Below are 111,013 nucleotides of genomic sequence, written 5' to 3'. Positions count from 1 at the left end.
GGCGGCGCGCCGACTCGAGGGCCAGCCGAATGGCAAGACCGAGGCCTGGCACATCCTCGACGCCGCCCCGGGCGCCACCGCGCTGTGCGGCGTCGAGGACGGCATCACCGCCGGGCAGCTGCGTGCCGCGCTGGAAAGCCAGGACTTCGACGCCGTGCTCCGCCGGCTGCCGGTCCGCGCCGGCGAGACGATCTATGTACCCGGCGGCACCCTGCACTCGTTCGGTCCGGACACCGTGATCTACGAGATCGAACAGACCTCCGATATCCAGCAACACGCCATGCGCCGGCACATGGAGGACGGTTCACCGGTCGCCGACGACGAGTTCTCGGCGAACCTCGACATGCTCATGCAAGAGGCGCAGCTCAACTCCCGACCGGACTTCGTTCCCGGACTCGCACTTCCCTGCGGTGAGGCGGTGGGGCGTGTGTTCCTGTGTGCCGGGCCGTATTTCGCTCTGGAACGGTGGCGGGTCGGTACCTCCGGGCCACTGCTGCGCGCGTTTGCCACCGCCCAGATACTGACCAACCTGGGGTCGCCGATCACGGTCCGGAGCGGCCGGCGGTCAGAAGAGCTCGGGCGAGCACAGACGCTGCTGCTACCCGCCGTCTGCGGTGAGGTCGAGATCCGCGGTCCGGCCGACGTGCTGTTCGGCTATCTGCCCGATCTCGACCGCGACGTCGTCGGCCCGCTCGCCGATGCCGGCTACCCATCACACCTGATCGAGACCCTCGGGCCGGTGTAGCCAGACGCCCCCCAGACCTGTTGACGCCCAGACCCATTGACGCCCCAGACCCATTGACGCCCCAGACCCATTGAAACACCGAGCTATCCGATCGAGATGGGAGAAACATCATGACCGACCAGTACACTATGGCGGACCCGACGACCCGGTACCCCAAGTCCGACAAGAGTTTCCAGCAGTCACAGGACGCTCCGGGTCTGCAACGGGACATGACCCCCACACCTGACTCCGGAGAGGACACCTATCGAGGGACCGGCCGCCTGACCGGGCGCAAGGCGATAGTCACCGGCGCGGATTCGGGGATCGGGCGGGCCGCGGCCATCGCCTTCGCCCGCGAGGGCGCCGACGTCGTCCTCTCCTACCTGCCGGAAGAAGAACCGGATGGGGCCGAGGTCGTCGAGCTGATCGAGGCCGCCGGCCGCACCGCGGTGCCGGTGCCCGGCGACGTGACCGACGAGGACTACTGCCGCACGCTGGTCGACACCGCGGTCCGCCAGTTGGGCGGTGTCGACATCCTGGCGAATGTCGCAGGCAAACAGCAGTACGTCAAGGACATCGCCGACCTGAGCACCGAGCAGTTCGACGCGACGCTCAAGACCAATGTCTACGCCATGTTCTGGCTGTGCAAGGCCGCGATCGCGCATATGCCACCGGGGTCGACCATCATCAACACCGCCTCTTTGGAGGCTTATCAGCCGTCCCCGATCCTGCTCGAGTATGCCTCGACCAAGTGGGCGATCAACGGATTCAGCAAGTCCTTGGCCCAACAGGTGGCGTCGAAGGGTATACGAGTCAATGTGGTTGCGCCAGGACCGATCTGGACGCCGCTGCAGGTCGCCGGTGGCCAGCCCACCGACGTGCTCGCCGAGTTCGGGACCGGCCAGTCGCCGATCGGACGGCCTGGTCAGCCGGCCGAGATGGCGCCCGCCTATGTGTTCCTGGCCTCGCCTGAATCGAGCTATGTCAGCGGGGCGACCATTTCCGCCAATGGCGGTACACCCACACCGTGACGGCCATGACCGACTTCGTCACGGCCAACGACGGCACCCGGATCCACTACGCGGATCAGGGCGACGGCCGGCCGCTGCTGCTGATTCACGGGTGGGGCTTCTCCGGCCGGTTCTTCGACCCGGTCGTCGACGAACTCGCCACTGCCGCGAGGGTGATCCGCATGGACCTCCGCGGTCACGGGGACTCCGAGAGTCCCGGCCACGGCTACCGGGTGCCGCGGCTGGCCAAGGATCTGCACGATCTCCTCGAGGCGCTGGACCTCACCGAGGTGACCGTGCTGGGCTGGTCGCTCGGTTGTCCGGTGATCTGGAGCTACCTCGAGCTCTTCGGGCCTGCTCGCCTGGCCGGGGCGGTGTTCGTCGAACAGTCCCCGCGCCAGTACTACGCTGCGGACTGGAAATACGCCCACGCAACGTGCTTTGACGACGCGAGCCTGGCCACCACCTGCGCCCAGGTCGAATACGACACCGTGGCTTTCGATCAGGGTCAGATCGACACCATCATGCTCACCACACCCACCAACGGATTCCGGAAGTTGCTGTTGGCGGAGATGGCCAAATGCGCACCGTCGGTGCGTAACCCGATGATGGCCGACCATACCCGCCATGACTGGCGTGACCTGCTGCCCACCCTGGATCTGCCAACGCTGGTGCTGGTCGCCCGCCAGGACAAGGTATTCGACTGGCGCGGTCCGGCATGGGTGGGTGAGCACGTGCCGAATGCGCGCACCGAGTTCTTCGAGAACAGCAGCCACGCCCTGTTCTTGGACGAACCCGAGAAGTTCGCCCGGGTCATCACCGAATTCCACACCGGCAGCGGACAACCCGGATGAAACGATCTCGTGGTCAAGCCCCACCACCTGGCCGACGGCCAAAAAGTGAGTAACCGAAAGGAACCGAGGATATGCAGTACGGATACAAGCTCTCGACGGAGTCGTTCGGGCCGAAGGAGATCATCCGCCAAGCCCTGCGTGCCGAGGAGGTGGGGTTCGACTTCGTCGAACTGAGCGACCACTTCCATCCCTGGCTCGACGTCCAGGGGCACAGCGCGTTCACGTGGTCCCTGCTGGCGTCGATAGCCGCCAAGACCGACCGACTCCGGATCGCGACCGGAGTCACCTGTCCGACCATGCGGTATCACCCGGCGGTCATCGCGCAGGCCGCGGCGACGACCGCGATCATCTCCGACGGGCGGTTCACGCTCGGCGTCGGTGCCGGTGAACGGTTGAACGAGCACGTCATCGGCATCGGGTGGCCCGGCGCGAAAAAGAGGCACGACATGCTGCGTGAGGCCCTGGAGATCATCCGTCTCCTCTGGTCGGGTGGATACCAGTCCTATGAGGGCAAGTACCTGCAGATCGAGGACGCCCAGGTCTTCGATCTGCCCGACAAACACCCGGTGATCGCGGTCGCCAGTAGTGGCGGCGCGTCGGCGCGCATCGCCGCCGAACTCGGTGACGGATTGTTTGCGACCGAACCGAAGTCGAAGATCGTGGACGCCTACCAGGCGGCCGGCGGCGACGGCCCGAAGTACAGCGAGATCCCGCTCGCCTTTGCCGGCACCCCCGAAGAGGGTGCCCAAGCGGTTCTCGAGAAGTCGCGCTGGTTCGTGACCGGGTGGAAGGTGATGAGCGAACTGCCCAATCCGGTCAACTTCGATGCCGCCAGCACCACGGTGCGAGAAGAGGACGTGCTCGAGCAATTCGCCTGCGGACCGGACCCGGACCGGCATGCCGAGGTCGTGAAGCAGTATGTCGACGCCGGATTCGACCAGCTGGTCCTGCAGAACGCCGGTCCCGACCCGGACGGATTCTTCGACTTCTGCAAATCCGACCTGCTTCCCGGGCTCCGCGCGAAGTGGTAGGCGCGCGACGATGACCCATCCGGCGCAATTGCCATTCGCCTACGCGGTGAACCAATTCACCACCACCGGTTGGTCTTTCGACGACGATGTGGCGCATTGCACCGATGCGGGGATCGGGGTGATCGAGGTCTGTCAGGACAAGCTCGACCCCGACCCGCATCGGGCCGCCGCGCAACTCGAGAGGGCCGTCGGGTCCGGGTTGTCGATCAGCTCGGTACAGGCGTCGGTGCGAGCGATGTTTCCCAGTGCTGGGCAACCGCGGCCCACCGACCATCGGCAGCGCCTCGACGCCTTCGAGCAGTGCGTGCAGCTCGTGGCCCCGTACGCGCCGGATGCGGTGTTCGTCACCAACACCGGCCCCGCTCCGGCAGGCAACATGGCCGAGGCGATCCGGCAGAACATCGTGGACCATCGGGAGTTGGCCGACGTCGCCACCGACCACGGGGTTCGCATCGGGCTGGAACCGTTGAATCCGGTGTCGTTGAACCAGGAGACGGCGATCTGGACGTTGCAACAAGGCCTCGACCTCATTCGTGAGGTGAATCGTGAGAACGTCGGCATCTGCTTCGACACGTGGAACCTCTGGCAGAACCCGGACCTGCTCGGTGCGATCGCCGATGCCGGTGACCGACTCTTCCTTCTGCAGGTGAGCGATTGGCGGACACCACGTTCGGGCGCCGACCGACGCAGCGTGGGCGACGGGGAGATCCCGACCGGCCGGCTACTGCACGCTCTGTACGATGCGGGCTACCGGGGACCCTGTGTGCTCGAGATCCTGTCCGACGGGGTACCCGACCCGGTCAGCGACGGCGACCTCGACGAGGTGCTGCGCGTCAACCGGGCGGCGCTGGAACGTGCGTGGGCCGAGGATCTCACAAACGAATCGAACGTGTTCGCTCCGACCGGGTCTCGTGGAACTGGATTCCGCGAATCTCGCGGGCGATGACCGAGATCGTGAACAACCCGATCGCAACGCTGACCAGTGCACCGAATCCGAACTGCGCGAAATCGGTGATGGCGCCGACAAAGGTGAACGAGACGGCCACTGCCAGCAGCAGACGCAACGGCAGCAGCGGCGGCGGCCGTCGCCGACGGGTGACCCGGCGAGCCACCAGCGCGATCACAGCGAGCACAAAGGACACGCCGCCCAGTACGAGGTAGGTCAGATCCGAGACCCACACCACCCCGTCGCCACCCCCATCAGCGCCGAAAAGCAGCTCTGAGGGCCTCCACGGAACCCCGAGAAGTGTAGTCGCACAGGTCTCCAGGGAGACCGCAACCATGGCCCAGCCGGCCAGTGACGCCACGATCGGGGAGCGCCAGACTGTGGTGACCGGCCCGGGTACGGCCGCCGATACGGCCAGGCGCAGGCCCGGAAGGCGCTCCGGCGCATCGTCACACGCGTAGAGCATGTCGCGCACCGCCTGCACCGCGCGTGCGTCGGCACCACCTGCCTCGGCCCGCGCGGCGAGCGTCATGGCCACTTCACGACGCCTGCGGCCCAGTCCGGTGACCAGTCCCTGTGCGGCGATTTCGGCGGCGTTCGTCAGCGACTCATGGGCCGTGGGCCGCCTTGCGAACCGAACAAGGTTCCCGCCGATGATGACCACCATCATGCTCAAGTACATGATGTCGGCAGCCGGGTGATAGAAGTAGTCATTGGTCTTGGTGACGAACTTGCCGACCTCGTCGAGGAAGAGGCCGAAACCCACGCCGCCGAGCACGATTCCGACGATGCGCGCGTTGCGTCCGAGGAACAGCCACTGCACTACCATGGCGACGGTCATCAGCGCGGCGCCGTATAGGGCATGTGCGATGTGCAGGCTGGCACCGCCCACCTGAGGGAATCCGGTGGCGGTCAAGTAGGCGCGGGTCACCAGGATGGTGGTGACCGCGATCAGGATGTACGCGGTCACCATGGTCATCCCGGCTCGTGCCCGCACCAGACGTCGGCCGGAACCGGAGCGAATTGCACGTACCGGCCTGGTCATGAGTGTTGTTCCGATCATCGGGATGCCCTGATCGAGTCGGAACCCATACCGCAACGGGTGTCGATGCCGTTCGCCGCCAACACGGTCCGAAGGTGCAGCGCCAGCTCGGCGTGGCCGGCGGCACTGGGATGCTCGCGGTCGGCGCCATAGGAATCGGGTGATGCGAGCCAGTTCTCGGCGATCGGGTCGACAAACACCACGTGCGAATGTGCGGCGGCCGTTCGAAGTGCATCGCGAATCATGGTGAGTTGCGCCAACTCCTTGTCGGGAACGCGCGTCGGGCCGACGGCGACGATGAGGCGATCCGGGGCCGAGTCGGTGAGCGCATCGAACGTCTGCTCTGCGCGATCGGTGATCTCGGCCGGCGGGTATGTGCCGTCGTTGTCACTGCCCTGCAGGATCAGCGCGCGGAGTGGGCCTTTCGGTACCTCCGGTAGCCGGGCACGGTAGGTCTGGAATCCGCGATGACCATGCGGCGGATTGACGTACCCGGTGCCATCCTGGGCATTGACGACGATCCGACGACAGATATCGGACGCCAATACGCGTGGAAAAGAGCGAGATCGGGGATCGGTCAGTCCGAAGCCGGTGGCAAACGAATCGCCGATGACCGCGATCTCGGTCGGGGCGGTGTCGGTCGCCGACCCAGCCGGCCGGCTCGTGCATCCGCTGGCCACGGAACACATTGCCAGACAGCAGATACCGATCAGCACCGTGGTCTTCCGGAGAATGCATCCGCCATCCACGGATCGCCCACTTTCCCCGGATGACCGATTGATGCGGCCGTCAGTGCACACCGAGCCGACTGCCGGAACGCGACCGCTCTCGCTGTTCCCGCACATGGGCGTCGAAGTCGGTGCGCCAGTCCGGGCTGATGTCGAGACCGCGCGTGACGGCCTCCTCAGAGGACAACTCGACGGGGAATCCGTAGCGGTCATACAACGTGAAGAAGTCGGCACCGGTGATGGGCCGGCTCTCCTTGCCCAGCCGGCGCAGTTCCCGCAGACCCTTGCCGAGGGTGCGGCGGAAGGAACGTTCTTCTTTCCCGAGCACCTGCATGATGTGTTCGCGTTGCGCGGCAACGTCCGGGTACGCGGCGGCATAGATGTCGATGACGATCGCCGCGAGTTCGGCGGTGACCCCATCGGTGAGTCCGAGGCCATGGGCGAACCGGATCGCCCGGCGGAGCAGGCGCCGCAGGACGTAGCCGTGCTCCTTGGCGGCCGGGACGATGCCGTCGGCGATCAGGAAAACCGCGCCGCGGAGATGGTCGGCGATGATGCGCATCGTCTGGGTCTGCGCCTCATATCTTGTCCCCGAGAGGGTTTCGATGCCGCAGATGATCGGCCACAGGGTGCTGACCCGGTAGACGTCGGGACTGTCGATGGAGGCCGCGGCGATCCGCTCGAGGCCGCCGCCGAAGTCGACGTTGCGGCGCGTCAGCGGACGCAAACCGCCGACGTCCTTGGCGAACTGCATGAACACCGAATTCCCGATCTCCATGTATTGGCCACCATCGGAGTTCGGGTGCGGGTGGTCGCCGTAGGCGGTGTCGTGGGGAACCTGGGGAAAGTGGTAGAACACCTCGGTATCGGGTCCGCCCGGTTCGCCGACGGGCATGTCGGCCGGACCGCCGGCACGTGACCACCAGTTCTTGTCGCGGTAGTAGCAGATGTGGGCCCCTTGACTGCCTACCGAGTCGGCACGCTCCTCGGTATCGAGAACTGTGCGGTCGGTGGCTATTCCGGCGCGCTCGAACAGCTCTGCCCAGATGTCGGCGCTGTCGTCGTCGCGCGGGATGCCGAGTTCGAAGTCCCCGGAGTACACCGACACGTAGAGTCGTTCGGGATCCAACCCGACGACATCGACGAGAAGACCCCAGAGAGCCTCGATCTGCTCGCGTTTGAAGTAGCTGCCGAAACTCCAATTGCCGAGCATCTCGAAGAAGGTCGTATGGCGGTTGTCGCCGACCTCGTCGATGTCCTGCGAGCGCAGACATGGTTGTACATCGGCCACCTGCGTCCCACCCGGATGGTCGGCACCCATCAGATACGGGACCAGAGGCTGCATACCACTGCCGGTGAACAGAGTAGTCGGATCGTCTCGCAGGACCAGTGGCGCGCGGTCGATGACCGCATGGCCCCGATCGGTCATGTACCGAAGAAATCCGGCACGAATCTCGCCCACATCCAACAGGCCAACTCCTCATCCGAACGACTATGAAGATGCGCGGCATCGACGACCACGCGAGGGCGCGTCTCCCGTCGTTCTGGCAGGCGAGCATCGAAAAGTAGTGGAGGACATACGGATCGAACGTATCGAAGGCACCCCAACCGGCGCATCCCCCTCGTCCCTGACGGGATGTACGCAACTTTAGGACGGCAGAGTCGGCACACGCAAGCCATTGCGCCCAAGCATTGGGTTCATATTGACAAGCAGTACTTGTGCTTCCGGTTCTCGCGGGGATGCCATCGCCAAATCGCCTACGCTCCTTGTCATGTCAGATACCGTAGCGATCGACGACGACATCACCTCGGTGCCACACGCACCCACGGTGACGGCTCGGGCGATCCACTACGCCCGGGTGATCGCCGGGCATGCCCCCGTGTCGCTGCTGCTGTTCGCATGCTTGCTGATCATCGGTCTCGCCACGGGAACGCTCTGGAGCGCAACAAAAGACAAGAGCTACTTTCACGACGTCGCTTATGGTGTGCCGGCATTCGCCGACGGCGAATGGTGGACGCTCGGTACCGGAATGTTCTTCGGGCTGACGCCCTGGCAGTTGGTGAGCATCCTGATCATGGTGATCACGCTGCTCGCCTGGGCCGAGTGGCGGCTGGGCAGCCTACGCCTTGTCGGGGTGTTCGTCGCCGCCCAGTTCCTCGGACACCTGATCGCCGCATTGTTCGCCTGGGGGCTCAGCGACCAGGTGATCAGCGGTATCGGATGGGAATGGCCGTCCCAATTGGCGCAGGTGCGTGATGTCGGGATGACGACGGGGATCGTCGGAGCGGTGGTCGCCGCGAGCGCCACGGTCCGATCACCGTGGCGGCTGCGATTGCGGCTGATCCTGGCATCGTATGTCGCGTTGTCCTTGCTGTTCGAGGGAAGTCTGTCCGACGTCGCGCATCTCGTCGCGTTTGCCGTGATGCTCCCGCTGGGCGAGCGCCTGTTCAGCGGCACCGAGCACGGGTTTGCACCGCGCAGCCGACGCGAGGTACGTCTGGTGGGATTCGCCGGTCTCCTCGTGATCGCCGCGGCGGACGTCTTGGTGTGGTTCTTTCCCGGTTCGGGTCCCTTGGGGCCGACCGACTCCGACGGATCGTCGGTGTGGGTCATGTGGATCGAAGTGGCGCTGATCGCGTTGGTGGCGGCCCAACTGCGCCGGGGCAAACATTGGGCATGGTGGGCGACCGTCGTGATCGGCGGATTGAACGTCGTGGGCTTCGTGTTCGTGGTGTTGGCCGTGGCGTTCACCGACTTCCAGGCTCGTGGCGCGGTGACCTTGGGTACGTCGCTGCTATGGCTGACCGAGGTCGCGGTGCTTGTCTCGGGACGCTTCGCCTTCCGGGTCCCCTTCCGCAGCGGTGTGCGCGGCGACGAGGCGGACACCGCGGAGGTCAAGCGACTGCTGCACGCGCACGGCGGCGGCACCATGTCCTGGATGACGACCTGGGACGGCAATCACTATCTGTTCGGCGACGCCGCGGCAGGCGGGTCAGCGGTGACGTATCAACGGCACGCCGGAACGTTGCTGGCGCTGGCCGACCCCGTGTGTTCCGACGACGATGCCACCCGGACGATCAAGGAGTTCGTCGACTTCGCGGAGTCGAGCGGGCTGACGCCCTGCTGGTTCTCCATCGGCGCAGACACCGCAGCCATCCTTCGCCAACTGAGTTGGCGCACTGCGAAAATCGCCGAAGACTCGATCGTGGATCTACCGGGGCTGGCGTTCAAGGGCAAGTCGTGGCAGCACGTGCGAACAGCACTGAACAAGGCCAAAAAATCGGGGATATCCCATCGCCTCGTCGCACGCGCCGAGGAACCCTTTTCCATCAAGGCGCAGGTCCGTTCCATCTCCGACGAGTGGGTGGGGGACAAAGGATTGCCGGAAATGGGCTTCACCCTCGGAGGCGTCGACGAAGCTCTGGACCCGGAAGTCCGTGTCTCGCTGGCCATCGACGAGGAAGGCAACGTGCACGGGGTGCTGTCGTGGCTGCCGGTGTACGCCCCCGGCGGCGCCGTCGCAGGCTGGACACTCGACGTCATGCGCAGGCGCCCCGACGGTTTCGGGCCCGTGATCGAGTTCTTGCTCGGCTCAGCGATACTCGGGTTCCAACGGGAGGGTGCACAGTTCGTCTCCCTGTCGGGGGCACCGTTGGCCACCGCCGACGAGAACGCGGAGACGTCGGCGACCGACCGGGTACTCGATGTGATGGGTGCGGCGATGGAGCCGTTGTACGGATTCCGGTCACTGCATGCGTTCAAGAAGAAGTTCAGCCCCCGCTATGAACCGGTCTACCTTGCCTATCGAGACGAAAGCGACCTTCCCCGAATAGGTTTGGCCATCAGCAGGGCTTACCTTCCGCAGGCCACGCCCGGGCAGTTGGTGCGCCTGGCGGGGCTTCTCGATCGACGTGAAAGAGCGTAGGTCCCGTGCAGAGATCGGTGGTCGGTGTATGTCCGCGGTGCTGAATCTGTCGATCATCCATGGCTGGGTCCCGATCGCGATGTTGGTCGCCGGAGCGGCGGGGCTGATCTGGCTGGTGGCGCGCCGCAGTGTGCGGTATCTGGTGATCGTCGTACCGCTGACCGTGGTCACGACGGTCATCGTGATCGCTGTCGCCCGTTGGTATATCGAAGACGTCTGGCGCCGGTTCCCCGAGGCCATCCCGCTGTCGGTCTACGTCTGGGCCGGCGTCGCGCTACTCGGCATCCTGCTCGCCATACCTCGTCTGTTCACCCGAGCGGTGCCGCTCGGGCACCGCGCGATCACGGTGATCGCCGCGGTGCTCGTGGTGCTCCTCGGCCTCACCTTCATCAATGTGCACTTCGCGTCATATCCGACGCTGCGGGCGGCACTCGGGCTCGATCATGTCGAGAGTGTGGACCTGAACGGGGTTCCCCGCGGAAGTACGGTTCCACTGGCGAAATGGTCTGCTCCCCAGGGGCTTCCCGAACGAGGCCGAGTCGCCTCCGCGGCAATACCGGGCTCTGCCTCACATTTCGATGCACGACCGGCCGAGGTGTATCTGCCACCTGCCTACTTCGCGCAGCCGCGGCCACTGCTGCCGGTGTTGGTACTGCTTGCCGGACAACCTGGTTCGCCCTCGGACTGGCTGACCAGTGTTCAGATGGTCGGCACGCTCGACGATTTCGCGGCACATCACCATGGGGTGACACCGGTGGTGATCGTCGCGGACGGAACCGGAACCGAGCTGGACAATCCGCTGTGCATGGACTCCCGGCTCGGCAATGCCGCAACCTACCTGACCGCCGATGTGGCCGCGTGGGCGAAGACGAATCTGCAAGTCGAGCAGCCTCGGGACAAGTGGGCGGTGGGTGGTCTGTCGTACGGCGGCACCTGCGCGCTGCAACTGGCCGTGAACTATCCGGACATGTACCCGACGTTCCTCGACATGTCGGGACAGTACGAGCCGACCCTCGGGGATCGTCGGACCACCGTGCAGGCAGCGTTCGGCGGCGACCAGGGGCGGTTCGAAGGAGTGAACCCGGTCGACCTCCTGCGGCGCAAGCAGTACCCGAACGTATCCGGGGTCTTCCTGGTCGGTGCCGATGACGGGCAATATCGGCCCGGACTGGAGAAGGTGTACACGCTGGCCCGCGGCGCCGGGATGAACGTGCGTTTCACCACCGTGCCCGGTGGCCACAGCTTCGGCGTGTGGTCGCAAGGCTTTGCCGCTCAGTTGCCGTGGCTCGCGAATCGACTGGGGGTCACCGCGTAGCGAGCCGGCGGTTGACACACCCGGCCATATTCTAGTAATCCATAGAATATGGCGGAAAGTGGTTCGGCGGCGCCCGCCGCGGCGACATGGGCGGACCTCTTCGCCCCGCAGCATCGCAGTGCGGTCGCCGTATTGGCCACGGGCGTGGCAGTTTTCGCCATCAGCACATACTTGACGGCGGCGTCGTTGCCGAGTGCCATCGACGACATCGGCGGCGCCGACCTCTACGCGTGGGTGATGACCACCTTCCTGCTGGCGGCGGTGTGCGCGTCCATGCTGGTGACGCCGACGCTGTCACGGCTGGGCGCCCGCACGGCCTATCTCGGCGCCTTCTTCGCCTTCGGGGTGGGGTCGCTCATCGGCGCCGTGGCCCCGACGATGCCGGTCCTGCTGGTCGGCCGCGTCGTCCAGGGCCTTGGCGGCGGACTGCTCACCGGACTGGCATTCGCGGTCGTCCGCATCGCGTTGCCAGAACGACTGTGGGTGCGCGCCATCGGTTTCACCTCGGCGATGTGGGGGGTCGGCAATCTGATCGGACCGGCTCTCGGCGGGCTGTTCGCCCAGTTGCATTTCTGGCGGGGCTCGTTCTGGCTGCTCGTCGTCGTCGCGGCCGTCGTCATGGTCCCGACGGCGCGCGCGCTCCCACACAATCGCGTTGCGCCGGTGCGCAATCCGCCGATTCCCTGGTGGTCGTTGGTGGCGGTCGCCCTTGCCGCCGCTGCGCTGTCGGTCGCGAGTCTGACCACCGGCACTGCCGCGACGGTCACCCTCATCTGCGTGGGGGCTGCGTCATTGTTCGCCTTCGTCGGCGTCGACCGTCGAAAGGGCGTGGGCTTGCTCCCGCGGCTGACCTACGTGGCGGGCAATCCGCTCAAGTGGATCTACCTGTCGGTGGCGGTGCTGGCGATCGGGTCGACCACGGAGACGTTCATCCCCCTGTTCGGCCAGCGCATCGGCGGCCTGGGGCCGTTCGCGGCCGGCCTTCTCGGCGCCGCCCTCTCATGGGGATGGTCGACGTCGCAGATCCTCAGCACGACCTTCGCCGAGGGGAGTCGCTCACGCGTCGTTCGCCTGGCCGGTCCGGGCGTGCTGGGAGCGGGGCTCGCCGCTTACGGTGCGCTGCAATCGTTCGACGGCGCGGGTGGGATCGCCGGGTGGTTCGTCGTCCTGTTCGTCGCCGGCTGCGGCATCGGCATGGCGTTCCCGCACATCGCGACCGCGGCGATGACCATCACCACCGACGATGCCGAGGCGGCGCGCGCGTCGGCCGGGGTGAACACCGTCCAGATGGTGGCCAATGCCGTGGGGTCCGCGGTCGCCGGTCTCCTCGTGAGCTTCGGCAGCAGCGACATCGCGTCGGCCCGCTACCTGTTCTTCGGGTTCGCAGTGGTCGCGCTGCTCGGGATCGCCGTTGCTGCAGCGTCGGTGGGACGTCGGCGGCCGGTACCGATCGTCGTCGAGGAGGCGTCATGAGTGCCACGGGCGAAGGCTTTCCCGAGCTCGGGATCTACACCGAACTCGGACGCGTCGGTAAGGCGCTGGCCAGCCCGATCCGGTTGCGGCTGCTCGACATCCTGACCGACGGCGAGCGCACGGTCGAGGAGCTCGCCGCCGACGCGCACGTGAACCTGAAGAACACCTCGTCGCAGCTGCAGATCCTGCGCGCCGCCCAGTTGGTTGCCGGCCGGCGCGACGGAGTGCGCATTCACTACCGGTTGGCCTCCGACGACGTCGCCGCGCTGCTCGGGGTCTTCCACCGGTTCTCCCGGGACAATGTTGCCGCGGTGCGCACCGAGGTCGAGATGTACTTCGCCGAGCATGCCGATCTCACGCCGCTGACCGCCGCGGAACTGCGTAGCCGTCTCGACGACGGATCGGTGCTCGTCATCGATGTGCGGCCGCGGCACGAATACGAGCGCGGGCACATTCCCGGTGCGATCTCGATACCACTCGGCGAACTGCGCGAGCACCTCGACGCGTTGCCGACCGATCGGCGGATCATCGCCTATTGCCAAGGTCCCTACTGTGTCGCGTCGCCGACGGCCGCGTCGGAACTGGCTGTGGCGCAGCGGGACAGCACCTACGTCGACGGCGGGATCACTTCGTGGATCTGGTCCGGGGGGCGTCTGGAATCGGCATGAGGTGAGTCAGCGCCCGGCGGGACAGTCGTCGAGTAGCCGGCCGAGGGCGTCGCGCTCGGCGGCGGTGACCCACAGGTGGTAGGCCGCCTTCACCTGGATCTGCCGAATGGCGTACGTGCAGCGGTATGCCTTGTGCGGTGGTAGCCACGTCGCGGCGTCGCCGTCACGCTTGCGCTGATTGGTGGGGCCGTCGGTGGCCTGCAGGTTGCGTGGATCGTTCGCGAAGTCGACGCGCTGCTGCTTCGTCAGTTGCTGCGCGCCCTTCTGCCAGGCATCCGAGAGGGCGACGACGTGGTCGATCTGGACGGTCGACGAGGTCTCCGCGCCGCGCGTGAAGTCGATGGTCTTGTCGGTGTAGGGGTCGTGCAGCGTTCCGGTGGCGATCACGCAGTCGCGGGTACCCGGCTTGAACGTGATGTCCACGAGATCGCGGCGCAGGATGTCATTGCGTGTATCGCAGCCGTTGTGGCCGTCCTCGACGGTCACGTCGTCGTTCCACGGCGAGCCGAATTGCGCTCTGCTGTAACCGGTTTTGGGTGCGCGGCCCTTCACCGGCAGGAGTTGCAGCAGGGCCCGGGCCGGGCCGGCCGGTGCGGCGTCGGTCGGTGTGGTGCTGCTGGGTGTGGTGCCGGTCGGTGTGCTGGCGGGCGATGCCGAGGCGGAGTCCTGCGCCGGAAGTCGCGCGGCGCTCTCGCTCGGCGAGGTGACGCTCACCGAATCGGCGGGTGTGGCACAACCGGCCAGGGCGGCGAGCCCGACCAGCGAAACCCCGAGCACCACACGTACCTGTGCCGACCTGGCGCATGTGTGCTCTGCAGGACGCATAAACCCGGGGTCGGCCCGCAATCGCAGACATCGTCGTCGCATGCGCCGATTGTGCCGGACCCTACCGACACATGGCCGACGGCGGCCCACCCCATGATCGGGGTGAGCCGCCGTCGTACGAGCGGTCGATCTCGGGTATCAGCCCTCGATGAACTGCTCGAGCTGCTGACGTGCGATGTCGTCGGCGACCTGCTTCGGCGGGCTCTTCATGAGGTAGGCCGACGCCGGCAGGATCGGGCCACCGATGCCACGGTCCTTGGCGATCTTGGCGGCACGCACCGCGTCGATGATGATGCCGGCCGAGTTGGGCGAGTCCCAGACCTCGAGCTTGTACTCCAGGTTCAGCGGCACGTCACCGAAGGCGCGGCCTTCGAGGCGGACATAGGCCCACTTGCGGTCGTCGAGCCACGCGACGTGATCGGACGGGCCGATGTGCACGTTCTTGTCGTCGATCTTGCCGGCGAGCGAGCCGGTCAGGTTCGAGGTCACGGACTGGGTCTTGGAGACCTTCTTCGACTCCAGACGCTCACGCTCGAGCATGTTCTTGAAGTCCATGTTGCCGCCGACATTGAGCTGGTAGGTGCGGTCGAGGGCGACGCCGCGGTCCTCGAACAGCTTGGCCATCACGCGGTGGGTGATGGTCGCGCCGACCTGGCTCTTGATGTCGTCGCCGACGATCGGCACGCCGGCGTCGGTGAACTTCTTGGCCCACTCCGGGTCCGAGGCGATGAACACCGGCAGCGCGTTGACGAAGGCGACCTTGGCGTCGATGGCGCACTGGGCGTAGAACTTGTCGGCCTGCTCCGAGCCCACGGGCAGGTAGCTGACGAGGACGTCGACCTGCGCGTCCTTGAGGGTGGCCACGACGTCTGCGCCGTCGCCATCGGCCTCGGTGATGGTCTCGCGGTAGTACTTGCCGAGACCGTCGAGGGTGTGACCGCGCTGCACCGTCACACCGGTCGGCGCGACGTCGGCGATTTTGATGGTGTTGTTCTCGCTGGCGAAGATCGCGTCGGAGAGGTCGAAGCCGACCTTCTTCGCGTCGACGTCGAATGCGGCGACGAATTCGACGTCGCGCACGTGGTACGGGCCGAACTTCACGTGCATCAGACCGGGCACGGCGGCGTTCTCGTCGGCGTCCTTGTAGTACTGCACGCCCTGGACCAGGGATGAAGCGCAGTTTCCTACGCCCACAATGGCCACGCGCACCTTATTGGGCTCACCCATGGTCGGGTACTCCTTCTTCTTCTTGTGATGTCGCAGTACTCGGCTGCGATACGGGGGTTCGTCCGAGCCGGTCGTGCTGCTCGGCTTCTTCCTGTTCTCCGGCACCGGTCGGCGACGACGCGGTGTCCGGGACATTTGTGGGGGATCGCGCCGCGGTGTCGGCGCCGTCGTGCTCGGCGTCGGAGGCCTCGGCGGCGATGAGCTGGTTGAGCCAGCGCACCTCGCGTTCGCTCGACTCCAGACTCAGCTCGTGCATCTGGCGGGTGTAGCGGTCAGAACTGCCGGTGGCACGCCCGACGAGTTCGCGCAGTCCTTCCCGACGTTCCTCGACCTGGCGTCGGCGACCCTCGAGGATTCGCATCCGCGCGATCGCCGGGGTGCGGCTGAAGAAGGCGAGGTGAACGCCGAAACCGTCGTCGGTGTAGTTCTGCGGTCCGGTGTCGGCGACGAGTTCGGTGAAGCGTTCGCGGCCGGCGGGGGTGAGCTGGTAGACGCGCCGACCGCGCCGGACCTTCACTCCCGAGGGCGCGCTCGTCTCACCGATGAGACCGTCGGCCTGCATTCGGCGCAGAGTCGGATACAGCGACCCATAGGAGAACGCGCGAAACGCGCCGAGCAGGCCGGTGAGCCGCTTGCGCAGCTCGTACCCGTGCATGGGGGATTCGAGTAGCAGTCCGAGAATCGCCATCTCCAGCACTGTCGTCCCCCTTTCCGCTCTTCCGTCGCACCGATGCTTGTGCCCAATGTATCGCACCGATATAAACGCTGTCGATATCGGGTACATGGAGTACACATCCGAACACGCCGATCCGGGGGCGCAGGGCCGGGTAGGCGCACCGGCACCACCGGTACCGACCACGTACGCTGGACGACGTGCAACGCCAGATCGTCGACTACGCCCTGCAGCGGCGATCGAGGCTGTCGCAGGTCCACTCCGGTCGGGCCGGTGTCGCCGAGGTCTGCGACGCGAGTCCGTATCTGTTGCGAGCCGCCAAGTTTCATGGCCGGCCGAGTCCGACCCTGTGTCCGATCTGCCGCAAGGAGCACGTGACGTTGGTCTCGTGGGTATTCGGCGAGCGACTCGGCCAGGTGTCCGGATCGGCGCGGACGGCCGAGGAGATCTCCCGGCTCGATGCCACCGCCGAGGAGTTCTCGGTCCACGTCGTCGAGGTGTGCCGTACCTGCAGCTGGAACCATCTCGTGCAGTCGTACGTTGCCGGACTGCCTCCACGTGCGCAGCGGCGCCGTCGGGTCGCCGAGTAGAAGCGAATCGCCGTCGGGTCGGTCAGCCGGCCCGGACGGCGATGACGTGTGTCGCCCGTGTCCGGCTTTTGGTTCGCGGTCGTCGGTGCGTCAGAGTGGTGGGCGGTGAAGATGCCTATAAGTACTGTAAGGAACGTTGAGCCGACGCAGATGCGGTTCATTGGGAGGTCCGGCGATGAGCGAGTCACGTGATATGACGTCGCGGCGCACCAGATCCACGAAGTCCGGGTCCGGCGACGATCCGAAGCGTTCGCGCTACCGGATCCTGGGATGGGTGGTCGGCGCGGTCGGCCTGATCGTGCCGGTTGTCGCATTGGTCGCGATCGTGGGCTTTCTCATCGCCTACGCGACGGTGAGCGTGCCCCGGCCCGGCGACATCAAGCAGAATCAGGTCGCCACGATCGTCGACGCCAAGGGCAATACCCTGGCGAAGATCGTGCCTCCCGAGGGCAACCGCAGCGATGTCAGCATCAACGACATCCCCAAGTCGCTGCAGGAAGCGGTGATCGCCGCCGAGGACCGCGAGTTCCGCACCAACGACGGTTTCTCGATCCGCGGGCTGTCCCGCGCGGTGTGGGGTCGGGTCACGAACAACGATCTCGCCGGCGGTGGTTCGACGATCACCCAGCAGTACGTGAAGAACGCGTTGGTCGGTGACGAGCACAGCTACGAACGCAAGCTGCGCGAGCTGGTGATCGCGACCAAGATGTCCAGCGAGTGGTCCAAGGACGACATCTTGGGCGCCTACCTCAACACCATCTACTTCGGGCGTGGCGGCTACGGCGTCGGCGCCGCGGCGCAGGCCTACTTCCGTAAGAACGTCAAGGATCTGACCCCGGCCGAATCCGCGGTGCTCGCCGCAGCGATTCGTTCGCCCTCCTATTACGACCCCGCAGTCAACAAGGACGCGGCAGTGGCCCGCTGGAACTATGTGCTCGACGGCATGGTCCAGACCGGTGCCATCACCCCGGCCGATCGTGCGGCGATCGTCTATCCCAAGGTCTTGCCTGCGCCGGCGGCGACCGGTGAGACCGTGGGGCCCAACGGTCTGATCAAACGGCAGGTGATGGCCGAACTCGCCAACCTCAACATCTCCGAACAGCAGGTCCGCACCGAGGGTCTCAAGATCACGACGACGATCGATCCACAGGCGCAGAACGCCGCAGTGCAGGCAGGATGCCGCCAGAACGACCTCTACCCGTGCCCCAGCGGGGTACTCAACGGCGAGCCCAGTCAGATACGCACGGCCGTCGTCTCGATCGATCCGCGGACCGGTGGTGTGCAGGGCTACTTCGGTGGCAACGACGCGCAGGGCTGGGACTACGCGCAGGGTGGATTGCAGACCGGGTCGTCGTTCAAGGTGTTCGCGTTGGTCGCTGCCCTCGAGCAGGGCATTCCGCTGTCGAAGGTGTACAGCTCGGCGCCCTATCCCATCCCCAACTCCAGCATCACCGTCGAGAACTCCGACGGTGAGAGCTGCGGCTCCTGCAATCTGGCGACGGCGATGAAGATGTCGCTGAACACGGTGTACTACCGCCTGATGATGGACCTGAAGAACAAGGCGCAGGATGTGGCCGATGCCGCGCACGCCGCGGGCGTCGCCGAGTCGTTCGGCGATCAGCAGAAGACGCTGCAGAACGCCAACGGCAGCGTCGACGGCGGTGTCGTCCTGGGTCAGTATCCGACGCGCGTGATCGATATGGCGTCGGCGTATGCCACCCTCGCCGCGTCGGGCATCTACCGCGCCCCGCACTTCGTGCAGAAGGTGGAGACCTCTACCGGTGAGGTGCTCTACGAGCGTCAGCCCGACCCGGGTAAGCGGGTCTTCCCGGCGAAGGTCGCCGACAACGTCACCGCTGCGCTCGAGCCGGTCGCCGCCTACTCCAACGGCAATTCGCTCTACGACAGCGAATTGGGTGCGCGCCCGTCGGCGGCCAAGACCGGCACCGCGCAGCTCGGTGACAGCGGCCAGAACAAGGACGCCTGGATGGTCGGCTACACCCCGCAGCTCTCGACGGCGGTGTGGGTCGGTACCGACAAGGGCACGCCACTGGTCAATTACGGCGGCTCCCCGGTGTATGGGAGTGGCCTGTCCGCGCAGATCTGGAAGAAGGCGATGGACAACGCCCTCGACGGCAAGTCCATCGAACAATTCCCGGAGCCGGCGGCCGTCGGTGGCCAGGCCGGTGTGCCCTACGAGCCGCCGCCCAGCACGTACAACAACGACACTCCGTCGTCGCGGCCGAACCGGACGCCGACGCTTCCGGTCCCCGGCGGCGGTGGTGGTGCGATCACGATCGCCCCCGGTATCACCATCCCGGTACCAGGGGGCGCCCAGCCAGGTGGCGATAACGGCGCCAACGGTGGCACCGGCGGTGGTGGCGGCGGCGGCAACGGTGGCGACGGCGGCACCGGAGGCGGCGGTACCGGCGGCGACGGCGGCACCGGGGGCACCGGTAACGGCGGTGACCAAGGAGCGGTCCCTGAGCCCGGACGCTGACGGGTCCCCGTCGGCGGCGACGGGGGCGGAGCCCGCGACAGCCGAGTCGGGCGAACCGGGCGTCGACGGCCCGGCGCCACTGGCAACGGACTTGCGCACCGACACGCGACGGCTGATCCCGAGCCACCACGATCCGGTGGTCGCCGAGGCGTCACGGGTCGTCGGCGGCCCGATCGGCGCGCACGCGGCAGTGGGCCGTAGCCGGCATTGGACGCCGATCCGGGTGCTGTTTCTCCTCGCGCTGTGCACGCTGGCACTGGGGTGGTTCGGCAAGGCGGGCTGCCTGCAGCAGGAGACGGTGAGCAAGCCCGCCCCCGGCGGCCCGACGATGCAGCTCGACCATGCCGATCAGCGGCAGTTCACCGACCTCTGCTACTCCGACGTGCTCGCCCTGTACGGCGCCGAACAGCTCGACAAGGGCGAATTCCCTTACCACACATACTGGTTCGAGAAGAACGAGCAGGGCCAGGAGATCAAGCGGTACATGGAGTACCCGGTGATCACCGGGATGTACATGTACGCGACGGCGTGGGCCGCCCGGGAATGGGCGTCGGCGATGGACCGGTTTGGCGTGCCGGGTGCGCTGCCTGCGGTCCTGTTCTTCGACCTCGCCGCCCTCGGGTTGGCGCTGTTCTGGCTCGTGACCATCTGGGCGACCGCGCTGACCGCCCGCGCCCGCATCTGGGCGGCGTGGGTGGCGGCCGCCTCGCCGCTGGTCATCGTGCACGCCTTCACCAACTTCGACGCGATCGCTACCGCCGCCCTGGCCGTCGCATTGCTGTGCTGGGCGCGGCGAAGACCATGGCTGGCCGGGGTATTCATCGGGTTGGGCACCGCCGCCAAGTTCTATCCGGTGCTGTTGCTGGTGGTGTTGTTCTTCTTGTGCCTGCGGTCGGGCAAGCTCCGCGACTGGGCGGCCGCCGCGGCCGCCGCGGTGATCGCCTGGACCGCGGTGAACCTGCCGATCCTGGTGGAGTACCCGCACGGCTGGTACGAGTTCTTCCGGCTCAACTCCGATCGTGGCGCCGACGCCGACAGCCTGCTGCGACTCGTCGCCAAGGCGGTCGGGGTGACCTGGAACGTCGACGTCCTCAACGTCGTGTCGCTCGGCCTCATGGTTCTCGTCGTCGCCGGAATCGGGTGGCTGTCGCTCGCCGCACCGACCCGGCCACGTGTCGCGCAGGTCGCCTTCCTGATCGTCGCCGGCTTCCTGCTCGTCAACAAGGTGTGGAGTCCCCAGTACTCGCTGTGGCTGGTTCCCCTTGCCGTGCTGGCCATTCCACACACACGACTGCTGCTGGCCTGGATGGCCGTCGACGCGCTGGTGTGGATTCCGCGGATGTCGCTGTTCATCGACCCGTCGCGAAAGTGGTTGCCGCAGGAGTGGTTCACCACGATCATCGTGATCCGCGCGGTATTCGTGCTGGCCCTGTGCGTCATCGTCATCTGGCAGATCCTGCGGCCACAGGAAGACCTGATGCGCACCGACGCCGAGGGCAACGAACTCGACGACCCGGCCGGCGGCGTCCTCGACGGGGCGCCGGACCGATTCGGGAATCGCCGTGGAGCGCTGCCGGTTCCGAGCCGGCTTGCGGCGGAGCCGGGGTAGTCTTCGCGGAACAGTAGCGGGGAACGATGGGGGACGATGGAGTGCGAGCTGGGACGGGCATGTCCCGGATCAGCCGCCGAATCGGCCGTGCAACAGATAGTTTCTGCGTTCCAGCATTCCGTCGGCGGACCGTTGTGGTGACCATCCGCCCAGGCACGCTCATGTGCGTTTCCAAGGTCAGCCCGCTGAGCTGACCCAGTCGGGCGCGGTGGTGAGCCCTCTCACGAAATGCGTTGTTGCAGACGCACTTTTGCGTTCGGCCAATCGTTATCGACCATCGCGAACTGGGCGGTGGTGCGCCAGCCGTCACCGAAGCGGCGATGTTTGCGGAGCAATCCCTCGAAGGTGGCGCCGAGTTTGCCGATCGCGGCGCGGGACCGGGCATTGTTCTCGTGGGTGTGCCAGACCAGGCGCACCGCACCACAATCCTCGAAGGCGTGCCGCATCAACAGATACTTCGCGGTCGGATTCACCGCGGTGCCCTGGACGTCGTCGGCGTAGAAGGTGTAGCCGATGGCGGTCGAGAGATTGACCGGATCGATGTCGTAGTAGCTGGTCGTCCCGATGAGCCGGCCGTCGTTGTTGTCGATAACCGCGTAGGCCACGCGGCGTTGCGGATCGGCGAGCGCCGCCGAGATCCAGGCGGCCGCGGCGTCGGGGTCGGTGGGCACTCCCGGCACCCACTGGAATCGCTGCGGGTCGGCGACGACCGCCGCCAGCGCCGTGGCGTCGTCGATGGTGAAGGGCCGCAACGTCACTCGATCGCCGGCGAGTGGTGCGGTACCGAGCCAGTCGCTCATGTGCTCGCCGGAACCCGGGCGCTCGGGGGGACGTCGTCGGGTTCGGCCGACGACGCCACATTGTTGGGCGGTCTTCGCCCGATCGACGCGAGCGGTTCGCGCGGACCGGCGCGGACGAAGGCGACGATCAGGTAGACGAGCAGGACGGCGTGCACCCAGACGCCGAGGTTGACCCCGCCGATCACCCACCACTTCATCGGCGCCCCGGACACATAAATGCCGAACAGCCGGAAGATGGTGGTGTCGAGGATGAAGTCGGCGATCAGGTAGGCGACGATGACCGGCCACCGGATTCGCAGGAGCACGAAGAACGGCAGAATCCACAGCGTGTACTGCGGCGAGTGCACCTTGTGGAACACCATGAACCCGGCGAGCATCGCCGCGCTCACCCCGATCCACGGATACAGGCCGGTCCGGCCGTACTGCCGCCAGCCCAGATACACCGCCGCGCCGAAGGCGCACACGATCAACAGCGGCGAGAGGATGCCGACCAGGGAGTTGTAGGTGTCGTTCTGCCCGCCGGTGAGATGGCGCAATCCCCAGTACCAGATGGAGTTGGTGTCGACGTCGGCGCGACGTTTGCCCTGGAACGTCATCGCGGCGCGCCAGCCGTCGTAGCCGAGGAGCATGAACGGCAGCTGCACGACGATGACGGTCAGCAAGGCCGCGCCGGCGACCCACGCCGCACTCACCCAGTCGAGCGGACCGCGCGTCGGCGGACCGGAGCCCGACGATGACTGCCCCGGCGGGGATGCACCAGGTGGGGATGTACCGAGCGGGGCCATGCCGCGCGTCAGCACGTAAATGGCGAGCGGTAGCACGAAGAAGCCCGGGTAGAGCTTCAGGCAGAAGCCGATGGCCAACAAAATCGAGGCGAGAACGGCGCTGGTGCGCAACGTCATTCGACGCCGCCCGGTCGACGGCGAGATGCTGGCGCCCCACGCCATCACCGCGACCGCGGCGACCGCGGTCGCCACCACCGGCAACTCCCAGTTGTGGAAGGCATACAGGATCAGCGGCGGGGTCAGCGCCCACCACAACACATTCCACCGCGTGAGCACTGCGAGCATCGCCGTGATCGCGAGCCCGAACGGCGCGAGCACCACCGCCGAATGGCGGAAGAAGTCGACGTCGGTGTGCGAACCGATGCCGCCGAGCCACATCAGGAGTCCCGACAGCACCGGGTACTCCACCGAACCGCCGAACAGCTGGCCGTTGGCGCCGATACCGCCGTGGATGTAGGGGAAGACATGCAGGTTGATGTCACGCCCGACCCACAGGAATGCGAGATCGGAATAGCAGGGCACGATCGCGTCTCCATCACCGACCGGCCACTTGTGGCTGCGTCCGTCCGGGTAGAACGGCGGTCCGACGCACTTGATCTTGACCTCGTAGCTCCAATACATGAACAGCAAGGTCAGCAGTAGAGAGATGGTCAGGATCAGGATCAGATCCCCGCGGCGCGACAAGGTGATGCGCCCGTAGCGGTACGTCGTGCTCAGGCGATCGGGCATGCGCTACAGGGTAAGCGGAAGGGTAGGCGCGGACCGAAACCATCCAGGCAACGGTGAGCTGGGTCACGCACAATCCGGACGGACCGGTCAGAAGTGTCTGATACAGGCGGTCACGAACGCGGAGACAGCGGTGTGTAGAGATTGACCAGGTTGCCGTCGGGGTCGCGGAGCAGCAGGGACCGGTTGCCTCAGGGCATGTCGGTCGGTTCGCCGTTGACGAACTCGCCGACCACGCCGGTCAGGCGTCGGTATTCCGTGTCGACGTCGTCGACGAGGAAGTCCAGGATCACCGAGCGGTTGGCTGCTGCGGTCGCGACATCGTCGCCCATGGCGGCTGCGGTCGCCGACGAGGCGATGGCGAGCTTGCCCGAATCGGTGGTGAGCTCGGCGAACAGCGGATGCAGCCGCGCGGCGCGCAGGCCGGTGACCTGCTCGTAGAAGTCGACCAGGGCGTCGACGTCGTCGGTGAGAATCCGTGTCGCAGCGAATTGCATGAGGCGATCCTTGTCCTTGAAGAAGTGGTGACCGCACTCTGCGCGCGATAGAGGTCAGTCGCGGTCCGCAATCTCGGGTGGATCGTGATTTCGCTGGTCAGGGGTACCTCGTGTATCTTGGAACGGTTGCCGACGCAGGCGACCCTCCTGTCACGGACAGTCCGTGGCCGATGAGCCCATAGGAGGTGATGTGGTCACATGCGTCATTATGAATTGATGGTCATCCTCGACCCGAGTCTCGACGAGCGCACCGTTGCACCGTCCCTGGATACGTTCCTGAACGTGATCCGGAGTGATGGCGGCAAGGTCGACAACGTCGATATCTGGGGCAAGCGCCGTCTTGCCTACGAGATCGCCAAGCACAGCGAGGGCATCTACGCCGTCATCGACCTGAATGCAGAGCCGCAGACCGTCAGCGAGCTGGATCGTCAGCTGAAGCTGAACGAGTCGGTGCTGCGCACCAAGGTTCTCCGGAAGTAGTCCACATACTTTCTGGATGCGCCGAGTTAGTCGGTACCGGACCTTAGGGTGAATACCTGAAGGCAGGTCGCGAATCGTCGCGGCCGAGACGTCCGGTGCACATCGATCAACGAGTGCCCAACCACGACCAAGGGGAGACACATGGCAGGCGAAACAGTCATCACCGTTGTAGGCAATCTGACCGCTGAACCCGAGCTGCGGTTCACCCCGTCGGGTGCCGCGGTCGCCAGCTTCACGGTGGCCTCCACTCCGCGCACCTTCGATCGCGAGACCCGCGAATGGAAGGACGGCGAGGCGCTGTTCTTGCGCTGCAGCATCTGGCGCGAAGCGGCGGAGAACGTGACCGAAAGTCTGACCAAGGGCACCCGGGTCATCGTGCAAGGACGCCTCAAGCAGCGTTCCTTCGAAACCCGTGAGGGCGAGAAGCGCACGGTGATGGAACTCGATGTCGATGAGATCGGTCCCTCGCTGAGATTTGCCACCGCGTCGGTCAACCGGGCCTCGCGTGGCGGATCATCCGGTGGCGGCAATTTCGGTTCGTCCGGCGGCTCGGGCCGCAGCGGCGGAGCGGGACAGTCCGCACCCGAGGATCCGTGGGGCAGCGCCCCCGCGAGCGCGTCCTCGGCCGGTGGCGGGGACGACGAACCACCATTCTGAACATTTTTGACTGGAGCAATACATGGCTAAGCAAAAGGGCGGCCGGAAGCCGCGCGTCGAAAAGGTCGTCAAGACCAAGGCGTGCTCCTTCTGCAAGGACAAGAACACCAAGATCGACTACAAGGACACCGCGCTACTGCGCCGCTTCCTGTCCGACCGCGGCAAGATCCGTTCGCGTCGGGTGACCGGGAACTGCGTTCAGCACCAGCGTGATGTCGCGGTGGCCGTCAAGAACTCGCGCGAGGTGGCGCTTCTGCCGTTCACCTCGACCAGCCGATAAGCCGAAGGGAGAGAACACGAAATGAAGCTCATCCTGACTGCTGCCGTGGAAAACCTCGGCGAGGCCGGCGATTCCGTCGAGGTCAAGGACGGTTACGGCCGTAACTATCTGCTGCCCCGCGGCCTGGCCATCAAGGCCAGCCGCGGCGCCGAGAAGCAGGTCGCCGACATCCGCCGGGCGCAGGCCGTCCGCGAGGTCCGCGGTCTCGAACACGCCAACGAGCTCAAGCAGGCGATCGAGAACCTGTCCGGCGTCTCGCTGACGGTGAAGACCCACAACTCGGGCAAGCTGTTCGGCTCGGTCACCGCGGCCGACGTGGCCGGTGCGATCCGCACCGCCGGCGGCCCGGCTGTCGACAAGCGCAACGTGGAGCTGCCGAAGGGCCACATCAAGGCCACCGGCACCTTCCCGGTCGTGGTGAATCTGCACCCCGACGTCGCCGCCACCGTCGAGCTGGCTGTCGTCGCCAGCTGATAAGGCGCTCGATAAGCCTGAGGTATAACGGTTTTCGGCCTGCCAGGTGCGCACACGCGTACCCGGCAGGCCGAACTGTTTGTGCCGGAGCCTACGTCGGTGGTGCGGGCGTGGCCGGGAGCTGACTCGAACCCCGCAGTCTCGGGGGCAGATACTGTGGCGCGGGGTTGGCGTCCTGCGACTGATCCCCGGCGGGGTGGAAGAATTTGTGCCAGGCCGGAGTGAAAATCAGTGCCCGCGAGCCGGTCCGGCACGCGACCTCATTCGCGCTCGGTACCGTGCAGGTGACGCCGGCGATCGTGACGCGTTGGCCGACCCCCAGCACCGGTGGACGAAAACCGGTTCTGGAGCCGAAGTGGTACGTCGGGGCGAGTGGCCAATTGGTGCGCACCCAGTACGGGCCCGTCTGGTCGCCGGAGATGACCGCGCCGAGGGTCTTCGATATCAGTGTGTCGGCCGGTGCGGTGGCCGGGCTGCCCTGGCAGCCGACGTATCGGTACTGGGGGCCGACCTGGCACCGGTAGCGACCGGTGGTGAAGAACGAGCGCCCATTGTCGCCGTAGGCGAGCGAACGGAAGGCATCCGGGTTCACCGGCGTGTACCGGCCCAGATCGAATTCGGTGGGCAGCGGGGGCGGTGGCGCCGCGGACGCGGTCGACGCCATCGCCACGGGAATTCCGAGGGCAACGGTGGCGCTCACGCCGAGCACGGCGAGCGCGCGCGTCACCCGGCCGAACCGTCGGATACTGGGCACGGCGCCCATTGCATCACATGGCGGGGATGTGCGTGCGCGGTTTCCCGCGTCTGGGGCTGGTGACCGTGCACGTCGCCGGCGGGCCGACATGGGGGAGTCGACAACTGTTCGCCATCGGTGGCACATGCTGCGTTCAAGGTCTGGTAAACGGCCAGTGATCGCCGTCACTCGCAACACGCCCGACGGCGCCGATCAAGCGACACGCCGGGGAAGTGCAAAACTCGCCACTGTGGAATTACGCTACCGCCGTTGACCTGCGTTTACGAAGAAAATCCGTCTGACATTCCCCAACCTATCCACAACATCCACACAGGGACGCACAGGACGCGCGGCAACCGTCCACAATTGCCTAACAGGTTCGTCCACAAGCGCGTTTGAACGTGCGCCGGACACCTCCTAGGGTCACCTCTCAGGTGATCGGCAGGTTGCCCCGACGGCAGCAGCGGCCCGCCTTGTCGGTGGCATCGGGTACTGAATATCTCAAAGACATCATGGGGAGGCCGACCGCAAAGGTCGGCACGATTCGACGCGAGAGGTGGGCTCGGTGGCGGTTGTCGACGATCGTGGGCACGGCGCCCCGCGGGATTCCGGACGCGGCGGTTCCGGTGGTTTCGATGATGCGACGATCCCGGCCGAGGAGTTCGGCCGGCAACCACCACAGGACATGGCGGCCGAGCAGTCCGTGCTGGGCGGCATGATGCTGTCGAAGGACGCGATCGCCGACGTCGTCGAGAAGATCCGTCCCGCCGACTTCTACCGGCCCGCCCATCAGGCCGTCTACGACGCGATCCTCGAGCTGTACGGCAAGGGCGAGCCCGCCGACGCCGTCACCGTCGCCGCCGAACTCGATCGTGCCGGCGAGCTGCGCCGCGTCGGCGGTGCGCCGTATCTGCACACGCTGATCTCCACTGTGCCCACTGCGGCCAACGCCGGCTTCTACGCCGAGATCGTGGCGGAGAAGGCCATTCTCCGACGCCTGGTGGAGGCCGGGACCAGGATCGTGCAGTTCGGCTACTCCGGCGCCGACGGCGGCCAGGACGTCGCCGAGGTCGTCGACCGCGCGCAGGCCGAGGTGTACGAGGTGACCGAGCGGCGCACCGCCGAGGACTACGTGCCGCTCGAAGAGTTGCTGCAGCCGACGATGGACGAGATCGACTCGATCGCGTCCCGCGGGGGTCTGTCCCTCGGCGTGCCAACAGGATTCGCCGACCTCGACAAGCTGACCAACGGCCTGCACCCGGGGCAGATGATCATCGTCGCCGCGCGTCCCGGCGTCGGCAAGGCCCTGTCTCTCGACACCCCGCTGCCCACGCCGACCGGCTGGACCACGATGGGTCGCGTCGCCGTCGGCGACACCCTGCTCGACGCGCACGGACGGCCGACGCGTGTCGTCGCGGCCACCGAGGTGATGACCGACCGCCCATGCTTCGAGGTGGAGTTCTCCGACGGCAACGTCATCCTCGCCGACGCCTGGCACGAGTGGGCGGTCGAGGTGGACAGCACCCCGCAGGTGCTCACCACCGAGGGGCTGTATGCCCATGTCGGCTCGGCGTTCATTCGCAATGCCAAGCCGCTCGACTTGCCGCGCAAGCGGTTTGCCTATGGGCCGTACACTGTCGCCGCGCTGGCCGGGATGGCCTTCGACGACCCGGAGATCGGCATGCGCATCGACGCCGAGGGGCCCGTCGACGTGATGACCTTGATGGCCGACCTCGGCGGCCGTATCCCGTACGAGTACCTCCGCGGTTCGATCGCGCAACGCCGCGCCCTGCTCGCCGGACTGCTCGACGCACGCGCGAGCGTCGACGACGACGGCTGGATCACCGTGCCCGCCGCCACCCGCCACATGACGGAGGTGGTCGCCGACCTCGTCGCCGGACTCGGGTACACCTATCGCCGGTCGGCCACCGGCTGGTTGCGTGTCGACGCCGACGACGACGTCTTCACCGTCCACCACAAGGCGTTGCGGCACAAGGAACTCCGACGCCCCGCCGGGGTTCGGCGGATCGTCGCCGTACGGCCGGTCGACAGTGCCCCGGTGCGGTGCGTGCAGGTCGACAACGCCGACCACCTGTTCCTCGCCGGTGAGGCGATGGTGCCCACGCACAATTCGACCCTCGCCATGGACTTCCTGCGCTCCTGCTCGATTCAGCACCAGATGACCGGGGCGATGTTCTCGCTGGAGATGAGCAAGGTCGAGATCGTCATGCGACTGCTGTCGGCGGAGGCCAAGGTCAAGCTCGGCGACATGCGTGGCGGCTCGATGACCGACGACGACTGGACGCGGCTGGCCCGCCGGATGGGTGAGATCTCCGAGGCGCCACTGTTCATCGACGACTCCCCGAACCTCACCATGATGGAGATCCGCGCCAAGGCGCGGCGCCTCAAACAGCGCAACGACCTCAAACTCGTCGTCGTGGACTACATGCAGCTGATGACCTCGGGTAAGAAGGTCGAATCCCGACAGCAAGAAGTCTCCGAGTTCTCCCGCCAGTTGAAGCTTCTCGCAAAGGAACTCGAAGTACCCGTCGTCGCGATCAGCCAGCTCAACCGTGGCCCCGAGCAGCGCACCGACAAGAAACCTCAGGTATCGGATCTTCGCGAGTCGGGATGTCTGCCGGCGTCGACGCGCATTCTGCGCGCAGACAACGGCTCCGAGGTGACCCTCGGTGAACTCCTGGAGACCGGAGAGCAGCCGCTCGTCTGGTCGTTGGACCAGCGCATGCGTATGGTGGCCCGGCCGATGGTCAAGGTCTTCCCCAGCGGACGCAAAGAAGTGTTCCGCGTACGGATGGCGTCGGGGCGCGTGGTCGAGGCGACGGGCAACCACCCGTTCCTCACCATCGATGGGTGGATTCCGTTGGCGGAGATCGGTGTCGGCGAATCCATTGCGGTGCCGCGGAGTATTCCGGAACCGATCGCCGCAAGTGCGTCTCCCGCCGGCCACGTGCGGAGTCTGTCGACACCGGCCGTCGTGGAGATGCTGCGCGAGTTGTTCTGCGAGTCTGCAGTTCTCGATGAGGAGTGGTGCCTCCAGGCGGCGTCGGACGCCGAGGCGCTTGACCTCATATACCTGCTTGCGCGGGTGGGAACGTTCTCATCGGTCAGCGAGACCGCCGACGGCGTCCTGACGGTGACGGTCTCCGGGTACGACCAACTCTCCCACCTCGCTGAGGTATTGGATATCGCTGCGCCACAACGGTTCAGCAAAATCGATGGAAGCGGCGCACGGACGGCCTCCCGGCGGCTGCACAAACTCCTCGACTCACCGGAACTTGTGCCCGCGGGCAACGGTGCCGGTCGTAGCACTGGGGCCATGGGGCATGGTCGTTCGGTGCTGCGCGAGATTTCGGATCTACTCGATTCCGAGAGCATCGACCTCACCGTCAGCAACGACGTCTATTGGGATGAGATCAGCGAGATCGAATCCATCGGTATTCAAGACGTCTATGACGGCACAGTTCCCGGAACGCACAACTTCATCGCCGATGGAGTCGCTGTCCACAACAGCCTCGAGCAGGACGCCGATATGGTTATCCTGCTGCACCGCCCGGACGCATTCGAACGCGACGACCCGCGCGCCGGTGAAGCCGACATCATCGTCGGCAAGCACCGCAACGGCCCCACCGCCACGATCACCGTTGCGCACCAACTGCATCTGAGTCGGTTCGTCGACATGGCGCGGGGGTAGTGGGGGTAGGTTCTCATCAGAATCAGGGTGAGAGGAAGTGTGGTCCCAGCGCGGTTCTGCCGGTTCCCTGCTCTATATGACCACGACTGCAACCTCTACATTGTCCCACGATTGGCCTGACACACCGACATCCCCCGAGGGCTGGATTTCTCGAGCTGGTGAAGTCGCACAGCTCCTCGCTGTCGACGCCGCCGCTCGCGACAAGGGTAATACCGCACCCCACGACGAGGTACAACTCCTCAAAGACTCTGGCTTGGTCACATTGCTCGGACCGGTCGAACACGGTGGCGCGGGCCAGGATTGGCCAACGGCTTACCAGGTCATCCGACGCATCGCTGCTGCCGACGGATCCATCGGCCAGCTGCTCGGCTACCACCTGCTCTGGTTTTGGGCGGCCCGCCTGGTCGGCACACCTGAGCAGATCGAAGCCGTGGAAACCGATGCGACGAAGAACAAATGGTTCTTCGGAGGCGCGGTCAACCCCCGTGACAACGATGTTGCGGTCGCCGACGAAGGCGACACCATCGTCTTCGACGGCAGCAAGACGTTCTCCACCGGCAGCCGCGTTTCCGACGTCACCGTCCTCGAAGGGGTCCTGACCGGTAGCGATGACCATGTCTTCGCCATCGTGCCGTCGAACATCAAGGGGCTGACGTTCCATGACGACTGGGACAACATCGGTCAACGCCAGACCGAGAGCGGCAGCGTCACCATCGACAAGGTGCGTGTCGACTGGGCAAGTGCAGCAGGATACGTGGACAAGCAGTTCCAGCCACGCGTCTACAACACCCTCAACGTCCCGACCATTCAGCTGGTCTTCGTCAACTTCTACCTCGGTATTGCGCGAGGCGCTCTCGAAGAGGCCGCGGCGTACACCAAGGAGAAGACCCGGGCATGGCTGCACAGCACCGTCGACAAGGCGATCGACGAGCCGTACATCATCGACATCTACGGCGACCTAGCATCGAAACTGTGGGCCACCGAGGCGCTTGCTGACGCAGTTGCGTTGGAAGGTAAGAAGATTCACGACAACGCATGGAATGTGACAGCCGAGGAACGCGGAGAGCACGAGGTGCGCGTCGCCGCCGTGAAGGCGCGAGCAACCGAGGTCTCGCTCGAAATCACCTCAACCATATTCGAGGCTCTCGGCGCTCGTGCGACAGCGAGCAAGTACGGCTTCGACCGCTTCTGGCGCAACGTAAGGACGCACACTCTGCACGATCCCGTCGCGTACAAGCGTCGAGAAGTCGGCCGTTGGGTGCTGACCGCAGAACTGCCTGAGCCGACATGGTACTCGTAATTTCATACCAACCTCGGCGCACGGTGGCGGCCTCGGTGAATGCGTATGCCGAGAGCGGACCTTGGGTCGAGTGCGGAGGGTCAGGTCGGTCCGGGCCGGAATCGCCGAAGTGCGTCGGCGAGTTCGTTCGGCGCCTCCAGCGGAATGAGGTGTCCGGTGCTGGGGATAATCGAGAATTCGGCGTCGGAGAGATAGGGCAGCAGGTTATCGCGGAGGACGGCGACGGGCTCGACCACGTCGTGCTCGCCGGCGCGCACGAGCGCCCGGACGCCGATCGTGCGTGTGTGCTCGGTGATGTCTTCGGCAATACCGTGCAAGGGCCACTCGGTGCGCGCGTCGTCGTCGACCCAGGAGCGGGAATCGGTCAGGACCTGCTCTGCAATCGTCTCGGACAGCGTCGTCGCGGTGAGGATTTGGTCGCGTGCGCCGATGGCGGATTCGTCGGTGTCGTACGCGTGGGAGAGTGACTCGCGGTAGGCGGGGGTGATCCCGGCAGGCGGCGCGGCGGGGCCGGAGGCGACGAGAACGATGCCACGTAGCCCGTCCGGGCGGGTTGCCGCGGCGACCTGTGCAACCTTTCCGCCCATCGAATGCCCGACGAGGACATAGTCGGTCAGTTGTTCGCGTTCGATGACCGATAGCGTGTCCTCGGCGAGTCGACGGAGCGCATAGGGCCCGGGGAGGTCGCGTGAGCGGCTCCAGCCGCGAGCATCGATGGCGAGAATGTCGCGCCCGGGGAGATGGTCGATCACGAGATTCCACGTGCGGGCCGAGCCGCCCCAGTAGTGCAGGAAGACCAGTGTCGGACCGGTGCCGCGGCGGTGGTCATAAGCGGGCAGCGATGCCTGCTGGAGTGTAGTCATGAGGCTCCTCCGATCGGTGGTGTCGGTGTGCGTTCGTGCTGCTTCCATTGGAACTCGGTGGTCCGGTGCGCGCATCGGCACGAATGGACGTCTGATGGTGGAAACTGGACAGATGTCGAGGATCAAGCAGATGACGTTCGAGCTCACCGGGCGGGGTACCTCCACGGTCGAGACGATGACCTTCGATCAGTTGCGCTCGATGAACGATGGCGGGACCCAACGCGCGGACTTTCATGTGGTCGCACTCGTCGACGGCGGTCGCGGCTCGGTCACGATCGATTTCCGCCGGTATCCGCTCGAGCGCCGGTCCGCGGTCTGGATCGCGCCCGGGTCGGTGCACCAATGGGACGACTTCGGTGACCTCGTCGGGCACCTCATCCTGTTTGTCCCGACGGCACCGGTGACGGCAGCAACCCGTGAGCTGGTGTCGGCCACCGATCTGGTCGCGTGGTGGCGTGTGTCGGCTGAACAGTGGCCGTTGATCGACGTCGCTCGTACCCATCTGGTCCTCGAGACCGAGCGGGCGTCGGGAAGCGATTCGTCCGAGCTCCCGGCGATCCTGTTGTCCGCGTTCGTTACCCGACTACGACGACCGGACCAGGGAGCGCACCCCACGAACCCGGTGTTCCGCGCATTTCGTGCGAGCGTAGAAGCGAACTTCCGTCGACATCACGATGTCGGCTATTACGCCGGTGTCCTCGGGTACTCGGCCCGAACGCTCTCGCGGGCGGCCTATCAGGCCACCGGCCGGAGCGCGAAGGCCTACATCGTCGATCGCATTGTCCTGGAAGCGAAAAGGCTTCTCGCCCACGACCGTCTCAGCGCGGCGAGTTGTGCTGCTGCCCTCGGCTTTCCCGACGCGTCCAACTTTTCGGTGTTCTTTCGGAAGACTACCGGTCTGCGACCAGGAGCCTGGCAGACTGCGACGACCTGATCCTCTGGACAGTGCCTGACGTCGAGGACATCGGTGAACAACATTCCAATCCTCACCGAAGGTGGCAATTGGCGATCACATGAGTGCGAAGCCACCTATCAAAGGCGAATTCAGAGGTGAACGAAAGAGTTGACATGCGGGACTCAGCAAACTGACCGAAATTCGCCCGAGCGCCGACCTGGCGCAGAATGGCTCAAGAATTTTCAGGGCTGAAGGCTGTCACGCACACCGGTTGCAGCGTCATGGCTACGAGCCTGTGATGAGTATGAGACCAGCCCATCACGAAAACCACTGCGTCCCAGGAGGGCCGGTACCAGCCGGCATCCGACCCCGGAATCGATGTCGGAATGTTGGCGCATCCTCGGCGAGAGGCAAGTACTTTATGCCGGTTTCAGTGCAAATGCCGGATATTTCGACCGGCAGGTTTCGGCGTGGTCGGCTTCTTCGGTTCCCCAAGAGTTCACCGCGCGTTCTCCGTGGCGGCTGGTTACGCCTGTTAACTTCCTCGAGCAATTCGAGAAACCATGAGGAGCGAGATGGGCCACAAGCGTTCGAAATCCAGAGTCCGATTAATAGGCGGAGCCGCCGCGATCGTCGCGACCGCACTGGTCGCATCGGCGTGCGGGTCCGATTCATCGGATTCCGCGTCGAGCTCAGGCGCTGCGGCGGCCGACAAGGGCAAGCACGTGCTCCTGCTGTCGGTCGACGGGCTACACCAGGCCGATCTCGTGGCGTACGTGGGCAAGCATCCCGACTCCGCATTGGCGGCACTCACCAAGCGCGGCACCGAGTTCACCAACGCGCAGACCCCGATCCTCTCGGACAGCTTTCCGGGCACCGTCGGGCAGGTGACCGGCGGAAATCCGCAGACCACGGGCATCTATTACGACGATTCCTTCGACCGCACGCTGCTCGCGCCCGGCACCACGCAGTGCGCCGGCGCGAAGACCGGCGGCCATATGGAACTCACCGAGGAGCTGGACAAGGATACGCACAGGATCGACGCGGGCCAGGGCCTCGCCAATCTGCCGGATTCGGTGGGTGGCATGACCGCCGCACCGCAAAACCTGCTCGATCCGGCGAAGCTCCCCGTCGACCCGAATACCTGTAAACCGGTGCAGCCGTGGAACCTGCTGCGCGTCAACACGATCTTCGGTGTCGCGCACGGAGCCGGCCTGCGTACGGCGTGGTCCGACAAGCACCCCGCCTACTCGATCCTCGCGGGGCCTGGCGACGGCACCACAATCGATGACCTGTTCACCCCGGAGATCGACTCGTCTGTCGACGGCACCGAAGACGGGAAAACGTGGGCGTCGGACAACGGGCTGACGCAGCGGTACGACACGTACAAGGTCACCGCCCTGCTCAACGAGATCGAGGGCAAGGACCACTCGGGGAAGAACTCGGTGGGCGTGCCCGCGATCTTCGGCATGAACTTCCAGTCGGTGTCGACGGCACAGAAGCTGCCCACCTCGGGCGGGCAGCGCGGTGGCTACGAGCCCGACGGCGTGACGCCCGGCCCCGTGCTTGCCTCAGCGCTCGACTTCGTGAATACCCAGGTCGGCAAGCTCCTCGACAAGCTCAAAGCCGCTGGCGCCGAGCAGAGTACGACAGTCGTCCTGACGTCCAAGCACGGACAGTCGCCGACGAAGCCGGGCGACTTCCGCCGGATCGACGACGGGAAGATCGTCGACGACGTGAACGCCGCGTGGGCCGCCGGACACCCGGGTGCGCCAAAACTCGTCGAGCATTCGGTGAACGACGACGTGATGCTCTGGTGGCTCTCGGATCGCAGTGAGGCGGCGCAGCAGTTGGTGCGCGAACGGCTGGGCGCGGCCTCCGGCACCGGCTACGACATCAACGGCAACCCCGTGCCCTACGTGAAGGCGGGCCTGGCCCAGGTGAAGGTCGGCGCCGATGCAGCCGCCTACTTCGGTGTGCCCGTCACAGATTCGCGTGTGCCGGACGTCGTGGGCCTCGTCGATCCCGGCGTGGTCTACGCGGGTAAGCCGTCGAAGATCGCTGAGCACGGCGGCAGTCAGGCCACCGACCGCGACGTGCCACTCATCGTCGCCGGGCCCGGCTTCGCTGCCGCCACCTCGGATCAGCAGGTCGAGACCACGCAGATCGCGCCCACTGTGCTCACCGCGCTGGGCCTGGACCCGAACCAGCTGCAGGCAGTCCGCGCCGAGGGCACCAAGGCGCTGCAGAAGTAGCCGGGCGCGCCGCGGTAGCGGTGCCGCGGGGTGGGAACATGGCCCACCCCGCGGTCCGGGCTGCCGCAAGCTAGCCGGCGCAGTGTGTTGAAGCCGGATCAGGACCGCCGGCGATGCGAGCGACGACTCCGTCGGTGATGTTGAAGGCGAGTTGGCCCTGTGGGAGTGTGACGAGATAGCCGGGTCGGGAGAACGGGCCGGTCTCTGGAATCGGCTGCGCGTCAGGATAGGTGGCGGTCACTTTGCTTTCCGGATCACCGAGGCCGACGCCCTTTTCACTGGTGACTGCCGGGTCGGAAGTACTGGTGCCCGCCGCGACCACACAACTGACCGGGTCGCCATCTACGTAGAGTCTGTTCTGCCTTCCCATCGACGGTCCACGTGCGCCGTCGCCGATGGGTACGAACGTCAATCCGGTTGCCGCATCGGCCTGCTCGACTGTCATGCCCACTTTCACCACGCCCAGCGACGTGGGCGTGATCGTCAAGCCGCTATCGGTCCAGGCGCCCGACGCCTGTTGCGTGGTGACCGACGGTATGGGGTTGCCGGTGGGTGTGGTGACCGACGGTGTGGGGCTGCCGGTGGGTGTCGTGGTCGAAGTCGGTGGCTCGCTCTCCGGTGAGCCGTCGGTGGAGCATGCCGCCGCACAGCACAGTAGTGCCGCACATGCGATGGCCGGCAACGTTCGATCCAGTCGCATGGCGTTCTCCTCGATTGCGTGGTTGCAGCGTTTCGAAGACTAGCCACCGACCGCCACATCCGACGTCGAACCGAACTGTGGAAGCGCAACTTTCGTACGTTCGGACGATATGGGCCGTACTTTGCGTTCTCGTCCTTGACGACAGAGGTCAACCGCCTAAAGATCCACGACTGCCGCGACTCACCGCGGAATTACGCACGGCGAGTGCCCAATTCGTCAGTCTGTGGGAGACCGAGCCCGAAGCGCCGATCCTCGAACCGTTCCGGCACAAGGTGATCGAGCATCCCGACGTGGGCCCGATCGCCGTCGACTGCGACACCCTCGTGACTACTCGTGCGGGGCCGCGGCCGCCGCTGCGACGAGCGCACTGTTGATCGAGATCTCCCCGCGCATACCCGGCGCCGCCACCATGTCGCCGACCAGATAGACGTCGTCGCCTCGTGCGACGGCCGGCCGGTCGTGCCAGGTCTGGCCGGGTAGGTCTAGGGCGCCGGTTCGGTCCTTGGCCACAGCTGTCCGGTGAAATGTGGTCCGCTCCCGTCGATGTGGCAACACTTGGTCGGCGAGGTGCTCGAGGCGCTGGTGCGCGGCGGCATGCGCTTCACCCTCGCGAACCGGCATCTGCAGCTGGTAGAGCGCTTCACCGGCGGGCGCCACCGAATCGTCTTGCACGCTATAGCTTTCATGGAAGCCGCCCTCGTCGAGGTCGAAGACGAGTTTGGAGTCGTGGCGATCCTCGGTGACGGCGACGTCGAGCAGGACGGCGTGGCCGCTGGTCCAGGTCAGCGAGTCGTCGCCGAGGAGGCGACGCGCGGCGGCGAGTTCGGTGGCCACGATCACCGGGCCGTCGGTCGGCAACGTGTCGATGCGCGTCGAGGCGTGGATGTCGACACCGAGTTCGGTGGCGCGGGCAACCATTCGGTCGATAACGGTCTGCCAGCCACCGCGCACCCACCGCACCGCCGGCGGGCGCGGCCCGAAGACCCGCTGGAACAGCCCCCAGACGAATGCCGCGGAGAGCCGCCCGGTGTCGGCGTCATAGGTGGCCACGCTGATGGCGTTGGCCATCTGACGGGCGGTCTGCTCGCCCCATCGCTCCGCGGCCCAGGTGTGGAAGTCGGTGTCGACGGGCGCCTTGAGGCCGGAGCGTATCTGGGCGCGCAGCACGCGCAGCGGCGGCACGGCCCGGAGGCGTCCGTCGGCGCGGAAGCGCAACAGCGAGGTGAGACTCGACGGCCCCGGCCATCCCAGACCATCGACGAATCCACGCGTCTTGAGCCAGGTGTAGTGGGGTCCGTCGGCGTAGAAGACGTGGGCGCCTTCATGTGCCACGTAGGGCGCCGGGGTGGCGCGACCGCGGCCGCCGAGGTGTTCGTGGGCTTCGAAAATCTTCACAGCAGAGCCGGTTTCGGCGCAGGCGATGGCGGCGGTGAGGCCGCCGATCCCGCCGCCGATCACGTTGATGCGTCGGGCCATGGGTGCGGTCCTTTCCCGGGGAATCGGAAACGAGCAGGCGCCGCGGGGTGCGGCCGGCGATCATCTCGGCGATGGCGCGGAATTGCCACGATTCGTACGGCGCTCCCGTTCCTGGACGCGTGCCGAAGGGCGAATCACACTGGGTCTGGCCGGTGCGACGATGGCCCCATCGGGTGCCTTCCGAAGGTGAATGCCTACTTGTATCGAAGCGTCTGCCGCTGTGATCCACAAGGCTGAGCCGCAACCCTGTGATCAGTCCGACAACAGCGCCGTGACCGCCTCGCGCACCAGACTTGCGCGTTTGCGGGGACCGGGCAGGTCGGCGACCGCGCTGAGCTCGTCGGTGAGGTCGGTCCACACCGCGGCGAGCTGCAGCACCAACGCCAGGAGAACGGCAGGCGGATAGCGGCGCGTGAGTCGGCCGTCGGCCTGCGCGCGGGCGATCTCGTCGACCTTGTGCCGACTGCTGCCGAGGACGGCGTCGACGAGGGGAGCGTTGCCGCGTTCGAGCCGGTGCCACGTCGCGAGGCGCTTGATGTCGGGATACTTCGCATAGCGCGCCACGAGTTTGGCGGCGTAGCCGGGAAGGTCGTCTACATCGATGGGCAGCGTCGCCGCCGTGCTGTCGACGATGTCGGTGAGCACCGCGTCGAACAGCTTTTCCTTGCTGCCGAAGTAGTGGTAGATCTGCGCCTTGTTGCTCTCGGCGTTCGTCGCGATGCGATCGACTCTCGCTCCGGCGATTCCGTGGGTGGCGAATTCCGCGCGGGCCGCCGACAGGAGACGGGCCCGGGTGGCCGCGGCGTCTCTGATCATCACCACAGACTAGCAACTGACCATTCGGTTGATTCGCATCCGACGCAGGGCTACTCTTGACCTATCCGATCAGCTAACCGGTTAGTTGACTCGCGTCGTAGGAGAACATCACCGTCCGCACTCGCGGACCGATCACCCTTGCCCCACTCCGGATAGAGGAACCATGACCGCTCTGATCTCGACGCCGTTCGGCGCCGATGCAACCGCTGCCGACGTCCTCACCGGCGTCGACCTGACCGGTCGACGCGCCGTCGTGACAGGTGGGGCCGCCGGTCTCGGCCTGGAGACGGCGCGGGCGCTTGCCGCGGCCGGCGCGCAGGTGACGATCGCCGCGCGCCGGCTCGACGTGGCGCGCTCGGCGGCTGACGACCTCGCCGAGAGCACCGGAAATCCCCACATCGACGTGCGGAGTCTCGATCTCGCCGACCTGCAGTCGGTCGCCGACTTCGTCGGCGGCTGGTCGGGTCCGCTGCACATCCTGGTCGACAACGCCGGGGTGATGGCCACGCCGTTCCAGCGCACGGCCCAGGGGCACGAGCTGCAGTTCGGCACCAACCACCTCGGTCACTTCGCGCTGACCGTCGGGCTGTACGGCGCACTCGCAGCCGCCGACGGGGCGCGCGTGGTGGTGGTGAGTTCGGTGGGCCACATCAACGGCGGAATCGACTTCGAGGACATCGACTTTCACGAACGGCACTACGACCCGTGGCTCGCCTACGCCCAGTCGAAGACCGCGAATGTGCTCTTCGCCGTGGAGGCTGCTCGCCGCTGGGCAGCCGATCACATCGCGGTGAACGCACTCAACCCCGGACGGATCTGGGGTACGGGCCTGTCGCGGTATGTGGACACACCGCCGGAATCCTTCGATCCGTCGGCCGCGACCGGGGTGTCGGTGAAGACCGTCGAGCAAGGCGCGGCGACATCGGTCCTGCTGGCGGCGTCGCCACTCGTCGACGGCGTCACCGGCCGGTACTTCGAGGACTGTCAGGAAGCGGAGTCGCATCAGGACGGCGTCCGGCGCGGTGTCGCGGCGTACGCCCTCGACATCGAAGACGCTCGTCGGCTCTGGGACCTGTCGGTCGGGATGACGGCGCGGCCCGTACGCAGTTAGCGCCATCCGCCGGATCGTTCTCAGCGCAACTCAGCGTCTCCACAAGGTGCGGTGGCGACGCTGGATTCGGGTCCTCCACTCGGGATGGCCCGAAAGATCAAGGAGGACAGCATGACAGAACACAGGAAAGTCGGCCGTGTTCGTCGCTTGGCCGTGGGCGTCGGAGCGGCGGCGATACTCGCGGTGGGCACCGGATTCGGGGTGGCTCATGCGATGACGAGCGCGCCACCGGCCGCGAGCCCGACGGTGGGATCGTCGGTGGACCGGCCTGAGCCCGGCGACGTACCCGACGTCGGCAACCACCCCGATGGATCGGGTCACGACGCCACAGTCGATCGCGGCGGACCCGCGGACCAGCACGAACTCGGGGATCGGCCCGATTCGTCCGGTCAACCGGATCCGGCGGAGCCCGGGGACACCCCGGACACAACCGGATAGGCAAGGCAAGGGTCTCGGCGGTGTCATGGCTTGGCACCGCCGAGGCCCAATGGCGTCGATCGGATGCGGTGAACCCGAGTAACGTGCCCTCGGGACGCTTCGGTCGGTCGATGGGAAATACCCGGACAAGGGTGGTGCAGGCGGCGTGCGTGTTCTCGTGGTCGACGATGATCAGAATTTCGCCGAGACGGTGCGGCGGATGATGGTGGCCGAGGGCTGGGTGGTCGACGTCGTGCACGACGGGGCCACCGGCTTCGAGAAGGCGAGCACCGAGCGATTCGATGTGGTGGTCCTCGACATCATGATGCCCGGGCGCAACGGGTACGAGGTGGTGCGGGATCTGCGGGCCGCCGGGGTGTGGACCCCGGTGCTGATGTTGACGGCCAAAGACGGTGACTACGACCAGGCCGACGCATTCGATTTCGGCGCGGACGATTACCTGACGAAGCCGTTCTCGGTCGTGGTGCTGATCGCGCGGATGCGTGCGCTGGCGCGTCGCGGAGCACCAGAACGGCCGGCCGTGCTGACCGCCGGATCATTGTCGCTGGACCCGGCCGGGCATACCGCCTGGCGTCACGGGCAGGAGTTGACGTTGACGCCTCGGGAATTCGCGATGCTGGCGTTCCTGATGCGCCACAAGGGTCAGGTGGTGACGAAGGCCGAGATCTTGGATTCGGTGTGGGACATCAACTATCGCGGGGACGAAAACGTTGTCGAGGTGTACGTCAGCTATCTGCGGCGACGGATCGACGCACCCTTCGGGTGCAAGGCGATCGAGACGGTTCGCGGTGTCGGCTACCGACTGGCCGCAGACGGCGGCGGTTGAAGTCTGACAACCGAATTCACTCCTCGTGCAGCGCAACAGGATCGTCGCGGGTGGCATCGGGCCAGGCGGCGACCGGCAGGGCGAAGCCGATGGCCGCGCCGCCTGCGGGTGAGTCGCCCACGATCACCTCACCGTGATGCGCCCGGATGATCTCGGTGACGATCGCCAGACCCAGGCCGGACCCGCCGTGACGTTCCCGGGCGGTGTCGAGGCGCACGAATCTTTCGGCGACTCTGGGTTTGTCGGCGTCGGGTATCCCGGGGCCGTCGTCGGCGACGGTGACCGATACCTGGGTTCCGGCGTCGTCGAGTGTCATCGAGAATCCCAGACGATCGCGGGCGTGGTGGGTGGCGTTGTCGGCGATGTTGCGGAGCGCACGCGCGAGCTTTTCGGGGTCGCCGCGGACGCGGACGGCGACGATGTGCGCGTCGATCGTGAACCGGCCCAACGATTCGAGTCGGGTGATCTCTGCGCTGACGATCTCGTCGAGGTCGACGTCGGTGACCTGCAGGGGCACACCGCTTTCGTCGGCGCGCGCGAGCAGTAGCAGATCCGACACCATCGACTGCAGGCGAAGCGCTTCCGGCATCATCACGGTATTGACGGTGTCGGGGTCGATGGGCTGGCCGGTGGCACGCGCGAGGTCGAGCAGACCGACCAGGGTGGCCAGTGGACTGTTGAGTTCGTGCGACGCGTCGTTGACGAACTGCACCTGTCGAGCCCTGGCCGTGTCGAGGCGATCGAGCATCGCGTTCATCGTGCTGGCGAGCGTGGCGATCTCGTCGCCGGTGGCAGGTTCGGGGACACGGTGATTCACGCCCTCACCGGAGATCTCCTCGACCTGGCGGCGGATATCCTCCACCGGCGCGAGCGCGCGGCCGACAAAGTAGTAGGTCAGTATCGCGATACCGATCACGATGATCGGGAACACGATGCAACACATGAGTCCGACGACGAGCACCAGCCAGTCGATCGGTCGTTCCAGCGCACCGACCTCGATCGTCACCGGACCATCGGGTGTGTGCACTCCGAGGACGGTGCCCCGATATTCCGGTCCGTTCGGCGTGGTGGTCGCGCCGTCGACGATGGCCGATTCGCCGACGGGAACGGCCGGGGCCAGCCGCGCGGTGGGGGTCGGGCTGCTGCTCAACTGAACTCGGCCGGCCGCGTCGACGATCTGCACAAGGTTGATGTCGCGGGTGGGCGCGAGCAGTGACCTGTCGACGCCGCGGACGCCTTCGGTGGAGAGCACATCGGCGATCTGATGGGCGCGTGAGGTTGTCGCGCCGTCGGCCGAACGCAGCAAGATCTGGTGGATGGCGACGACGAGGATCACCGCGGCGATACCGAGCGCGAGCGTGACCAAGGCGGTGGCGAGCAAGGTCAGCCTGGCCCGGACAGGTCGTAGTCGACGACTCAACCAGTGGGGCACGCGAAGCATTCGGGCGTGCATCCTTTGACAGTAGCCATCGGCGCCCCTGCGCGATCCATCGTCCAACTCAGCGTTCCCTAAGGAACGCCGGGTGAGGATGCAGGCGTGCAATCGGGAACCAGTCAGCGCCTGTGCGCCGGAATCCTCCTATTGGCGGTGTGCCTGGCGGGAGTCGGCTTGGCGTATCGCGGTGGACCCATCGGGATCGATCAGCCGGTGATGACATGGATGGCCGGGCATCAGCGCAATTCCCTTGTCCCACTGGTATCTGCGTTGTCCGATGTGTTCAGCCCGATCGCGGTCGTCGGGTGGACGGTCCTCATCGCGGTGGCATTGTTCATCCGCGACCGGGCGGTGGGTCGGCCATTGGCGATCATCGGAGCCGTCGCCACGGCCGGTGTCGTCACCGAGATCGTGAAACTCGTTGTCGCACGGCCGCGTCCGCCGATGGCCTATCACGCGGGCGTCAGCGAGATGACGTATTCCTATCCGTCCGCGCATGTCACCGGAACCACCGCGCTGACGGTCACCGCGGCGCTGATCGTCTCCGCCGGGGCGCACCGCTACGTCCGGGCCGTGGCCCTCGGTCTGGCAACGGCGATCAGCGTTCTGGCTGCGGCGACACGGCTGTACCTCGGTGTGCATTGGTGCTCCGACGTTGTTGCGGCATTCGCGGTCGGCGTGGCATCGGCCCTGGTGGTCCCCGCCGCCGCGGATGCGCTCATGAACGACCTCCGCCGCCGACGACCTGCCGGGCTGCCCCAATGGTTCACCTCACCCTCAACATCCTCGACGTCCTCGACGAAAGACGGTGTCAAACATGTTCACTAGCACCACGGGCGCGGGCCTGGGTACGCGGGCGCTGAGTAAGGTCCCCGAGGTCACGATCTACTTCTGGGTGATCAAGATCCTCGCGACCACGGTGGGCGAGACCGCCGCCGACTATCTCAACATGACCTTGGGTCTCGGACTGCGGTCGACCACCGTCGTCGCCGTCGTCCTGCTCGTGATCACCCTGGCGGCACAATTCATGGTCAGCCGCTACATTCCGGCGCTGTACTGGTGGACTGTGCTGTTGATCAGCGTCACCGGGACCCTGATCACCGACAACCTGACCGACGCGCTCGGGGTGCCGTTGGCGGTGACGACCATCGTGTTCGCGATCGCGTTGGTGGTGGTCTTCACGGGGTGGTACCTCAGCGAAGGCACCTTGTCGATTCATTCGATCCGTACCCGCCGCCGCGAGGCGTTCTACTGGTTGGCGATCCTGGTGACGTTCGCTCTCGGCACCGCAGCCGGTGATCTGATCTCCGAGAAGCTGGCGCTGGGATACCTCACCTCATTGATCATCTTCGCGGCCGCGATAGCCGTGATCACAGTCGGCCACTATTGCCTCGCTCTCAACGCGGTGGTCGCGTTCTGGGCGGCCTACATCGTGACCCGTCCGCTCGGCGCGTCGTTGGGAGACCTGCTGACCCAGCCGCGATCCGACGGTGGGCTCGGGGTGGGGACAACGCTGACCAACGTGGTCTTCTTCGTCGTCATCATCGTGCTCGTCGGCTACCTCAGTGTGACGAAGATCGACCGCATCGAGCAGCGGGCCGCGAGCGGTCCGCAAGCCGGGTGACGGGACGAGCCCAGCCGTGGCCGGAGTCGACTCAGCGTCCGTTAAGCACTCCCGGAGCACGGTGACGGGATGAGTAACAGCGCATACCGGTGGATGGTGGCCGTTCCGGCTTTTGTGGTGGTGGCAGCGTTCGGGGTGTACCTCGGCACAACCCACGGCGCCCCCACCGCGCTGGACAGGTCGGTGATGGACACCGTCACCGGTCTTCGGACGCCGACGCTCACATCGGTGATCAAGGACGTGACGGTCATCTTCAGTCCGGTCGCGGTCACGATCTGGACCGCTCTGCTCGCAGCCGTGCTGGTGTGGCGTGACAGGTCGCTGGTGCGAGCCCTGCCGGTGGTGGCCACGGTGGCCGCCGCGGGAATCGTCGGGGAGGCCATCAAACTCGCCGTCAGCCGGCCGCGCCCACCGGCGATCGATCAGCTCGGCGCGGTGGAGGCCACGTACTCCTATCCGTCCGGCCACGTGATGGGGACGACGGCCCTGGTGGCGGCGGCGGTATCGGTGTGCGCCGCATCGGTGGGTGCGCGGGTTGCTGCGGGCTGTCTGGCCGCGGCGACGGTGGTGGTGTGCGCGGCGACGCGGCTCTACCTCGGCGCGCACTGGGTGACCGATGTGCTCGCCGCGATCTGCGTCGGCGTGGGGGTGGCACTGGTCGTCCCGGTTGTTCTCGCCGCCGTAATCGGTCGATTGGCGCCGCATCTACCGGCGTGGGTCGGTGTGCCCGCCGCGAATGCCGGGAGCAAGGCATGACCGCTCGGCACGTCGCGATCACCGTGGGCGGTGTACTCGTCGCGGTGGGGCTCCTGCTGCTGGGCTACCTGCTCACCCCGCACCACATGGACGGTGACTGGTTACCCGACACCGCCGGATGGGTTGCCACACAACGGCATTTCGGGCATCACTGACAAACGTCATCGTGCCGGCACTCAGACCATGTCGTGCGCGACCAGCTCGACGGTCACGGCGACGGCGATCGCGCTGACCGCCAGCAAGGCGATCAGCACGAACAGTTGCATCACCGCGGCGGTGGTCGTCGACGCGCCGCCGAGCACCATTCCGACGAAGGCCCCGGGTATGGTCACGAGCCCGACCGAGCGGGTTTGGTCGAGTCCTGGAATGAGGGCGGTCGACGCGGCGGTGCGGATGATCTCGAGACGGGCGTCCCGTTCACTGAAGCCGAGTGAGCGGGCCGCATCCACCTCTCCATGGCGCGTGCGCAACTCGTCGTCGGCGCGTCGCCCGGCGAGCGAGGTCGTGTTCATCGCACCACCGAACATGATCCCGGCCGTCGGGATGATCGCGATCCCGGAGGCCGGGATGACGCCGATGGCCACCAGGACGCCGACCACGACGATCGTGGGCACCGCAACCGGGACGAGACACGTCGCAGCAAGACGAATGCTTTTGCGCCCGTGGGCGATCCGTCCGGCCGAGGTCCACGCCGCGGCGAGCGCCATGACCACCACGAACAGTGCCGATGCCCACAGCCGGGTGATGACGACCGCGAGAATGGCTGCGAGCGCAGCCAATTGGATCACCGCACGTACGACCGCGACGCCGGTGTCGGCGCCCAGGCCGGAACCCGACCACCGGTTGATCGCCACGGCCACGACGACCAGTACCACCAAGACCACGACGAGCGCCGGGCCGACGTGGATCAGCACACTGTTCGGGTGGGTAGTCATGATCGGGTGGGGGTCTCCACGTCTGCACTCCTGTTCGGTGGTTCATGGTCGCTGAACTCCGAATTGGAGCGTAGTTCATGGTGGTGACACGCTGAACATATGCAAAACCCGCCATGTGGGGGTAAGACAGACAGAGAGGGGGCCTTGAGGACTGCAACCGCGAACTGCGACCACATGAAGGGCGATGTCAGATGAAGGCACTGCAGATAGTCAAGCCGCAAACCGAACCGGAACTGCGCGAGGTGGACAAGCCGACGCCGGGCCCCGGCCAGGTGTTGCTCAAGGTGACCGCCGCCGGTGCCTGCCATTCCGACGACTTCGTCCTGAATCTGCCTCCGGACAAGTTCGAGTTCCCGCTGCCGATGACCCTCGGCCATGAGGGCGTCGGCGTGGTAGCCGAACTGGGACAAGGTGTTTCGTCGATCGACGAGGGTGCCGCAGTCGCCGTCTACGGCCCGTGGGGCTGTGGTGTGTGCCACTTCTGTGCGCAGGGCCTCGAGAACTACTGCTCCCGCAAGGAGGATCTGGGCATCTATCCGCCCGGGCTCGGGAACAACGGCGCGATGGCCGAGTACGTGATCGTCGACGATCCGCGTCACCTCGTACCGATCGGTGATCTCGACCCGGTGACGACCGTGCCACTGACCGATGCCGGCCTCACCCCGTATCACGCGATCAAGGCGTCGTTGCCCAAACTGCTCGGCGGCAGCACCGCCGTCGTCATCGGTTCCGGCGGCCTGGGCCACGTCGCCATTCAGCTGCTGCGCCATCTCACACCAGCCCACGTCATCGCCCTCGACGTCACCGAGGACAAGCTGAAGTTCGCCAAGGAGGTCGGCGCCCAGGACGCCGTACTCAGCGACAAGGATGCGGTCGAGAACGTACGGAAGATCGTCGGAAAAGACGGTGCGACAGCTGTTTTCGACTTCGTCGGCTATCAGCCGACCATCGACACGGCGATGGGTATCGTCAGCACCGAGGGCGATGTGTCCATCGTCGGCCTCGGCGACGGCCAGGCCGCGGCCAAGGTCGGCCAGTGGGCCCAGCCCTACGAGGTGGCGGTACGCGCACCCTACTGGGGATCTCGCTCGGAATTCATCGAGGTTCTCGATCTGGCCCGCGACGGTGTCCTCGACGTCGCGGTCGAGAAGTTCACCCTCGACAAGGCCGTCGACGCCTATCGGAAGTTGGCCGCCAACGATCTGCGCGGCCGCGCGGTGGTGGTTCCGGAGTAGGACCGCGCACCACGGGCCCGAGGCCGACGGCTGCCGTCACGTACGGTGTGGGACATGCGTCGTTCCCTCATCCGTTCTCTGTGCGCCGCTGTCCTGGCCTCGGCGGCCGTGGTGTCGCTCGGTTCCACGCAAGCCCATGCCGCGCCGGGTGATGACGCGGTCATCGCCGCGACTCTCCCCGCCCGGCTGGCCGCGGCCGACGCCTACGCGGCGAGTCGCCCCGGCGGCACGGGCGTGGTGGTGCTCGATCGCACGACGGGCACCGTGTATGCCGACGGCCGGGCCGACACCCCGGTGTGGACGGCCTCGACCATCAAACTGGCGATGGCAACCGACCTGCTGAACCGGCAACGATCGGGTGCCATCACCCTGTCGGCCGCCGACCGCGCCGACATCCACGCCATGCTGCACAGCTCCGACGACGCCGCGGCCGACCGCCTGTGGTTCGCGTATTCCGGCACCGATCACCAGGCGTTCAACCGCGACTTCCGCGCATTCGGGATGACCGCGCTGCAGCCCCAGCGCGGTTTCAGCTCCTACTACCCATACTGGGGATTCCAGAAGGACACGCCGCGTGACATGGCCCGGCTCGTCGACTACGTGTTGACGCGAACCGCGCCCGACGATCGCCGCTACCTGGTCGGCGAGATGCGTGGGGTCGCCGCCGATCAACAATGGGGAATCCTGTCCGCACCGGCAAACCGGCTGCCGGGCAACAAGAACGGCTGGTCCGACGAGCGCGGCGGCTCGGTGATGAACTCCGTCGGATTCGCCGGTGAGGGTCAGCGCTTCGTCGTCGCGATCATGAATGACCTGGCCGGCCAAGGCGGTCAGGCGCAGGGCAAGGCGACTGTGTCCCAGGTGGCGCGTGATCTGCTCGGCTGACCGAATCCCCGGCGCGAGTTGCAGTTTCGATGATCATTGCGGCCGGACCCTGGAATAGCAACTTCGCCTGCCGCAACCTTGATATGAATTATGCTGGCGCCGGCCAGTCCGAAGTAGCTGCGCGTAACGCGTATCAGGCGATGGCGTGCCGCCCGGCTCTGCTGCCGCGGTAGGCGAGATCGCGGACGGTGCTCAGCCACTCCGGGAGGAAGTCGATACCCGGCGCGAGATTGCGGATCGGATCGAAATCCACATCGTCACCGACGAGGACGGTATCGAGGCGCAGATCGAGGACGGGTGTGAAACCGCCGGCACCGGTGGCGGTTTCGATGGTCACCGCAACCGGTTGCCCTTCGGTGATCGAGGAGTGCAACGCCTCCAGCGACACCTCGGCGGTGGTCGTCGGCTCGACGAAGCGGCCACGAATCCAGAACGGGGTGCCGTTCTGTCGATACGGCGTCAGGCTCGACACCATCGTCCCGCGCCAGTGAATGCTCGGCAACGGCAACGGGATACGTCCGCCCAGCGGTGCCGGACCCGAGAGCAACACGTCCCAGTACCGCACGTCGCCGGCGTCACTCGGTACTCGCAGGCGCACCGCGAGCCCGACGATGTCGGGGACCCTGCCCGGTAATCCGATGCCCTTGGAGATCCGCGCGGTGACCGGGCCGTCGCCGAACGGCAGCGACGACTGTCCGGCACGTGTGGCGATGCCGGCGCAGAAGAACCCGTCCGGGTGAAAGGCCCGGGCGTGTCGGACTTCGGCGAGCAGCCGGAACGGCGTGGTGATCAGCGAAGCAGGATGCACCCTCCTGGGTTGCCCACGACGAAGCGGTCCGAAACGGGGCACCGAGGGGTCTAGGGTGAGAGAGCTTGCAGCAGCGTCGAGCAGTCTTCATCCGCGTTCTTCGAAAGGCTTCTCATGATCATCCTCGGCGCCATCTGCCTGATCCTCGGGCTCATCTTCGGCATCCCGATCCTCTGGTCCATAGGCATCATCCTCGTCGTGATCGGTCTGATCCTCGCTCTCCTCGGGGCCACCGGCCGTGCGGTCGGTGGGCGCGCGCACTACTTCTGAGTGCGCTCGCGCCTACCTCACGCGGGCGGCCGGTTCATGCCGCAGATTCGGCGAGAAACGGGCGGATCAGGTCCAACAGGTCCGACGGTGCGTCCAGCGGCACGATGTGACCGCTACGGGGTAGGACGCGGCTGGTGAGGTGGTCGGTGACCGGGCGCAGCTGCCGAGCGGTCGCGTCCCCGACCACCTGCCCACCGATCGTCAGCGTCGGAACCGTCAGGCGTCTACGCGTCGTCGCATCGGTGATCTGTTCGGCACTGCGCGGCATCGCCCGGTAGTACTCGAACGCGCAGCGCAGAGCATCCGGTTCGCGGTAGGCGGCGACGAACGCATCCCGCACCGGCGGCGCGACCCCGGTCCCGTCGGCGGTGCCGGAACGAAGAAAGAAGTCGATATAGGCTGCCTCGTTACCGGCGAGCACCGTCTCGGCCAGGCCGGGTACGGCATGAAAACCGAACCACCACGGAGGTCCGGCGCGGAAGAAGTCCTCCGCGCCCGGAAGACGGCCGATCGTCGTCTCGATGAGAACCAGCCGACTGACGCGGTCGGGATGCTCGAGGCCGAGGAGGAATGCAGGCGGGCCGCCGGCATCGAGTCCCACGACGGCCGCCGACTCCACCCCGAGGGCATCGAGGAGACCGAGCATGTCCGCGGCGAGATTGCGGGCGTCATATCCATCGGTCGCCCGGTCGCTGTTGCCCAGCCCGCGCAGGTCCGGCGCGATGATCCGATATTCACTCGCACACTCGCCCATGATCGCGCTCCACACCCGCCAGGTGTGCGGAAACCCGTGCAGCAGAAGAAGAGCCGGCCCATCGCCGCCGAGCGCGACGTTGAGTCGGGTGCCGTTGGTCTCGACGGTCGTCTCGGTGATCGCCCGTGGCGGCATGGCTGCCTTTCGTGGTTACCATTGGATACCACATCACGATAGGAGACCACCGATGACCGCGGAAGACGGCACTTTTGCATCACCTGGTCACCCCGCCGAAACCGCCGCGCCGGACGGGCGCCGTGGTGATCTCTTCGACCCCGCATGCCCGACCCGGCAACTGCTGGACCGCATCGGCGGCAAGTGGACCTCGATGGCGATCAAGGTCCTCGGCGACGAGTATCCCGGGGAGATCCGCTTTGCCGAACTCAAGCGCCGGATGCCGGGCATCTCGCAGAAGATGCTCGCCCAGACGTTGCGGCACCTCGAGCGGGACTCACTCGTGGCACGGCGTATCGAGGCCACCGCACCACCGCGGGTGCACTACCGCCTGACCGCGCTGGGTATGTCACTCACCGAGCCGATAGCAGCCCTGCGCGAGTGGGCCGAAACCCACATGGCGCGCATCGATGCGGCGCGGATGGACTGGGACCGCGCCGAGGACCGTCAAAGTCAAAGAGCCTGATACTCAGACACGTTCGAGGACGACGACGGGGATCACCCGCGTCGTCTTGGTCTGATACCCGTCGTAGGCGGGCCACACCGCGGTCATCTTCGCCCACATGGCGGGCTTCTCCTCGTCGGTGGCCACCCGTGCGCGGACCGCGAAGCGTTCGTCCTTGATCTGTACCTCGGCGTTCGCGTCGCCCTGCAGGTTGAGAAACCAGGCCGGCGGCGCGTCCGTGCCGCCCTTCGAGGCGACCACCAGGTAGGCGTTGTCACCCCACGGCTGGAAGATCAGTGCATGCCTGCGCTCCTCGCCCGACTTGTTGCCCTTGGTGAACAGGATGAGGATCTCGGTGCCGTTCCAGTGATAACCCTGCTCACCCCCGGTCTTCAGGTAGAGGTCGACGTGCGGGTTTCCGTGTAGTTCATCGACAGAGCTCATCTCTCCACCATGCCACCGATCGCGGTGGATGGCAGGCGGGTGCCGGAGTGGGGGACACTGGACTGCACGCGCGCGCCGATTGCATGTTCACGACCGTCGAACGAATGGAGGTGAGGCCGATGCTGGAACTCGAACCGGGATTGGCCGCATCGCTGCGCAAGATCGAAAGACGCGTCCTCGCCGATGTGCCGCTGCGGACCGGCTCGCGGCGCGCGATCTGGGTGACGATCGTGGTGCTCGCGGTGGCGAGCGTGACCGCGTGGGCGACCAGCGACGCCGACGGCGTCCGCACAGTGCTCGGTGAGGTCGCGGTCGGGCTCGGGGTGGCCGGCGCGGTCATGTCGACGGTCGCGGTGACCCTGCGTCGCTTCGGCTGGTGCGTGCTCGCCGGTGCGATCAGCGGAATCGCGGTCCCGCTGACGGTGCTCGGCTACTGGTCGACCCAGACCGGGCTCCGGGTCACATCGATCGGGTTTCTCGTCGCCGCGCTGTGTCACGCCGTGCTGGTGGGTAACTGGGTGCAATGCGCGCGGCCGCCGGAAGGCGTGCATCGGTAGTCGGCGGGTTCGGCGCCCGTCAGGACTCGTCGGTCGACGTCGGATCCCCGATGCCGTCGCGGCCGAGGGCCTCGGCCTCGTAGTCGGCGCGGACGGTCGAATCCCGCACGGCGTCAACCTGGTTGGGAACCATCCGACGCATCAGCACGTCACGCACTCGTTGCGGCAGTAAGCCGACGGCCCGGACCGCGGGGCCCACATACGACGGCAAGGTCACCTCGAAGCGCGGCTTCTCGATGGCCGACACGACCGCCGCGGCCACATCGGCGGGATAGAGCATCGCCGCCGAGCCGGTCGCCGTGCCCGCGGCGAGTTCGGTGTCAACCACGGTCGGCATGATCGCGGTGATGATCACCCCGCTGGTGCGCAGTTCCTCGCGGACCGCGGTCAGGTAGCCGAGCACGCCGTGTTTGGTGGCGGCGTAGGTGGCCTCGCCGGGTGGGGCGAGTCGGGACGCGGCCGAGGCGATGGTGATGACGTGGCCGCGACCGCGTCGCCGCATCGGCGGGGCGGCGAGCCGGACACCGCGGATCACCCCGTGCAGGTTGACCGCGAGCATGCGGTCGGTGGCGTCGTCGGGCTCGGTGTCGAACGCCCCGACCCACATCACGCCGGCGTTGTTCACCAGCACGTCGATCGGTCCGATCGACGATTCGACGGCGGCCAGAAAGGCCGTGAACGACGAAGTGTCGGTGACGTCGAGTGCAAATGCGTCGACGTCGCCGTCGATGTCGGCGGCGGTGCGTTGGGCGCCGGGCAGATCGCGGTCGCCGATGGCCACCCGTGCACCGGCGCCCCGCATACCACGGTAGGAGTGCGTACCTAACAGCCGAGTCGGAGTCGGGCTACGTGACCGTATCGTCCGTCGGCCAAGACGACGCGAGTGCCGCTGCGCATGCGCGTGGGCCGATTGGGTTGTCAGCGGAGGTCGCCACGATCGATGATGCCAGCAGTCCATCACAGGCCGATCAACGATGACGACGCTTGACAGGTGGCCTCGACTTTCCGCCGCTGCGGCTTGTGCTGGCGAGTCATGGCGGTAGCCCGGGCACGCTCCCATTCTTTTCTCCTTGCGAGCTTCCTGCTGCTGTTCTCGGAGAGCTCAATGCGTCCCCGTTTTCGGGATTGTTTCCGGTCCGGAAATCCTGTGCACCGCTCCTACCAGCGACTTGCGCAATCAAGAAGGCGACGGCGATCTTTAGGTTGCCGAATCCTGTGAGTCGTGCTTGGGTATTCGAGAACTATTCAGAATCTGGCATCGTCCATGCAAGTCGGTGCACTGACGTGTGCGAGGAGTGGCTCGAGAGGTGAGAAGCAGTCAGGAACAGCAGCAACCGGGGGCGACGGCGCGGCGTCGAGCGCTCACAGGTGCGTGTGTGGCGATCGCCGCGCTCGCATCCTCCGTGGCGGGTGTCGGGATGTCGGCCGCAAGCTCGAATGCGTTTGCTGATCAGCAGACCACGAAACGCACCGATGACGGCTGGGTCGTCTCGGCGATCAAGTCGCACGAGCAGGTACGGTCGGTACCACCGCTTAATCAATCAAGCTGGACGAGAGAAGGATTCATCTCCCTCAAGGGTGAGGGTGTCATCGCCGGTACCGGTTCGGTGCCGGTGCAGGCGGGCACTGTCGCGGCCGGTTTTCAGATCGGCTGCAACACCGACGTCACCTCGGGCGCCACGGTCGGGATCTCGGGTGGCCCGTCAGCGCAGATGAACATTTCCTATCCGCCGGCGGTGGTGATCGGCGCGACGGTCACCCCGAACATCTCCACGACATTGCGGCCGGGCACCATCGCCGACATCCCGTTCGGGTCGAAGAAGATGCAGACTGGGAAAGCCGGCATCACCGTCGACGGCGTGCATGTAAAGGTCGACGGCTGTCTGGGACCGGTCGCCCTACGGGCGTACGTGACCGTCAGCGTGTCAACAGCGTTGAACGACAACACGATCAACGTGTACGGCAAACCCCACTACCTCTGACCCATTGGTCTAGCCGGTCACCACGAGCTCGGCCAGTGCGGTCGACGACTTCATCCAAGAACAAACGTCCAGATTTGTCTCCTGAAGGGCTGTGAGCCTGTATGACTGCTCCTACTTCTTCCTTGTCGGTGTCGGGTGGCGCGCATCGCCTCGACGCCAACGCCGTGACCACTGAACTCCCCACGACGGCGGGCCATACCGGTCGCTCGGCCGCCGAGGCTGGCCCGACTTCTGCGCCGGACGATCCCTCCGCCAGTGGTGGGGTGCCGGTACTGAAGGTGATGCTGTTCCTCGTCGGCTGCGTACTGCTGGTGCTGGCGGCGGCGAACTTGATGAATCTTGGGGTGTGGTCGGATCGGTGGGGTGTGATTCCGGTATTCCTGGTGTTCTTTCTAGTGATGTCGATCGCCGGACGCTGGTTTTGGGCCGGTGCGAACGCCATCCTCGGAGCCCTGATGTGGGGCAACAAATGACATCCAGCAGCGGAACGCGAGCAGAGCAGTCGGTGGCGTCGAAGGTTCGTCGGGGGCATCACCGGGTCCCGCGCCATCGTCTCGGTGCTGGGCTGCTGGCTGCCGCGGTGTTGGCGATCGGCGGCGGGGTCACCGCAGCGGCGCTCGGCAGCGAACCGGCTCCGGCACACGCGGACGCGTTGTGCGATCAGATGCGCGCCCAGTACGGCTCGAACTGGCCGTGTGTCTCGGTACCTACCAACACCTTCCAACCCACTACGAACACGCCGTACGTACCGACGACCGGCGCCAACGGCACCGGTGGCCCACAAGTCGGCTCCAACATTGGGCCCGGCCCGGGCGAAGGCAACGGCACGCCGATCGTCACTGTGCCCGGACAAGCCGCCCCACAACCACCCGCAGGCACCGGCAACGGCGAATCGGTACCAAACAACCCGAACACCGGCAGCGCACGGCCAACAGCACCGCAACCAGTCCCGCCCGGCGACACCACCGGTCAAGTACCGGTAGCCCCGAGCACTGCTGCCCCGGCAGTGACAACCGTGCCGGGCGCGGCGACCGCCGAGCCAAACAACCCGCCGCACGCATTGGATTCGGGCTCGAAGCAACCGGAGATCCCGCTGGCTGCGTGGGTCGTGGCGGGTGCGGCGGCATTCGCCGCGGCGAACCCTCGGGTACGGCGCGCAGCCCTCGGCGGGCGGTCGTCGTCTGGTGGGCTGCAGAGTTGGTCGTTGCTGCGGCGTGGCGGGTCGGAACGGGCCACGGTGGGTCCGTCGCAGTTGGTGTTGATCAACGATCCGAGCAGCCCGAAAAACTACGTGTTCCATGAAGACGTGCCGCCGGGTGGGCATATCGGGGTGAATCCGGACGGGTCGGCCACCATCTACGACGCCACCGGTAAACCAGTCAGCCAGATCGCGAAACCATGGGCCTACGACGCCCTCGGACGACCTCAGAAAACCTGGTATACCGTCGACTACAACGGGAACCTGGTCCAGCACGTCGAACCCTCGCCCGATGCGGTGTATCCCATCGTCGCCGACCCGACTCACGAGGAGTCGCAAGCGCAAGCCGGTTTCGACGCGCTCACCGCTAACACTCAGGGCCCCGCGGTACAGGGGCGCGACGGCGCTCAACAACGCCAAGCGTTGCGGCAAGAAGGCTTGGATGTGACCTCGGGGACCTCCTCGGACGGAACCCCGGTCGCCAACGTCACCGACCCTGTCACCGGGGACAGCGGTCAGGTCGCCACCGGCCCATCTCCGGATACTCAGCAAGCAGTGGCGGCGTCGAACTCGCAAAGCCAGTGGGACCAGATGACCGCCAACACCCAAGGCCCCGAAGTGTCCGGTCGTGACGCCGCTCAGCAACGCCAGACCCTACGCGATCAGGGCTTGGCGGTCACCTCAGGCGCTACCGATGACGGCACCCCGGTCGCCAACGTCACCGACCCCACCACCGGAGATACCGCGCAGGTGCCGACAGGCATGTCCCCGACCACCCAACAGGCAGTCTCCGACTCACATAGCCAAGACGTCATCGACCGTCAGATCGCCAACACTCAAGGCCCCGCGGTACAAGGACGAGACGGCGCTCAACAACGCATCGAGGCTCGCGAGCAGGGCTACGCGGCCACGGCCAGCGTCGACGACGACGGCAATCCGATCAACGTCTACACCGATCCCACCACCGGCGCTCACTTCAGTGTGCGCGCCACCGGCAACGATCCAGCCCAAGCGTTCACCGATCAACTCACCGCCGCCACCAGCATGGGCCCCTACACCAGCCCCGAAGCGCAACACACCGCGCAGGGCGCGCAAACCCGCACCGGACTGCGCGAACAAGGACTCATCGTCAACACCGGCACCGACCCCGTGACCGGGCAACCCGCCACCACCATCACCAACCCCCGCACCGGACAAACCCAATACACCGGCACCAACCCCGACGGCACCACCTACACCATCAACATCGCAGGGACCGGACAATCGGCCACCGGTGGCGAGGGCGAGGCATCAACGTTGTTCACCAATCCGGCTACCGGAGAACCACTGGACCTCAACGGCCCAGCAGTCACCGCAGCCATTGGCGCCGCACAGCAACGCGGTGGCGATATCGCAGCTACTTTCCGGCAGCCAGGACCATCCCATTCGGTGGGCAGAGCCGGTCTCAGCGCAGAAGAGATCGCACGCCTCGGCTCAGCAGGCAAGGCTCTGGCTCGGGGCTCGTTCCTTCTCGGGACCGCGTTGACCGCTGCCGATGAGTTCGGCAAGTATCATCGTGGTGAAGAAGACGGCGGCGATGCACTCGCTGGCGCGGGTGGAGCCATTGCAGGCGGTGCGCTTGGCGGTTTGGCCGCTGGCGCGGCGATAGGGTCGTTCGCGGGTCCGATTGGTACCGCCATCGGCGGAGGTATCGGCGCGGCGGTTGGAAGCCAGGCAGGCGCGGACGCCGCACGGTGGATCAAAGGATTGTTCGACTAACCACGGCGAGAGAACCGGCAAATGAGCAAGCGAACACGACCTCGACACTCGGCAATCAAAACCCGTGAAGCATGGGCCGTTGATAACGTCGACGACACCAACAAGTTCGTACGCAACCGTCTTGGCGACAATATTACTGATACATGGTTGATAAACTTCTACGCCATCCCCACCGTGATCGCTTTTCTCCTAGGCGCCATAATAGGTAGCTCACTACTCTAGGGTTAATCTTAAAGGGAGCACATTGTGACACTAACCGCCGTCGAGTACGGTATCCGTGCAACCGGGAAGCCTGCAACTTTGCGCGCGGTGAACCCGCAACTGATGTTTGCAGCTCCCGTAGGATGGAGCGATGCCGACACCGAACTGGCTAACTCGCTGATGGCAAGCAGGGTACTGCTTCAACCTCCGCGCCGGGGTGAATCGTTTGCCCCTAACGTCGTCATTCAATACTTCGACTTTATGTCATCCGTCAGCTTAAAACTATCCGCAATTGACACTGACCAAGACATCCTAAACCTCAACTCTTCACAGTTGATTGGACACCACGTTCTCGTAAATGGCTTCGTGAGCATCGACGAAGGCCGCTTCGTCGAAGATCATAGAGTGCTCGCTATCAGACGGATACATGTGTCGTACAAGACAACAGAAGGGAAAGCGGCCCTGTCGATACTCTCCTGCACAGCACCGGTGAGTGACTGGGAATCCCTAGCCTCTGATATCGGTACAATCTGTCGAACATGGCTCAAGACAACGGTACCCGGTCTCTCATGAAGCGATTGCGCTGGGCTTTCACCGGCTGGTTCGGTTGGCTCATCACTTACCCACTAATAGCCTTTGCGGCAGGATTGGCACTGGGAGCGATCGTATAAACCAGTCCGGCACGTAGAGGTTAACCTAGGTTAACCTCTATCTTTCGTGTGGCGACGCTGCGTGATGGTTGAGCCCGGATGGGTGGTCTGAGGACCGATTTCCGGGGTCGGGCCGTGTGTGGATGCCCGAGCGTCGGTGGGCGTCGGGGTTCACGGCCCCGAGGTGGGTGTCCTTTCTGGTCTGTGGTCAGGTCGGATAGCGTGGTCAGCCAGGGTTGGGAAGTGTTGCGATTCTGGTGATTCCGTCGAGGAGGAGCTGCAGGTTCGGTGCGGTGGCGGCGAGTTTGAGTCGGGTACGTCGCGCATGGCGGGTGAGTTTCGCGGCGATCGAGAACAGTTGCTGCCGTAGCCGTTTAGTAGGTTCCCACCTGCGGGCCGGGTGATCGGTGAACGCAAGGAGCTGGGTCCAGGCCAGTAGCTCGCAGGCCAGCTCGACGATGGCGCACCAGATGCGGTTCTGCTCGAACCCGTGTAGTGGCAGGTTGGTCAGGCCGCAGTCTTTGGCGGTGCGGATACGGTCTTCGCAGCGGGCTCGGCGCCGGTGCCTGATCGACGACGGTGATGTGGTCGGCGGCGATGTTCGCCCCGGCATTACCAGCCCGCAACATCATCGCCAGGGGTTCGCCGGTACCGGCGGGCCCGTGATCGACGAACGCACACAACGGGTGAAACCCATACCCGCGCATATACGTTGGTGCGGCGTGTTGCTTCTCCGAGTGCGCGGTGACCAGGGTGGCATCAAGATTGACGATCACCGGATGGCCAGCACCGGTGTTGTGGTCGGGGCGGCCGGGCCTGCTGCCTGCCACGCCAGTCGGCGGGCCGCGCCGCGAGCGGTGTTGATCGCGGTCAAGGCCCTCGGCGCATCCCGGGCCACCAGGGTGATCAGGCGGGAGACCGTCGGATTCCGGTCGACCCGTCAGCACCGCAGCGATACCGCCGGCCTTGGCGGCGGCGCCGGCCAGGGCGGCGCACACGAACTCGGCCCAGTCGATCGGCACCGCCCGGGCAGGGCCGGATTCCCGACCATCCGAGGCGGTTTGGCGAGAAGCATAGTCACGTAGCCGGAACGCCTCGGTGAGCACGGTGATCGCGTCGTGCAACTCGGTAGGTTCCTGAGACCAACGGCGTTGGTGGAGGTGTATAACCAGCGACGGCAAGTTGCCGGGCGATCTCGGCTCCGATGCCCTGGGCACCGCCGGTCACCGCGACGACCAAGCCCGCTACCGATCTGCGCCGACTCATGATCGGTCAGTCTGTCACAGCGGTGCGCGGATGCGAGTGGGATTGCAGCCGTGTGGCGACCTCGTCGAGCACGCGTTCCGACGCCCGGTACGGCTGTTCGGCCCGGGGCCAGTGGACGATCACATCGGTGAAGCCGAGATCGGCTGCGCGGCCGACGAGTTCGTCGAACAACCCGATGCTCTCCAGCGCGTTGCGTGGTGAGGCGTCGAGGCTGAGGTACCGGGGAAAGTCTCCGGTCCGGCCGTCCTTCTCGAGGGTGTCGGTGAGCAGTTCACTGCTGGCTCGGACCCCGTCGAGCCAGTCGTCGAGCGTGTCCGCGGGAGCGCCGGTGGTGATCCACCCATCGCCGTGCCGGGCGGCGAATCGCACTGAGCGCGGGCCGTTGCCCGCCAGCAGGAACGGCACCCGTGGCCGGACCGGATCGCCGACGAGCCGCATGTCGCGGGCCTGGTAGTACTCACCGTCGGCGTCGACGTGGTCCTCGCTCAGGGTGCGGTCGAGGAGCAGGGTGAACTCCTGAAGCCGGTCGACGCGCTGCCGCGGTGGCAGTCGATCGCCGCCGAGCAGAATGTCGTCGGGGGTGCCGCCGGCGCCGAGCCCGAGCAGCAGCCGGCCGTCGGAGATGTCGACGAGCGTGGCGACCTCGCGGCTCAGCGCGACCGGATGCCGGAAGTTGGGCGAGATGACGAACGCACCCAACGAGATTCGCTCGGTGACCATCGCCGCGGCGGTGAGCGTCGGGATACCGGCGAACCACCGGGAATCGGGCAGGCCACCCCAGACCAGGTGATCGTAGGTCCAGGCGTGATCGAAACCCATCGCCTCGGCGCGGCGCCATCGCGGCTGCGCCTCGCGCCAGGTCAGCTCGGGCAGGATGCAGATACCGAAACGCATGCCCCAGCCTATCGTTGCCCGGTGTCGCCGACTGCTGCGGCGTGCGGTGCGGCGGTGAGGACCGCGAGCCGCTGGGTGGCCCGGGTCATGGCGACGTACCGGTCGACGGCTCCCGCGACGCCGCCGCCCAGCGCAGGGGATTCCACGAGCACCACGAGATCGAACTCCAGCCCCTTGGCCAGTACGGGCGGCAGGGCCCGAACGCGTTCGCGGGTGCGGAGATCGGGCAGCTCATCGGGAGCGGCGATGACGCAGGCGGTGGCGCCGGGATGGTCGCGCTCCCACTCGTCGAGGATCGTGTCGAGCTCGCCTGTCGACCCGTGGTGGACGTCGATTCCGTTGGCGCGGACGGAGACCGGCACGTTGGCGTCCGGAATCGCGGCGGTGATCACCGGCGCGGCCGCGGCCATGATCTCCTCCGGGGTGCGGTAGTTGATCGACAACCCGACCTGCCGGACGTCGGGGAAGCCGACGCGGTGCAGGCGCTGCGACCAGGTCTCGGTGAACCCGCGGCGGGACTGGGCGCGGTCGCCGACGATGGTGAAGCTACGGGAAGGGCAGCGGGACAACAGCATCGACCAGTCCGCGTCGGTCAGCTCCTGCGCCTCGTCGACGATGATGTGCGCGAACGGCCCGGCCAGCGGATCGCGGTCGGCACCCGGCGCCGCGGACTCGTCGACGAGGACCTCACGGAGGTCGGCGTTGCGCAGCATCGGGGCGAGTCCCTCGCCGTCGTCGAGGGTGTGCGCCGCGAGCAGATGGTCGACGACGGCGTCCATCTCGGCGCGGTCGGCGGCGAGTGTCGCCTCACGGATACGGCGACGACGGGAGAAGCCCGGATCGCCCAGCCGCCGGTGCGCGGCGTCGAGCAACGGGAGATCTGCGGTGGTCCACGCGGAGGGCTGTGCGCGCTGCAGCAGCCGGACCTGCGCGGAACGCAGCTCCGGCGCGGCCAGCCGCAGATACGCCGGCACCGACCACAGGTCGGCGACCAGAGTGGCCGCGTCGAGCACCGGCCACGCGGCACCGAACGCCTCGACCAGCGTGGTGTTGTGCGCCAGCGTGGTTCGCAGTTGCGGTCGCGGTACGGCGTCGCGATCGTCGAGCAGATCACCGACGATGTCGACGATCGCCTCGAACACCTCTTCGCGCGCCTCGTTGTGTGGCGTGCCGGGCTCCGGCACACCGAACGCCTCCGCCCACTCGCCGGTACCGAATTCGACGTCCTGCCACGGAGTCTCGATCTCGATCGAACCGGTGGGCGGTTGCTCGTAGAAGCCGACTGCCCGCTCGATCACCCCAACCGGGTCGAGGCGTGACTTGAGCTCTTCTACCTCCGGTTCGGATTCGGTTGTGGCAGTATCCCCTTCGGGGACGAGATCGCGGAGGATGCAGGTGTGTACGCCTTCTTCGCCCAGACTGGGCAGCACGTCGGACACATAGCCGAGGTAGGGGTCGTGCGGCCCCACGACCAGCAGATCGCCGCGATTGCCGGCCAGCCGGGGATCGGCGTAGAGGAGATACGCCGCGCGATGCAGGGCGACCACGGTCTTGCCGGTACCGGGGCCGCCGTCGACGACGAGCGCGCCGTGGCTACCGGCCCGGACGATGGCATCCTGGTCGGCGGCGATGGTGCCCAGTACATCTCGCATCCGTGGTTCCCGGTCGGCGTCCAGGCCGGCGAGGAATGCCGAGTCGGCGTCGAGTGCGAGGTGACGGTCGTCGCCGGTGAACGACTCGTCCCAGAAGTCGAGGATCGTGCCCTGGTCCCACCGGTATCGGCGCCGGCTCGCCAGCCCCTTCGGGTCGGCGTGGGTGGCGGCGAAGAACGGCTCTGCCGCCGGGGTGCGCCAGTCGACGAGCAGCTGCTCCCCGGTGCGGTCGGTCAGTCCGAGCCGGCCGATGTAGGTGATCGTGTCGTCGGCGGTGACGGTCCGCCCGAGACACAGGTCGACGCGGTACCGGCGCAGGACCCGGAGCCGGCGGGTGGTCTCGTGGATCTCCAGATCGCGGTCGAGGGCCCGCCGGCCCCCGCCGCCCTCGGCGTGCCGCAGCGCATCGAGACGATCGGTGAGGTCGGTGATCGTCCGGGTCAAATGCTCGGCGATCGCGGCGAAATGCCGCTCGTCGTCACCGATGATGTCGGGGCGGGCCTTGGGTGATTGCGGGTCGGGCAGGGAGAAAACGCGTGGCGCGCGAAAATCCATGTGCGCCATTGTGAGGCGCCCAGGGGGCCTTGCCGCAAGCCCCCTACTGCGCTATACAGTGAAGTGGGAAGAAAAGTTCTACACCGCACTCCCGGCATTCGCGACCGGCTGCTTCCGGTCCATCTTGACATCGCGCGCCGCGATCAGCGTCGATGCCGCCTGCGCGAGGATCGGGATGGCGAGCACCGACATCGCGATGTTCCACGAACCTGTCGAATCATGTAGGGCACCAACGACTATGGGTCCGAAGGCGGCCAGGATGTAGCCCACCGACTGCGCCATCCCCGACACCTGGCCGGTCTGTTCGGCCGACGAACTGCGCAGCACCATGAACAACAGGGCCAGACTGATCGAGGCACCGGGACCGAACATCACCAGGATCGTCCAGAGCACCGTCGCGTGGTCGGTGAGCAGCAACCCGGCCAATCCGATACCGCACAGGGCCACCACGATGAGCGTGATCACGCGCTGATCGGCGAAGCGGCCCGCGATGATCGGGACGATCAGCGACGCGAGGAGCGCGACGACCTGCCCGACCGCCAGAATGGTTCCGGCCGCGGCCGCCGAGTAGCCGTCGTTGGTCAGGTACGCGGGCAGCCATGCGGTGAAGGTGTAGAAGACCAGTGACTGGGCGCCCATGAAGACGGTGATCGCCCACGCGATGGTGTTGCGGCGCAACGTTCCGGTGGCTGCGACCGTTTCTTCGCTGCGCCGGGTGATCTGTGGGGTCCAGATCACCGCGGTCACCACGGCCAGGATCACCCAGGCGGCGATCGTGAGTCGCCAGTTGTTGCCCAGCGTATTGTCGAGCGGCACCGTGACGCCGGCGGCCACGGCGGCACCGCCGGACAGTGTCATCGAGTAGAGACCGGTCATCAAGCCCGACCGATGTGCGAAGTCGCGCTTGATCAATGCCGGCAGCACCACGTTGCACATGCCGATCGCCGCGCCGACGACGGCCGAACCGGCGAACAGCAGAGCCGTCCCCGGGACCAGGCGCATGAGGGTGCCGACGATCAGCAGGAGCAATGCGCCGAAGATGGTGCGCTCGATGCCGAATCGGGCGGCCAGCCGCGGCGCGACCGGAGCACTCAACCCGAAGAACAGCACCGGCAGCGTGGTGAGCAGACCGGCGGTGGTACTGCTGAAGCCGGTGTCGGCGCGGATCTCGTCGATCAACGGGGCCACCGACACCACGACCGGCCGTAGGTTCGCCGCCACCAACATCACGCCGACCGCGGTGAGCACAGTGCCGATCGGGCGGGCCCGACGGGTGCGGCCGGATGCGGTCGACGGTTCCGTCACCGTCATCGGACCACCTCGCGGGCGATGTCGAGGTAGGTGTGGACGGCCGCGCGTGCGCGTTCCGGCGAGCCGTCGGCAATCGCCGCCACCACCTCGTGGTGGCCGTCGGGGTGTCCGTCGTGCGTGGCGCCCGCGGCGATGGCCTCGTGAGTGCGGCGCATGACCTCGCCGACACCTTCGTACAGCTCCATCAGCAGGCGGTTTCCGGAGATCTCGACGATGGTGGCGTGGAATTCGATGTCGAGTTGCGCGTATCGGGTGACATCGTCGGCGTCGAGTGCGGCGACGGCCGCCTCGAGTTTCGCCCGCAGGCGTGCGATGTCGTCGGCGTCGGCCCGCTGCGCCGCGAGCTCGGCGGCCTCGGTCTCGAGGGCGCGTCGCGTGCTGACCAGATCGGTCAGTACCGGGTCCGGGGTGGCCCGGGTGAGGGCGCCGACGAGCACGTTGCGGCTGCGGACGTAGGTGCCGTCCCCGCGGCGTGGCATCAACAATCCCGAGTGCTCCAGTGCGCGCACCGCCTCGCGAATCGTATTGCGGCCCACGCCGAATTGTTCGACGAGTTCGGGCTCGGCGGGGATGCGGGCGCCCACGGGCCACACGTTGTCGCGGATCAGTTCGTGCATCCGGTCGACCACCAGCGAACTGGTGCGCGGGGGCGGTGTGATGAGCGGCGTCATACAGACAGGCTAACATCCCATGTTTGACTCATGCCGAGTCGCGGCGTTGGAGATGGAGTGTGTGCAGCTCGGCATTGATGCGATCGGTGTCGGGGCCGTACCGCCACGGACGGTCGTCACGCACGGCCAGGCCGACGAGGTGACCGAGCGGAACCGGTTGTGCGTCACCGACTTTCCGGTGGACACGGTAGACGATCACGGCGGTGGGAACGATGATGAGGGCTGCGATGGTGAGGATCAGGGGAGTCATGACAGAAAGCATGCGCCCATTCAATTCCTGCCACTAGTGGCGGAGGTGCCATTGTTCGCAAAATATCTGCCACAATGGTCTTCATGTTGAACTCCGTCGCCGTTCTGCTCTTCGGGCGCGTCGCCCTGTTCGAGTTCGGAGTGCTCAACGAGGTGTTCGGGCTCGATCGCACCGACGACGGGGTGCCCGCCTTCGACTTCCGGGTCGCATCACCGACGCCGGGTGCGGCGCTGCAGGTCGACCACGGTGTGACGGTCGCAGCCCCGTACACCCTCGATGAGTGCCTCGACGTCGACCTGGTCGCCGTGCCGGGCGGCAGCACCTCCGGGGACTACCCGGAAGACGTCCTACGCACCCTGCGGACCGTCGTCGACAACGGTGGCCGAGTGCTCACCGTCTGCTCCGGAGCGTTCGCGGCCGGGGCTGCCGGACTCCTCGACGGGCGACGCTGCACCACCCACTGGAGGTACGGCGAGAAGCTCGCGCGGATGTTCCCCGACGCCAAGGTCGACACCGATGTGTTGTTCGTCGACGACGGGCCGATCACCACCAGCGCCGGAACCGCCGCCGGTATCGATGCCTCGTTGCATCTGGTTCGGGAGGAATGGGGGTCGGCGATCGCCAATCGCATCGCGCGCCGGATGGTGGTCTCCCCGCACCGCGACGGCGGGCAGCGACAGTTCATCGATGCACCGGTGCCGACGTGCGCCGATGAGGGATTCGGCGAGTTGCTGGACTGGATGATCACCCATCTCGATCACGACGTCTCCGTCGACGATCTCGCCGCCCGGATGCACATGTCGGGGCGCACCTTCGCGCGGCGGTTCGTCGACGAGGTCGGGATGCCGCCGCGACGCTGGTTGACCGAGCAACGCGTGCTGCACGCCAAACATCTACTCGAGACCACTGCGCTGTCGGTCGACGAGGTGGGGCGGCTGGCCGGTTTCGCGTCGGCGACATTGCTCCGCCACCACTTCACGACGACAGTGGGAGTGGCGCCGGTGGTCTATCGCCGGCGATTTGCCGGTGACACGGCGAACGTGATGGAGAGGAGTGAGTGATGTTCGATCTGCGTGGGCTCGAGGTACCGATCATCGCGGCCCCGATGGCGGGTGGTCCGTCGACCCCGGGACTGGTGATCGCCGCCGCCCGGGCCGGCGGATTCGGCTTCCTCGCCGCCGGATACAAGACCCCGGAGGTCCTCGACTCCGACATCGGCGCCGTTGCTGACGTGGGTGTGGACTACGGCGTCAACATCTTCATCCCCGGCCCGCCGATCCGTGACCGCGCCGCCGTCGAGCGGTATCGAGAGTCGTTGCGGCCCTTGGCGGAGCGCTACGGGGTGCCATTGCCCGAGATCGTCGACGGCGACGACGACCACTTCGCGGCCAAGATCGACCTCGTCGTCGAGCGTCGGGTTCCGGTGGTGTCCTTCACCTTCGGGCTGCCGTCGGTCGACGTCGTCGCGCGATTGCATGATGCCGATATCGCGGTCGTCGCCGGTGTCGCGAGTGCCGACGATGCCGACCGGGCGGTCGCCATCGGGATGGACGGACTGTGCGTGCAGGGCACCGAAGCGGGTGGACACCGCGCCTCCCTCGATCTCGACACCCGGCCGAACACCACCCCGGCGATCACCCTCGTCCGAGAGGTGGTGTCGCGCACCGACATTCCGGTGATCGCCGCCGGCGGGATCTGCGACGGGCGGGCGGTTGCAGACAATCTGGCCGCCGGGGCCGTCGCCGTCCAGATCGGTACCGCCCTTCTCGACTCCGACGAGGCGGGTACCAGCACCGTGCACCGAGCCGCGCTGCGGAGTCCGTCGTCGACCGAAACCGTTGTCACCCGCGCATTCTCCGGTCGCCCGGCCCGCGCGCTGCGCAACGACTTCACCGACACCTACGACTCGACCGCACCCGCCGAGTATCCGGCCGTCCACCATCTGACCAGCCCGCTCCGCAAGGCGGCCGCCGCTGCCGGTGGCCGTGACGACGTGAACCTCTGGGCCGGAACCTCGTTCGGCTCCATCGGCGGAGGCTCGGGCGCCCACATCATCGCGGATCTGTGGGCGCAGTCCCAGCACAGCTCCGGCCGGTAATCGGCGAGCCTACGGCTGCAGGGCGCGGTGCAGCATATGCATCGCGACGGTGGTGGACCGTTCGCGGACGGCGGCGCGGTCGCCGGGCAGGTACAGCGTGCGTGCCAGCGCGGTGCCGTCGGCGAAAGCGAGGCCGAAACATACTGTGCCGACCGGCTTTCCGGGTGTGCCGCCGCCGGGGCCGGCAATTCCGCTGGTGGACACCGCGATGTCGACGCCGAAGCGCCGCACCGCCCCCGCGGCCATGGCGGCGGCGACGGGCTCGCTGACCGCGCCGTGCTCGTCGATCAGTTCTGCGGGAACGTCGAGGGTTCCGGACTTCGCCGCGTTCGAATACGACACCACCCCACCGACGACGTAATCCGACGATCCGGCGCGGTCGGTGAGGCGTGCGGCGATCATGCCACCGGTGCAGGATTCGGCGGTCGCCACGGTACGGCCCTGCAGCGTTGCCGCCACCAGGTCGTCGATGGTGGCGCCGTCGACGGAGAAGATCTCGCCGTGATGGTGCTCGCGCAGCTCGTCGGCCAGCGCGTCATAGGCGGGCTGTGCGCCTGCGGGGTAGCGGGTGACGATCTCCACCTCGCCGCGACGCAGGCAGGTGGTGATCTCGAGGTCGCCGATCCCGGCGATCCGCGGCTCGACGCTCCGTAGCGTGGCGGCGAGGTCGGATTCGGACAGGCCGAAGGCCCGGATGGTCTGCTCGCGGAAATCGCCCCGGCCGGCGATGGCGGCGGCCACGGGCGCGGCGCTGATCGCGGCGTCCCACATCCCCTGCAACTCGCGGGGTGGGCCGGGCAGGACCAGGATCGCCGGCAACCCGCGTTCCCCGTCGGTGACGGCCGGGACCGCGACACCGGGGGCCGTGCCGACCGGCGGGATCGCGAGCGCCCCTCCAGGGACCATGGCCTGCTTGTGCGTCCCGGCGCGGGTGGATTCGGACTCCGCCTCGCCGCGTTGCCGTTGCCAACGCGAAATGATCTGACCGATATGCCTTTCGAGGTCGTCGTCGAGATAGAGCGGCCGTTCGCAGAAGCGGGCGACGGTCTCGACGGTCAGATCGTCGGCCGTCGGACCGAGCCCACCAGTGGTGACGATGAGGTCGACGCCGGTGTCGGCGAGGAAACGCAGCTGCGCCGTCAGATCCTCCGGACGGTCCCCACCGATGGTGATATGCGCAACGTCGACGCCCATGGCGAGCAGTCGCTGTGCCACCCAGGGACCGTTCTCGTCGGTGATTCGGCCCGTGAGGACCTCGGTTCCGGTGACCACGATTCCCGCGCGCACCTTCGGGGCCTGCGGGGTCGCGCGCTGGGCTGAGACGGTGTCGGCATTCACCCGATCGAGCATAGTGGCGTTCGGGCGGTGGGCGGTCGCAGCGGCTCAGCTCGGCAGATGCCAGGCGATCGCGGCCGCGATCGCACCCACGCCGTTGACCGCCCAGTGCAACGCGATCGGCGCGAGGAGGCTGCCACTGCGAATACGCAACCAGCCCAGGATGATTCCGGCGAATCCGGTCACCAACACGGCAAGGAGGACGCCGGCCGCGGTGCCCCACGCGCCCGTCCCGACGGTGTCACCGAGCGCCTGATTGTGCGCCGACAACCCCAGCGACGACGCCACGTGCCACAGCCCGAAGAGCCCGGCTTGGGTGAGTAACGCGGTCCGCGGGGTGAAGGTCCGGCGCAGGGCACCGAACAGCACGCCCCGGAAGATGAGCTCCTCGGCCAGCACGGTACGCAGCGGGATGAGGATCAGCGCGGAGTAGAGCGCCGGCCCTACGTCCCGGTAGGCGTCGTTGTGGAAAAGCTCCCGGGTGAACGGAAGTGCCACGCCGACGGCGGCGATCACAGCGATCGCCCCCACGATGACGGCCGCATATTGCAGGCCGCGACCCATCGAGCGGGGCGACAACCCGACATCGTCCCAGGTGAGCCCCACTGCCTTTCCGATGAGGAGGATGAGGACCGCCCCCACCGAGACCGACCACCCGCCGTCCGGGATCGACGGACCGAACACCAGGATCTGGACGACGATCAGGATCGCCACCACGCCGATGCAGAGCAGACCGAACCGACGGTTCACGATCGTCTCCTCCCCGCTGCTCGCGCCCGGACCGACGTTCTCTGCCACGATGTATCGACTGACGTGCCCGGCGGGCCGGGAACGAATCGCGTGGGCAACGAATCACAAGAGTACGGACAACAGGAGCGTGACACAGTGCCGGAGTCGAGCACGGCGGGGGAGACGGGCACGGTGGGGGCGAGCGTCGTCCGTTCCCGATGGTCGCGGGCCGGAGTCCTCGCGCTGGCCTATTGCCGGCGCATCAGTTTCTCCGGCCTGGTGGTGGGCACCGTGTTCCTGTGGCTCTCGGCGACGCCGTCGCTGCTGCCGCGCGGGCCCCTGTTCCAGGGCATCGTGAGCGGGGCGGCGGCCGCACTCGGGTACTGCCTCGGCGCATTCTTCGCCTGGCTCGCGCGATTCATGATCTCGCGCGGCCGGCGGTGGCCGTCCCCACCGTGGTACGTGTGGGCGGGCCTGGCGCTCGTGTTCGCCGTCGGCACGGCCGTCATGTTCTGGTGGTATTCGGAGTGGCAGACCGAGATTCGGTCGCTCATGCGGGTCGGGCAGCTGTCGTGGACGGCGTATCCGACCATCCTCGTCGTCGCGGTGATCGTGTTCGTGATCCTGATGGTGATCGGACAGCTGTGGGCCGCGCTGGTCGTCTGGGCGGTGTACAAGCTCAATCGCTTTGCACCACCTCGGATCTCGGCGGTGGCCGGGGTGACGGTGATCGTCTTGATCAGCGTGTTCATCCTCAACGGGGTGGTGGCCAATTACTCGATGAAGTGGCTCAACGCCTCGTTTGCCGCCGCCAACGACGAGACCGACCCGACGACCAACCCGCCCGCGACGGCCCTGCGATCGGGCGGACCGGAATCGTTGGTCAGCTGGGCGTCGCTCGGGCGTGAGGGCCGGAAATTCGTCGCGAACGGTCCTGGTACGCAACAGCTTTCGGAGTTCAACGGGACGCCCGCGACGGAACCGATCCGTGCCTTCGTCGGTCTCGGGTCGGGGGACGACCTGCGGGCGAATGCCGCACTGGCCGCCGACGAATTGGTCCGGGCCGGCGGGCTGAATCGGGCGGTGGTGGCGATCGGGTCGGCGACCGGATCGGGCTGGCTGAACAAGTCCACCGTCGACTCGCTGGAATACATGTACAACGGCAACGTGGCGACTGTCTCGATGCAGTACTCGTATCTGCCGAGCTGGTTGTCATTCCTCGTCGACAGCGAACGAGCCAGGCAGGCAGGCAGCGCACTGTTCGAGGCGGTCGATGCTCGCATCCGGGCGCTGCCGGAGGGTCGGCGACCCAAGGTCGTGGTGTTCGGCGAGAGCCTGGGGTCGTTCGGTGCCGAGGCCGCGTTCGGCACGGTGCCGACCGTCGTCGCCCGTACCGACGGCGCGCTGTTCGTCGGACCGACGTTCAACAACCGGCTGTGGAGCGACGCCACCGCCGAGCGCGATGCGGGCTCACCACAGGTGCTGCCCATCTACGACGGTGGGCAGCACGTCCGCTTCATCGCCGATGCCGCAGATCTCGACCGCCCGGCGGCGCCGTGGGCCGACCCGCACATCGTGTACCTGCAGCATGCCTCGGATCCGATCGCCTGGTGGTCGCCGAGGCTCATCCTCAACGAGCCGGACTGGCTCAAGGAAGCACACGGACGCGACGTGCTCGGCGCGATGACGTGGATTCCGTTCGTCACGTTCTTGCAGGTGTCGGCGGATATGGCGGTCTCGATCGACGTGCCGGACGGGCACGGCCACAACTACCTGTCGGCGATCCCGTCGTCATGGGCGAGCATCCTGCAACCACCGGGGTGGACACCCGAGAAGACCCAGCGACTGCTGCCGCTGCTGCACCGCGACTGAGGTGGCCGGGCCCACCGGAATTGGCGCCGGCGCGCACGTGCTGTTGGCTGGAGGCAGCAAGTGGCGACCGAGCACGGGAGTAGAGCGCACATGACCGAGGACCGCAGCGAGGACCTGGTGGTGCTCGTCGAGCCCGACGGCACGCCGTGCGGAACTGCCGACCGGCTGTCGGTGCATACGGCTGCCACTCCGCTGCACCTCGCGTTCTCGTGCCACCTCGTCGAGGCGGGCCGGCTGCTCATGACCCGGCGTGCGTTGGCCAAGAAGACATGGCCGGGCGTGTGGACCAACTCCTTCTGTGGTCATCCACGTCCCGGGGAGAGCGTCGAGGCCGCGGTACATCGCTATGCGCAGCGGGAACTCGGCCTGCGCCTGACCGATGTGCGCTGCGTGCTGCCCGACTTCCGCTACCGTGCCGTCGACGCCGGCGGCGTGGTCGAGAACGAGGTGTGTCCGGTGTTCGTGGCCCGCCCGGCCGGAGCGGTGCGGCCCGATCCCGACGAGGTCATGGATGTGGCGTGGACGGGTATCGACGACGTCTGGTCGGCGGCCCGGCACACTCCGTGGTTGTTGAGTCCGTGGTTCGTCGACCAGGTACATGCGCTCGGGACCGGACCGGACCCCTATCGCGGGCATGACCGGGACCCGTCGTGAGATACCGCACCACGGCCGGGGCGCATCGGCTCTACGACGACGTCGCCGAGGCCAGCGCCGACCTGGTGATCCGGCGGTACTCGTCGTCGTTCGGGCTGGCGTCGCGGCTGCTGGCCGGACGCGAACGCCGGGAAATACGCAACGTCTACGCGCTGGCCCGCCTGGCCGACGAGATCGTCGACGCGCCGCGTCCCGGGCACGATCCGGCGCGGCTGCGGAGCGCGCTCGATCAGCTCGAAGCCGAGACAGTCGCGGCGCTCGGCACCGGGACGAGCACGAACCTGCTGGTGCATGCGTTCGCCCGCACCGCCCGCCGGGTGGGTATCGACGCGTCCCTGACCGGCCCGTTCTTCGCATCCATGCGCACCGACCTGGACCACAGCGTCCACGACGAGCAGAGCCTGGCCGCCTACATCTACGGATCGGCCGAGGTCGTGGGCCTGATGTGCCTGCGGGTGTTCGTCGCCGACCTCCCCGGCCGCGATGCCCGGTACGAGGCGCTGGGTGACGGCGCACGCCGGCTCGGGGCCGCCTTCCAGAAGGTCAATTTCTTGCGCGACCTCGGCGTCGACGACGGCGAACTCGGCCGGCGCTACCTGACCGGGCTCGACCCGCGTGCGCCGAGTGCTGCGGCATGGCGGGCATGGCTCGACGAGATCGACGCCGACCTCGCCGCGGCCGCAGCCATGATCCCCGAACTGCCCCGCCAGTCGCGGGTCGCCGTGTGTGTCGCCCACGATCTGTTCGCCGACCTGTCGGCACGGCTGCGGCGGACCCCGCCCGAGGTGGCGGTCACCCGCCGCGTGCGGGTGCCGGCGCCCGCCAAGATGCGTATCGCCGTGGCCGCGGTCCGCAGGCGTGGCCGCCCGGGCACTGTCGACGCGGTGACCCGATGAGCGGTGCGCAGCGGGTGGTCATCATCGGCGGCGGGGTGGCCGGGTTGGCGACCGCGGCGCTGCTGGCCGCCGACGGCCACGACGTCGACGTCGTCGAGAAGAACCCCGAGCCGGGCGGTCGCGCCGGACGCTGGGAACGTGACGGCTTCCGCTTCGACACCGGCCCGTCGTGGTGGCTGATGCCCGAGGTCTTCGACCACTTCTTCGCGCTACTGGGCACCTCCACCGAGGCACACCTGGATCTGACGCGCCTCGAGCCGGGCTATCGGGTGTTCTTCGAAGACGACGGGGAGGGCGAGGGCACGGCGGAGTCGGTCGACGTGTCCGGCGATCGCGCCCGCAATCGCGAGATGTTCGAGCGGATCGAACCCGGAGCCGGTGCCGTCTTCGACAAATACCTGGAGTCGGCCCAAGACACCTACGACGTCGCGGTGCGGCGCTTTCTCTACACCAACTTCGAGTCGCCGGCCGCCTTCGCCGGCGCCGAATTGTTGCGCCGGGTACCGCTGTTGGCGCGCTTGCTCACCGAGAGTCTGGAGCATTTCGCCGCCCGGCACTTTCGCGACCGCAGGCTGCGACAGATCCTCGGCTATCCGTCGGTGTTCCTCGGGGCCAGTCCGGAACGGGCGCCGGCGATGTATCACCTGATGAGTTGGCTCGACCTCGACGACGGGGTGCGATACCCGCAGGGCGGATTCGCCCGGTTCGTCGACGCGCTCGTCGAGGTGGCGCGCGAGCAAGGCGCCCGATTACACACGGACACAACGGCTGTCGAGATCTGCACGCGGGGCCTTCGCCGGCGAGCGCCGATCGGCCGGCGCGCCGCGGTCACCGGCGTCCGCGTGCTCGGGCCCGACGGCACCGAGACCACGATGCCCGCCGACGTCGTGATCGGCGCAGCGGATCTGCATCACCTCGAAACCCGGTTGCTGCCAAAGCCTTTACAGACCTTCGGCCAACGGTGGTGGAATCGGCGGACCTCCGGACCTGGAGCGGTGCTGGTGCTGCTCGGGGTGCGCGGCGAGTTGCCGCAACTGGCGCATCATTCCCTGTTTTTCACCGCGGACTGGCACGACAACTTCGATGCGATCTTCACCGAACCCACCCGGGTTCCCGACCCGGCGTCGCTGTACGTGTGCCGGCCGTCGGCCACCGATGATTCGGTCGCTCCCGCCGACCACGAGAATCTGTTTGTGCTGATACCGGTTCCACCGGATCCCGAACTGGGACGCGGTGGGCCGGACGGATCCGGTGACCCGGTGATCGAGCAGATCGCCGACCGCGCCATCGACCTCGTCGCCGACTGGGCGGGCATCGGCGACCTCGCCGACCGGATCGTCCTGCGGCGCACCATCGGTCCCGCCGACTTCGTCGCCGACGTCAACTCGTGGTCCGGTGGTGCACTCGGGCCGGCGCACACGTTGCGGCAGAGTGCTTTTCTGCGTGCCACCAACCGCTCCCGCAAGGTCGACGGCCTCTACTACGCGGGTGCCTCCACCCGTCCGGGGATCGGTCTGCCGATGTGCCTGATCAGCGCCGAGCTGATCCGCAAACGGTTGCGGGGTGACCGGTCCACCGGCCCGTCGGATTAAGCCGCGGTTCGCGCGTATATCGGAATGGTCCGCGCGCCGCGGGTACGGTGGAACGCGTCCCCTCCAGGAAGGCAGGAACGCCATGACCTCAGTTGTGATCGTCGGCGGCGGCCTGGCGGGAGCCAAGACCGCCGAGGCATTGCGTCAACAGGATTTCGACGGTGACGTGGTGCTGATCGGGGCGGAGAACCGGCTCCCCTACGAGCGGCCACCGCTGTCCAAAGACTTCCTCGCCGGCACCAAGAAGCCCGACGAGTTCACCGTGCACGACGCCGACTGGTATCGCGACAACAAGATAGACCTGCGCCCGGGTACCACCGTCGAACGCATCGACGCCGCGGCGAAAACCGTTGCGCTGCCCGATGGATCGACCCTCGGTTACGACAAGCTGGTGCTTGCCACCGGGTCGTCCTCACGACATCTGGATCTCCCCGGCGCCGACGCCGCCCACGTGCACTATCTGCGCACGCTCGACGACGCACATGCCTTGGATGACGACGTCGGGCCGGGCCGTCGGCTGGCGATCATCGGTGGCGGCTGGATCGGGCTGGAGGTGGCTGCCTCGGCACGCGGACGCGGCGCGGAGGTCACCGTGCTGGAGGCCGGCGAACTGCCGCTGCTGCGGGTGCTGGGCGCGCAGGTGGCCGAGGTGTTCGCGGGCCTACATCGTGAACACGGTGTCGACATACGCACCAACGCGCAGGTCGAGGAGATCCTCGTCGACGCGGGGGTGGCGACCGGCATCCGGCTCGGCGACGGCGCCACCATCGACGCCGACGCCGTGCTCGTCGCCGCCGGTGCGGTCCCGGCACTCGGTCCGGCCCGATCGGCGGGACTCGACATCGACGGCGGCGGAGTCCTCGTCGACGCCGGGCTGCGCAGCAGCGATCCCGACATCTTCGTCGTCGGCGACATCGTGAACGCGGCGCACCCGATTCTGAAGCGGCGGGTACGCACCGAGCACTGGGCCAACGCACTCAATCAGCCGGCCGTTGCGGCCGCGAATGTGCTTGGCGGAGCAGAGCAATACACCAATCTGCCGTACTTCTTCACCGACCAGTTCGACCTCGGCATGGAGTACACCGGGCTGGCCGGCCCCGACGACGAGGTCGTGCTGCGTGGTGATGTCGCCGGTCGCGAATTCGTCGCCTACTGGGTCGGCGAGGACGGTCGCGTGCTGGCCGGGATGCAGGTCAACATCTGGGATCAGCTCGACAACATCAAGGCGCTGATCACCGCCGGTGATCCCGTGCCACCCGAACGGTAGGCATTCCAAGCGGTTTCCGAGAGAGATGTCTACCGCTGTGCGCCGATCCGGAGCGCCTCGACCGGGCTGACCGCCACCGCCCGACGGCTCGGCGGCAGGGCGGCGACGAGCGCGAGGCCGACGGTCCCGACGACGATCGCTACCAGGGCTGGCCAGGGCAGTCCGATCGGCACGCCCGACGTCAACGCCCCGACCAGGGACTGGCTGCCGAGGGTCCCGAACAGTATCCCGAGGAGCAGGCCGGTGGCGACCGCGGTACCCGACATGGCCAGTGATTCGCGGAAGATCATCGAACGTACCTGCCGCGCAGTGAATCCCATGGTGCGCAGCATGCCGATCTCCGCGGTCCGGCCGATCACGGTGAGCGACATCGTCGAGACGAAGCCGACGGCGGAGACGACCACCGAGATCGCGACCACGGCAAGGAGAATCGCGGTCATCACGGCCAGGGTTTCTCGGGTGGCAGCGGCGTTTGCGGGGGTCAGGTCCCACTCGTCGACCGATCGTGACACCGAGGTCATGCCGGATGCGATGGTGGTGACGAGGGTGACGCCGATCAGCAGGCCCAGCACCGAGCGGGTGGTGCGGTGTGGATCGCCGACCGCGTTCTTGCGTGCGACCGCCGACGCCGCGCTGCCGCCGAGCAGGCGCCCGCCCAGCCGCACCAGGGTCGGCACGATCAGTTGGGCGCCGACCAGTGCGCCCACGGAAACCGTTGCGGCGCCGAGAAATGCGACGACGAAGCCGATCAGGTTCCCATGTTCGCCCAAGACAGCAGCCAGGGCGAGCAGTGCGCCGCCGGCGAGAGCTGCCACGACCGCGAAGACACGTCGCCCGGCGCCGACCCGACCGAGCACCGGCGCCGCGGCGAACCCGGCGAGCGTGGCGCGGGTTCCGGCGCGGGCGGCGATGGCGCCGGTCACCACCACGGCGGCAACCGCCACGAGGACTCCGGGTGGCAACATCCGGTAGCCGCCGTGCGCCAGCGTGCCGTTGTGTACCAGAATGATTCGGGTGATGTCGCCGCCGATCGTGCCGAGCACCGCACCGCCGACGGCACCGAGGGCCGCGACGAGCACGACGGCGCGGGTGATGCTCGCGCGCAGTTGTGCCGAGGTCGCGCCGACGAGCCGCAACAACCGTAGCCGGTTGCGGCGTCCGGCGATGACGGTGCCGACGCCATTGCTGATGACGATCCCCGACACGAACAGGGCGATAAGGATGAAGACGTCGGCGACGACGTCGAGCAGCCTTCCCGGCGACCCGCCCTTGTGGACGGCGTACACCGACAGCATGTCCGATGCGGTCATCAGGGCGGCGCCGTACGCGGCCGAGAGCGCCGAAACCACCCCGACGGTGGCCAATTCGCGCAGTGAGCCGATGGTCAGCCGCGTGGCGGTGGCCCTCATGCCGGCGTCTCCTGCAGGTCGATGAGGAGCCGGGAGATCTCGCGCGGATCCAGACCCCGATATTCGCCGACGATCCGGCCGTCGGCGAGCAGGACGATCCGGTCGGCGTGCGACGCGGCGACCGGATCATGGGTGACCATCGCGATGCCCTGCCCGTACTCGCGGGCTGCCGCGGTCAACAGCGCCAACACCTCTCGCCCGGTACGGGTGTCGAGGGCCCCGGTAGGTTCGTCGGCGAGGATGATCGTCGGATGCGGGGCGAGTGCACGCGCGATCGCGACGCGCTGCTGCTGTCCGCCGGACAGTTCCGCGGGCAGATGGCCGAGCCGGTCACCGAGCCCGAGCGTGGTGATGAGGTGGGCGATCCAGGCCTGCTGTCGGTCATCGGGGCGGATGCCGGCGAGCACGAACGGCAGCCGGATGTTCTCGTCGGCGGTCAACGTGGGGATCAGGTTGAACGACTGGAAGACGAACCCGATGTTGTTGCGGCGCAGCAATGTGCGCGCGGTGTCGTCGAGGCCGGCGAGCGGGGTACCGCCCAGCCAGATCTGACCCGAGCTGATCTCGTCGAGTCCGGCGATGGCGTTCATCAGGGTCGACTTGCCGGACCCGGACGGACCCATGATCGCGGTGAACTCGCCGCGGTACAGGTTCAGGGTCACGTTGCGCAGGGCGTGTACGCGGGCGGCGTCGGCGCCGTAGGTCAGTGACACGTCATGCAGGACGACGGCAGGTGCGGGAGGGGGCGTCATGGTTGCGACGCTACGGGCGGCGACGGCGCCGGTCGTCGGTCGCGGTGACCGACTTCGGTCCGTCCCGAGGTGCAGGCCACTACATCCGTGGATGTACCGGGCCGGGCCGGATTCGGTCAGACCAGTCCGTGGTCGTAGGCGTAGACGACCAGCTGAACCCGGTCGCGCAGCGCCAGTTTGGTGAGAATCCGGGAGATGTGGGTCTTGACGGTGGCCTCCGACAGCACCTCGGCGGCGGCGATCTCGGCATTCGACAGTCCGCGTGCGGCGCGCAGGAGGATCTCGCGTTCACGTGGGGTCAGCTGTTGATATTCGGGCCCGGGTTCGCCGGCCCGGGGCCGATGTGTCTCGAAGAGCCGCCGGGTCGCCGACGCGGCGACCACCTGGCTGCCGTCGCACACCGCGCGGATCGCGGCGAGCAGGAACTCTGGCTGCGCATCCTTGAGGACGAAGCCGCTCGCACCGGCGGCGATCGCCGACGCGGCCGCCTCGTCGGTGTCGAAGGTGGTCAACACCAACACCTTCGGTGCCGCGTCACCGAGTTCGGCGAGCAGGTCACCGGTGGCCGTGATGCCGTCGATGCCCGGCATCCGCACGTCCATCAGGACGATGTCGGGCCGGGTGGTGGCCGCGACTCCGGCCAGTCCGATCGCCGAGGATTCCTGGGCCACCACGATCATGTCGGACTGGCTCTCGACGATCATCGCGATACCACCACGGAACAACGGCTGATCGTCGACGAGCGCGATGCGGATCATCGGGTGCGCACCTCCTGGGCTGCGGGAACGTCCAATTCGACCAGCCAGCCGCCGTCGCTGTCGCCGGTGCTGCGGAGCCGTCCGCCGACCTGCGCGGCACGTTCGGCGAGGCCGGCCAGTCCGTGTCCGGCACCGCCAGGAGCCAACGGGTTGTCCGACAAGGCATTCCACACGGAGATCCGGCATCCCGTGGTCCAGTCCAGCCGGACGACGACGGGACGGGCGAGATCACCGTACTTGAGGGCGTTGGTCAACGCCTCGCCCAGCACCTGGTCGGCGACACGCGCGATCAGGGGATCGGCGTCAGCCGCACTGCCGGTCTCGCGGCTGTCGATGGTCATCCCGGCGCCGCGCATCCGCTCGAAGATGCCGGCCCGATCCGACCGCGACACCGACGACGCGTCCTCGCTGCGCAACTGCTCGAGAAGGGTGCGGACGTCGCCGAGCGCCTCACGTGCGGTGCCGGCGATGACACCCAACGCATCCCGTGCGGCCGCCGGGTCGGCGTCCATACGCAGCCGGGCGCCCTCGGCCTGCGCGACGACCACGGTCAGCGAGTGCGCCACCACGTCGTGCATGTCGCGCGCGAGCCGGGTGCGTTCGGTCTGTTCGTCGTACAGGTCGAGCAGGCGTCGCCGTTCGAGCTCGGCGACGGTCTCGGCCACCGCCACCTGAGCGACGATGCGCCGCTGGTGGCGGATGAAGCCGAAGGCCCAGCCGCCGATGACCACGACCGCGGCGCCGGCGAATCCGAAGACGGCAATGGCGATCGGCTTTCCGGCCGCGTCGGCATATGCGCGTGGGAACTCCCAGCCGGCGAGCACACTCCCGACGACGGCCACCGCCAGGGAGCCGAACCGCACGCGCCGATCGGGATGCCCGCCGACGGTGGCGAACAGCGGAAAGTATGCCAGTGCGGCCAGCACCGCGACCTGGTCGGCGGCGACCTGCACGACGGCCGAGGCCAGCGTGAGCGCGATCATCGCGCTGGGTGCCACCCGCCGCAGGGCGAGTGCGAGGGTCACCAGGACCGCGGCGGCGGTCGCCGCGCCGGACTGGACGAGGTGGACCGGGATGGCGACGGCGCCGAAGACGACCGCGGCGCCGACGTCGACGAGAAGTCCCCGCCGCGTCAGGGTGCCGGTGCGGAGCCGATCGCGCATGCGACGATGATCGCATGCTGCCAGGTGTTCACGAACGAACCGCCCGATCGGTGACGCGATGAATCTCGACGCCGCGGTCGTCCTGTTCGTCGCGGGACTGATCTTTCTGCTCGCACTCGTACTGGGGGTGTGGAAGTACCGCCAGATGATGACCGCATCGGATCATCTCGCGCATCCGTACGTCGACATCGCCCACCGCGCCGCCCTGATGTACTCGTTCGCGACGGCTCTGCTGGCGGCGCTCGTGCAGTTCAGTGCGTGGCCGGCGTGGCTGAACCTCGTGGCCGCCGGAGTCCCGATCGTGTTCTTCGTCGGAGCCATCCTCACCTACATCGAACACGGATTCCGCCGCGACACCACCAACCAGTTCGCCCATCCGACGTCCGGGCTACGCACCTCGATGATCGCTCTCATCGTGGGCGAGATCGGCGGAACCGCAGTGCTTCTCGTCGGTTTCGCGGTGGGCGCATTCACCTGAGCGATATCCGCGACTACGGCGCGACCGAGAGCCAGTCGGCGAAGCCGGACGGATCGTGGCGGCCGAGCGCACCGTGTTCGAACAGTCCCCATCCCTCGCGGGTGGTGCCGTCGGCTTCTCGCAGAACCGCCCGGCCGACGTGATCGATCACCCCGAACGGGATACGGCCGGCGACAGCGGGATCGGCGAGATCGTAGGTGCGTCGCTCGGTGAAGTCCGCGCCCTTCCACAGTCCGTGCGTCCAGTCGGGATCGCCGCCATAGCCACCGCCCACGTGGATCGGTGCGGCCAGCAGCGAGCTGACGTCGAGATGTAGTGGGCCGCCGGTGGCGTCGGTCATGTCGATGGACGCGCCGGTGGGAATCCGGGTGCCCGACCGGTAGTCCACCGCGATGCGTGGCCAGCCCAGCTGCTCCACGCGACCGTCCTTCCAGACGCGGCTGCAATCGTTGAGGGAGCGGAACCCGTCCGGGGCCTCCTGCACGATGAGCACGAGTTGGAAATCGTCGAACGCCATCGGGATGTAGGTCCACCACATTCCCTCGAATGGCGGATCGGCCGGCCGCCCCGCGGGTTCCGGCTCGCCGACCGGTCGGATACCCCACGAGCGGTCCCGCGACCCGATCCAGGTTGCGGGATCGACGGCGATCTCCTCGCCGTCGATCACCAGATGTCCCTGCCAACTGCCGAGCTGCGCAAAACGCTGGGCGTCCAACGTGATCCGCTGCCCGGTGCGCATCACATGCGGCATCTCCTGCAGCGCGTCGAACAGTCCGGTGAAACTCAGGTCGGCGGCGATACCGTCGATCTCGTCCAATGTGATCCGGAGTGAGCGCAGTGGTTCGCTCACCTCGACCCGGTAGCCACCGACATGCTGGTGGAGCCGATCGTTGTCGATGGCATCCGACAGATGGACCGCGGTGTGTGTGGTGCCGCCGCGGTTGACGAGGACGAACGCATCCTTGACCCCGAGGTTGGGGTAGTAGCCGATGCCGGTGATGACGAAGATCTCGCCGGTGCGGTCGTGGGCGTTGAAATACGATCGGTCGTAGAAGTTGCGGTCGGAGGTGCCCGGCCACGCGATGGGCGCGGCGGTCTGGTGGACCGGGAATTCGTCTGTGGGGCCGAGCATTACGGTCCTTCCGTGAGGAGTCGTTCGAGGAGTGTGCGGTGATAGAACAGCTCGGCGTCGACGTCGGCGGGCCGGGGGATCTCGCCGAAGTGCACGCGACGGGCGCCGGCGCGCATGAAGACGCAGCACCAGACGACGCCCGCGAACACCGAGAACCAGCGCAGGTCACCGAGTTCGACGCCGGTCAGTTCGCGATAGGTGGCGCGCACGTCGTCCTCGCGCAGGAACTCGGGCATCCCCGGCAGTCCGGCCAATCCGCACAGCTCCTGAAAGACCTGATGCGCGAAGATCATCCACGAGACGTCGAGTTCTCGCGGGCCGATGGTCGCCATCTCCCAGTCGAGGATCGCCGCGGGCATGAAATCTTGATAGATCACGTTGCCGATCCGGGCGTCACCCCAGGTCAGCACCGACTCGCCGGCCGCCGCCTCGGTCGGAAAATTCTCGTCCAGCCAGCGCAGCGCATGATCGACCAGCGGCGAGGAGCCGATCGCGGCCGCCGACGACCGGTACCACTGCGACAGCCACGCGAGCTGACTGCGTAGATCGGAGTCGCCGGCCGGCCGGCCCTCCCGGAGGTATCCGAACGTGCCCGGGGCGTCGGGGATCGCGTGCAGACGTGCGACGAGTTCGATGCTGGAATCCTGCAGGGCGCGTTGCTGTTCGGGACTCGCGTCGAAGAGCCAGTTGTCGCCGAAGGTGTAGGGCATGACGTCGGGTGGGACGAGACCCTCGACGCGATCCATGAGGAAGAACGGGGATCCGAGGACGCTGCCGGTCGGTTCGAGCCACCGCACCCGCGGGATCGGTAGCCCGGTGGCCTGCGCCGCGGTGCGCATCGTCTTGTATTGATGGTCGAGGCGGTAGGTGTCGAAGACGGGGATGTCCTCGGGCCGGGGGGCCATGCGCATGACCCACCGCTCGTCGGCCGGCGCTCGGCCGTCGGCCCAGTTCGCGTCGACCATGATCGTTTCCGACGACATCCCGTTGGCGTCGATACCGGCGTCGATCCGCAATCCGGGGCGGCCGCGGGAATTGTCCTCGTGTGCCGTGATCCAGTCCGCGAGAACCGTTGGGACCGTGGATGTGTCGCGCGCCGATCGCTGTAGTGGATCGACGTGGGCCTCGACCACCGGGGTGGTGGGACCGGTGGGGCGATCGTCGGTGGGTGCAGTCTCGACCATGGGCGGCCTCTCCGTTATTACGCTACGCTCAGTAGCGTTATGACAGCAGACGATCTGCCCGCCCGCAGCAGAATCCGAAAAACCGTGGGACGGCCGCGCGACGGCGGCATCGACACCGCAGTGATCGGTGCGGTCCGCGCATTGTTGGTGGAGGCCGGATATGCCGGAGTGACGGTCGCATGGGTGGCGCAGCGGGCCGGCACCACCAAGACGGCGATCTATCGGCGCTGGGAATCCAAACCCCATCTGATCCACGACGCCACCTTCGGCCGCTTCACCACCCTGGTGCCGCAGACCGGACCGCTCGCGGCGGACCTCGCCCAGATGGTCGACGAGGTGTGCGAGGTCTTCGGCAGTCCGGTCACCCGGGCCGCGCTACCGGGCCTGATCGCCGACATGGCCGCCGACCCGGTCGTGCACCAGCGGGTGCTCGACGGCTTCGCGAACGTCTTCGGCGGCGTGGCGCAGCGCCTCGAAGCGGCCCGGACCCGCGGCGAGATCCGAGATGGCGTCGACCCGGCCATCCTGATCGAAATGCTGGGCGGTGCAGCGATTTTGCACACGCTCACCTACGGCCGGCTCGACGACGGTTGGGGCGCGCGCATCCTCGCGCTACTCGAGGCTGCCGTCGTCGGTGACGTGCGCCGGGCCTGACGGCCGGGTCAGCGTTTGGGCGTGGGGGCAGTGGGAGTGGGAGAAGCGATGCGCTGGGCCCACTTGTACAACCCGACGACTATCAGGACGAAGAACACGATGCCCAGCCACTGGGCGTAGTCGGCGAAGCCGTCGCCGACGACGGCGAGCGCGCTGTCGTTGCCGGTGGCAGCCACGACGGCGGCGAAGACAACGCCGAACAGGCTCTCCCCGACGATGAGGCCGGTGGCCATGAGGACCCCGATCCGCTTCTTCTGCTCGACGTTGCCGCCCGAGCGGACCGCCCACTTGTTGTAGATCACCCCGGCGATCGCACCGAACGGGATGATCAGGGTCAGCGACATCGGCAGATACATCCCCATCCCGACGGCCAGCGGCGGCAACCGCAACCGGCCGGTGGTCTTGCCGAGTACCTCGTCGACGACGATGACGCCGACGCCGATCAGTGCGCCGATGCCGAGCAGCCCCCAATCCAGGGACCCGCCCAGCACACCTTTGGCCAGGGTGGAGAGCAGTTGGGCCTGCGGCGCCGACAGCGCGTCGCTCCCCGCGCCGGGGGTGCCGGCAAAACCGAAGGAGGAGTTCATCAGACCGAGGATCGGCGGGATGATCGCCGACCCGAACAGCACGCCGATGATGAGCGCGACCTGCTGCTTCCACGGGGTGGCGCCGACCAGTTGACCGGTCTTGAGGTCTTGGAGGTTGTCGTTGGAGATGGTGGCGACGCCGAAGACGATCGCCGTTGCGAAAAGGGTGTAGGCGATCAGCGCGTCGGTCTGATCGCCGGTGGCCGTGCCGTAGACGACCTTGATGACCACCGCGGCGATGATCACGGCCAGCACACCGACACCAGAGATGGGGCTGTTCGACGATCCGATCAGCCCGGCCATGTAGCCGCAGACGGCGGCGATCACCAATCCGATGACGACGACGAAGACGATCGTCACGGTGATGATGCCGCCCGCCGAGCCGGCGAGCGGCGTCGCAGAGGACCCGGACGCGGCCGTCTCGACGAAGTCCCAGAGCAGCAATCCGATCGGGATGAGCAGCGCGATGACAGCGGCGCCCACGTAGGCGATCGGGATATCGCGTTCGGTGATGTCGACGGTGACGCCCGCCCGTCGCGAGCGCGCCGAGGTGAGTGCGCCGGAGATTCCGGTGATGACCGGCCGCAGGATCTTGACGAGGGTCCACACGGCGGCGATCGCGATGGTGCCCGCGCCGATGAGCCGGACGTCCGAGGAGAAGACGGTGTCGATCACATCACCGATCGCCCCGGTGGATGCGGTGAAATCGCCCCACGAATAGATCGGCATGAGGACCAGGTAGGAGATGACGAGTCCCACGAGCATCGCGATGCCGACGGTGAGTCCGACGAGGTGCCCGACGCCGATGAGGGCCAGCGACAGGCTCGCACCGAACAAACTGCCGCCACTGCCGATCCGGTACACCGCCGTGACCGCGTCGGTGAAGATGCGCATCTTGGTCAGCAGTGCGAAGAGCGCGGCACCGACCGAACCGATGATGATCGCGAGCAGGCCCGCGCGGTTGCCCTCCGCGCCTTCCGAGGTCTCGCCGACCTTCAGGACCTCCGCTGCCGCAACACCTTCCGGGTAAGGCAGATCCGATCCGGTGACCAGGGCGCGGCGCAACGGGATGGAATACATCACGCCGAGGATGCCGCCGACCGCACACACCCCGACGGTGATCCAGTACGGGAAGCCGCTCCACCAGCCGATCATCACCAGGCCCGGGAGCACGAAGATGATCGCCGAGAGTGTGCCCGCCGCCGAGGCGATGGTCTGCACGATGTTGTTCTCGATGATCGAATGGTTGGCGAAGAACCGCAGGATCGCCATCGAGATGACCGCGGCCGGGATCGCAGTCGCGAACGTCAAACCCACCTTGAGGCCCAGATATACATTCGCCGCGGTGAACACCAAGGTGATCGCGCCGCCGAGAATGATGCCGCGCACCGTCAATTCGCGCAGGCCGGGGGACGGCGGTAACGGCGTCACAGTAGGAGAATCGGACATGTCGGTCTCTCCTTCGGTCGATGGTCTCCACACCATAAAGCGTTACTGCGGCTCATCGGTGGGCCTGCGTGATTGTGGCGGCGCGTCGGAGCGCCGGGAGGCGCGACGGTCGCGGTGCGGTCTCCTACGGTGGGGACATGCCCAGAACCATCGCCACGGCCACCGACGTCGAGAAGGCCCAGCTGATCGAATTCCTCCGCCCCCGGCACCGGATGCTGCTGCTGACCACGAAATCCTCGGGTGCTCCGCAGCTCTCGCCGGTCACCGGCGGCGTCGACGAGGCCGGGCGCATCGTGATCGCCACCTATCCCGGGCGTGCGAAGACCATCAACGCCAAGCGCCGACCGCAGGTCGGTGTCTGCGTGGTGTCCGACGAGTGGAATGGACCGTGGGTGCAGGTCGACGGGACCGCCGAGGTCTTCGACATGCCCGACGCCGAAGACGGCCTGGTCGACTACTTCCGGGCGATCTCCGGTGAGCACCCCGATTGGCAGGAATACCGCGAGGCTATGGCGCTGCAGAACAAGTCGCTGATCCGCATCACGCCCTCAGCGTGGGGCCCGGTCGCCACCGGTGGCTTCCCGGCCGATGTCGCCGCGACTCTCGACGCGCGGGACAACTGATCCTCGTGTCGCCTCCGGCGGCAGCAATCCCATCGCCTTGGACGACCGTGGGGTGACATTGCCGAGGAACACCGCGAGATAGAGCCACCACACGGCGACCGGGACGAGGACCGTCAGGGCCTGCGCCCAATCGCCGCCGACGTAATTGTCGACGACGGCCGAGAGTGCCCCGGCGACGACGGCTGCGGCCGGCGCATGGATCCCGATCTGGACGGCCGACGACCATCCGCCCAGTGAGCAGACGACGAGGACGGCGGTGAGGACGGCCGCGACCGCACCGGTGTAGGTGAGTCCGGTCGATGGCGCCGGATCGTCCCAGAACGCCAGGACGATGATTGCGGCGACGAACGCGATGGCGACGGCCGTGGCTGCGGTCGCATGCGGCGCTATCCGAGCCCACACGGAATGGCCGTGCCCGGTGTCCCGCCGTGTGGGAACGACTTTGGTGCACGCGAGTGCGAGCGTGAGTGCGACACCGACGACCAGTGCGAAACAGATGAGCATCGGCTCGATCTGGAATCTCGTGAGCAGCCGCGCATGCGTCAGGATGGTCCCGATCACACCGGCGGCCACGCAGATGCCGCCGAAACCGGCCGCCGCGCGGCAGCGTCGAGACGAGCGGTCCCCGGCAGCGTCGACGTGGGCACTCCAGTCGGGCAGTTGCGCCGGCCGGGGCCCCGTCTCCTGCTGCGCCGCCGCCACCGCATCGCAGAACCGGCGTTTGAAGGCCCGCCACTTCGACCGGGCGGCCCAGGCACGGATGAGCAACACCACGCCGAGCGCCATCATGATTCCGGCAAACGTATACCAAGGAACCGGGCCGGTACCCGAATCTCCGGGTAGCACAAGCGAAGCCAGCAACGTCGCGGCCAATGCGGTCAGCAGCCGCACCGGGTCGGCGATCAGGCCGAGCAGGACCGGGATGACCCGCAAGAGCGCAACGCCGACGATGAGCGCCGACTTCTTGACCGGGCTCGGATGAATCGACGCCGGCTGCAACGCCCGTACGACCAGGCTCGACGTCCGCGACACCAAGCCCACCCGGTACGACGGGCCGAGTGCGGTGAGCGCGCCGAGGCCGTGAACGGGGACGGCGTGTGCGTCGGCGTCCTCGTCGGCGATGAGCTGTTGAAGTCCGCGGATCTTCTCCGCGATCTGCTCGGCGGGTACGTCGGCGGCATCGGCTCGGGATTCCCGATCGCTGAGCAACTTCACGATTCCCGACGCGGCATCCATCCGCCCCCAGCGCCAGTCGCTGGCCCGCCAACGCCAGTCCAGGAAGCCGCCGAAACGCGCCAGCGGTGTTCCGCAGAGCTTGTCCTCGGCACGGCCGAGCCGCTCGACACGAGACATCCACGCCGACAACTGGTCCGGGTCGATCAGGTCGATGGCTGTGTCGTGTGTGAGCCAGTCCTGCAGCTGTGTGGCGATGGCCGTGTCGCGGAGTTCGGCGGTGTAGCCGTCGCCGATAGCGGGCGATTCGTCGCCGGTGATCTGGTAGAAGCGGATGTTCGACTGGCTACCGGGAACGCCGGAGGCCGTGACAAGGCGCACGATGTCGTAGGCAGAATGAGAGGCGGACCGCGAAAGATGCTGGTGCAGGCCGAAGTAGAGTGACTCGTTCCAGGCCTGCTGATCCCCCTCGGGGCAGGAGCCCGGTGTCTGCCGGGCGGCGACGAGGCATGTGAGGTGCTCGTCGAGATGGGTCCAGATCGCGGGCAGCAGTCCGATGGTGCGGTCCCCGGTTTCTGCTCCGACCCCGTCGCCGGCTGTCTCGCCGACCGCGGACGCGGTTGCCCGGCCCGGTGAGAGAGTCTCGTAGAATTGTGCGTCGTCGAGCGAATTACCCACTGCCAGCGACTGATTCACGCAATCGGTGATCCGCAACTGCCACTGCGCGGCAGTGCCGTCGACGAGAGCGGTGGCCCAGTCCTCGGGCCGCCCGGCGGCCGAATCCTCGGGCCGCCCGGCGGCCGCGGCGAGTCCGGTGTCGACGGTCAGGTGCCGGGCCTGCAGAAGTACTGCGCCGCAGCGATATAGGCAGCGCTTGACCTCGCCGAGGGTGGTGACGCCCGCGGCTTCGAGGGTTCGGGTCCACGAGATGAGGAACTGCGTCGCGTCGAGTGCGGCGGTCGCATCGCCACACGTCATGGCTGCCTGCGCGAGCATCTCCGGCGACCCGTCGGCGACCGGCGCCGACCCGGGTGGCCGGGGGGTGATAGCCCGGTACGCCTGATCGATGGCGGCCTTGATGCCGATACTGACGAGCGGCTCGACCGGTGTGTGTGGCTGCGCGCCGAACGGCGGATTGAAGAGCATGGTGTGCGGGGCGGTCAGGACCTGGCCGAAATGCTCTGCGTCGCTGCCGGTTCGGCACTGGATGTACCGGTCGATGCCGACGCAGGGGAGGGCGGCGGCACTGCTCAACCATGCGGCCAGCGCGTCGGCGCGCCCGCGGAGTTCGAGGACGCTCTCGTTGTGCGCGCGGATGATGGCGATCTCGTCCTCGGCGGATTCCTCGCGGCGCTTCATCGCCATGCCGGTCCGGATGACGTTGGTCCACCGCGTGAGCTGCGCGGTCTGCTTGGTCAGTTTCCGCGCTTTGGCGCGCTCGTCGCTCGGTTGCCGGGGAATGGGGTCCGGTTGTGCCGGTGGTTGCGGGTCGAGGTAGACCAAGACGCGTTCGGTCGGTTGGGAGGCGGGGGCGCGCTGGATGGCGCGGATCGCGCGGTCGATGGGGATGTTGTCGAAGACCCCGCCGTCGATGACGAGAAACGGGTCACCGCAGGTGGTTTCGGTGCCGCGCGCGAATGGGAACACCCGGTGCATGTCGGGATGGGTGTCCGTTGACGGTGATGCTGGGTCGGCGCACGAGTACACCGTCGACGGCTCGAAGGCACCGGGAAACGAGGACGTCGACCGGATCGCGAGCGCCATCCGGGCGCGGGCGGTCCTTCCGGCCCCGTCGTGGTCGCCGCGCCCGGGGATGGTGGTGTAGGCCGACCGCAGACCACCCGGACGACGGCTGAAGGAGAAGCCGCCCTGTGCGGTGGTGACCTGCTTGTCCGGATCGGGCAGGAGCGTGGCCGCCAGCTCGACGCTCAACGACTGGGGCGGGCTGCCCGGGGAGGTCCGGTCGCTCGCGGCGATCTCGTCGACGGCGTTGCGGGCCAATGTGAGGAACCGTCCGTCCCCGGAGAGCACGGAGTCGACAGCGCTGAACCCGGACCGCTGATGGTCGTCGGACTCGTGGTCGGGATCGGGGGTGCGCAGCAGATCCCAGAGACCGCCGTCGCGCTCCCAGGTGGTGCGCACGATCGAGTCGGTGACCACGCCGTAGCTCTGCGCCAGAGCGAACAGAACCGCGTTGAGTCCGCCCGCGCTCGCGCCGGCCAGGATGTCGAACTCGACGTCGCTGTACTCGGTCCCGGCGAGCAGCTCCCGGTAGATCGCGGCCCGTCGAGAATCGCTGTCGCCGGGGTCGGCGTTGCCGGGGTCGGTGGCGCCGAGATCTGCTGCACGGCGCAGCAGGTCGAGCTCCGCGATCACCCCGCCGATCCATACAGCCATGCTGACCCCGCCGCGCATCGCCAGGGCGACGCGCAGCGTGCGTTTGGGTGCTTGGTTGCCGCTGACATCGGGGGCCATCGTCGCCGTCTTCCGGCCGTGGTCGTCGCCACATGCGACGACGCTGCGTGCTCATTGAAGCGCAGTTCGGACGTATCGGTCACCCGATGGCGCCCGGACGTCTGCGAATCGATATACAAGCGAACGCCTGGCCCCGGAATCCGGGGCCAGGCGTCGGGATGGGGAGTGTCAGGCGTTGGCGGTCGTGCGACCGAACTCGGTGACGAGCGCGGAGTTGAACGCCGCCAGATCGTCGGGCTTGCGGCTGCTGACGAGGACGTTGGGGCCCTCGCGGCACACGACGACCTCCTGATCGACCCACTTGGCCCCGGCGTTGGTGAGGTCGGTCTTCAGGCTCGGCCACGACGTGATCGTGCGCCCGCGGACGACGTCGGCCTCGACGAGAGTCCACGGACCGTGACAGATCACGGCCACCGGCTTGCCCGCGTCGAAGAATCCCTTGGCGAAGTCGACCGCGGATTCGACGGTCCGCAGATAGTCCGGGTTGGCCACCCCGCCGGGCAGCACCAGCGCGTCGAAGTCATCGGGAGTCACGGTGTCGGTGGTGGCGTCGACGTCGAAGGTGTCGGCTTTGTCGAGATGATTGTAGGCCTGCACCTTGCCGCTCTGCGTGGACACGAGCCGCGGGGTGCCGCCCACCTCCTCGACGGCGCGCCACGGTTCGGTGAGCTCCACCTGCTCGATTCCCTCGGGCGCAACGAGAAAAGCGACGGTGATTCCGTTGAGTTCGTCAGCCATGGTTGATATTCCTTTCAGGTCGGTGCTCGCCCCCCGGACCGTCGGGTACCCCGCCGGCCACGTCGGCAAACCGGCCGGCCGTAACCGGCCCCGCTTGTACGGTTGGGACCATGACCAACACCTCGGATGTGGCGATCATCGGTGCGGGCATCGTCGGACTGTCCGCCGCGCACGCGCTGCTGGCCCGTGGCGCATCGGTCACCGTGTACGAGTCGGGGCGGCCCGGCCTGGGGCAGTCCGCCGGGCAGTCGCGGATCTTCCGGCACGCGCACGACGATCCGCGCCTGGTGGGCCTGGCCGTGCGGGCACGCCGGCAATGGCGGGAGTGGGAGGACGCGTGGGGTGTGCGCCTGGTCAGCGAGGACGGTGGGCTGGCGCTCGGACCGAGCGCGGTCCGGCGCCTCCCCCACCTGGAAGATCACCCCGAGATCGGGGCACGGCTCGTCGACGGTGACGAATTGCGTTCGCTGCTACCGATTCTCGCGCCCTACGACGGTGGGGCGGTCTTCGATCCAGGCGGCGGATCGATCGCCACCCGCACGGCGATCGAACAACTCGCCGGCGTGGTCGGGGACCGGTTGGTCGACGAACAGGTCATCACGGTGCGCGATCACGCTGGTGGCGTCGAGGTGCGCACGCCGACAACGGTATCCACGCACGGAGCGCTGGTGGTGTGCGCCGGGCGCGGAACCGCCGCCCTCGCCCGCGCGCTGTCGGTGGCCATTCCAGTAGAACTCGGAGCGCACGTGCGTGTGTCGTACGCACTGCGCGAGGCTCCCGAGCGGCTGCCCACCCTGCAGGACAGCAGCGGATTCTTCGGCACCGCAGGCGTTTACGCGGCTGCCTATCCGGATCGGTCCGCATTCGGGCTGGGTCTGTCGGATTCGGTGAGCGCGCACGACGACGGTGCGATCGACGACGTCGATGCGCTGGCCGCCTCTGCCACCAATGCCGACGCCTATGTGTCCCGGGCACTACCGGGTCTCGCGCAGGACCCGATCGGGATCGTCCACTGCTGGGTCACCCAATTGCCCTGGGGCGAGGATGGGGTCGCGATCTGGCAGTCCGGGAACTCCTACCTGCTGGCCGGCCACAACCTGTTCAAGCATGCGCCGGTACTGGGCGAGACCCTCGCGGATTGCGTTGCGGCCGGGGCTGTTCCGGAACCGTTCCGGCCCGCCGACCGCCTGGGTCGCGACGGCTGACGACTGCGGCGTAACGTCTCGAAACTATCCACGATGTGTGGTGACGAAATCGGTTGCGGCGGTGGCTGCGTACTGGGCCGCGGCACGCAGGTCGACGCCGGTGGCGAGGTGGGCCGCCAAGGTGCCGGCGAAGACATCTCCGGCACCGGTGGTGTCGGTGGCGTGGACGCGCCGGACGTCGATTCGCGTCACGCTCGCGTCATCCGAGACGAGAACGCCGGCACCGCCCAGGGTCACGACGACGGACCGGCATCGGGTGCCGAGGTCCGCCGCCGAGGAGTCAGGTGTTCCGGCGGCGGGATCGTCGGACCCGCCGCCGTAGTACGCGGCCTCGACCTCGTTGACCACCAGCGGGTCGGCGACCGCGAGGATCGAGTCATCCAGCGGTGCAATCGGACTGGGGTTGAGTACGAGGCGTGTGTCGTGCGCACGGCACCACTGCGCGGTCGCCCGGGTCACCGCGATCGGCGACTCCAGTTGGGTCACCACCACGTCGGGGGCAAGCGCGTCGAGCGATGAGGTCACGTGCTCGGCGGTCAGCTCCGCATTCGCACCGGACAGCACGACGATGCGGTTGGCGCCCTCGGCGTCGACCTCGATGACCGCGCGGCCGCTGAGCCCCGGAACCTGGCGGACGCCTTCGACGTTCACTCCCGCGGCGCGCTGATCATCGAGCATCGCGGTGCCGGCCGAATCCTCGCCGACCGCCCCGATCAGCGCGGTGGGTGCTACCGCCGCGGCCGCCGCGGCCTGATTGGCGCCCTTGCCGCCCGACCGCTCGGACTGGCCCACGCCCAGCACGGTCTCACCATCTGCCGGGAGGCGATCGACACGCACCACCTGATCGAGGTTGAGGGTGCCGACGACGGCAACCCGTTCCGCACGATGCGATGAGGTCACCGGGGTGATTATGCCCGCAACCGAATATGGAATGCGGCTATGGCGACGGCCGAGACGATTATCGTCTCGGCCGTCGCCATAGCTGCCAGTTATATTCGCCGCGGCGGCCTCGCGTAGATTTGCGGCTCATGTCGAACACTTCTGTCCGGCCACGAACGGAATCGGTGTCACGGGTCGACGGCGCCCGGCTGGTGCTGCGCCTGGCACGCGGGCATCAGGTGAGCCCGGATGCCCAGACGCCGCACACTGTGATCCACTCCGGCCCGCACCGCGAATTGCGCCGCTACGGGACCGATGAGGACCTCGCGACGGCGCGCGCCGCCGGCCGGCCGCCGGTGCTCCTGGTTCCGCCGCTGGCGGTGTCGGCGCGCTGCTACGACCTCGGTCCCGGCCAGTCGGTGGTCGCCGGCCTCCTCGCGTCCGGCCGGGTGCCGTATGTGGTGGACTTCGGTGAGGTCACCCGCGCCGACAAGGACATGGGTTTCGGCGACTACTTCGACGACATCGTCCCGCAGGCGATCGGCCGGGTCGTCGGGGATTTCTACGGCGACGCTCACCATGGCGAGAGCACGGAAGGGGTCGGCGACGCACCGGTCGACGTGGTCGCGTGGAGTCTCGGCGGAACCATCGCCCTGTTGACCGCTGCCGCCCATCCCGACCTGCCGATCCGGTCGATCACCGCGATCGGCACACCCCTCGACTACGACGCCCTCCCGCTGTATCCGCTGGTCAAGAAGGTGATGAAGCCACTGGGCGGCACACCGGTCACCGCCGCGATCCGTGCCCTCGGCGGTATCCCCGCGCCGCTGGTCCGCATCGCGTACCGGGGCACCGCGTGGCAGCGTGAACTGAAGAAGCCGGGCTACATCATGCGCAACGCGCACGACACCGAGGCGCTCGCGCGAATGCAGGTCATCGACCGATTCCAGAACAGCATGCCGGGCTACGCCGGCGAGGTGTCGCGGCAGATGTGGGAGAACTTCGTCTACCGCGGCGAGCTCGCCACGGGCGTGGTGGACTTCGACGGACGCAGCGTCGATCTGACCGCGATCGGCGTGCCGATCCAGCTCTTCGGCAGTCACCGCGACGCGATCACGAGTTGGCAGGCCGCGCGGCACGGGGTCGAGCTGTTCGCCGACTCGCCGCACGTGCACTTCACCACCGTCGAGACCAGTCACCTCGGTCTGATCGCCGGCGACGTCGCGGCGCGCGAGACGTGGCCGCGGGTCGACGAGTTCCTCGACTCCCTCGACGGCTGATCGGCCGGACGCCCACGGCGGCGGCCGTCAACCGCGCACGAAGGACTCCACCCACTGGTGCACCAATGGCGTGCGGCTGAGCGGTCACGTTCACACCGGCATGGCGCAACGCTGCGCGGCAGGCGTCGAATGCCGGGTGTATCAAGGCGGCTTCGGTGGGCGCGTCGGCGACGACGTTGTTGTCCATGGGCTCGCCGTCATTCGTCGGCCGCCCGGCCGGTGCGTGTTTCGCGTTGAGCACCGAACCCGGCCAGATGTCGGAGATCTGGCCGGGACGTGCGGAGATGGTCGTCTGGATGAACGTCAGACCGTTCGCGCAGACCACTCGGACGTGCGTTCTGGTGTCGCCTGGGCAAGTGCAGCGCGGGTGGCATCGGCATCGAAGTCTTTGCCGTACACCGGGGTTCCTGGCTGTTGCCGCCACGATTCGTCGATCGAACCGGCGTCGACGGGGTCGAATCCGAGCTCATCAACGATCGCGTGCACCCGTTCGCGGCCGGGACCGTCGGCGCCGGCGATCGGAAGTGCGATCCGGCCGGGAGAGCCGGCGGGAGTTCCGCTCTCGAGGAGATGCTTCCAATAGATGCCGTTGAACACCTTGTAGACCGGGGCCCCGATCAGTTCGGCAACCCAGGCACTTTCGGGCAGGCCGTCCTCGATGGCCGCGATCTCGCCGTCACGCTGCTGCGGATAGTAGTTGTTCGTCTCGATCACTGGTGCGCCCGGAGCGCGGCCATCGACGATTCCGTCGCCGAGGTCCGGAACGTTCTTCTGCGGAATGCTCACGATGACCAGGTCGGCGTCACGCGCGGCGTCCTTGGCCCACACCGCAGTCGCGCCGGTCTCGGCCGCCAGACCGGCGAGAGTTTCCGGAGAACGTGAATTGGACACCGCCACGTCATGCCCGAGTTCGCGAAGCCGACGAGTCAGCGTCCCGCCGATGTGACCTGCTCCGATGATTCCGATTCGCATCTGATGCCTCCTGTGCCGTGGTCACACCGTGGCCGCGGTTGCGTTGTTGGGTGTTCGGTGCCCGTCAACGCCGCGCATGGCGAGGCCTATTCCGGCCTCATCATCTCGCCCGCCGCCCGAGTCATCCGCGCCCGCAATGGGCAACCGCATCGGATATGCGCGTCCGGCGGGTGTCGCACGCGGTATTAGGCTGACGCCCATGCCCATTGATCGCACTGTGCCCGCTGTCGTCGTCGGTCTGATCGGGGGCTATGGCAGCTTTCGCGTCTCGGGTCGGCGCGAACTCGGGGGCGCGGTCCTCACCGCCGCCGGCGTGTACTCGACCCGGCAATGGGCTGCTTCCCGCGGTCCCGCCGTGGCCGCCGGACTCCTCGGCACCTATCTCGCCGCGTTCGGGATCTCGCACCCGCTGGCCAAGAAGATGGGCGGATGGCCATCGGTGGTCGCGGTGACCGCCGTGACCGGCGCGGTGACCCTGGCTGCGACGTCGGCGACACCGCCGACACGCTGACGCGCGCTCGCCGCGCTGTCGTTTCTGCCACAATCGGCGTCATGGATGCGTCCGAAACCGGCCGGGATAACCGGCCGCACGTGGTCATCATCGGTGCCGGCTTCGGCGGCATGCATGCGGCGCGTCGTCTGCGGCACGCGGACGCGAAGGTGACGGTCATCGACCGCGGGACGAGTCATCTGTTCCAGCCGCTGCTGTACCAGTGCGCCACCGGCCTGTTGTCGGAAGGCTCGATCAGCAGCCCGATCCGGCATCTGCTGCGCCGCCAGGACAACGCCGACGTGTGCTGCGCCGAGGCCACCGACATCGACCCGACGGCCCGGAAGGTGACGGTCACCCGCCTGGACTCGACGGTGACGGAGATCGACTACGACTACCTCGTCGTCGCGGTCGGGATGCGCACCTCCTATCACGGCAACGAGAACCTGACCGAGCACACCGTCGGGATGAAGACCCTCGACGATGCGCTGGCGATCCGGCGCAAGGTGATGGCCGCATTCGAGATGGCCGAAACCCTGCCCGACGCCGAGCAACGGCGCCCGTGGTTGAGCTTCGCGGTGGCCGGAGGCGGCCCCACTGGCGTCGAATTGGCCGGTCAGATCCGCGAATTGGCGCATCATGCGCTCGAGCGGGAGTTCCGCAGCATCGATCCCGACGAGGCGCGGGTGATGCTGTTCCAAGGTGACGACCGCGTACTGCCGTCGTTCAGTCCGTCGCTGTCGAAGAAGGCACTGCGGACGCTGCACCGCCTCGGGGTCGAGACGTATTTCGGGGTGCACGTCACCGACGTCTCCGAAGACACCGTCGAGATCACGGACAAGAAGTCCGGTCATGTGCGCAGGTTCCCGGCGCGGACCACGTTGTGGACCACCGGTGTGGAGGCCGTTCCGTTCGCGGGAGCGCTCGCCAAGGCACTCGACGTGAAACAGGATCGCGGCGGCACCATCCCGGTCGGCGACGACCTGTCGGTTCCCGGACATCCCGAGATCTTCGTCGTCGGTGACATCAGCTCGTACAAGAAGTTGCCGGGGGTCGCGGAGGTCGCGATGCAAGGTGGCCGTCATGCCGGTGAGGTGATCGCCGGGTTGATCGAGGGCAGCACCGAACGACCCGCCTTCCGCTACCGCGATTTCGGCAGTGCCGCATACATCTCCCGAAAGAACGCCATCCTCGAGACCGGGCCGCTGCGACTGTCGGGACGGTTGGGCTGGTTCGCGTGGGGCGCCATCCACATCGCTTTCCTCGCCGGGGTCCGCAACCGGACCGGCACGCTGGTGACCTGGGCGGCAACGCTTCTGACCGACACCCGCCGAGAGCGTGCGATCACCTACGGGGATCCGCAGACCGCGCGCCAGTCGTACTGACCGGACTCCTCAAGCGGGCCGTGGCCTCAGAGCCAGTCGCGACGTCGGAACATCACGTACAGGGCGACGATGGCGACCACGATCACCGTGCTGCTGATGGCGAAGCCGACCGTGGTCTGGAAGAACGGGAACTGCAGGTTCTGTCCGTAGAAGCCGGTGATGGCGGTGGGCACGGCGATGATCGCGGCCCAACCGGTGAGCTTTTTCATCACGGTGTTGAGGCGCGCGTCGGCCAGCGACAAGTTGGTCTCGAACACCGTGGTCAGCATGTCCCGCAACGATTCGGTCCATTCGGCGGCGCGCAGCGCGTGGTCGTAGAGGTCGGAGAAGTGCGGGTCGAGCTCGGGCGGGGCCTCGTTCTCGTAGCGGCGCCGTTGGATCCCGGCGATCACCTCACGCATCGGGACGACGACCCGCCGCAGCAGCACCAGATCCTTGCGGAGGTCATAGGCCTTGCGCTGCAACGTTCGTCCGCTGACCGACTCGTCGAACAGCAGCTCCTCGAGATCCTCGATGTCGGTGTCGAGGCGCTGCACCGCGTCGAAGTGACCGTCGACCACCACGTCGAGCAGACCGTGCAGCAACGCGCCGATCCCGTATTGCTCGCCGCCGATCTCCGCCCACCGGTCGACCACCTGGTCGATGTCGAATCCCGGTGTCAAGCGGACCGTGATCAGCGCGTTCTTCTTGACGAAAATCGAAATTCGATGGAGCACAAACGATTTGGCTTTGTGGGAAAACGGCGAGTGCTGATCGAGGCGTTCGTTGTCGTGAGGGGCGGTGTCGGAGTCCGGGCCGGAATCCCGGGCTCCGGCGGGCAGTGTCCCGCCGGCATCCGCGTCGGAGCCGGCCCCGGTCTTCGTGGGGGTGATCGCGTAGACCGTCATGAAGTTGTAGTCGCGGTAGTTGACGGTCTTCACGCGTTCGGCCGCGCCGATGGTGTCCTCGATGGCGAAGCTGTCGAGATCGAGTTCCTCGGCGAGTGCGGCCAGATCCTCGTGCGCCGGGCAGTCGAGGTCGGCCCAGATCAAGGTGTCGGGACTGTCGAGATGGTCGGAGATGCTCTCGAGCGAGAAGCCGTCGACCTTGTGCCCGTCTTTCCAGATCTGCCCGCGGACGACCTCGCCGTGCCCGGACCAGGGTGTGCCCGCCATGGCTTCATCGTGCCACCTGTCCGGACTCCGACGGCAGCGCGACTGGCAGGATCGGTCCATGGCGTCCCGAGTTCCCTCGCTCACCGGTGTGCGCGCGGTGGCCGCGCTCTCGGTGTGCCTGACCCACGCCGCATTCTGGACCGGCCGCTACACCGACGACTACGGTGGCCGGCTCTTCGCGAGGTTCGAGGTCGGGGTCGCCATCTTCTTTGTGCTCTCCGGGTTTCTGCTGTTCTCACCGTGGGTGCGCGCAGCGCAGCGTGGGTCGGGGCGAACGGCAGATGCCGGGGAAGGCTCGACGACGCCGCCGATCGGCCGGTACTTCTGGCACCGTGCGCGCCGCGTTCTGCCTGTCTACTGGATCACCGTCATCGGCGTGTACCTGCTCTACGCGATCGCCCCGCCGGCCGGAGAGGTGTCGCCGACCGGGACCGGGTGGTCGGGGTTCTGGCGGAACATGACGCTGACGCAGGTGTACGGGCTGGGACACCTGCACTCGGGGCTGACCCAGATGTGGAGCCTGGCCGCCGAGGCGGTGTTCTACCTGGTGCTGCCGCTGATCGCCTGGATCGTGGTCGTCGGGGTGGCCAGATTCGGTGGTCGCGCCGGCGGCTGGCGACCCGACCTGATCATTGCGGCACTGGTCCCGTTGCTGCTGATCAGCCCCGTCTGGTCGGTGATCGTCGCGGGCAGCGCCGGGGTCGATCCGACGGCCCGGCTCTGGGCGCCCGCCTTCTTCGGATGGTTCGTCGGCGGAATGCTGCTTGCCGCCTGCGCCCCGGTGATCCGGCGCTGGAACGCCACGGCCTGGGTGCTCACGGCGGTGGTGGCGTTCGTCGTCGCCGGTGGCGCGCTCGCCGGGGAACCGACGATCACCCCGACCACCGCGTCGGCGACGATCGTCAAACACGTGCTGTATCTGGTGATCGCGGTCGGTGTGGTCGGCCCGCTGACCGGCGCCGACCAGAGCTCGTGGTGGGCGCGGCTGTGCGGCAGCCGGCCGATGGTCTTCGTCGGCGAGATCTCCTATGAACTGTTTTGCGTGCACGTCGTCGTTCTGGAGGTGGTGATGGCGGTTCTCGGTTACCGCGTCTTCACCGGCAACGTCGTCATCGCGTTCGTCCTGACCGCAGCCGTCAGCGTCGTCTTGGCGTGGGCGCTACACCGCGTGACCTCGCCGCTGTGGCGTGCGCGGACACCCGGGACGGTCGGTTCCCGCAGGTAGCATGGATGCGGCACCCCGACGGATATGTGCCCGACGGGTATGTGCTCGATCGGTGCATGACGGCAGGGCGGCAGAAGAGGCGAGAAGATGATCGACGATGACAGAGTCCGGGGCGGCGAATCCCGGGGTGATGCCGCACGTTTCAGCGCACCGGGCAGCGGTGAGATCCGGCAGTGGTGCGATCGCTCGGCGGTGCCGGGCGAACGCCCGGAACTCTCCGATGTCGCCGCGCTTCTGGTCGCCGCGGGCTTTCTGACACCGGCGGGACGGGCCATCATCATCCGTCGCGTCTCGGCCGGTCTGCCCCTGCCGAGGGTGCCGGGCGGATTCGGGGACATGCGCCGGTTGCAGCGCGCGATCGTTCAACTCGAGGCACAGCAGTCGGGACCGATGGTGCCCGGCGTCCTCGCCGCGATGATGCGCAACCGGGTGAACGGGCTCGTGCGCCGTCGTGAGGATGCGCACAAGACCATCGTCACCGGCAAAGGTGTCTTCGCCGGCAGCACTCGCGCCATCCGCCGCGAACGACGTGAGAACGTCTACCTCGAGATGGACGAGCGCGAGCGGCTGTTCGCCGGGTTGCTGTGCACCCCGACGCCCAATGTCGGCACGATGCGAGCGGTCCGCCGAGCCGGAACCGTTGCGGTGGAACGTATTGCCGGCGTCGTCGGTCAGGTCGCGGCGAAGTCGGGGAGTCGGCAGGTCGAGCAGTGGGCCGGTCAGATCTCGGCGTCGACCCCGCACGATTCCCAGGTCCCGGCGGTGCCCGGGTCGGCGAATTTCGTCGACGGATACGAGGCACTGCTGTTCATCGCCGGTCACTACTACGACCGGATCATGATGAATCCGGCGTGGCGTTCGGATCACTTCGCCGTCCAGCGCACCCAGGTGAACCTGCACTCCGAGCTCGCCGAGATCGCCACCGACGTCATCGCGCTGCGCGCGGTGCGCGTCGACCTGGACCGGGCAAAACGCAACGGCGGTTTCGACCGGGCCTTCGCCGAGCAGCTCGACCGGCGCGAGACGACGCTGCGTCCGGTGTGGTCGGAACTGATCGATCGGGTGCAGGCGCTGTCGGAGGTGGCGCACGTGGTCGAGTCGGCCGCGACCGAACTGCGCATCCTCGCCGAATACAACAAGGCCATGACGATCGACGATCGGATCGATGCACTGGTGGCGCGCTCGGGTGATCGGGAGATCTCGATGGACAACGCGAAACGGCTGTCCGAGCAGGTTCGCAGCGGGGAAGAGCAGCTGCGAATCTATCGAGATGTCTTACAAGGCAACATTTCGCGTCTGTCGCCGGCGGTACCCCGGGAATTGCCGGCCAGGTACGAGCCGTCGTGATCGATCGCCGCACCGCGTTCCGGTCAACGGGACCAGGCCCGCAAATGCTCTTTCTCCGTGCCGGTCAGCCGGCGTAGGGAGTGCGCCTCGATGTCGACGACGGCCATCTGGGTGCTCGCCACACATGCGGGTTTGCTCGTCGCTGCAGCATCCGCGCCGCGGATCTCGTATCCGATCGTGAAGTCGACGGAACGAAAACCCTTGATCCACATGCCGATATGCACCGGCGAGTCGTCGTGGCGGAGTTGACTCTGGTAGCGGATCTCGACGTGGACGATCATCGCACTCTTGATCAGCGGGGCGTATTCCTCGCCGGCCGACAGCAGCCATGCGATGCGGGCTTCCTCCATCAGCGTCACCATGCGCGCATGGTTGATGTGACCGAAGGCATCCATGTCGGACCAGCGCACCGGTACGTCGGCGGCAAAGGCGAATTCGCCCGCGCCGAGACCGCTTTGAGCTGCGGTGTCTGCTGTACTCCGGCCGATGTTCGAGGCACCCACGTGTCGTCCGCTCCTGAATGCTGTCTGTGAAATGGAGTCGTGCTCTTCACTGTCTTGTTACCCGCGAGTAGTCTTCCACCAGCAGACTGTTGTTGTGCATTGGGGAGTGCCGACGCGGTCCGACGAGCGGTGATGTTGTTTCTGAGCGGTGATGTTGTTTCTGAGCGGTGATGTTGTTTCTGAGCGGTGATGTTGTTTCTGGTGTGCAGTGACGGGGGATGGGACAGAAGATGATGGTAAGACGTGTGGCCGCAACGATCGCGACCGTATTCGGTGTCGGCGCTCTCGCAGCGGGTGTTCTCGCCCCGGCGGTTGCCGATGCCGCTCCCCGCGTCGAGGCGCGCATCGTGACGAAGAAGCCCTTGGGCGAGTTGCGCACCGACATCTGGGTCGACTCACCGTCGATGAAGCAGCGGATCAAGCTGAACGTGTTGACACCTGCCGGGTCGAGCGGTCCCCGCCCGACCATCTACCTGCTCGACGGTGCCGGAGCCGAGGGTGACGTCAGCGATTGGATCACCAAAGGGCATGCGGGCCGGTTCTTCGCCGACAAGAACGTCAACGTCGTCCTCCCGGTCGGCGGCGCAGGCAGCTTCTACACCGACTGGCAGCGCGCCGATCCCAAGCTCGGCAAGCCGACGTGGGAAACCTTCCTCACCAAGGAACTGCCCCCGCTGATCGACTCGACCTTCCACGGCAACGGCCGCAACGCGGTCGTCGGACTGTCGATGGGTGGGCAGGCGGCGTTCGCGCTGACCATCCGGCATCCGGAACTCTATTCGGGGCTGGCGTCACTGAGTGGCTGCCCGCCGGTCTCCGGCCCGGCCAACGAGGCGTATGTGCGCACCACGGTCGGTCGGGACGGCGGCGACGCCACCAACATGTGGGGTCCGTTCGGGTCCGCGGGCTGGCAATCGCACGATCCCGGTTTCCATCTCGACGCATTGCGCGGCAAGGACATCTTCATCTCCGCCGGGTCGGGCGCGATCGGGCCGCTGGATCTGACGCGCAAGATCCAACCCGACGAGGGACCACCGGCCGCGGTCACCGCGTCGTCGTCGGCGCTGGAGGCAGGCGCCTACCGCTGCTCGTTGGAGTTCGCGGTGCAGATGCGGGCTCACGACATCGCCTACACCGACGGGTTCCGGTTGATCGGCACGCACACCTGGGCCTACTGGGAGCGGGATCTGCCCGCTGCGTGGAAGACGGTTTCCCGGCACCTGTATTCGTGATCGGCCGCCGTCGGTTCAGTTCGTGTGGGGCTCCCGCGCCTGCTGCCATTCACGCGCGAAGGCCAGGAAGCGATCGTTCTCGTCGGCGTGGGTGACGGTCACCCGTACCCCGTCGTCGGCGAACGGGCGCACGACGACTCCGGCGTCGACGCCGGCCTGCGCGAATTCCAGGGACCGCTCGGCGAGGTCGAGCCACACGAAGTTGGCCTGTGAGTCGGGGACCCGGTAACCGGCGGCACGGAGATGTTCGGTGACGCGGCGCCGTTCGGCCACCACCGCGTCGGTGCGCGCGAGCAACTCGTCCCGGGCCGCCAGACATGCAAGGGCCGCCGCCTGGGCGACGCTGTTGACCGAGAACGGCACATGGGCCTTGCCGAGCGCAGTGATGATCTCCGGATCGGCGATCGCATAGCCGACGCGCAGACCGGCCAGGCCGTATGCCTTCGAAAACGTCCGCAGCGTCACCAGATTCGGGAACTCCCGGCGCAATTCGAGCGCGTCGTAGGCGTGCTCGTCGTCGAAGCGTGCGTATTCGATGTAGGCCTCGTCGAGGGCGACGACGACGTCGTCGGGAACGGCGTTCAGGAACTCACGCAGATCGGCCGCCGTGACCACGGTCCCGGTCGGGTTGTTGGGATTGCAGACGAAGATCAGCCGGGTCCGGTCGGTGACGGCATCGGCCATCGCCGCCAGGTCGTAGACGTCGTCACCGGTCAGAGGCACCTGCACCGCTGTCGCACCGACGAGTCGGGTCGCCAGTGGGTACGTCTCGAAGGAGCGCCACCCGAAGACCACCTCGTCGCCGGGGCGGCAGGTCACCAGGATCAGGTTCTGGCACAGGATCACCGACCCGCACCCGACCTGGATCTCCTCGCGACCGACGCCGAGCTCCTTGGCCAAGGTGTCGGTCAACTCGACCATCCCGTTGTCGGGGTAACGGTTCACCCCGGCCGCCGCCGCCGTGATCGCCTTGAGAACCGACGGGAGCGGCGGGTGGGTGACCTCGTTGCTGGCGAGTTTGACCGCGTCCGGAAACGTCTTGCCGGGCACGTAGACGGGCAGGTCGTCGAGGTCTGGGCGGATGCGGAAGCTCACCCGTCAACTGTAGGTCCCGGCCGCGCAGAGGTTGTCGGATGGTCCGCTCGGCGACTCATCCGACAACCGCTGCGGGACGGTGACCGCGCGGTTTGCTTCCGTGGGCGGCCGGTGTGTAATCTTTCGCTTCGGCAGTTCGAAAGGACTCCGCTAGGAGGCGTGCCAGAGCGGCCGAATGGGACTCACTGCTAATGAGTTGTCTCGCTAAAACGGGACCGGAGGTTCAAATCCTCTCGCCTCCGCCGACCGCAGTCGCGCCGACCGCGGTGACAACTGAACAGCATGACAACTGAACAGCACGACAACTGAACAGCACGACAACTGAACATGCACGCGCCCGTAGCTCAACGGATAGAGCATCTGACTACGGATCAGAAGGTTAGGGGTTCGAATCCCTTCGGGCGCACAGGTGAGAACGCAGGTCTGGGTATGTTATCCGGCCTGCGTTTCTTCGTTTCCGCCGTTCGCGCCGCCGCACCCAACCCGACCGGTGCACCGCACCCCGGTAGACATCGCATCTCGGTAGACTCCGCCGAATGACTGTTCCGTTCGTGATCCGTGTCAGCGCGGTCGTGCTGCGCGACGCCACCGGAGCAGTCCTGACCGTCCGTAAACGGGACACCGACCGCTTCATGTTTCCTGGCGGCAAACCCGAGCCGGGGGAGACGCCGCTGCAGACGGCCGTTCGCGAGTGCGCCGAGGAACTACGGCTACACCTCGACGGTGCGGCGCTGCAGGATTACGGTGTGCACCGCTCCGCAGCCGCAAACGAGGACGGATTCGACGTCGAAGCGGCGGTCTTCGTGTGGCCCGGCGCCATCGATCGGGCCACGAGCGGCATCGTCGCGGCAGCGGAGATCGCCGAACTGCGCTGGCAGCCGCTCGACGGTTCGCCGTTGCCTGCCGACCTCGCGCCGCTACTGGTGCAGGAGGTGTTTCCGATGTTGCCCCGGGGTCCTTCAGGCGAAGGACACTCATCGCCCCGGCTTGGGCGACACCGCGCCGACCGGTCATGATGTCGTCCATGCCCGGCTACTCGCTGACCCCGGTAACCCACGACTACGCGGTGCAGACCGCCGGGAAGGCGATGCAACGCGGCAAGTTCGTGTTGTTCTTCACGCTGATCGCGGGGTTGGCCGCGGCGGTCGCCCTCGGATATCTCGTCGACGACATCACTGCACGACCCGCTTGGATCGCGCTGCTCATCGCCGGCGTGATCTGCGCGGGTGGCACGGTTTGGTCGCGGCACATCATGTCGGGCGTTCGCTACCGAATCGGTATTCCGTTCGGGCCGCTGGTCCTCGTCGGCGCCGTCGCGGCGTTCCTGGCGGTGTGGGCCGTGGTCGCGTTCGTGCTCGAAACCATCGGCGGCGACGGGTCACCGTTGGAGTCGGTCAACCGGTGGCTGCTGATCGTCGGTCTCATCGCGGTGCCGACGAGGTACCTCACCGTCAGCAACCGGTTCACGGGCAATGCCTTCACGCTGATGGTCCGTCAGACGCGGGTGCCGTGGACGAGTGTCGGCGCGGTGGTCTTCACCGCCGGATCCAAGCCGGGCACCATCGAGATCGGCGTCCGGTCGAACGGGCCGACGGGGACGAGCAGCCTGAAGACCCGCAAGGGTGAACTGCTCACCGACCTCCCCTACCGCGTCGTGGTGACGCAGCGCTCCTTCGACCTCGACCGACTGCACTGGGCACTGAACCAGTCCGGCCGCGCCGACATCCCGCTCATCGAACGGACGCCCATGGGGGAGCGGGTGGTTCTGCGCTCGAACCAGGAGCTCGCCTCCCGGCCCTGAGTTCTCACAGGTAGCCGACTCCGGTCAGCTCCGCCGAGACCGACCACAGCCGCGCGGCAGCGTCGTTGTCACGCAACGGTTTCCAGAGTTTCTGGCGTCCGGGAGGTCCTCCTGCGCTGCCAGGCCACTGCGGCCCATAGAATTCGCCGCCGGTGCCCGAGGTCGCCGCCATCAGAGCGGGCAGCCCGGCGCTGTCGACGGTGCCGACGAGGATTCCGAGCTTCGACAACCGCCGGATCACCCGCACCTGGTCGGTGTCGGCCGCGCGGCCCACCTCCGGCCGGGCGGCCAGCAGATTCGACGGTGCGACGCCGGGGTGGGAGATGGTCGCGGTGATTGCCCACCCGTCAGTGCGGCTGCGCCGGTCGAGTTCCAGACCGAAGAGTCCACACGCGATCTTCGACTGCCGGTAGGCGCGCATCGCGTCGTAGGTACGTTCCCAGTTCAGGTCGTCGAAGTTGATCGTGCCGCGGCGGGCGGCGATGCTGGTCTGGGTGACCACGTGCGCACGTCCGGCCCGCAGCAGCGGCAGGAGCGCACCGGTCAGCGCGAAGTGGCCGAGGTGATTGGTGCCGAACTGCACCTCGAAGCCATCGGTGGTCACGCCGCGTTCGGGCGGCGTCATCAGGCCGGCGTTGTTGATCAACAGGTGGATCGGGGCTCCCTCCGCGCGCAGTTGTGCGCCGAGGTCGGCGACCGCGGCCAGCGATGACAGGTCCAGCTCACGCAACTGGACCTTTGCCTCGGGATGCAGGGCCCGGATCTGATCGGCGGCGGCCTGTCCTTTGCGTGAATTGCGCACCGGGGCAATCACTTCGGCACCCGCACCGGCCAGTGCCGTGGCGATCCGCAGGCCGATGCCGTCACTCGCGCCGGTGACGACGGCACGTGTGCCGGTGAGATCGCCGAGAGGTACTTCGTAGGTGGTGGGTGCCATGTCGTCTCCCTGGTCGGGTGTCCTGGGTGGGTGTCCGGGTGCCGGACGCCGCGTGACTCCAACTGTTCCCGATGCCGCGCGGTTCAACCACGGCCTGGCGGTCCGTGGATGACCTGTCCGCGGCTGCGGAAGAGTGTCGGACACCAACTTTTCGGCCGAAGTTCGCCACGGCCGACGGCGGGGTTGCATCACCATCGCGTCTCGACCCGGTCACCGTTTAGTGAGCCGGGTTACGAAACCCGGCGAAACAGGTGTCAACTACTGGGGCAAGAGGTGCTCAGGTTACTTGTGTGCTGACGAGACTCTGAAAGGTTGTCATGATTCCTGCTCCGTTCACGAAATACGTGGCCGAGTTCTTCGGCACGTTCTGGCTCGTTCTCGGCGGCTGCGGTACCGCGGTCTTCGCTGCCAAGCAGGTTGCCGAAGGCGATGACAAGGGGACGCTCGTCCAGATCGGCGTCGGCTATCTCGGCGTTGCGCTGGCGTTCGGTCTGACCGTCGTCACCATGGCCTACGCCCTGGCGCACATCTCCGGGGCGCACTTCAATCCGGCGATCAGTCTGGGTGCCGCGGTGAGCGGTCGCCTCGAATGGAAAGACCTGCCGGGCTACTGGATCGCCCAGGTCGCCGGCGGTCTGCTCGCCGGCCTCGCGATCTGGGGGATAGGGCAGGGCAAACCGGGCTGGCATCGCACCGGCAACATGGCCGCCAACGGATACGGCGAGCACAGCCCGAGTCACTACACACTGGCCGCGGTGCTCATCACCGAGATCCTGCTCACCGCGTTCTTCCTCATCGTCGTGCTCGGCGCCACCGACGGCCGCTCACCAAAGGGCTTCGGGCCGTTGGCGATCGGCTTGAGTCTGACTCTCATCCATCTCATCTCCATCCCGATCTCGAACACGTCGGTCAACCCCGCGCGCTCGACGGCGGTCGCGTTCTTCAACGGCGACGGCGCTCCCGCCCAACTCTGGGCGTTCTGGGTGGCGCCGTTGGTCGGCGGCCTCATCGGTGGCCTGATCTATCCGTTGTTCTTCGAGGGCGGCAAGTTCAAGTACGGGTCGTCGTCGCCGGAACCGGAGGAGGCTCCCGTCGCCTGATCTGGTCTCCACCGGCCGGTTCTCGCCGCCCCGACGCCGGTACCGACAGTCCGACGAGCGCTCGGTGGACGGTCCGTAAGGTCGAGAGTGCACGTGTTGGACACGGGTGCGCCAGACCGGCCGCCCGGCATGGATCGGGAGTGGCGACATGGGACAGCCGACCGGGCATCGGCCCGATGCTGGTGGCGGTCCACCCGGTGACGACTACCGCACGCCGTTGTTGCCGGGCGACTATCCCCCATTGGGCTACTCCGAAGGTGGACTCCCCCGCTACGCGCCCGCCGACCTGACGGCGACGACTCGACGCGCCGGCCCTGGATCTGCGGTGACCGGACCGTTGCCCGGTCAGCCGGGATTTGGGCAACCGGGACCTGGGCAACCGGGACCCGGGCAGGTCGGAGCAGGGCCCGGCTCCGGTGGGCCCGGCGACGGACCGCCCGCGGGCCGACGCCGGCGTCGTCGCGGTGTGGAACCCGGGCCCGGTGCCACGATCGGCGCGTTCACCATCGTGGGACTGGTGATCGTGGGCCTGATCATCTTCGGCGTCCGGTCATTTCGTGAGGAGACACCGACGGTGACGCTGCCGACGGCGCAGCCCACCGACACCTACTCGATTCCGGTCCTGCCCACCCAGCCGTCACTACCGGGAACCGGCCCGCAGCAACCGCCGGGCGGGTCGACGGCCCCGCCGGGCGCGCAGGTCACCTATACGGTCGACATCGACGGAACCGGCACCATCCTCTACGTCGACGACGTCGGGGTACGGACCGATTTCGCGCCGCGCCCGAACTGGACGGTGACCTTCACCGCGGGCCGCAACCCGCTGCGCCTTCTGGTCGTCGCCGGGGACGGTTCCGCGGCCAAATGCACGATCACCGTGGCCGGGCGGCCGGTGGCCGACGACAGCGTCGACGCGACCTCGACCCGGCGCACCGCGACGTGCATCGCCTGATCCGCCGCCGGGTTCCAGTACTCGACGTGTGTCGTCGCATCCGGGTAGCTACCGTAGACGTGTGAGTTCTCCCCAAGCAGCCCCTCGGCACGCGGCCGATACCGATGCCGCGACCGAGTTCAAGACCGTGATCACGTGGCGCGGCGTCGGCACCGAACGTCTCGAGCAGGTCCGCCTCAACGTGCAAGGCGCGCGGGTGAAGGCCTACGGCCGCATCATCGCCGCAGCCACCGCCGACCACGACGCATTCTCCGCATCCTATGAGCTGATCACCAATGATGTCGGCGTCACCAAGCGGCTGTCGATCCACCTCGTCCAGGTGGGCGGCGAAACCCAGCTGGGTATCTCCCGCGACGTGGAGGGCAATTGGCTGGTCCAGGCCGGCGGCGAGACCGTACAAGGTGATTTCGGCGGCGCCGAGGACGTCGATCTCGCGCTGTCACCCATGTTCAACGCCCTGCCGATCCGCAGGCTGCACCTCGCCGACGCCGCCGATCCGGTCGAGGTGCCGGTGGTCTACATCTATCTGCCGACCGGCACCGTCGAACCGGCAACGCTGCAGTACACGCCCGGTCCGGACGGCATCGGGGTGTCCTCGCCGGTGGCGAAGACGACCCTGGCCGTCGACGACAGCGGTTTCGTCATCGACTACCCGGGTCTGGCCACGCGCGTCTGACCGAGTTCACCCAAGCCACACGGCGCCGTGATGGGCCTGCCGTCGCATCTCCTGCTGCCAGCCGGGCTCACCGGGCGCGGTCCCGGTGATCGTCTCGCGTGAGGCGTCGGCCATCGCCTCGTAGGCGAGCCGGGCGCGGTACCCATCGTCGATGAGCACCGCGACCGTGCCGTGATCCCGTAGCTCGTCGCGGGCCGCGGTCAGCCGGTCGATGATCTCGCTGAGGGCGTTGAGTACCGCGATGCTGTTGGCCTCGATCATCGCTCGTTGCAGCTCCGGTGCGGTGCCGGCGACGCGGGTGCCGTCGCGGAAACTGCCCGCAGCCAGCCGGAGGGCCAGGTCGCTCTCCGCGGCGCCGACCGCGGCGGTCGCGGCCGCGGTCAGGTGCGGCACATGCGAGATCGCGGCCACTGCGCGGTCATGGGCGTCGGGGGCGGCCGGAACCACCGCGGCCCCGAGGGTGAGTGCCAGCTCGGCCACCTGCCGCCAGTCGTCGGCGTCGGTGGTGTCCTCGGTGGTCACCATCCACATCGCGCCGGTGAACAGCTGCGGGTCGGTGGCTTCCCACCCCGACCGGCTGGTGCCGGCCATCGGATGTCCGCCGACGTACCGCGCGTCGGGGAACAGCCGCCGGATGGTCTCGGCGACAGGCACTTTCACGCTGATGACATCGGTGAGTAGGCAATCCGGCGCATGCTCGGCGATTGCCGACACGATCGGTTCGATCGTGGTCACCGGGGTGGCGAGGACGATCATCGCGCCGGTGTCCGACGCGCGGCGCAACGTTGCGGTGATGTCGGTGGACGCGTCATGGCCGGCCTCGACGGCCGCCTCGACGGTCGCGGCCGACCGGTTGTATCCGAAGGTTCGACGCCCCGATGCGTCCAGGGCCCGCAGCATCGACCCGCCGATGAGGCCAAGGCCGAGAATGCAGACCGGCGTCTTGTGTGTGTCCGTCACAGGTCCCAGATTTCCACATCGTCTCGGCGTCCGGGATCACGACGTCGGCCGGACTTGGGCAGTTCGGCCCGAACGGGCTACCGTGACCTGCATGGCAGGTGCCGGCGCGGGAGTATCGGGTTCCAACAGCAAGGACGCCGTCGACGGTGTCGAGGGTTTCGCGGTCGCGGTGGTGCGCGAGGACGCGGCGTGGAAGGTCACCGCTCTCAAACCGGCCGCACTCACCGATCTCGAGGCGGCCGAACGTCAGCTGCGTGACCTGCGGTCGGCGGGAGCGGTCTTCGGACTGCTCGACATCGACGAGGAGTTCTTCATCGTGATCCGGCCCGCCCCGGGCGGCGCGCGGATGCTCATCTCCGATGCCACCGCGAGCATCGACTACGACGTCGCCGCCGACGTCCTCGACGCCCTCGACATCGACGTGCCCGACATCGATCCCGATGAGCTCGACGACGTCGACCCGTGGGAAGAGGGCGATCTGGCAATCCTGTCGGATCTGGGTCTACCGGAACCCGTCATGGGCGTCATCGTCGGCGACACCGACCTCTATGCCGACGAGCAGATCGGGATGATCGCGGCCCGCCTCGGGTTCGCCGACGAGCTCTCCAGCGTGCTCGACGCACTGGGACATTGACCGACCCGACTCCTGCCGGCGCCACGCAGATCCAGGCGTGGGAGTCGATGATGCGCGCCGCACTCGATGCCGCCAGGCTCTCCGGTGATGACGACGTGCCGATCGGGGCCGTCGTCTTCGATCCGGCCGGCATCGAGCTCGCGCGCGCCGCGAACCGGCGTGAAGCCGATGCCGATCCCACCGCACATGCGGAGATCCTCGCGCTGCGGGCCGCGGCAGCAGCCTTCGGGGACGGTTGGCGGCTGGGCGGCTGCACCATCGCGGTCACCGTCGAACCGTGCACCATGTGTGCGGGCGCGATCGGCCTGGCCCGGGCGGAGACGTTGCTCTTCGGGGCGTGGGAGCCGAAAACCGGTGCGGTCGGCTCACTTTGGGATGTCGTTCGAGATCCGCGGCTGACTCATCGGCCGCAGGTGCGTGGCGGGGTCCTCGAGGCGCAATGCCGCGAGCTGATGGTCGACTTCTTCACCGTGCGGCGCGACGGCTGATACCGCGCCCCCTTTGTGCGCATGCGCGTTCGATACCTCTCGTCCGGTGCTGGTATGTGGCAGATTGAGCACAAGGGATTCGGACGGATCCGACTATCACCCCGACATCAGGAGGACGTCATGTCCGACGCAAGTGACAAGGTCAACGAGGTCATCGGTACGGCGAAGGGCAAGATCAGCGAATTCGCCGAGAACCCGAAGGTCAACGAGGCACTCGGTACCGCGAAGGGCAAGATCGGCGAGATCGCCGAGAACCCCAAGGTCAACGAGGCCATCGGTACGGCAAAGGAGAAGCTGACCGAACTCGCCGACAATGAGAAGGTCCAGGGCGCACTCGGTACCGCCAAGGGAAAATTCGACGAGCTGAAGGGCAAGTGGAAGCACTGACAAGGCCCTGAACGATCGGTACGGTGGACGACGGGGGCAACCCCACGCGGAGGTCGGCGTCGCCCCGTGGCGCCGAACCCGCACCATCCGGCGGGTCGAGACGAGGCCTGTCGCATCATCCGATCGCCTTGAATGTGCGCGCGGTGCGTGCACCCGGCAGAGGAGGCCCACATGGCACTGTCCGATGACGCCAAGAACAAGACCGAGGACCTCAAGGGTCGTGGTAAGGAAGCCGCAGGCAGCCTGACCAACGACGACGACCTCAAGAACGAAGGCAAGGGCGACCAGTCCCAGGCCGAGGGCAAGCAGAAGATCTCCGATGCGGCCGACGCCGTCAAGGGCAAGGTCGACGACATCAAGAACAAGCTCAGCGGCAACTGACCCCGCCCGTAGCCCCTGACCAGCCGATTTAAGGCTGGTCGGGGCGCTGCGGTACAGTCTTCGGCGGTGGCGTGTCCGAGCGGCCGAAGGTGCAGCACTCGAAATGCTGTGTGCGGTAACCCCGTACCGAGGGTTCAAATCCCTCCGCCACCGCCAGAAACACCCTTCCATCTATGCAGGTGGGAGGGTGTTTCCGTTTTCACCGAGGCCTTTTCACCTGCTTCTTGTCGCGTTCCGCGGACGTCGCGAGTCTTTTCTATGTCTGCGGAGGCTCCGCGCGAGCCAAGAGCTCTAGGAACCGGCGGTTGATGAAAAGGCGTTCACGCCCGATCTTGACGTCTTGGAGGAGACCGGCGTCGACCAGCGCGCTGAGCCAACTGGTGGCGGTCGGTCGGGACACGTCGCATCGCTCGACTACGGTGTTGATCCGACAGTAGGGCTGCTCGAACAGGAGTGCCTGGAACTCGGAGTGCGCTGCACCCCTGGACACTGCGCGGGAGCGTTGCCCGAAGCTGTCTTGTAGCTCATGGATGGCGTCGATCTTGTGCAGTGTCGTGAGTGAGGTGCTCTCGATGCCCGCCAAGATATACAGCAGCCACTCTTCCCAAGCCTGCTCGGACGTCACCGCAAGAAGAAGTCGGTAGTACTCGTTCTTCGTGTCGATGAGGTAGCGCGACAGATACAGGACGGGCATCCGCAGTAGTCCCGCCTCGACCAGCATCAACACGTTCAGGATTCTTCCGGTCCGGCCGTTGCCGTCTGAGTACGGATGGATCGCTTCGAACTGGTAGTGGGCTGCGGCCATGCGCACGAGGGGATTCAGGCTGTCGACGTCGTTGTGGACGAATCGCTCCCACTCGGTGAGCTTGTCCGCGATCAGGTCACGGCCTTCCGGGGGACTGTAGATGACTTCGCCGGTCCCGGGGTTCGCGATCCTCGTTCCCGGAATGGCGCGGAACCTCATCTCGCGAGCCTTGATTGTGCTGCACACCGCGGACGCGGTTGAGGCAGTGAGACCACGATCTTGAGTCAGAGCGAACCCCGCTCGCAGCGCGGTGCGGTAGCGCAGAGTTTCCCGCGTGGCCGGGTCGGCGGCCGCGGCATCGTCGTCAATATGGCGAAACAGCTCATCGGTCGTGGTCACGATGTTCTCGATCTCAGAACTGGCCTGTGCCTCCAGGACTGGTATCGAATTGATCAGGACCGTGGGGTTGCGCATCGAAACTGCGGCCTGGTT

At 67.0% G+C, this 111,013-nt stretch carries 108 protein-coding genes, 3 tRNA genes and 2 pseudogenes (2 of these 113 cut by a window edge); 67 read left to right on the top strand and 46 right to left on the bottom strand.

The window, feature by feature from the left end; genetic code table 11:
- The 5 genes from ACPXB3_RS04730 to ACPXB3_RS04710 form a co-directional block, all read left to right on the top strand.
- Positions 1 to 745: the 3' portion of a class I mannose-6-phosphate isomerase gene (locus ACPXB3_RS04730; RefSeq protein ID WP_425726690.1), read on the top strand. 323 nt of this gene lie to the left of the window's left edge; the window shows 745 of its 1,068 coding nt (coding positions 324-1,068); its start codon lies beyond the left edge, outside the window; its stop codon occupies positions 743 to 745.
- Positions 746 to 855: 110 nt separating this feature from the next.
- Positions 856 to 1,755, top strand: coding sequence for an SDR family oxidoreductase (locus ACPXB3_RS04725; protein WP_425726688.1), 900 nt, complete (start codon positions 856 to 858; stop codon positions 1,753 to 1,755).
- Between the two features lie 5 nt (positions 1,756 to 1,760).
- Positions 1,761 to 2,588, top strand: coding sequence for an alpha/beta fold hydrolase (locus ACPXB3_RS04720; protein WP_425706191.1), 828 nt, complete (start codon positions 1,761 to 1,763; stop codon positions 2,586 to 2,588).
- Between the two features lie 71 nt (positions 2,589 to 2,659).
- The gene (locus tag ACPXB3_RS04715; RefSeq protein WP_425726686.1) at positions 2,660 to 3,619 is read left to right on the top strand and encodes a TIGR03557 family F420-dependent LLM class oxidoreductase; all 960 of its coding nucleotides are present in this window, start codon (positions 2,660 to 2,662) and stop codon (positions 3,617 to 3,619) included.
- 10 nt (positions 3,620 to 3,629) lie between these two features.
- Entirely contained in the window at positions 3,630 to 4,565 is a 936-nt protein-coding gene (locus ACPXB3_RS04710; protein WP_425726684.1) for a sugar phosphate isomerase/epimerase family protein, read from the top strand.
- On the opposite strand, the gene ACPXB3_RS04705 is transcribed toward ACPXB3_RS04710, so the two are convergent.
- The 3 genes from ACPXB3_RS04705 to ACPXB3_RS04695 form a co-directional block, all read right to left on the bottom strand.
- Positions 4,492 to 5,544: a hypothetical protein gene (locus ACPXB3_RS04705; RefSeq protein ID WP_425726682.1), complete on the bottom strand. Its 1,053-nt coding sequence runs from the start codon at positions 5,542 to 5,544 to the stop codon at positions 4,492 to 4,494. The two genes, ACPXB3_RS04710 and ACPXB3_RS04705, sit on opposite strands and share 74 nt — an antisense overlap.
- Positions 5,545 to 5,624: 80 nt before the next feature.
- Complete coding sequence (locus ACPXB3_RS04700; RefSeq protein ID WP_425726680.1) at positions 5,625 to 6,287, bottom strand: SGNH/GDSL hydrolase family protein; 663 nt, start codon at positions 6,285 to 6,287, stop codon at positions 5,625 to 5,627.
- Positions 6,288 to 6,396: 109 nt separating this feature from the next.
- Positions 6,397 to 7,797 (bottom strand): alanine--tRNA ligase-related protein, encoded by a 1,401-nt coding sequence (locus ACPXB3_RS04695; protein ID WP_425706196.1) that lies wholly within the window; start codon positions 7,795 to 7,797, stop codon positions 6,397 to 6,399.
- Positions 7,798 to 8,107: 310 nt separating this feature from the next.
- Between ACPXB3_RS04695 and ACPXB3_RS04690 the strand changes: the two genes are divergently transcribed.
- Genes ACPXB3_RS04690 through ACPXB3_RS04675 form a run of 4 tightly spaced genes read left to right on the top strand, consistent with a single transcriptional unit; the run spans position 8,108 to position 13,717 of the window.
- Positions 8,108 to 10,261 (top strand): bifunctional lysylphosphatidylglycerol flippase/synthetase MprF, encoded by a 2,154-nt coding sequence (locus ACPXB3_RS04690; protein WP_425726678.1) that lies wholly within the window; start codon positions 8,108 to 8,110, stop codon positions 10,259 to 10,261.
- A 28-nt stretch (positions 10,262 to 10,289) separates the two neighbouring features.
- Positions 10,290 to 11,576: an alpha/beta hydrolase gene (locus ACPXB3_RS04685; protein WP_425726676.1), complete on the top strand. Its 1,287-nt coding sequence runs from the start codon at positions 10,290 to 10,292 to the stop codon at positions 11,574 to 11,576.
- A 48-nt stretch (positions 11,577 to 11,624) separates the two neighbouring features.
- Complete coding sequence (locus ACPXB3_RS04680) at positions 11,625 to 13,049, top strand: MFS transporter (RefSeq protein ID WP_425726674.1); 1,425 nt, start codon at positions 11,625 to 11,627, stop codon at positions 13,047 to 13,049.
- The gene (locus tag ACPXB3_RS04675; RefSeq protein ID WP_425726672.1) at positions 13,046 to 13,717 is read left to right on the top strand and encodes an ArsR/SmtB family transcription factor; all 672 of its coding nucleotides are present in this window, start codon (positions 13,046 to 13,048) and stop codon (positions 13,715 to 13,717) included. Before ACPXB3_RS04680 ends, ACPXB3_RS04675 begins: the two co-directional genes overlap by 4 nt.
- A 6-nt stretch (positions 13,718 to 13,723) precedes the next feature.
- Here the strand turns inward: ACPXB3_RS04675 and ACPXB3_RS04670 are convergent, their stop codons facing one another.
- From ACPXB3_RS04670 to ACPXB3_RS04660, 3 genes are all read right to left on the bottom strand, one after another.
- Positions 13,724 to 14,494 carry an HNH endonuclease family protein gene (locus ACPXB3_RS04670; RefSeq protein WP_425726670.1) on the bottom strand — a complete coding sequence of 257 codons (771 nt, stop codon included), beginning with the start codon at positions 14,492 to 14,494 and terminating at the stop codon, positions 13,724 to 13,726.
- A 186-nt stretch (positions 14,495 to 14,680) separates the two neighbouring features.
- Positions 14,681 to 15,769: an inositol-3-phosphate synthase gene (locus tag ACPXB3_RS04665; protein WP_425706202.1), complete on the bottom strand. Its 1,089-nt coding sequence runs from the start codon at positions 15,767 to 15,769 to the stop codon at positions 14,681 to 14,683.
- Positions 15,762 to 16,466 carry a PadR family transcriptional regulator gene (locus ACPXB3_RS04660; RefSeq protein ID WP_425706203.1) on the bottom strand — a complete coding sequence of 235 codons (705 nt, stop codon included), beginning with the start codon at positions 16,464 to 16,466 and terminating at the stop codon, positions 15,762 to 15,764. Before ACPXB3_RS04660 ends, ACPXB3_RS04665 begins: the two co-directional genes overlap by 8 nt.
- 176 nt (positions 16,467 to 16,642) lie before the next feature.
- Here ACPXB3_RS04660 and ACPXB3_RS04655 point away from each other — a divergent pair, with 176 nt between their 5' ends.
- From ACPXB3_RS04655 to ACPXB3_RS04645, 3 genes are all read left to right on the top strand, one after another.
- Positions 16,643 to 17,032 (top strand): DUF5318 family protein, encoded by a 390-nt coding sequence (locus ACPXB3_RS04655; RefSeq protein ID WP_425726668.1) that lies wholly within the window; start codon positions 16,643 to 16,645, stop codon positions 17,030 to 17,032.
- Positions 17,033 to 17,207: 175 nt separating this feature from the next.
- Positions 17,208 to 19,532, top strand: coding sequence for a transglycosylase domain-containing protein (locus ACPXB3_RS04650; protein ID WP_425706205.1), 2,325 nt, complete (start codon positions 17,208 to 17,210; stop codon positions 19,530 to 19,532).
- On the top strand, positions 19,498 to 21,141 hold the full coding sequence (locus ACPXB3_RS04645) for a glycosyltransferase family 87 protein (RefSeq protein ID WP_425706206.1): 1,644 nt from the start codon (positions 19,498 to 19,500) through the stop codon (positions 21,139 to 21,141). The genes ACPXB3_RS04650 and ACPXB3_RS04645 overlap by 35 nt, the downstream gene beginning before the upstream one ends.
- Positions 21,142 to 21,362: 221 nt before the next feature.
- Here ACPXB3_RS04645 and ACPXB3_RS04640 read toward each other — a convergent pair whose 3' ends face one another.
- From ACPXB3_RS04640 to ACPXB3_RS04630, 3 genes and pseudogenes are all read right to left on the bottom strand, one after another.
- Complete coding sequence (locus ACPXB3_RS04640) at positions 21,363 to 21,941, bottom strand: GNAT family N-acetyltransferase (RefSeq protein WP_425726666.1); 579 nt, start codon at positions 21,939 to 21,941, stop codon at positions 21,363 to 21,365.
- Positions 21,938 to 23,455, bottom strand: coding sequence for a hypothetical protein (locus ACPXB3_RS04635; protein ID WP_425726664.1), 1,518 nt, complete (start codon positions 23,453 to 23,455; stop codon positions 21,938 to 21,940). Before ACPXB3_RS04635 ends, ACPXB3_RS04640 begins: the two co-directional genes overlap by 4 nt.
- Before the next feature lie 110 nt (positions 23,456 to 23,565).
- A pseudogene (locus ACPXB3_RS04630) lies at positions 23,566 to 23,949 on the bottom strand (VOC family protein).
- A gap of 198 nt (positions 23,950 to 24,147) precedes the next feature.
- On the opposite strand from ACPXB3_RS04630, the gene rpsF reads away from it, so the two are divergent.
- From rpsF to rplI, 4 genes are all read left to right on the top strand, one after another.
- Complete coding sequence (gene rpsF / locus ACPXB3_RS04625) at positions 24,148 to 24,429, top strand: 30S ribosomal protein S6 (RefSeq protein WP_425706210.1); 282 nt, start codon at positions 24,148 to 24,150, stop codon at positions 24,427 to 24,429.
- Positions 24,430 to 24,570: 141 nt separating this feature from the next.
- A complete protein-coding gene (locus ACPXB3_RS04620; protein WP_425706211.1) occupies positions 24,571 to 25,086 on the top strand; it encodes a single-stranded DNA-binding protein in 516 nt (171 codons plus the stop codon).
- Positions 25,087 to 25,108: 22 nt separating this feature from the next.
- Positions 25,109 to 25,366, top strand: coding sequence for a 30S ribosomal protein S18 (gene rpsR / locus ACPXB3_RS04615; protein WP_425706212.1), 258 nt, complete (start codon positions 25,109 to 25,111; stop codon positions 25,364 to 25,366).
- Positions 25,367 to 25,387: 21 nt separating this feature from the next.
- The gene (rplI, locus tag ACPXB3_RS04610; RefSeq protein WP_425706213.1) at positions 25,388 to 25,840 is read left to right on the top strand and encodes a 50S ribosomal protein L9; all 453 of its coding nucleotides are present in this window, start codon (positions 25,388 to 25,390) and stop codon (positions 25,838 to 25,840) included.
- A gap of 91 nt (positions 25,841 to 25,931) precedes the next feature.
- On the opposite strand, the gene ACPXB3_RS04605 is transcribed toward rplI, so the two are convergent.
- On the bottom strand, positions 25,932 to 26,603 hold the full coding sequence (locus ACPXB3_RS04605) for a hypothetical protein (protein ID WP_425726662.1): 672 nt from the start codon (positions 26,601 to 26,603) through the stop codon (positions 25,932 to 25,934).
- Positions 26,604 to 27,138: 535 nt separating this feature from the next.
- Here ACPXB3_RS04605 and dnaB point away from each other — a divergent pair.
- On the top strand, positions 27,139 to 30,285 hold the full coding sequence (gene dnaB, locus ACPXB3_RS04600; protein WP_425726660.1) for a replicative DNA helicase: 3,147 nt from the start codon (positions 27,139 to 27,141) through the stop codon (positions 30,283 to 30,285).
- A 76-nt stretch (positions 30,286 to 30,361) separates the two neighbouring features.
- Positions 30,362 to 31,585 (top strand): acyl-CoA dehydrogenase family protein, encoded by a 1,224-nt coding sequence (locus tag ACPXB3_RS04595; protein WP_425706216.1) that lies wholly within the window; start codon positions 30,362 to 30,364, stop codon positions 31,583 to 31,585.
- A gap of 80 nt (positions 31,586 to 31,665) precedes the next feature.
- Here ACPXB3_RS04595 and ACPXB3_RS04590 read toward each other — a convergent pair whose 3' ends face one another.
- Positions 31,666 to 32,448: an alpha/beta fold hydrolase gene (locus tag ACPXB3_RS04590; protein WP_425726658.1), complete on the bottom strand. Its 783-nt coding sequence runs from the start codon at positions 32,446 to 32,448 to the stop codon at positions 31,666 to 31,668.
- A gap of 112 nt (positions 32,449 to 32,560) precedes the next feature.
- Here ACPXB3_RS04590 and ACPXB3_RS04585 point away from each other — a divergent pair, with 112 nt between their 5' ends.
- Both ACPXB3_RS04585 and ACPXB3_RS04580 read left to right on the top strand, forming a co-directional pair.
- Entirely contained in the window at positions 32,561 to 33,382 is an 822-nt protein-coding gene (locus ACPXB3_RS04585; protein ID WP_425726656.1) for a helix-turn-helix domain-containing protein, read from the top strand.
- A gap of 536 nt (positions 33,383 to 33,918) precedes the next feature.
- Positions 33,919 to 35,598: an alkaline phosphatase family protein gene (locus ACPXB3_RS04580; RefSeq protein ID WP_425726654.1), complete on the top strand. Its 1,680-nt coding sequence runs from the start codon at positions 33,919 to 33,921 to the stop codon at positions 35,596 to 35,598.
- Between the two features lie 70 nt (positions 35,599 to 35,668).
- On the opposite strand, the gene ACPXB3_RS04575 is transcribed toward ACPXB3_RS04580, so the two are convergent.
- Positions 35,669 to 36,043 carry a hypothetical protein gene (locus ACPXB3_RS04575; RefSeq protein ID WP_425706220.1) on the bottom strand — a complete coding sequence of 125 codons (375 nt, stop codon included), beginning with the start codon at positions 36,041 to 36,043 and terminating at the stop codon, positions 35,669 to 35,671.
- Between ACPXB3_RS04575 and ACPXB3_RS04570 the strand changes: the two genes are divergently transcribed.
- Both ACPXB3_RS04570 and ACPXB3_RS04565 read left to right on the top strand, forming a co-directional pair.
- Positions 36,042 to 36,341, top strand: coding sequence for a hypothetical protein (locus ACPXB3_RS04570; protein WP_425706221.1), 300 nt, complete (start codon positions 36,042 to 36,044; stop codon positions 36,339 to 36,341). The genes ACPXB3_RS04575 and ACPXB3_RS04570 overlap by 2 nt on opposite strands.
- Complete coding sequence (locus ACPXB3_RS04565) at positions 36,235 to 36,672, top strand: hypothetical protein (RefSeq protein ID WP_425726652.1); 438 nt, start codon at positions 36,235 to 36,237, stop codon at positions 36,670 to 36,672. The genes ACPXB3_RS04570 and ACPXB3_RS04565 overlap by 107 nt, the downstream gene beginning before the upstream one ends.
- Here the strand turns inward: ACPXB3_RS04565 and ACPXB3_RS04560 are convergent.
- Both ACPXB3_RS04560 and ACPXB3_RS04555 read right to left on the bottom strand, forming a co-directional pair.
- On the bottom strand, positions 36,626 to 37,774 hold the full coding sequence (locus tag ACPXB3_RS04560; RefSeq protein WP_425706223.1) for an NAD(P)-binding protein: 1,149 nt from the start codon (positions 37,772 to 37,774) through the stop codon (positions 36,626 to 36,628). The genes ACPXB3_RS04565 and ACPXB3_RS04560 overlap by 47 nt on opposite strands.
- 252 nt (positions 37,775 to 38,026) lie before the next feature.
- Entirely contained in the window at positions 38,027 to 38,590 is a 564-nt protein-coding gene (locus tag ACPXB3_RS04555; protein ID WP_425706224.1) for a TetR family transcriptional regulator, read from the bottom strand.
- Positions 38,591 to 38,753: 163 nt separating this feature from the next.
- Here ACPXB3_RS04555 and ACPXB3_RS04550 point away from each other — a divergent pair, with 163 nt between their 5' ends.
- The 3 genes from ACPXB3_RS04550 (at position 38,754) to ACPXB3_RS04540 (ending at position 40,965) form a co-directional block, all read left to right on the top strand.
- Entirely contained in the window at positions 38,754 to 39,701 is a 948-nt protein-coding gene (locus ACPXB3_RS04550; protein WP_425726650.1) for an SDR family NAD(P)-dependent oxidoreductase, read from the top strand.
- 111 nt (positions 39,702 to 39,812) lie between these two features.
- Positions 39,813 to 40,139 carry a hypothetical protein gene (locus ACPXB3_RS04545; protein ID WP_425726648.1) on the top strand — a complete coding sequence of 109 codons (327 nt, stop codon included), beginning with the start codon at positions 39,813 to 39,815 and terminating at the stop codon, positions 40,137 to 40,139.
- 145 nt (positions 40,140 to 40,284) lie between these two features.
- Entirely contained in the window at positions 40,285 to 40,965 is a 681-nt protein-coding gene (locus ACPXB3_RS04540) for a response regulator transcription factor (RefSeq protein ID WP_425706227.1), read from the top strand.
- A 16-nt stretch (positions 40,966 to 40,981) separates the two neighbouring features.
- Here ACPXB3_RS04540 and ACPXB3_RS04535 read toward each other — a convergent pair whose 3' ends face one another.
- Positions 40,982 to 42,406 (bottom strand): sensor histidine kinase, encoded by a 1,425-nt coding sequence (locus ACPXB3_RS04535; protein ID WP_425706228.1) that lies wholly within the window; start codon positions 42,404 to 42,406, stop codon positions 40,982 to 40,984.
- 96 nt (positions 42,407 to 42,502) lie between these two features.
- On the opposite strand from ACPXB3_RS04535, the gene ACPXB3_RS04530 reads away from it, so the two are divergent.
- The 4 genes from ACPXB3_RS04530 to ACPXB3_RS04515 all read left to right on the top strand — a co-directional run bounded on the left by ACPXB3_RS04530 (position 42,503) and on the right by ACPXB3_RS04515 (position 44,935).
- Positions 42,503 to 43,228 carry a phosphatase PAP2 family protein gene (locus ACPXB3_RS04530; protein ID WP_425706229.1) on the top strand — a complete coding sequence of 242 codons (726 nt, stop codon included), beginning with the start codon at positions 42,503 to 42,505 and terminating at the stop codon, positions 43,226 to 43,228.
- Positions 43,218 to 44,024 (top strand): hypothetical protein, encoded by an 807-nt coding sequence (locus ACPXB3_RS04525; protein ID WP_425726647.1) that lies wholly within the window; start codon positions 43,218 to 43,220, stop codon positions 44,022 to 44,024. Before ACPXB3_RS04530 ends, ACPXB3_RS04525 begins: the two co-directional genes overlap by 11 nt.
- A 69-nt stretch (positions 44,025 to 44,093) precedes the next feature.
- Positions 44,094 to 44,780 carry a phosphatase PAP2 family protein gene (locus ACPXB3_RS04520; protein ID WP_425726645.1) on the top strand — a complete coding sequence of 229 codons (687 nt, stop codon included), beginning with the start codon at positions 44,094 to 44,096 and terminating at the stop codon, positions 44,778 to 44,780.
- Positions 44,777 to 44,935 (top strand): hypothetical protein, encoded by a 159-nt coding sequence (locus tag ACPXB3_RS04515; RefSeq protein WP_425706232.1) that lies wholly within the window; start codon positions 44,777 to 44,779, stop codon positions 44,933 to 44,935. Before ACPXB3_RS04520 ends, ACPXB3_RS04515 begins: the two co-directional genes overlap by 4 nt.
- 21 nt (positions 44,936 to 44,956) lie before the next feature.
- Here ACPXB3_RS04515 and ACPXB3_RS04510 read toward each other — a convergent pair whose 3' ends face one another.
- On the bottom strand, positions 44,957 to 45,715 hold the full coding sequence (locus ACPXB3_RS04510; protein ID WP_425706233.1) for an ABC transporter permease: 759 nt from the start codon (positions 45,713 to 45,715) through the stop codon (positions 44,957 to 44,959).
- A 191-nt stretch (positions 45,716 to 45,906) separates the two neighbouring features.
- Here ACPXB3_RS04510 and ACPXB3_RS04505 point away from each other — a divergent pair, with 191 nt between their 5' ends.
- Positions 45,907 to 46,950 carry an NAD(P)-dependent alcohol dehydrogenase gene (locus ACPXB3_RS04505; RefSeq protein WP_425706234.1) on the top strand — a complete coding sequence of 348 codons (1,044 nt, stop codon included), beginning with the start codon at positions 45,907 to 45,909 and terminating at the stop codon, positions 46,948 to 46,950.
- A 54-nt stretch (positions 46,951 to 47,004) separates the two neighbouring features.
- The gene (locus ACPXB3_RS04500) at positions 47,005 to 47,835 is read left to right on the top strand and encodes a tat pathway signal sequence (RefSeq protein ID WP_425706235.1); all 831 of its coding nucleotides are present in this window, start codon (positions 47,005 to 47,007) and stop codon (positions 47,833 to 47,835) included.
- A 133-nt stretch (positions 47,836 to 47,968) separates the two neighbouring features.
- On the opposite strand, the gene ACPXB3_RS04495 is transcribed toward ACPXB3_RS04500, so the two are convergent.
- Positions 47,969 to 48,643 (bottom strand): hypothetical protein, encoded by a 675-nt coding sequence (locus ACPXB3_RS04495; protein ID WP_425706236.1) that lies wholly within the window; start codon positions 48,641 to 48,643, stop codon positions 47,969 to 47,971.
- A gap of 114 nt (positions 48,644 to 48,757) precedes the next feature.
- Here ACPXB3_RS04495 and ACPXB3_RS04490 point away from each other — a divergent pair, with 114 nt between their 5' ends.
- On the top strand, positions 48,758 to 48,913 hold the full coding sequence (locus tag ACPXB3_RS04490; RefSeq protein ID WP_425706237.1) for a DUF6131 family protein: 156 nt from the start codon (positions 48,758 to 48,760) through the stop codon (positions 48,911 to 48,913).
- A 34-nt stretch (positions 48,914 to 48,947) separates the two neighbouring features.
- On the opposite strand, the gene ACPXB3_RS04485 is transcribed toward ACPXB3_RS04490, so the two are convergent.
- Complete coding sequence (locus tag ACPXB3_RS04485) at positions 48,948 to 49,802, bottom strand: alpha/beta fold hydrolase (RefSeq protein WP_425726643.1); 855 nt, start codon at positions 49,800 to 49,802, stop codon at positions 48,948 to 48,950.
- A gap of 52 nt (positions 49,803 to 49,854) precedes the next feature.
- Between ACPXB3_RS04485 and ACPXB3_RS04480 the strand changes: the two genes are divergently transcribed.
- On the top strand, positions 49,855 to 50,307 hold the full coding sequence (locus tag ACPXB3_RS04480) for a winged helix-turn-helix transcriptional regulator (RefSeq protein ID WP_425726641.1): 453 nt from the start codon (positions 49,855 to 49,857) through the stop codon (positions 50,305 to 50,307).
- Positions 50,308 to 50,310: 3 nt separating this feature from the next.
- On the opposite strand, the gene ACPXB3_RS04475 is transcribed toward ACPXB3_RS04480, so the two are convergent.
- On the bottom strand, positions 50,311 to 50,730 hold the full coding sequence (locus ACPXB3_RS04475; RefSeq protein WP_425726639.1) for a nitroreductase family deazaflavin-dependent oxidoreductase: 420 nt from the start codon (positions 50,728 to 50,730) through the stop codon (positions 50,311 to 50,313).
- Between the two features lie 119 nt (positions 50,731 to 50,849).
- Here ACPXB3_RS04475 and ACPXB3_RS04470 point away from each other — a divergent pair, with 119 nt between their 5' ends.
- On the top strand, positions 50,850 to 51,287 hold the full coding sequence (locus ACPXB3_RS04470; RefSeq protein WP_425726637.1) for a hypothetical protein: 438 nt from the start codon (positions 50,850 to 50,852) through the stop codon (positions 51,285 to 51,287).
- Positions 51,288 to 51,306: 19 nt separating this feature from the next.
- Here ACPXB3_RS04470 and ACPXB3_RS04465 read toward each other — a convergent pair whose 3' ends face one another.
- Complete coding sequence (locus ACPXB3_RS04465) at positions 51,307 to 52,116, bottom strand: SDR family NAD(P)-dependent oxidoreductase (protein ID WP_425726908.1); 810 nt, start codon at positions 52,114 to 52,116, stop codon at positions 51,307 to 51,309.
- Between the two features lie 478 nt (positions 52,117 to 52,594).
- On the opposite strand from ACPXB3_RS04465, the gene ACPXB3_RS04460 reads away from it, so the two are divergent.
- The 4 genes from ACPXB3_RS04460 (at position 52,595) to ACPXB3_RS04445 (ending at position 56,999) form a co-directional block, all read left to right on the top strand.
- Positions 52,595 to 53,269, top strand: a complete 675-nt coding sequence (locus ACPXB3_RS04460; protein ID WP_425726635.1) for an MspA family porin — start codon at positions 52,595 to 52,597, stop codon at positions 53,267 to 53,269.
- Between the two features lie 128 nt (positions 53,270 to 53,397).
- Positions 53,398 to 53,742, top strand: coding sequence for a hypothetical protein (locus tag ACPXB3_RS04455; protein ID WP_425706161.1), 345 nt, complete (start codon positions 53,398 to 53,400; stop codon positions 53,740 to 53,742).
- Entirely contained in the window at positions 53,739 to 56,225 is a 2,487-nt protein-coding gene (locus ACPXB3_RS04450) for a hypothetical protein (RefSeq protein WP_425706154.1), read from the top strand. The genes ACPXB3_RS04455 and ACPXB3_RS04450 overlap by 4 nt, the downstream gene beginning before the upstream one ends.
- Before the next feature lie 246 nt (positions 56,226 to 56,471).
- Positions 56,472 to 56,999, top strand: a complete 528-nt coding sequence (locus ACPXB3_RS04445) for a hypothetical protein (protein ID WP_425706153.1) — start codon at positions 56,472 to 56,474, stop codon at positions 56,997 to 56,999.
- 303 nt (positions 57,000 to 57,302) lie between these two features.
- Here ACPXB3_RS04445 and ACPXB3_RS04440 read toward each other — a convergent pair whose 3' ends face one another.
- The 7 genes and pseudogenes from ACPXB3_RS04440 to ACPXB3_RS04410 form a co-directional block, all read right to left on the bottom strand.
- A complete protein-coding gene (locus ACPXB3_RS04440; protein WP_425706152.1) occupies positions 57,303 to 57,689 on the bottom strand; it encodes a transposase in 387 nt (128 codons plus the stop codon).
- 39 nt (positions 57,690 to 57,728) lie between these two features.
- A pseudogene (locus ACPXB3_RS04435) lies at positions 57,729 to 57,852 on the bottom strand (hypothetical protein); the annotation flags it as partial.
- 496 nt (positions 57,853 to 58,348) lie between these two features.
- Positions 58,349 to 59,236, bottom strand: coding sequence for an LLM class flavin-dependent oxidoreductase (locus ACPXB3_RS04430; RefSeq protein WP_425706151.1), 888 nt, complete (start codon positions 59,234 to 59,236; stop codon positions 58,349 to 58,351).
- Positions 59,237 to 59,244: 8 nt separating this feature from the next.
- Positions 59,245 to 61,443: an RNA polymerase recycling motor ATPase HelR gene (gene helR / locus ACPXB3_RS04425; RefSeq protein ID WP_425726633.1), complete on the bottom strand. Its 2,199-nt coding sequence runs from the start codon at positions 61,441 to 61,443 to the stop codon at positions 59,245 to 59,247.
- Between the two features lie 78 nt (positions 61,444 to 61,521).
- Entirely contained in the window at positions 61,522 to 62,754 is a 1,233-nt protein-coding gene (locus ACPXB3_RS04420; RefSeq protein ID WP_425726631.1) for a CynX/NimT family MFS transporter, read from the bottom strand.
- Complete coding sequence (locus ACPXB3_RS04415) at positions 62,751 to 63,425, bottom strand: FadR/GntR family transcriptional regulator (RefSeq protein WP_425706148.1); 675 nt, start codon at positions 63,423 to 63,425, stop codon at positions 62,751 to 62,753. Before ACPXB3_RS04415 ends, ACPXB3_RS04420 begins: the two co-directional genes overlap by 4 nt.
- 28 nt (positions 63,426 to 63,453) lie before the next feature.
- On the bottom strand, positions 63,454 to 63,675 hold the full coding sequence (locus tag ACPXB3_RS04410; RefSeq protein WP_425706147.1) for a hypothetical protein: 222 nt from the start codon (positions 63,673 to 63,675) through the stop codon (positions 63,454 to 63,456).
- Positions 63,676 to 63,758: 83 nt separating this feature from the next.
- Here ACPXB3_RS04410 and ACPXB3_RS04405 point away from each other — a divergent pair, with 83 nt between their 5' ends.
- Positions 63,759 to 64,736, top strand: a complete 978-nt coding sequence (locus ACPXB3_RS04405) for a GlxA family transcriptional regulator (RefSeq protein ID WP_425706146.1) — start codon at positions 63,759 to 63,761, stop codon at positions 64,734 to 64,736.
- Positions 64,736 to 65,773 (top strand): NAD(P)H-dependent flavin oxidoreductase, encoded by a 1,038-nt coding sequence (locus tag ACPXB3_RS04400; protein WP_425726629.1) that lies wholly within the window; start codon positions 64,736 to 64,738, stop codon positions 65,771 to 65,773. The genes ACPXB3_RS04405 and ACPXB3_RS04400 overlap by 1 nt, the downstream gene beginning before the upstream one ends.
- A 9-nt stretch (positions 65,774 to 65,782) precedes the next feature.
- On the opposite strand, the gene ACPXB3_RS04395 is transcribed toward ACPXB3_RS04400, so the two are convergent.
- Together ACPXB3_RS04395 and ACPXB3_RS04390 are read right to left on the bottom strand one after the other, a co-directional pair.
- On the bottom strand, positions 65,783 to 67,060 hold the full coding sequence (locus ACPXB3_RS04395) for a competence/damage-inducible protein A (protein WP_425726906.1): 1,278 nt from the start codon (positions 67,058 to 67,060) through the stop codon (positions 65,783 to 65,785).
- Positions 67,061 to 67,156: 96 nt separating this feature from the next.
- The gene (locus tag ACPXB3_RS04390; RefSeq protein WP_425726627.1) at positions 67,157 to 67,906 is read right to left on the bottom strand and encodes a CPBP family intramembrane glutamic endopeptidase; all 750 of its coding nucleotides are present in this window, start codon (positions 67,904 to 67,906) and stop codon (positions 67,157 to 67,159) included.
- Positions 67,907 to 67,993: 87 nt separating this feature from the next.
- Here ACPXB3_RS04390 and ACPXB3_RS04385 point away from each other — a divergent pair, with 87 nt between their 5' ends.
- From ACPXB3_RS04385 to ACPXB3_RS04365, 5 genes are all read left to right on the top strand, one after another.
- On the top strand, positions 67,994 to 69,709 hold the full coding sequence (locus ACPXB3_RS04385; RefSeq protein WP_425726625.1) for an alpha/beta hydrolase: 1,716 nt from the start codon (positions 67,994 to 67,996) through the stop codon (positions 69,707 to 69,709).
- A gap of 90 nt (positions 69,710 to 69,799) precedes the next feature.
- The gene (gene idi, locus ACPXB3_RS04380) at positions 69,800 to 70,363 is read left to right on the top strand and encodes an isopentenyl-diphosphate Delta-isomerase (protein WP_425706141.1); all 564 of its coding nucleotides are present in this window, start codon (positions 69,800 to 69,802) and stop codon (positions 70,361 to 70,363) included.
- Positions 70,360 to 71,259: a phytoene/squalene synthase family protein gene (locus tag ACPXB3_RS04375; protein WP_425706140.1), complete on the top strand. Its 900-nt coding sequence runs from the start codon at positions 70,360 to 70,362 to the stop codon at positions 71,257 to 71,259. The genes idi and ACPXB3_RS04375 overlap by 4 nt, the downstream gene beginning before the upstream one ends.
- Positions 71,256 to 72,851 carry a phytoene desaturase family protein gene (gene crtI, locus ACPXB3_RS04370; RefSeq protein ID WP_425706139.1) on the top strand — a complete coding sequence of 532 codons (1,596 nt, stop codon included), beginning with the start codon at positions 71,256 to 71,258 and terminating at the stop codon, positions 72,849 to 72,851. The genes ACPXB3_RS04375 and crtI overlap by 4 nt, the downstream gene beginning before the upstream one ends.
- Positions 72,852 to 72,933: 82 nt before the next feature.
- On the top strand, positions 72,934 to 74,118 hold the full coding sequence (locus ACPXB3_RS04365) for an NAD(P)/FAD-dependent oxidoreductase (RefSeq protein ID WP_425706138.1): 1,185 nt from the start codon (positions 72,934 to 72,936) through the stop codon (positions 74,116 to 74,118).
- Positions 74,119 to 74,147: 29 nt separating this feature from the next.
- On the opposite strand, the gene ACPXB3_RS04360 is transcribed toward ACPXB3_RS04365, so the two are convergent.
- The 4 genes from ACPXB3_RS04360 to ACPXB3_RS04345 form a co-directional block, all read right to left on the bottom strand.
- Positions 74,148 to 75,527, bottom strand: coding sequence for an ABC transporter permease (locus ACPXB3_RS04360; RefSeq protein WP_425706137.1), 1,380 nt, complete (start codon positions 75,525 to 75,527; stop codon positions 74,148 to 74,150).
- Entirely contained in the window at positions 75,524 to 76,279 is a 756-nt protein-coding gene (locus ACPXB3_RS04355) for an ABC transporter ATP-binding protein (RefSeq protein ID WP_425706136.1), read from the bottom strand. Before ACPXB3_RS04355 ends, ACPXB3_RS04360 begins: the two co-directional genes overlap by 4 nt.
- Before the next feature lie 116 nt (positions 76,280 to 76,395).
- Complete coding sequence (locus ACPXB3_RS04350; protein WP_425706135.1) at positions 76,396 to 77,037, bottom strand: response regulator; 642 nt, start codon at positions 77,035 to 77,037, stop codon at positions 76,396 to 76,398.
- A complete protein-coding gene (locus tag ACPXB3_RS04345; protein WP_425706134.1) occupies positions 77,034 to 78,200 on the bottom strand; it encodes a sensor histidine kinase in 1,167 nt (388 codons plus the stop codon). The genes ACPXB3_RS04350 and ACPXB3_RS04345 overlap by 4 nt, the downstream gene beginning before the upstream one ends.
- A gap of 58 nt (positions 78,201 to 78,258) precedes the next feature.
- Between ACPXB3_RS04345 and ACPXB3_RS04340 the strand changes: the two genes are divergently transcribed.
- On the top strand, positions 78,259 to 78,678 hold the full coding sequence (locus tag ACPXB3_RS04340) for a hypothetical protein (protein WP_425726623.1): 420 nt from the start codon (positions 78,259 to 78,261) through the stop codon (positions 78,676 to 78,678).
- Positions 78,679 to 78,691: 13 nt separating this feature from the next.
- Here the strand turns inward: ACPXB3_RS04340 and ACPXB3_RS04335 are convergent, their stop codons facing one another.
- Together ACPXB3_RS04335 and ACPXB3_RS04330 are read right to left on the bottom strand one after the other, a co-directional pair.
- A complete protein-coding gene (locus ACPXB3_RS04335) occupies positions 78,692 to 79,810 on the bottom strand; it encodes a hypothetical protein (protein WP_425726621.1) in 1,119 nt (372 codons plus the stop codon).
- Positions 79,810 to 80,994 (bottom strand): phosphotransferase family protein, encoded by a 1,185-nt coding sequence (locus tag ACPXB3_RS04330; RefSeq protein ID WP_425726619.1) that lies wholly within the window; start codon positions 80,992 to 80,994, stop codon positions 79,810 to 79,812. The genes ACPXB3_RS04335 and ACPXB3_RS04330 overlap by 1 nt, the downstream gene beginning before the upstream one ends.
- A 39-nt stretch (positions 80,995 to 81,033) precedes the next feature.
- Here ACPXB3_RS04330 and ACPXB3_RS04325 point away from each other — a divergent pair, with 39 nt between their 5' ends.
- The gene (locus ACPXB3_RS04325) at positions 81,034 to 81,648 is read left to right on the top strand and encodes a TetR/AcrR family transcriptional regulator (protein WP_425726616.1); all 615 of its coding nucleotides are present in this window, start codon (positions 81,034 to 81,036) and stop codon (positions 81,646 to 81,648) included.
- Between the two features lie 8 nt (positions 81,649 to 81,656).
- Here ACPXB3_RS04325 and ACPXB3_RS04320 read toward each other — a convergent pair whose 3' ends face one another.
- A complete protein-coding gene (locus ACPXB3_RS04320) occupies positions 81,657 to 83,684 on the bottom strand; it encodes an OPT family oligopeptide transporter (protein ID WP_425706129.1) in 2,028 nt (675 codons plus the stop codon).
- 137 nt (positions 83,685 to 83,821) lie between these two features.
- On the opposite strand from ACPXB3_RS04320, the gene ACPXB3_RS04315 reads away from it, so the two are divergent.
- The gene (locus ACPXB3_RS04315) at positions 83,822 to 84,307 is read left to right on the top strand and encodes a PPOX class F420-dependent oxidoreductase (protein WP_425706128.1); all 486 of its coding nucleotides are present in this window, start codon (positions 83,822 to 83,824) and stop codon (positions 84,305 to 84,307) included.
- Here the strand turns inward: ACPXB3_RS04315 and ACPXB3_RS04310 are convergent.
- Positions 84,233 to 87,955 (bottom strand): DUF3376 domain-containing protein, encoded by a 3,723-nt coding sequence (locus tag ACPXB3_RS04310; RefSeq protein WP_425726614.1) that lies wholly within the window; start codon positions 87,953 to 87,955, stop codon positions 84,233 to 84,235. The genes ACPXB3_RS04315 and ACPXB3_RS04310 overlap by 75 nt on opposite strands.
- 168 nt (positions 87,956 to 88,123) lie before the next feature.
- Complete coding sequence (locus tag ACPXB3_RS04305) at positions 88,124 to 88,693, bottom strand: type 1 glutamine amidotransferase domain-containing protein (protein ID WP_425726612.1); 570 nt, start codon at positions 88,691 to 88,693, stop codon at positions 88,124 to 88,126.
- A 110-nt stretch (positions 88,694 to 88,803) separates the two neighbouring features.
- Here ACPXB3_RS04305 and ACPXB3_RS04300 point away from each other — a divergent pair, with 110 nt between their 5' ends.
- The gene (locus ACPXB3_RS04300; RefSeq protein ID WP_425726610.1) at positions 88,804 to 89,898 is read left to right on the top strand and encodes an NAD(P)/FAD-dependent oxidoreductase; all 1,095 of its coding nucleotides are present in this window, start codon (positions 88,804 to 88,806) and stop codon (positions 89,896 to 89,898) included.
- A gap of 24 nt (positions 89,899 to 89,922) precedes the next feature.
- On the opposite strand, the gene ACPXB3_RS04295 is transcribed toward ACPXB3_RS04300, so the two are convergent.
- Positions 89,923 to 90,798, bottom strand: coding sequence for a ribokinase (locus tag ACPXB3_RS04295; RefSeq protein ID WP_425726608.1), 876 nt, complete (start codon positions 90,796 to 90,798; stop codon positions 89,923 to 89,925).
- 164 nt (positions 90,799 to 90,962) lie between these two features.
- Between ACPXB3_RS04295 and ACPXB3_RS04290 the strand changes: the two genes are divergently transcribed.
- Positions 90,963 to 92,057, top strand: coding sequence for an alpha/beta hydrolase (locus ACPXB3_RS04290; protein WP_425726904.1), 1,095 nt, complete (start codon positions 90,963 to 90,965; stop codon positions 92,055 to 92,057).
- Between the two features lie 303 nt (positions 92,058 to 92,360).
- On the opposite strand, the gene ACPXB3_RS04285 is transcribed toward ACPXB3_RS04290, so the two are convergent.
- A complete protein-coding gene (locus tag ACPXB3_RS04285; protein ID WP_425706123.1) occupies positions 92,361 to 93,029 on the bottom strand; it encodes an NADPH-dependent F420 reductase in 669 nt (222 codons plus the stop codon).
- Positions 93,030 to 93,228: 199 nt separating this feature from the next.
- Here ACPXB3_RS04285 and ACPXB3_RS04280 point away from each other — a divergent pair, with 199 nt between their 5' ends.
- Complete coding sequence (locus ACPXB3_RS04280) at positions 93,229 to 93,540, top strand: hypothetical protein (RefSeq protein WP_425706122.1); 312 nt, start codon at positions 93,229 to 93,231, stop codon at positions 93,538 to 93,540.
- A 41-nt stretch (positions 93,541 to 93,581) separates the two neighbouring features.
- The gene (locus ACPXB3_RS04275) at positions 93,582 to 94,904 is read left to right on the top strand and encodes an NAD(P)/FAD-dependent oxidoreductase (RefSeq protein ID WP_425706121.1); all 1,323 of its coding nucleotides are present in this window, start codon (positions 93,582 to 93,584) and stop codon (positions 94,902 to 94,904) included.
- A gap of 26 nt (positions 94,905 to 94,930) precedes the next feature.
- On the opposite strand, the gene ACPXB3_RS04270 is transcribed toward ACPXB3_RS04275, so the two are convergent.
- Positions 94,931 to 96,058, bottom strand: a complete 1,128-nt coding sequence (locus tag ACPXB3_RS04270; protein ID WP_425706120.1) for a magnesium transporter CorA family protein — start codon at positions 96,056 to 96,058, stop codon at positions 94,931 to 94,933.
- Positions 96,059 to 96,116: 58 nt separating this feature from the next.
- On the opposite strand from ACPXB3_RS04270, the gene ACPXB3_RS04265 reads away from it, so the two are divergent.
- A complete protein-coding gene (locus ACPXB3_RS04265; protein ID WP_425726606.1) occupies positions 96,117 to 97,283 on the top strand; it encodes an acyltransferase family protein in 1,167 nt (388 codons plus the stop codon).
- 87 nt (positions 97,284 to 97,370) lie between these two features.
- Positions 97,371 to 98,630 (top strand): hypothetical protein, encoded by a 1,260-nt coding sequence (locus ACPXB3_RS04260; RefSeq protein ID WP_425706118.1) that lies wholly within the window; start codon positions 97,371 to 97,373, stop codon positions 98,628 to 98,630.
- 23 nt (positions 98,631 to 98,653) lie between these two features.
- Here ACPXB3_RS04260 and ACPXB3_RS04255 read toward each other — a convergent pair whose 3' ends face one another.
- Positions 98,654 to 99,118, bottom strand: coding sequence for an acyl-CoA thioesterase (locus ACPXB3_RS04255; RefSeq protein ID WP_425706159.1), 465 nt, complete (start codon positions 99,116 to 99,118; stop codon positions 98,654 to 98,656).
- 248 nt (positions 99,119 to 99,366) lie between these two features.
- Between ACPXB3_RS04255 and ACPXB3_RS04250 the strand changes: the two genes are divergently transcribed.
- On the top strand, positions 99,367 to 100,365 hold the full coding sequence (locus ACPXB3_RS04250) for an alpha/beta hydrolase (protein ID WP_425706158.1): 999 nt from the start codon (positions 99,367 to 99,369) through the stop codon (positions 100,363 to 100,365).
- Positions 100,366 to 100,380: 15 nt separating this feature from the next.
- Here ACPXB3_RS04250 and hisC read toward each other — a convergent pair whose 3' ends face one another.
- A complete protein-coding gene (gene hisC, locus ACPXB3_RS04245; protein WP_425726604.1) occupies positions 100,381 to 101,460 on the bottom strand; it encodes a histidinol-phosphate transaminase in 1,080 nt (359 codons plus the stop codon).
- Positions 101,461 to 101,613: 153 nt separating this feature from the next.
- Between hisC and ACPXB3_RS04240 the strand changes: the two genes are divergently transcribed.
- From ACPXB3_RS04240 to ACPXB3_RS04225, 4 genes are all read left to right on the top strand, one after another.
- Positions 101,614 to 101,702, top strand: a tRNA-Ser gene (locus tag ACPXB3_RS04240).
- Positions 101,703 to 101,793: 91 nt separating this feature from the next.
- Positions 101,794 to 101,866: transfer RNA gene (locus tag ACPXB3_RS04235), tRNA-Arg, on the top strand.
- A gap of 130 nt (positions 101,867 to 101,996) precedes the next feature.
- Entirely contained in the window at positions 101,997 to 102,476 is a 480-nt protein-coding gene (locus ACPXB3_RS04230; RefSeq protein WP_425706116.1) for an NUDIX hydrolase, read from the top strand.
- A gap of 8 nt (positions 102,477 to 102,484) precedes the next feature.
- Positions 102,485 to 103,261 (top strand): hypothetical protein, encoded by a 777-nt coding sequence (locus tag ACPXB3_RS04225; protein ID WP_425726602.1) that lies wholly within the window; start codon positions 102,485 to 102,487, stop codon positions 103,259 to 103,261.
- 4 nt (positions 103,262 to 103,265) lie between these two features.
- Here ACPXB3_RS04225 and ACPXB3_RS04220 read toward each other — a convergent pair whose 3' ends face one another.
- Positions 103,266 to 104,198 (bottom strand): SDR family oxidoreductase, encoded by a 933-nt coding sequence (locus tag ACPXB3_RS04220; RefSeq protein ID WP_425726600.1) that lies wholly within the window; start codon positions 104,196 to 104,198, stop codon positions 103,266 to 103,268.
- A 317-nt stretch (positions 104,199 to 104,515) separates the two neighbouring features.
- On the opposite strand from ACPXB3_RS04220, the gene aqpZ reads away from it, so the two are divergent.
- From aqpZ to ACPXB3_RS04205, 3 genes are all read left to right on the top strand, one after another.
- Positions 104,516 to 105,298 carry an aquaporin Z gene (gene aqpZ, locus ACPXB3_RS04215; RefSeq protein ID WP_425726598.1) on the top strand — a complete coding sequence of 261 codons (783 nt, stop codon included), beginning with the start codon at positions 104,516 to 104,518 and terminating at the stop codon, positions 105,296 to 105,298.
- A gap of 148 nt (positions 105,299 to 105,446) precedes the next feature.
- Positions 105,447 to 106,250: a hypothetical protein gene (locus ACPXB3_RS04210; RefSeq protein WP_425706112.1), complete on the top strand. Its 804-nt coding sequence runs from the start codon at positions 105,447 to 105,449 to the stop codon at positions 106,248 to 106,250.
- Positions 106,251 to 106,311: 61 nt separating this feature from the next.
- The gene (locus tag ACPXB3_RS04205; protein ID WP_425706111.1) at positions 106,312 to 106,926 is read left to right on the top strand and encodes a putative glycolipid-binding domain-containing protein; all 615 of its coding nucleotides are present in this window, start codon (positions 106,312 to 106,314) and stop codon (positions 106,924 to 106,926) included.
- 6 nt (positions 106,927 to 106,932) lie between these two features.
- Here ACPXB3_RS04205 and ACPXB3_RS04200 read toward each other — a convergent pair whose 3' ends face one another.
- Positions 106,933 to 107,886, bottom strand: coding sequence for a prephenate dehydrogenase (locus ACPXB3_RS04200; RefSeq protein WP_425706110.1), 954 nt, complete (start codon positions 107,884 to 107,886; stop codon positions 106,933 to 106,935).
- A 91-nt stretch (positions 107,887 to 107,977) separates the two neighbouring features.
- On the opposite strand from ACPXB3_RS04200, the gene ACPXB3_RS04195 reads away from it, so the two are divergent.
- The 5 genes from ACPXB3_RS04195 to ACPXB3_RS04175 all read left to right on the top strand — a co-directional run bounded on the left by ACPXB3_RS04195 (position 107,978) and on the right by ACPXB3_RS04175 (position 109,932).
- Positions 107,978 to 108,520 (top strand): tRNA adenosine deaminase-associated protein, encoded by a 543-nt coding sequence (locus ACPXB3_RS04195; protein WP_425726596.1) that lies wholly within the window; start codon positions 107,978 to 107,980, stop codon positions 108,518 to 108,520.
- A gap of 50 nt (positions 108,521 to 108,570) precedes the next feature.
- Positions 108,571 to 109,008, top strand: a complete 438-nt coding sequence (locus ACPXB3_RS04190; protein ID WP_425706157.1) for a nucleoside deaminase — start codon at positions 108,571 to 108,573, stop codon at positions 109,006 to 109,008.
- A 120-nt stretch (positions 109,009 to 109,128) separates the two neighbouring features.
- The gene (locus tag ACPXB3_RS04185) at positions 109,129 to 109,395 is read left to right on the top strand and encodes a hypothetical protein (protein ID WP_425726594.1); all 267 of its coding nucleotides are present in this window, start codon (positions 109,129 to 109,131) and stop codon (positions 109,393 to 109,395) included.
- A gap of 171 nt (positions 109,396 to 109,566) precedes the next feature.
- Positions 109,567 to 109,776, top strand: a complete 210-nt coding sequence (locus ACPXB3_RS04180) for a CsbD family protein (RefSeq protein ID WP_425706107.1) — start codon at positions 109,567 to 109,569, stop codon at positions 109,774 to 109,776.
- Positions 109,777 to 109,841: 65 nt separating this feature from the next.
- A tRNA-Ser gene (locus tag ACPXB3_RS04175) sits at positions 109,842 to 109,932 on the top strand.
- A 100-nt stretch (positions 109,933 to 110,032) separates the two neighbouring features.
- Here the strand turns inward: ACPXB3_RS04175 and ACPXB3_RS04170 are convergent.
- Positions 110,033 to 111,013, bottom strand: the 3' portion of a protein-coding gene (locus tag ACPXB3_RS04170; RefSeq protein ID WP_425726592.1) for a Fic family protein. The gene runs 120 nt beyond the window's last position; only the last 981 of its 1,101 coding nucleotides appear in the window; the start codon falls outside the window, past its right edge; the stop codon is at positions 110,033 to 110,035.

Origin of the sequence: Gordonia sp. DT219, assembly GCF_049847065.1 — a bacterium.
Classification (GTDB): Bacteria; Actinomycetota; Actinomycetes; order Mycobacteriales; family Mycobacteriaceae; genus Gordonia.
Note: the sequence above shows the minus strand (reverse complement) of the source record. Positions and strands in the feature narration are given on the sequence as shown.

What these genes read in the sequence shown, in the direction of transcription:
- ACPXB3_RS04560 (WP_425706223.1), bottom strand. Translation starts at nt 37,774, where the DNA reads ATGGCCCGACGCATCAACGTGATCGGCGGCGGGATCGGCGGCCTCACC.
- ACPXB3_RS04520 (WP_425726645.1), top strand. Translation starts at nt 44,094, where the DNA reads ATGAGTAACAGCGCATACCGGTGGATGGTGGCCGTTCCGGCTTTTGTG.
- ACPXB3_RS04230 (WP_425706116.1), top strand. Translation starts at nt 101,997, where the DNA reads ATGACTGTTCCGTTCGTGATCCGTGTCAGCGCGGTCGTGCTGCGCGAC.
- ACPXB3_RS04440 (WP_425706152.1), bottom strand. Translation starts at nt 57,689, where the DNA reads ATGCCGGGGCGAACATCGCCGCCGACCACATCACCGTCGTCGATCAGG.
- aqpZ (WP_425726598.1), top strand. Translation starts at nt 104,516, where the DNA reads ATGATTCCTGCTCCGTTCACGAAATACGTGGCCGAGTTCTTCGGCACG.
- ACPXB3_RS04595 (WP_425706216.1), top strand. Translation starts at nt 30,362, where the DNA reads ATGACCACGACTGCAACCTCTACATTGTCCCACGATTGGCCTGACACA.
- rpsF (WP_425706210.1), top strand. Translation starts at nt 24,148, where the DNA reads ATGCGTCATTATGAATTGATGGTCATCCTCGACCCGAGTCTCGACGAG.
- ACPXB3_RS04325 (WP_425726616.1), top strand. Translation starts at nt 81,034, where the DNA reads ATGACAGCAGACGATCTGCCCGCCCGCAGCAGAATCCGAAAAACCGTG.
- ACPXB3_RS04415 (WP_425706148.1), bottom strand. Translation starts at nt 63,425, where the DNA reads ATGACGCCGCTCATCACACCGCCCCCGCGCACCAGTTCGCTGGTGGTC.
- ACPXB3_RS04405 (WP_425706146.1), top strand. Translation starts at nt 63,759, where the DNA reads ATGTTGAACTCCGTCGCCGTTCTGCTCTTCGGGCGCGTCGCCCTGTTC.
- ACPXB3_RS04585 (WP_425726656.1), top strand. Translation starts at nt 32,561, where the DNA reads ATGTCGAGGATCAAGCAGATGACGTTCGAGCTCACCGGGCGGGGTACC.
- ACPXB3_RS04345 (WP_425706134.1), bottom strand. Translation starts at nt 78,200, where the DNA reads ATGCGCGATCGGCTCCGCACCGGCACCCTGACGCGGCGGGGACTTCTC.
- ACPXB3_RS04490 (WP_425706237.1), top strand. Translation starts at nt 48,758, where the DNA reads ATGATCATCCTCGGCGCCATCTGCCTGATCCTCGGGCTCATCTTCGGC.
- ACPXB3_RS04675 (WP_425726672.1), top strand. Translation starts at nt 13,046, where the DNA reads ATGAGTGCCACGGGCGAAGGCTTTCCCGAGCTCGGGATCTACACCGAA.
- ACPXB3_RS04180 (WP_425706107.1), top strand. Translation starts at nt 109,567, where the DNA reads ATGGCACTGTCCGATGACGCCAAGAACAAGACCGAGGACCTCAAGGGT.
- ACPXB3_RS04570 (WP_425706221.1), top strand. Translation starts at nt 36,042, where the DNA reads ATGCCCACTTTCACCACGCCCAGCGACGTGGGCGTGATCGTCAAGCCG.
- ACPXB3_RS04185 (WP_425726594.1), top strand. Translation starts at nt 109,129, where the DNA reads ATGTCCGACGCAAGTGACAAGGTCAACGAGGTCATCGGTACGGCGAAG.
- ACPXB3_RS04420 (WP_425726631.1), bottom strand. Translation starts at nt 62,754, where the DNA reads ATGACGGTGACGGAACCGTCGACCGCATCCGGCCGCACCCGTCGGGCC.
- ACPXB3_RS04715 (WP_425726686.1), top strand. Translation starts at nt 2,660, where the DNA reads ATGCAGTACGGATACAAGCTCTCGACGGAGTCGTTCGGGCCGAAGGAG.
- ACPXB3_RS04635 (WP_425726664.1), bottom strand. Translation starts at nt 23,455, where the DNA reads ATGCCCGATCGCCTGAGCACGACGTACCGCTACGGGCGCATCACCTTG.
- ACPXB3_RS04650 (WP_425706205.1), top strand. Translation starts at nt 17,208, where the DNA reads ATGAGCGAGTCACGTGATATGACGTCGCGGCGCACCAGATCCACGAAG.
- ACPXB3_RS04475 (WP_425726639.1), bottom strand. Translation starts at nt 50,730, where the DNA reads ATGAGCTCTGTCGATGAACTACACGGAAACCCGCACGTCGACCTCTAC.
- ACPXB3_RS04665 (WP_425706202.1), bottom strand. Translation starts at nt 15,769, where the DNA reads ATGGGTGAGCCCAATAAGGTGCGCGTGGCCATTGTGGGCGTAGGAAAC.
- ACPXB3_RS04270 (WP_425706120.1), bottom strand. Translation starts at nt 96,058, where the DNA reads ATGGCGGGCACACCCTGGTCCGGGCACGGCGAGGTCGTCCGCGGGCAG.
- rpsR (WP_425706212.1), top strand. Translation starts at nt 25,109, where the DNA reads ATGGCTAAGCAAAAGGGCGGCCGGAAGCCGCGCGTCGAAAAGGTCGTC.
- ACPXB3_RS04555 (WP_425706224.1), bottom strand. Translation starts at nt 38,590, where the DNA reads ATGATCAGAGACGCCGCGGCCACCCGGGCCCGTCTCCTGTCGGCGGCC.
- ACPXB3_RS04640 (WP_425726666.1), bottom strand. Translation starts at nt 21,941, where the DNA reads ATGAGCGACTGGCTCGGTACCGCACCACTCGCCGGCGATCGAGTGACG.
- ACPXB3_RS04430 (WP_425706151.1), bottom strand. Translation starts at nt 59,236, where the DNA reads ATGCGTTTCGGTATCTGCATCCTGCCCGAGCTGACCTGGCGCGAGGCG.
- ACPXB3_RS04710 (WP_425726684.1), top strand. Translation starts at nt 3,630, where the DNA reads ATGACCCATCCGGCGCAATTGCCATTCGCCTACGCGGTGAACCAATTC.
- ACPXB3_RS04620 (WP_425706211.1), top strand. Translation starts at nt 24,571, where the DNA reads ATGGCAGGCGAAACAGTCATCACCGTTGTAGGCAATCTGACCGCTGAA.
- ACPXB3_RS04350 (WP_425706135.1), bottom strand. Translation starts at nt 77,037, where the DNA reads ATGATCCGCATCGCGCTCGTCGACGATCAGCCGTTGTTCCGTGGTGGT.
- ACPXB3_RS04335 (WP_425726621.1), bottom strand. Translation starts at nt 79,810, where the DNA reads ATGCTCGGCCCCACAGACGAATTCCCGGTCCACCAGACCGCCGCGCCC.
- ACPXB3_RS04550 (WP_425726650.1), top strand. Translation starts at nt 38,754, where the DNA reads ATGACCGCTCTGATCTCGACGCCGTTCGGCGCCGATGCAACCGCTGCC.
- ACPXB3_RS04360 (WP_425706137.1), bottom strand. Translation starts at nt 75,527, where the DNA reads ATGAGGGCCACCGCCACGCGGCTGACCATCGGCTCACTGCGCGAATTG.
- helR (WP_425726633.1), bottom strand. Translation starts at nt 61,443, where the DNA reads ATGGATTTTCGCGCGCCACGCGTTTTCTCCCTGCCCGACCCGCAATCA.
- ACPXB3_RS04280 (WP_425706122.1), top strand. Translation starts at nt 93,229, where the DNA reads ATGCCCATTGATCGCACTGTGCCCGCTGTCGTCGTCGGTCTGATCGGG.
- ACPXB3_RS04305 (WP_425726612.1), bottom strand. Translation starts at nt 88,693, where the DNA reads ATGGCTGACGAACTCAACGGAATCACCGTCGCTTTTCTCGTTGCGCCC.
- ACPXB3_RS04535 (WP_425706228.1), bottom strand. Translation starts at nt 42,406, where the DNA reads ATGCTTCGCGTGCCCCACTGGTTGAGTCGTCGACTACGACCTGTCCGG.
- ACPXB3_RS04410 (WP_425706147.1), bottom strand. Translation starts at nt 63,675, where the DNA reads ATGACTCCCCTGATCCTCACCATCGCAGCCCTCATCATCGTTCCCACC.
- ACPXB3_RS04505 (WP_425706234.1), top strand. Translation starts at nt 45,907, where the DNA reads ATGAAGGCACTGCAGATAGTCAAGCCGCAAACCGAACCGGAACTGCGC.
- ACPXB3_RS04310 (WP_425726614.1), bottom strand. Translation starts at nt 87,955, where the DNA reads ATGGCCCCCGATGTCAGCGGCAACCAAGCACCCAAACGCACGCTGCGC.
- ACPXB3_RS04260 (WP_425706118.1), top strand. Translation starts at nt 97,371, where the DNA reads ATGATCGACGATGACAGAGTCCGGGGCGGCGAATCCCGGGGTGATGCC.
- ACPXB3_RS04580 (WP_425726654.1), top strand. Translation starts at nt 33,919, where the DNA reads ATGGGCCACAAGCGTTCGAAATCCAGAGTCCGATTAATAGGCGGAGCC.
- ACPXB3_RS04725 (WP_425726688.1), top strand. Translation starts at nt 856, where the DNA reads ATGACCGACCAGTACACTATGGCGGACCCGACGACCCGGTACCCCAAG.
- ACPXB3_RS04330 (WP_425726619.1), bottom strand. Translation starts at nt 80,994, where the DNA reads ATGGTCGAGACTGCACCCACCGACGATCGCCCCACCGGTCCCACCACC.
- crtI (WP_425706139.1), top strand. Translation starts at nt 71,256, where the DNA reads ATGAGCGGTGCGCAGCGGGTGGTCATCATCGGCGGCGGGGTGGCCGGG.
- ACPXB3_RS04525 (WP_425726647.1), top strand. Translation starts at nt 43,218, where the DNA reads ATGTTCACTAGCACCACGGGCGCGGGCCTGGGTACGCGGGCGCTGAGT.
- ACPXB3_RS04285 (WP_425706123.1), bottom strand. Translation starts at nt 93,029, where the DNA reads ATGCGAATCGGAATCATCGGAGCAGGTCACATCGGCGGGACGCTGACT.
- ACPXB3_RS04300 (WP_425726610.1), top strand. Translation starts at nt 88,804, where the DNA reads ATGACCAACACCTCGGATGTGGCGATCATCGGTGCGGGCATCGTCGGA.
- ACPXB3_RS04605 (WP_425726662.1), bottom strand. Translation starts at nt 26,603, where the DNA reads ATGGGCGCCGTGCCCAGTATCCGACGGTTCGGCCGGGTGACGCGCGCG.
- ACPXB3_RS04365 (WP_425706138.1), top strand. Translation starts at nt 72,934, where the DNA reads ATGACCTCAGTTGTGATCGTCGGCGGCGGCCTGGCGGGAGCCAAGACC.
- idi (WP_425706141.1), top strand. Translation starts at nt 69,800, where the DNA reads ATGACCGAGGACCGCAGCGAGGACCTGGTGGTGCTCGTCGAGCCCGAC.
- ACPXB3_RS04565 (WP_425726652.1), top strand. Translation starts at nt 36,235, where the DNA reads ATGCCGCCGCACAGCACAGTAGTGCCGCACATGCGATGGCCGGCAACG.
- ACPXB3_RS04515 (WP_425706232.1), top strand. Translation starts at nt 44,777, where the DNA reads ATGACCGCTCGGCACGTCGCGATCACCGTGGGCGGTGTACTCGTCGCG.
- ACPXB3_RS04680 (WP_425726674.1), top strand. Translation starts at nt 11,625, where the DNA reads ATGGCGGAAAGTGGTTCGGCGGCGCCCGCCGCGGCGACATGGGCGGAC.
- ACPXB3_RS04225 (WP_425726602.1), top strand. Translation starts at nt 102,485, where the DNA reads ATGCCCGGCTACTCGCTGACCCCGGTAACCCACGACTACGCGGTGCAG.
- ACPXB3_RS04315 (WP_425706128.1), top strand. Translation starts at nt 83,822, where the DNA reads ATGCCCAGAACCATCGCCACGGCCACCGACGTCGAGAAGGCCCAGCTG.
- ACPXB3_RS04400 (WP_425726629.1), top strand. Translation starts at nt 64,736, where the DNA reads ATGTTCGATCTGCGTGGGCTCGAGGTACCGATCATCGCGGCCCCGATG.
- ACPXB3_RS04500 (WP_425706235.1), top strand. Translation starts at nt 47,005, where the DNA reads ATGCGTCGTTCCCTCATCCGTTCTCTGTGCGCCGCTGTCCTGGCCTCG.
- ACPXB3_RS04195 (WP_425726596.1), top strand. Translation starts at nt 107,978, where the DNA reads ATGGCAGGTGCCGGCGCGGGAGTATCGGGTTCCAACAGCAAGGACGCC.
- ACPXB3_RS04250 (WP_425706158.1), top strand. Translation starts at nt 99,367, where the DNA reads ATGGTAAGACGTGTGGCCGCAACGATCGCGACCGTATTCGGTGTCGGC.
- ACPXB3_RS04690 (WP_425726678.1), top strand. Translation starts at nt 8,108, where the DNA reads ATGTCAGATACCGTAGCGATCGACGACGACATCACCTCGGTGCCACAC.
- ACPXB3_RS04450 (WP_425706154.1), top strand. Translation starts at nt 53,739, where the DNA reads ATGACATCCAGCAGCGGAACGCGAGCAGAGCAGTCGGTGGCGTCGAAG.
- ACPXB3_RS04320 (WP_425706129.1), bottom strand. Translation starts at nt 83,684, where the DNA reads ATGTCCGATTCTCCTACTGTGACGCCGTTACCGCCGTCCCCCGGCCTG.
- ACPXB3_RS04575 (WP_425706220.1), bottom strand. Translation starts at nt 36,043, where the DNA reads ATGACAGTCGAGCAGGCCGATGCGGCAACCGGATTGACGTTCGTACCC.
- ACPXB3_RS04590 (WP_425726658.1), bottom strand. Translation starts at nt 32,448, where the DNA reads ATGACTACACTCCAGCAGGCATCGCTGCCCGCTTATGACCACCGCCGC.
- ACPXB3_RS04545 (WP_425726648.1), top strand. Translation starts at nt 39,813, where the DNA reads ATGACAGAACACAGGAAAGTCGGCCGTGTTCGTCGCTTGGCCGTGGGC.
- ACPXB3_RS04220 (WP_425726600.1), bottom strand. Translation starts at nt 104,198, where the DNA reads ATGGCACCCACCACCTACGAAGTACCTCTCGGCGATCTCACCGGCACA.
- ACPXB3_RS04685 (WP_425726676.1), top strand. Translation starts at nt 10,290, where the DNA reads ATGTCCGCGGTGCTGAATCTGTCGATCATCCATGGCTGGGTCCCGATC.
- ACPXB3_RS04210 (WP_425706112.1), top strand. Translation starts at nt 105,447, where the DNA reads ATGGGACAGCCGACCGGGCATCGGCCCGATGCTGGTGGCGGTCCACCC.
- ACPXB3_RS04485 (WP_425726643.1), bottom strand. Translation starts at nt 49,802, where the DNA reads ATGCCGCCACGGGCGATCACCGAGACGACCGTCGAGACCAACGGCACC.
- ACPXB3_RS04470 (WP_425726637.1), top strand. Translation starts at nt 50,850, where the DNA reads ATGCTGGAACTCGAACCGGGATTGGCCGCATCGCTGCGCAAGATCGAA.
- ACPXB3_RS04720 (WP_425706191.1), top strand. Translation starts at nt 1,761, where the DNA reads ATGACCGACTTCGTCACGGCCAACGACGGCACCCGGATCCACTACGCG.
- ACPXB3_RS04480 (WP_425726641.1), top strand. Translation starts at nt 49,855, where the DNA reads ATGACCGCGGAAGACGGCACTTTTGCATCACCTGGTCACCCCGCCGAA.
- ACPXB3_RS04355 (WP_425706136.1), bottom strand. Translation starts at nt 76,279, where the DNA reads ATGACGCCCCCTCCCGCACCTGCCGTCGTCCTGCATGACGTGTCACTG.
- ACPXB3_RS04705 (WP_425726682.1), bottom strand. Translation starts at nt 5,544, where the DNA reads ATGACCATGGTGACCGCGTACATCCTGATCGCGGTCACCACCATCCTG.
- ACPXB3_RS04340 (WP_425726623.1), top strand. Translation starts at nt 78,259, where the DNA reads ATGAATCTCGACGCCGCGGTCGTCCTGTTCGTCGCGGGACTGATCTTT.
- ACPXB3_RS04510 (WP_425706233.1), bottom strand. Translation starts at nt 45,715, where the DNA reads ATGACTACCCACCCGAACAGTGTGCTGATCCACGTCGGCCCGGCGCTC.
- ACPXB3_RS04265 (WP_425726606.1), top strand. Translation starts at nt 96,117, where the DNA reads ATGGCGTCCCGAGTTCCCTCGCTCACCGGTGTGCGCGCGGTGGCCGCG.
- ACPXB3_RS04190 (WP_425706157.1), top strand. Translation starts at nt 108,571, where the DNA reads ATGCGCGCCGCACTCGATGCCGCCAGGCTCTCCGGTGATGACGACGTG.
- ACPXB3_RS04275 (WP_425706121.1), top strand. Translation starts at nt 93,582, where the DNA reads ATGGATGCGTCCGAAACCGGCCGGGATAACCGGCCGCACGTGGTCATC.
- rplI (WP_425706213.1), top strand. Translation starts at nt 25,388, where the DNA reads ATGAAGCTCATCCTGACTGCTGCCGTGGAAAACCTCGGCGAGGCCGGC.